This is a genomic window from Enterococcus sp. DIV2371, from assembly GCF_050498525.1.
Lineage (GTDB): Bacteria > Bacillota > Bacilli > Lactobacillales > Enterococcaceae > Enterococcus_B > Enterococcus_B mangumiae.
Genome location: NZ_JBIPAJ010000001.1, coordinates 2,897,818 through 3,013,160 on the forward strand (window position 1 = coordinate 2,897,818; position 115,343 = coordinate 3,013,160).

The following is a 115,343-nucleotide window of genomic DNA, read 5'->3' on the forward strand; positions in this document are numbered from 1 at the left end:
ATTCGCAAAAACAGTGGCTCTTATCTTATATTCACCTGGTTCGAGCGCAGCACCATTTAAAGAAGTGGGGAAATCAAATCGCGTATTAGGTGCAATCTGTAATTTTTCCTTATCCTCTGCATATAATACTGTATCATTCCCTTTTTTTGTGATTTTTGTTTGGAGGTTCACTTGATTGATATAGGTTTTTTGATCATTTTGAAGAGTTGCCAAAATCACGTTTCTTGCATTGATCTGACCTGGCTCTACTTCATGAAGTATCAAGTTAGGTGCTACTTTATTTTCCGTTTGTCTCATCAGCAATGCGACAACATACGAATATTCATTTTTTATGGAGAGACCTTGTTGATCATCTCCACTTTGATCTTCTTCCGTGATTTCTTTAAAGGTGATACCTCCTGCTAAGACACCATCAAAGATTGTTTTTGGCATATTGACTTGAAAGACGATTGTTTCTTTGCTTTGCGGTGCTAACGTCACTGTCTCTGGGTATTCAACATAATCTGCAATATCAATATCTAAACTATCGTCTTTCTCAATATTGTTTTCTCCATATTCAACTACTACATTTGAATTGGTGGTCACACTATTTAAAGAAACATCAACTTTTACTTCTTTATCTGTATCATTTCTTAATTCAACGGATAACTCTTCTGTTTGTTCGGGATCAAGTCTAATATCAAAATAGGTTTTAGTTCCATCTATTTGACTGTCTGGGGGTGTAGTCGTGATAGCAAAATTGAACTCACTCGCAGACACAGGTATATTGGAAAAGAGAGCCATTAAAACAAATAATAGGACCCATTTTATCTTTCTTTTTTGTTTCACTTTACTTCCTCCTATACGGTATGTAAGGCATTCAGGATACGTCATCATCCAAAAGCTACTAATAATGATAGTCATGAACACATCATGACCATGTCTAAAATAGTAAGAAGCATTTTGACTAGAAACCGAAATTCACAAAAATTTAAAATCAATTTTTGTGAATTTCTTCTTATTTTCTATAATGGACGATGCGGTCCCAATCTCATCTCAAATTCCTTGATCCATTGATTAATTCCCTGGTGTATCTGATAATGTCCAAGTTAATCTAGTCGCATATTTTTCGGCATACTTTGTCGTTGCTCCAGGAACATTTAATTCAATACTTGTATCTGCTGTTGGAACACTTCCCCAAGCAAATAGGTATGTGCCTGCTCCGTTACCAACACGAGCAGTCATCACGGTTGATTGTGCACCATTTGCATCCAGTACGATATCCGCCGCTCCATCTGGTGCACCAGATGTTGAAGCAGTGACCACATTCCCGTTTCTTAAACGGATCGTTGCACCTGTTAAGACTTTTCCGCTAGATGAAGTAAATTGACCTTCTTGATTCACTTTGAGTGTCCAACCTGCTTCTGTTCCACGATTATCTGTCACCTGTACGTAATTGGGGCCTTCTTTGATATCAGCCAAGGGGTTGCCATTTTCATCCAGCTCTCTGTACTTTTGTGATGCAGCAAAATATGTTTCATCTTTAGAAGTGATTTTTTGCATCCCAAAGTCTAAACCTGAGGCATAGTCGATCGACAAAGGCCCATTTGTTCCTGGATCAGGATCACCACCTCCTGGCTCCGTTGGGTCAATTGGAGCTACTGGATCTACTGGATTCGTTGGATCAACTGGCGTTGTTGGATCAGTATTTGGTACAAATTGAACTACCCCATTTGAAGTGTATACGCCCCCATCTGCTGCAAAAGCAGTTGTGGAAACGCCCAATGTGCCCAATGCAATTGTTGCTATAATAAACTTCGATGTTTTTTTCATTTGTTATTTTCTCCATTCTTCCATTCATTTAGTTATGGTACGTCTTCAAGCGTCCAAGATAACGTGCCTGCAAATGTTCCGACTCTTTGAAATTCGACAGGGACTGTTGCTTTGATCCCATTTTTAGTTTGCGGATCTAGTAAATGTGACAAGTTTGTTTCGCCTTTTTGAGTACTATCGCTAATGACTATGCTCGATTCACCGATTTCCATGGAACCATTTGCCGTCATAAAAGACAGAACACCTGGTATCTCGAACCCGTTATTTGTTAACGGTGTATGTTGTTTTAATTGTAAACGCCAGCTACTCGAATCCCGCTCATCCATGATTTTCAACTGTCCGGTCGGTTGTCCAAAAATAGTCAATGTTGTTGCCGCTATTTTATGGCTACCAAAATCAAAACGAGTGGGTGCTTCAGATAGAAACAGGCGACCGATTCGGTAATAAAAATAGATATCATCAGTAGTTTCAGAAAATACATCTTCGGTATTTCCTGAATCAGATACAAAAACATATCCTCCGATGACTAAAGGCTCTTCTTTATACGAATCTCCAATTACTCCTATAATCGTTTTCGGTGGTGCAACATCTTGTTGTGTATCGATATCTTTGTAGTAGACTTGGATCGTCTTTTCTTTTGGTTGCGCTATAGTAATACTTACTTCATTTGATTTTTTAATAAGAACCGATTCTTCTAAATATTCAAAATTGGTCGTTATTACTTTTTCTGGTGTAGCATCATCCAATACGGTTTCTACCTCTAGCAATAATGGTTGTTTTGAAATAAGATGTTTTGCTAAATCCACGGTAAGCCGATTTCCTGTAACCGTAAATTCTGAATCACTTATTGGCTTTCCGTCAAGGGTGATCGAACGAGGATTAGGTCCTAGTTCGGCTGGAAGCTCAATACTCGCTTTAGGATTTCTTTGATCGATAAAAGTACCTTCTACATTAAGTGTTTTCCTAATAAAAATTTGATCGTTTTTTACTGCTTCTCCTGTCAAACCATATTCACCGTCATTTACTTTGACATGTGCTTCTGATGAGACACTCGTCGGTAACTGCGTCATTGCCAACGCATTTTCTTGTACGAATGTCCCTGTAGAAGAAGTGAATCCCCAATAAACTTCATTTCCTCCAAATTGTGTATTTAGATTTGAAACCACATGAGAGTTACTTCCTACGCCACTTAGATCATACGATAATCTTCTCTCTGTCGCATTCCATTGGACCGTTAACATGCGCCAAGTCCCATTCGATAAAAATGTAGGAGCGACAGTCACTCCAGAGTGTTCCCCCGTATAATGATTGTTATTTGATTTTGGCGTAACAAATGCTACGTGACCAAATCCTGTATCTGCGCTGATTTCTCGATCCATTCGATTCGAAGTTCCGGTATTCTTGTACGTATCAAATTCAATCGATAGCGCATTTCTAATAAATGGACGATTGGCAGCTGTTGCATAGGCTCCGATACCCATTCCAGGTGATCCAATCACCTGCTGAGGTGCCGTATTCATTCTTGGATCATTAGTCAAAGTAAAGGTCATCCCATCTCCAGCGTTCTCAAGATTATTGCCCAAATACAAGTAACTTTTAAAGGTGAAATCTGAGAGTAAGCTCACTTTATCCTTAGACCAAATTGCCCCGATTTGTGAAGTTCTTGCTGGATTCAATTGCAGTAATTTACCATCTTCTAACAAGCTTGTACTTGCCCCGATTGGAGATTGGAATACCTCATCGATCGGAATGATTTTCGGATCATTTGGTAAGGTTATTGAGTAGGGGGTTATGCTTGAACGGACAAATTCTGGATCTCTTTCAAGCAAATTTTCTTCTTGATTACTTTCCTTCTCTTCAGAATCACTTGATTCCGTCTCTACTGGGTGATCACTTGTCTCTTGTTCTTTGGTTATTTCGAATAACTCTTCACTTGTGACAGTCTGCTCATGTTCTTCCAAAGTTTCACTCATAGAGGAGGGATCCTTAAGTTTCTGATCCTCAGTTAGAAAAGAAGAAGAAATCGTCGCCGTTAATAGCGTGCTTAAAACAAGTGTGAATAATTTTCCTCGTAACATCTTTTTCCCCCCTACTTTTTAAATTTCCGGAACATCTGTTAATGTCCAAATGAGACTCGTTTGGTACGTCACTGCATCTTTCGGAGTATATCCAGGTACGGCCAATTGGATATCCTTTGTGACACTGACCGTTTGGATTTGCCCGTGTTCGTCTCGCTCTTTTATTTCGACAACTTCCCCCCAATAAGTCGACCACGTCCCTGCTCCGGAACCTGTTTTTGCTGCGACAAGCACGGACTCTTCACCTGGTACTAAAATGACTTTCTCCATCGCTTCAGGCTTGAGCATACTCACTGCATTACTGTTCACAGTTGGGTTTGCTAACATGATTTGAGCCCCCGCCAAAACATTGTTCAATGTTTTGCTTGTTGCAGTCAGCTGTTCGCTTTGCTTCACTTTTAAGGTCCAACCGCTATTCGTTCCACGATTATCTGAAATTTGGACAAAGTTCGCTGTATTTCCTTGGTTATCTTGATACGCTTGTGCTCTAGCAAAATACACTTGATCTTTGTTTGAGATACGATTATTGCCAAACTTCAAACTTGAAGCATAATCAATTGATAAAGGACCACTCGTTCCTGGATCTGGCCCATCTGGTTTAGTTGGATCAACTGGCCTTACTGGTTTTTCTGGATCTGGATTCTCTGGATTTACAGGATATGTCGGCTCTAAGTTTGGAATAAACTCGACTAAACTGTTTGATTCGTACTGTGTCTTCTCTTCGGCAAATCCTTCGATCGATAAAACTGAACTTCCTAGTAAAGTTAAAATTGAGACATACAATAAAACTCTTCTCATAATGGTTTGTCCCTTAAAAAAAATCAATTTGGTGTATTTTCTAATGACCAAACCAATTTAGTTGTATATTGTTGCGCCAATTTAACTGATTTCCCTGGGATTGTTAATTGAACAGCGTCCTTATTGTCTGCTTCATCTGCACCAAATCGATAAACCCAAGTTCCAACACCTGTTCCTGCAGCTGCATTGATTGCCAACGTCCCGCTCAGACCTGGAGTCAAGGTCAATTTATTATTGACGGTTGTTGGCGTATACTGAGAATCTACAATAGATGCTGCTTGTCCCTTAGTAAAGCTCAACTCTGCACCCACAAGCTCAACACCTGCACTTGTTTTAAACTGTTCTGGTTGAGCAATACTTAGTTTCCAACCTGCTAAGGTACCACGCTTATCTGTTACTTGGACATACGTCGGTTTCTTAGAACCATCTTGCATCTCATCTGGAGCTGCATAGTAAGTTTGCGTAGCTGAAGAAATCTTTTGCGTTCCAAATTTGAATTTTGAACCATAATCGATCGACAAGGCGCCACCTGTTCCTGGTCCTGGAGGATCTACTGGATCTACTGGTTTTTCTGGATCCGGATTTTCTGGATCAACTGGCGGTGTGACTTCGTTGTCGCCTGCTTCAAATGTGATTGTTCCCTCTGTGTTGTATTCTTTCGGAAAAACATCATTCGCAGAAACCTGAAGGCTCCCAGCGACGATTCCTAATAAAACAATAGTTGATAACATAGAAATTTGTTTTTTCATTTTATTTATACCCCTTTTTCTTTTTTTCGTTAATAATCAAAATTGACAGCCCACTAAGCAGAATAAAACCGATTTGCTCGTATATCGGGGGAAGATAGTCCCCTGTCCTCGGTAAAACGACCATGCCAGCTACTCGTCCATCATTCAAATACTTTGAATGGTATAACCCAATGCCGCTTGCGGTAGGTTGATCTTCCTTTTCATACTCATAGCTTCCATAAAAACTTGTCTCCCCAATCGACTCACTTTTATTTTCTACTGCATCCGTTCTTACAGCAGTCACTACAAATAGAAACAATACTACGATAACGGATAAACTTTTTTTCATCTGACTCTCCCTTCTTTTACTTTGATTAATCGTTATCGAGTTAAATTATAATAAAATTTTTCAGATTTTAATTTTTTTTTATTTTGATATAATTCAAAAAAAGAGATTAAAGGGGTATATTCATTACTAAATCAGAGGTTAATACACTGTTTAATAATTTTTGTTATTTAATAATTTGCCTAAATCAAGCCATATGTTGAATATTAACAGTTTTATAGCTTATACTTCCAGATATATTCTCACTTTTAAATTTATATTTTTTCTCAACAACTGAATTTTTTTTGGATTCGATTTATTTTTATTCATCATTAAGAATAAAAATAATTCAAATCCAAAGTCATATCATTCTTTAAATAGTGAACTTAACCTTAATAATTCAAATCATTTTCTAACTTTATAGATAACTCTTTTCTATTTCCGATTGACTTAATATACAGCTTTTTTATTTGTATTTTTTTTCGCATAACGAAACTACTATATTGTTTCATCATTTTCTCTCTCTATAGATTGAATGTTCATCCATCTTATCGAACGAATTTATTCTAAACTGGATTACTCTCTTTGATAGAGATCAAAAAAAAGATGTTGGCATAGTACGCCAACATCTCTAAACTATTGAAATAAACAACTAATTGTTTTTTTAGAAACTTTTTGCAATCGTCACTCATTGAATCCGTCTTTGTATTTCTATTTCGGTACATAAAAACTACGATTATCTAAGCCAAATATCCGATCCGTATACTTTCCTGGCTCTGTTTGACGAATCGCAGTAGTCATCATTTGCATCGAAGCATCGATCGTGTCGATTTGATGTAAAACTTCAGCTTCCATGATCCTAGGACGAACGGGTGAACCATATTCAAGTAACCCATGATGTGATAGCACCATATGACGCAAAATCAGTACATCCTCTTCATCTTCGCTGATTTTCAGTGCTAAACAAGCCTTCGTGATTTCTTCATCCACTAAAACTAAATGTCCTACTAAATTACCGGCTAACGTGTATTCTGTTGCCATTGAACCAGATAATTCAATCACTTTCCCTAAATCGTGTAGGATGATCCCTGCATAAAGTAACGGTCGATTCAACTCAGGATATTCATCTGCGATTGCTTTCCCTAAATGTAACATTGATACGGTATGGAATGCTAAGCCACTAGCAAATGCGTGATGGTTTCGTTTCGCTGCGGGATATTCAAAAAATTGTTTTTGATATTTGTTTAATAAGTAACGCACGATACGATTCCAATGTGCATTTGTGATTTCAAATAACAATTGATTGATTTCTTCTTCCATTTCTTCTTTTTTCAATGGCGCTCGTTCCATGTACAAACTTGGATCACTTGGTTCATCGACTCTCGTTAAACGCATGTGCAAGATCTTTACTTGAGGATTCCCTTGATAGACCTCTCGTTTACCATTTAAAAAGACGACTGTTCCCGGCGTAAATTTTTTGATTTCATCTTCTGACGCATCCCAATATTTACCATCGATCGTTCCTGATGTATCTTGAAACGTAAAAGCGATAAATTTCTTGCCATTTTTAGCGATTCTGACATCTGCATTTTTGATCAAAACAAATTGCTCGAATTGTTCATCAACGATTAATTCACGTATTTTTTTCACTATTTGCACCTTCTAACTTTCTCACAGATTGTTCTAGCTCATGATAATAGCTTACCATTTCTTGGTCAGAAGACAAGCAGATTACTTGATAGGTTTTACTAAATTCAGCTAATAATTTAGCTAAACGATATTTTCTCTTATGATCGTAGTGTAGCCAACCATCATCAATGATCACTGGACAAATCGCTCGTTTGGCTTCCAAAGCAAGATAAGCAAACCGCATCGCCATGATCATCTGGTCCTTTGTTCCTGTTGAGAGTTCATAGATCGGAAACTCATCCGTACCATTCATTAGCGTCAATGTATCATTTTTCAAGCTTATTTCTTGGTATTGTCTGTCAGTAAGGACACTGAGATAATCACCAGCTAATTTAAGTAACTGAGGTAGCTGTCTCTCACTTAATTCCGTTGAAAGATCACCTAAAAATGTCCCCGCAATCACCAAGCCTCCCCACTCCTCAAACAAGGCTTGTAGTTGCGCTTTTTGTAAACTCTCTTGCTGGTACAACTCATCTAATGTTCCATCTTGTTGTAGACCCTCGATTTGCAGCTGCAATCGTTGGCGTTGTTCACTCTTCGTACTTTCTTCTCGTTTTAGTTCTTGTAAACGTTCGGATTCACGAGCAAGCTGAGTTTGTAACTGTCCGTAAGTTATCGTGTGTTTAAATATTGGTGAAAGGATCTGATTCAGTTCTTCAAAACGAGCTTGTTGTTGTTTCGTTTTTTCCGATTTTTGTAAAAAGATCGGTACTTCTGACGGATAAGAAAGGTTCGCCGCAATAAACTGCTCCTTGTGTTCTTCCAACCACATTTTTTGTTTCTTTTTCAGGGCGTTGATTTCTTGTTTCAATAAAGTATTTTGTTGATAGCTTCTAGCATACTTCATTTGTTCCATTTCTTGGATAAACGTTGCTAACAGATCCATTTTTTCAGAAAGTGATTGATGTTGGAGTGGTAACCACTCTTTTGCTAGGTCAAATGCCCCTTCTATCTGTAAGAGCTGTTCTTGGATTTCTCGTTCCCGTTCTTGTTTCTTTTGAAAAACAGCAAAAAGTTTTTGGTAATCTGTTACTTCTTGGCCCTCATTTTTCATCGTTTCAACCGTATTCATCGACCCTAATGAATGAGTATACGCAAAATCAGCAACTGCTTGTGCCAAGTTTTGTCGCTTACGTTTGTTCTCATTGATCGTTTGATTGATTTCTTCTAATTGTGCCAATACGATATCCAGCTGTCCTAACTTCTCTTGCCATTTCCCTTTGATTTCTGGCAATCCTTGATCAGTCGTTGTCTTCGCGTTTTTACGAGTCAATGGATAGCCAACCACTCCTAAAGCAAGCAACGGCCCTAAGATTTTCCATGGCATAGGTAAGAATAAGCCCACTACAGCTAGCACTACAGCACCAAGATAAAATTTCAAAAAGGACTGCTTTTCTGGTTTTTCTTGAATTGGTCTTGCTTGAATCAACAGCGGGTGGGCAACTTCTAAGTCATTGATCTCTGCTTCTAGCGTTTGCTGCTGTTCCTTCACAATATCAAAACGAATCGCTAACTGATTGTATTGATCGTTTAATTGTTGCGACATTGTATACAAAGATCGCCACTCTTCATCTTCAAGAAATTCTTGTGGTCGTTGCAATCGATCCCAACGCCAACGCTGTTCTAAGACTTTCAATTCAGACTCGGTTTCTCTCGTTTCTACTTGCAGTCTTTGCCATTCACTCATTAATTGCTCAGTGGAAAATTGCTTTTGTTGGAGTGCTTTTAGTTCTTGTTCTTGCTCTAAGTAGAAATAATAGCGTGCAGATTGCTGATCCATTCCACTATGTCGTTCTAAGGAAGCCTCGAGTTCCTCCAGACGTTCATTCATTTGTTGATAACGCTTGGTAAATACTTCTAAGTCTTGTATCAATGATTCATCTGGTACTTCTGCCAGCATACTATTTTTCAGTGATTGCCATTCTTCATATAAAGAAAAATTCAATTCTTGTTGATGATATAAGGTAAGTTTTTGATCAACTTGTTCGATATCACGTAACAAGAGCTGTTGCTGTTCTGCCAGTCGTTGCTCTTCCATGATCCATTCACTATAGATCGCCTCTTGCTCTTGCTTCTGTCGAATCTTTTCTTGGAGGTATTTCCATTCATTCAGACGCTGGTTGATCACTAATTTTTGCCCTTTTCGCTTAAACAGCTTATCTGCTGATTGATAATATTCTTGTCTTTTTTGAAAGACATGTGAACTTCCAGTGATTCCTAATGAGATCAGTGCATCATGCAATTCTTTTTCTGTTAAGTGGGCGAGTTCACTCAGTTGCTCTTGTTGAAACGTAAAAACCTGTTGGAACAACTCCTTTGTCAAAGGTGATAGTAGTTTTTCCAAGAGTTCATCGCTCCCACTTTGACCATTGAACGTGACCTTCGCTTTCCCTCGATTCTGTTGCTTATACCTTTCAACATAGATTTCTCCATGGATAGGATGTTCCAACCATATTTTCCCACCATATGCAGAGCCATCTCTAGGCGTATAGTCTTTCTTTTTCTTTCCTTTAGAAGGAAAGCCAAAAAGAATTGCTTGGATAAATTGGTAGATCGTCGATTTTCCCGCTTCATTCTCTCCATAAATCAACTGATTGCCAGAGCTAAAATCAAAAGTTTGTTGTCGCCATTTTCCAAAAGCTGCTATTTCGATCTTTAATATGTTCATTCAGTATCCCCCTCGAACAAAAAGTCTTGGCGAATGATTTCTTGAGCCTTTTGTAACGTAGATTCTTGAAAATCCGGTAGTAGATTCAACACTTTCACTGCCTCTTGATTTGTATAGGCTTCTTGGAGTATATGCTGAAAGTCTTCTCTCGCTTGGTAATTTTCAAATAATTGGTCAAACATCAGCGACGATGCGGATAAAGAAATTTTTGCATCATTTTCTCTTTCTAAAGTAGATATACGCCAAATAACCAAATTCAAAAATTTTCGTTTCATTTCTTCTTTCAAATAATCTAATAATTCTCCAGAGTGAATACGTTCCAATATCTCTTGGCTTAAATGTTCAAAATCAATAAATTCAATTTCAACAAGCGTCATAGTACTTGGTTCAATCAATTCTTGTTGGATTTTCTTCAATACATCCGTCGTTTCTCTCACTTCTTTGAGAGAAAGTTGCTTGCGTTCCCAATAAACTTCCGCAACCTTTAAAGGAGTCGTTTGACAAGTCGCTCCATGAAGTTCAACTAGAACGACTGAAGTAGACGATTCTTCTTTTTTAGTATGTCCCTGTGGAGCACCAGGATATAGAATCGTTCCTTTTTCATTCAATTTAGTGGGCACGTGGATATGCCCTAGCGCCCAATAATCATAGCCTTTTGCTTCCATTTGTGTAGGTTGAAATGGTGCGTAATTTCCTTGAATAGTTCCAATTTCACCATGATAGAGTCCAATATGGTAATCAACAGAAAAACGTGCTGGAAATTCTTGGACTTTTTCCTCAGTGATCCACTGTTTTGTATAACTGAAGCCGCTAAGTGCCACAGTTTCACCAGCATTTGTCGTCATTTGTTGTGTCTCGACACTTTCTGAGGTAAATAAAGAAAGATTTTCAGGAAATTCAAACCAATACCGCTCTTTTTGGTAAAAATCATGATTCCCGAATGTTAAAAAAACCGGAATATTCTGTTCTGCTAAGCGCTTGATTTGTTCTGAAAAATGCTTTTGGATCTTTAATGAAGGACGATGTTGATGAAAGCTATCTCCTACAAGTAATACAAAATCAACTTGATGTTGGATTGCTTGTTCCACAATGTTTTCAAGTACGGTCAAATTGGCCCGTAGTAATTTTTTTTGAACTTTTTCATCGATTCCAACTAATCCTTCAAACGAACGATCCATGTGCAAATCTGCCGCATGAATAAATTTGACCATTCTGTTACTTCCTCCCAATGTATAAATTAATAAAATACAGATTTGACTATATTACTTTACTAAAACAGATCGACATCTGTTGGCATTTTTTGTTTATCCACGGTTTATCATAACATTTCCATTACTTTTTTTCAGCAAAAAACCGAAAATTTGTTCGCATACGTACAAAAAAAACAGCTGAACTTTCGTTCAACTGTTTTTCATTTGCGCGGCGGCGTCCTACTCTCACAAGGGGCAACCCCTCACTACAATCGGCGCTAAGAAGCTTAACTTCTGTGTTCGGCATGGTTACAGGTGTATCCTTCTCGCCATCGCCACCACACTTGGTGTTATCTATTTCTGAGTAAATCTTGTTCACTCAAAACTGGATTTGAAGTATCAGTAAGAAACTCTCCGAGTTTTTCATTTTATTTTGGTTAAGTCCTCGATCGATTAGTATCAGTCCGCTCCATACATCACTGTACTTCCACTTCTGACCTATCTACCTGATCATCTCTCAGGGATCTTACTTTCTTAAAGAAATGGGAAATCTCATCTTGAGGTGGGCTTCACACTTAGATGCTTTCAGCGTTTATCCCTTCCCTACATAGCTACCCAGCAATGCCCTTGGCAGAACAACTGGTACACCAGCGGTAAGTCCATCCCGGTCCTCTCGTACTAAGGACAGCTCCTCTCAAATTTCCAACGCCCGCGACGGATAGGGACCGAACTGTCTCACGACGTTCTGAACCCAGCTCGCGTGCCGCTTTAATGGGCGAACAGCCCAACCCTTGGGACCGACTACAGCCCCAGGATGCGACGAGCCGACATCGAGGTGCCAAACCTCCCCGTCGATGTGGACTCTTGGGGGAGATAAGCCTGTTATCCCCAGGGTAGCTTTTATCCGTTGAGCGATGGCCCTTCCATGCGGAACCACCGGATCACTAAGCCCGACTTTCGTCCCTGCTCGACTTGTAGGTCTCGCAGTCAAGCTCCCTTCTGCCTTTACACTCTTCGAATGATTTCCAACCATTCTGAGGGAACCTTTGGGCGCCTCCGTTACTCTTTAGGAGGCGACCGCCCCAGTCAAACTGCCCATCTGACACTGTCTCCCACCACGATTAGTGGTGCGGGTTAGAGTGGCCATAACGCAGGGGTAGTATCCCACCAGCGCCTCCATCGAAACTAGCGTTCCGATTTCTACGGCTCCTACCTATCCTGTACATGCGGTACAGACACTCAATATCAAACTACAGTAAAGCTCCATGGGGTCTTTCCGTCCTGTCGCGGGTAACCTGCATCTTCACAGGTACTAAAATTTCACCGAGTCTCTCGTTGAGACAGTGCCCAAATCGTTACGCCTTTCGTGCGGGTCGGAACTTACCCGACAAGGAATTTCGCTACCTTAGGACCGTTATAGTTACGGCCGCCGTTTACTGGGGCTTCAATTCGTACCTTCGCTTACGCTAAGCACTCCTCTTAACCTTCCAGCACCGGGCAGGCGTCAGCCCCTATACTTCATCTTACGATTTTGCAGAGACCTGTGTTTTTGATAAACAGTCGCTTGGGCCTATTCACTGCGGCTGATCTGACGATCAGCACCCCTTCTCCCGAAGTTACGGGGTCATTTTGCCGAGTTCCTTAACGAGAGTTCTCTCGCTCACCTTAGGATTCTCTCCTCGACTACCTGTGTCGGTTTGCGGTACGGGTCGTTGTTTTCTCACTAGAAGCTTTTCTCGGCAGTGTGACGTCAGGAACTTCGGTACTATTATTTCCCTCCCCATCACAGCTTGTCCTTAAAGTTAGAAGCATTTGACTCCTATCAAGACTTACTGCTTGGACAGACATTTCCGATCGTCTGCATTCCTTAGCCTCCTGCGTCCCTCCATTGCTCAAACAAAAACAACGAGTACAGGAATATCAACCTGTTGTCCATCGCCTACGCCTGTCGGCCTCGGCTTAGGTCCCGACTAACCCTGGGCGGACGAGCCTTCCCCAGGAAACCTTAGTCATTCGGTGGACAGGATTCTCACCTGTCTTTCGCTACTCATACCGGCATTCTCACTTCTAAGCGCTCCAGCAGTCCTCACGATCTACCTTCAACGCCCTTAGAACGCTCTCCTACCAATACACCTAAAGGTGTACTCCACAGCTTCGGTAATATGTTTAGCCCCGGTACATTTTCGGCGCAGGGTCACTCGACTAGTGAGCTATTACGCACTCTTTAAATGGTGGCTGCTTCTAAGCCAACATCCTAGTTGTCTGTGCAACCCCACATCCTTTTCCACTTAACATATATTTTGGGACCTTAGCTGGTGGTCTGGGCTGTTTCCCTTTCGACTATGGATCTTATCACTCACAGTCTGACTCCCGGATATGAATGAATGGCATTCGGAGTTTATCTGAATTCGGTAACCCGAGATGGGCCCCTAGTCCAAACAGTGCTCTACCTCCATCATTCTCAAATCCGAGGCTAGCCCTAAAGCTATTTCGGAGAGAACCAGCTATCTCCAAGTTCGTTTGGAATTTCTCCGCTACCCACACCTCATCCCCGCACTTTTCAACGTACGTGGGTTCGGTCCTCCAGTGCGTTTTACCGCACCTTCAACCTGGACATGGGTAGATCACATGGTTTCGGGTCTACGACTACATACTCAAACGCCCTATTCAGACTCGCTTTCGCTGCGGCTCCGTCTCTTCAACTTAACCTCGCATGCAATCGTAACTCGCCGGTTCATTCTACAAAAGGCACGCCATCACCCATTAACGGGCTTTGACTTGTTGTAGGCACACGGTTTCAGGTTCTATTTCACTCCCCTTCCGGGGTGCTTTTCACCTTTCCCTCACGGTACTGGTTCACTATCGGTCACTAGGGAGTATTTAGCCTTGGGAGATGGTCCTCCCGGATTCCGACGGAATTCCTCGTGTTCCGCCGTACTCAGGATCCTCCTAGGTGCCTTCCAAATTTCGTCTACGGGGCTTTCACCCTCTTTGACTGACTTTTCCAAGTCATTCGACTATCTGAAAGAACTACCAGATCGGAGTCCTACAACCCCAATGAGCAAGCTCATTGGTTTGGGCTTTTCCCGTTTCGCTCGCCGCTACTCAGGGAATCGAATTTTCTTTCTCTTCCTGCAGGTACTTAGATGTTTCAGTTCTCTGCGTCTACCTCGTATACGCTATGTATTCACGTATACGTAACATCCTATAAAAGATGCTGGGTTCCCCCATTCGGAAATCTCTGGATCATAGCTTACGTACAGCTCCCCAAAGCATATCGGTGTTAGTCCCGTCCTTCATCGGCTCCTAGTGCCAAGGCATCCACCGTGCGCCCTTATTCACTTAACCTTATCAACCTTGCGGTTGGGTTTTGATCTTTCTTCTAGCGATAGAAGTCCGATCAAGAAAAATAAGCAATTGAACTTATTAAAAAACTCATTCAACGCGGTGTTCTCGGTTTGTATTACTTACATTTTTTACTTCAATATCCAGTTTTCAATGAACAAAAATTTTGAGAGTAGACCTCTCAAAACTGAACAAAGTATCGACAAACGTGTGTAGTCTCCGTAATATTCCTTAGAAAGGAGGTGATCCAGCCGCACCTTCCGATACGGCTACCTTGTTACGACTTCACCCCAATCATCTATCCCACCTTAGGCGGCTGGCTCCAAAAGGTTACCTCACCGACTTCGGGTGTTACAAACTCTCGTGGTGTGACGGGCGGTGTGTACAAGGCCCGGGAACGTATTCACCGCGGCGTGCTGATCCGCGATTACTAGCGATTCCGGCTTCATGTAGGCGAGTTGCAGCCTACAATCCGAACTGAGAGAAGCTTTAAGAGATTAGCTTAGCCTCGCGACTTCGCGACTCGTTGTACTTCCCATTGTAGCACGTGTGTAGCCCAGGTCATAAGGGGCATGATGATTTGACGTCATCCCCACCTTCCTCCGGTTTGTCACCGGCAGTCTTGCTAGAGTGCCCAACTAAATGATGGCAACTAACAATAAGGGTTGCGCTCGTTGCGGGACTTAACCCAACATCTCACGACACGAGCTGACGACAACCATGCACCACCTGTCACTTTGCCCCCGAAGGGGAAGCTCTATCTCTAGAGTGGTCAAAGGATGTCAAGACCTGGTAAGGTTCTTCGCGTTGCTTCGAATTAAACCACATGCTCCACCGCTTGTGCGGGCCCCCGTCAATTCCTTTGAGTTTCAACCTTGCGGTCGTACTCCCCAGGCGGAGTGCTTAATGCGTTAGCTGCAGCACTGAAGGGCGGAAACCCTCCAACACTTAGCACTCATCGTTTACGGCGTGGACTACCAGGGTATCTAATCCTGTTTGCTCCCCACGCTTTCGAGCCTCAGCGTCAGTTACAGACCAGAGAGCCGCCTTCGCCACTGGTGTTCCTCCATATATCTACGCATTTCACCGCTACACATGGAATTCCACTCTCCTCTTCTGCACTCAAGTCTCCCAGTTTCCAATGACCCTCCCCGGTTGAGCCGGGGGCTTTCACATCAGACTTAAGAAACCGCCTGCGCTCGCTTTACGCCCAATAAATCCGGACAACGCTTGCCACCTACGTATTACCGCGGCTGCTGGCACGTAGTTAGCCGTGGCTTTCTGGTTAGATACCGTCAAGGGGTGAACAGTTACTCTCACCCTTGTTCTTCTCTAACAACAGAGTTTTACGATCCGAAAACCTTCTTCACTCACGCGGCGTTGCTCGGTCAGACTTTCGTCCATTGCCGAAGATTCCCTACTGCTGCCTCCCGTAGGAGTTTGGGCCGTGTCTCAGTCCCAATGTGGCCGATCACCCTCTCAGGTCGGCTATGCATCGTGGCCTTGGTGAGCCGTTACCTCACCAACTAGCTAATGCACCGCGGGTCCATCCATCAGCGGCACCGTAAAGCGCCTTTCAAACCGAAACCATGCGGTTTCGATTGTTATACGGTATTAGCACCTGTTTCCAAGTGTTATCCCCTTCTGATGGGCAGGTTACCCACGTGTTACTCACCCGTTCGCCACTCCTCTTTTTCCGGTGGAGCAAGCTCCGGTGGAAAAAGAAGCGTTCGACTTGCATGTATTAGGCACGCCGCCAGCGTTCGTCCTGAGCCAGGATCAAACTCTCATAATATGCTAGTTCCTCACAGCAATAGCTGATGTGGAACTGTAGTTCGAAATTTACTTTCGAACATCATAATAGTTCATTTGTTAAGCTCAATTTGTTTGCTAGCATATTGCTTGCTTGTTAAAAATGTTTGTTGTCTTGAATTGAATCAAGACGCCCTACACATTTGGTTTGTCTTACTTTGTTCAGTTTTCAAAGGTCTACCTGATAAATGAAACACAACTGCTTCAATTCATCATTTGTGATTGCCGTAGCAACTTTTATATCTTAGCAAATTCTCGAACGATTGTCAACTAATTTTTAAAAGTTTTTCGAACTCGTTTTTCACGAGGTCGTTTTAGCAACTCACTTATCATAACTCGTTGTTTGTTATTTGTCAACAACTTTTTTTGTTTTTTTCTTTACGAAATCAACATCTATAAATAGTCACCAATTAACCAACTTCGTTATATTATCATACTAAAATATGATTGTCAATAAAACTTTTAAACAAATTTCATGATTGTTTTCATGTTTTAGCAACGTTGACTATACTATCATTAAAAAAAAGATTGGTCAAGGTAAAATTTCACTTTCACTTCACCTAATCTTTTTTTATTACTCACCTTTCTTTTATTTCGTTTTCCTGATAATCGAAATAAGCAAAATCAGCATAGCTTCCGCCCTTTAGTGCCAGATCATGAACACCTATGCCAACAAAGTTTCCCGTAAAGCCACCTGATAGGGTCTGCACATCGATCCTTGCACCAACCTTTTCCCATGATTGCGAACCTTTCACATAAAATTGTCCACTCGTTCCTTCAACAACTACTTTAAGTATTGTTTCTTTTTCTGTTAGCGGATAAGTGTCAGCGCTAATCGTGACATGACCTTCCACTGCACTGAGTACACGAAGACATTTACCTACCTCTTCATCCCACGTCACACAACAGTAATAATAATTTTCTTCATTTAGAAAAAGAAGTAATCCTGCCATCTGGTTGAAGTGACTAGGCTGATATTCTAACTGTGTTTGGGCAACAAATGAAAAAGCGGTTTGTCGGATCGCTAATAAATGTTGATCAAACGTCGACTGTGGTGATTCACCTGCAATCATCCTTAGATAGCCATCTCGGCTAGTCAAATCGCACCAAGTTCTATCTGGCATGCAACGTCGAGCATTCCATCTTTTATTCATCGCCCCTTTAAAATCGTCGAAAAATCGCGGAATGATTTTTTGGATCACTTTTTCTTTTGTTGGAATAACTACTATTTCTTTTGGTTGATTCCCACCCTCTTTTATCCGTAACCATCCGTCTTCAGTCCAATACACTTCTTGGATCGCTGTTTCTCTACCTAAAATAGCAGATCCTTCGATTGGTCGAGTGCAAAGATGGACCATATACCAGCTGTTGAACTCTGTCTGGACTAAACTTGCATGTCCCGCACATTGTAAGGTTGATGTTGGATAGCCCCTAGCTGTCAACATAGGATTTTGGGGATCGACCTCATATGGGCCTAATAAATCACGACTGCGACAAACAGTTACAGCATGACCACTTCCAGTTCCTCCCTCAGCAGTCAATAAGTAATAGTAGTCGTTGATATAGTAAAGATGCGGAGCTTCCGTTTTTGCGAGTTCCGTACCTGGAAAAATCATATGAACTGGTCCAATCATTTGTTTTTGCTTTGGATCATATTCTTGGATGATGATCCCTGCCGATTTATTTGGTGTAGCTAGTCGAAAGTCCCATCTTTCATTCAATAGCCATTTTTTACCTGTGCGTGGATCATGAAAAAGCGATGGATCAAAGCCGCTACTATTTAAATAAATTGGATTTTCCCAAGGCCCCTCGATGTTCGTTGCGCTCATCATATAATTGTGCGCATCTTTAAAGGGACGTGCTACGCTTTTAACATCTGTATAAACAAGATAAAATCGTCCATCTGAGTAACTGATTTGCGGCGCCCAAATACTTCCGTTGATTGGATTCCCTTTTAAGGATACTTGATCCGTTAAAATATCTGTTTTATGTTCCCAATTGATTAGATCCGTCGACTCATAGACACGAATACCTGGTAACCATTCAAAAGAAGAAACGATCACATAATAATGTTCACCTACTTTCAAAATATTCGGATCAGGATTGAATCCTCGAATGATTGGATTGACTACTTTACTTTGAAACATCAGCTTCCCACCTCTGCTCTTTTTTTTGACGATACATACTTGAACCTGCTGCTAATAGATAGAAAAAGACAAATGGGAAAGCAATTAATTGCGTACCAATCAATAGAAGGATTCCTGACACTAAATAAATACTTGCCGCCACGAGACTTGCTTTTCCCTTTAACGAAATATAAAGAGCCAGACATAATCCAACCAACGAGAGGAAGAGACTTACACTAAACAAACCTGTCATCTTACGTAATAGCTCAAACGTTTCCTCTGCACTACCAAAGGTTTCTAGAGCAAGAGCATGATATGTTTCCCGAAAATTCGAAAGTGACATTTGATTGATCGTCACAGCGATTCCACCAAAAAACAACAAAGCGGTAGAACCACCGATCAAGCCAAAACTAATTTCCCATTTTTTTGTCATCTATTCTCTCCCTTTTCGATAGTCAGCCATGCGTCTCGGCAGACCCAGCCTTGATACCTATTATTTCTTTCATAAAAACGAGCGGTATGTCTATTTTTCTCTTCATCCCAATCATGCCAGCCATGTTGATGGACGTGTGCGCCTATCTCACACTTTTCAAATGTAACCTGTGCATAAGAACGCCATGGACGTCCTAAATAGACAGCAGATACGTCAACATCTGCGACAATGGCACAGGCATAAAAATAAAACCCTTGTTCTTGTTCCTTTGTCGTTGAAGCGGCTGTGATATAGCCATTAGAAGAACAAGGCAAACTATTGATAATACAATGGTCAAATACCGCATCTGCTCCACCAAAAATAAAATCAATCGTTCCTTCGATCCAACATCTTTCATAATATTGTCGGCAATACTTGCGTTCCTTCGTTACTGGTGTAAGAAAGAGGCGACCATCTTTTTGTGTCGGAGGCAACGGCCCCGTACATAGCGTGTCTTGTTGCCCAGATAAGCGACAATTCACCAACCGGACGTGATGCGCGTAATTGAACAGTGCGACTGCTTGCCCCACCTGATCTCCTGCGCCGGCTTGATTGATGATCTGTAGATTTTCGATATGAACATTTTCTCCTTCAAGAAATACTGTTGCTGTCCGAAATGTTTCTCTTTCTTCACCAGATGAAAGTTTTTGTTTTGCAGACCGATAACCAATGATTTGTACTTCTCCTTGCCCAAGCATTTGAAAATTAGACAATCGGCATTCGATATATTCACGATAGAGACCTTCTCGAATGATCAGGGTCTTTTTTGTGCTGTTCGGCAACGAGCCCAAATAATCGATCCCCGCTTGGATGCTCTGGTAATCTGCTTTTCCTGGGACTGGATCGATCACGATTTCCGTTTTCATCTATAGCTGCTCCTTTAAAAATGCTTGCCATTTGCTCCGCATCTCAAGTGTTTCAAAATGACCGCCATTCAAAGCGTATCCTTGAAAATTCGTCGGTACTCCAAGTTTTTGATAATACAGCGCCAAGTGTTTATTCAAGTGAGTGACACCTTCTGCTAAACACATGCGATCGTTTTTTCCTACTATAGTTAATCGTTTACGAGGTGCTATTTTCTGCTGGATCGCTAAAGTCGTATATTCCGTCAATAAATCAGGAACATAATAATAGTACCCGTGGCAGTCTAACATCTGGTGTTTCAATAAAGATTCGACTTCCACTTGACCGGCTAAGTCAATACATACTTTCACACGCTCATCTAATGCACTTGTCCACCAACTCAATAATCCGCCCATTGATAAACCGATCGTTGCAATACGTTGTGCGTCAATATCTTCCCGTGTTTCCAAGTAATCGATCAAACTAAGCACATCAAAGAGCCGCATCCCCCAAAGCGTTCGTCCTGTTAATAAGAACCGCTTAAAAAGTTCACTTTCAGCAACGCCTCCGCGTTCTTCAAATCCCCAAGCATCGATCGTCCACACACCATACCCCATACTTGTCAAAGCCTGCGCAAACGAAGGTTCCACAAAATAGGACGCACCTTTTAGTAATTCACTTTTTCCAAGCGAAAAATCACCGCCATGTGAATGCAGATAGATCACAACAGGTAAAGGTTCTTCCTTTTTTGTCGGATACACATAAATAGCTGGCACAGGTTCAAGGTCATTTAATGTTAGTTGATAGTACTCAATCACTTGGTCATTGGTAACTCTTTGCGATAAACAATTACCACTTGGCTCGGAGGAACGAGCGTCTCTTCCTAAATAATCGATCAACGGCATTTCATTGCGTTCCTTCTATAATAGATACATTTTTCTTATCCACCTCTGTCGCCCGCATACGTTTGATTGGGATATCTTCAGAGTCTTCAATCATAAATGCTGGTCCCTCATGCTGCTCGATCGTTATCTGTTGGAAAGAAATATGTTTACCAAACCGCACATAAAATCCTTGTTGGCGCATCGGTTCTAAGCCTGTCATCATAGCAGGCACTCCTGCTTTTGCATCTTTTGCCATTGAGATGTCGATGTGGTCGAACGAAATATCTTGGACTGCTTGTTCTGCTAACCCATAAATAAAACCAGCCGAAGCATGAACATTTCGAGCAGTGACCGCTGAAAAATGAACGCGCCGAACTTGTGGTGTCCGCTCATCGATTGGATATACTTCTTTGTCCCAGACGTATGGATCTTTTCCACGAGGTCCACAAAAATAATAGAGATTGATAACAAAAGGACAAAGCACTTGATCCATGATCACATTTGTTACTCGAATATCTTCGATGATCCCACCTCGACCTCGGCGGGTCTTTAATCGAATCCCACGATCCGTTTGTTGGAATATGCAGTTGGAAATCGTTACATTCCGAATCCCACCACTCATTTCACTTCCTAAAACTACGCCACCATGACCGTGGACCATTGTACAATTGGTGATCGTGATATTTTGACATGGCACCTGATCAACAGCATCTTCTGTACCCGCTTTGATGGCAATGCAATCATCACCAACATCGATATGACAATTACTGATATGCACATTATTACAAGATTCCGGATCGATACCGTCTGTGTTCGGCGAATCAGCAGGATTACAGATGGCTACATGATCGACAGTGACATCTTGGCAATGATTTGGATGGATGGTCCAACTCGGAGAATCGATCAACTGGACATCACGGATCGTTACTCGCCGGCAATGATCAAAACCAATCAATTTTGGTCGAGGATACTCAAGTGATTCATGGTCGTCTCGAAAAACGTGCCACCATTTCTGTCCGTTACCATCTAATTTTCCAAATCCAGTGATGGCAATATTTTCTGCTTGTTGCGCATAGATACATGAAGCGTATACCTTTTTAGGGACACCTTCCCAGCTAGACAAAATCTCTGGATAATGTGTCGGGTCGTCCGAAAATTTTAGCACTGCACCAGGAGAAAGATATAGCTCTACATTACTTTTCAGACACAATGGCCCCGTTAAGAACTGCCCACTTGGAACGGTTACTCTACCGCCCCCTGTTTCAGCGACTTGATCGATCGCTTGTTGGATCACTGTCGTATTGAGGATATCGACGGATGCACCTAAGCTTAAAATATTGATCACTCCGATACACCTTCCACTTCAACTAAAGCTTGTAAAAAGGCGCCGACACCTTTCTGATCATTACAGACGATTGGCTCGCTGATATAGTAGGCATAGGAACCATCTCGTTGATCCGCACCACCTAGTCCTGCCACTTGGCAATTTTTGTTTAAATTCAACCAACCTTCTTTTGTTTCTAAAACAAATTCATCGAATAATCCTTGATGAGATTTCTGCAACTGAGGAAGCCACGCTTCTTTTTCCAATATTCCTAAGCGAATCCCTTTTGCCATCGCATAAACGAACATACTACTACCTGAAGCTTCTAAATAATTCCCTTTACGAGTCGTTTCGGTTGTTACTTGATACCATGTCCCCGTTTCTGATTGATAAGGGAGTAATGCTTCTAATGTAGTTGTCAAAATTTGCACCAATAAGCGACAATCTACTTCTTCATGCAACAACTCGTAAGTATCGACAGCCGCCATCAAGTACCAACCAATCGAACGACTCCAAAAATGATGGGATAACCCCGTTTCTGCATCCGCCCAAGGCTGCTCCATCTTTTCATCCCACGCATGGAACAATAAATTAGTCTTTGTATCGAACAAATGCTGATAACTGACCTCAAATTGACGTAACACATCTTGATAGTCTTTTTTCGATGGAAACGTTTGGATAAATTCTGCATAAAAAGGCGCCCCCATGTACAATCCATCTAACCATATTTGCCAAGGATAGATTGCCTTATGCCAAAACACCCCTTCAGAGGTTCTTGGATGGCTCACTAATTGTTTGGCGCAAGTTTCTGCTGCTTTCCGATATTTCACATCTCCCGTTTCTTTATAAAGTATAAAGAACAGTTTTCCAGTATTGATATAATCAATATTAAACTCTTCCCAGTCATAGCCTTTGATCGTGCCATCATCTTGTACAAAGTAGTCGATGTTTGTTTGAATGAAGTCTAAATACTTCTTCTTCTTTGTTTTCAGCCATAATAACTGAAATCCTTTCAAAACTACGCCATAATCATAAGACCATTTCCGATCATATCCTTTATCCTGATACAAATAGGGTGTACGCGCCATGATACTCTCTGCTAATTTCTCTGACCAATTCAATCTTCTTCCTCCGATCAATGCTTTTTAAGAAAGAAAGGACTATGATTCGAACGATGATAGCCCTTTTTCTTTCATTTTTTGATACATCTACTATTACTGTGCAGCTTTATATGCCTCTTCGTATTCTTTAGCGATTTGGTCGCCACCTTGGGCACGCCAGTTGCTGATTGCTTGTTCAAAGCCATCTTCATCTATTTGTCCCATAATATATTGAACCGTCGCATCGATCATGATTTTTTCAATTTCGGAACCAACTTCATTATTTTTCTCTGAATCTAATGGAACTGTTGGATCTAACACGACAAACTGTTCATTTTCTTTGACTAATTGATTCGATAATTCTTTTTCTGGATCCGCATCTTTAAACGAAAATGTGACTTCACTTGGTCTTGAACTAGACAATGGTTGTACTTCTTGTTGCCAAAGGTCCATGTCGATATATTCGATTGCGCCATCATCTTGCAATTGGTAATGCGTTCCTTCGATACCACCTGTCATCAACTTATACATATCTTCTTCTAATAATTCATCCACAAACTGAAGCAACTTCTTCAATTGCGCTTCGTCTTTGACTGAGGATTTAGGGAACGCCAACAATCCACCTACGCCATTTCCTTCTGACCAGACATGATAATCGCCATCTTCGCCATCTGAGATTTTATTTACTGGTACAAGTTCCATATCTGGTTGAATATCTTTCCCCATATTTTTTAAGTTTTTGATATCGATCATCCCGGTATAGATCCCCGTTTTCCCTTGAGCAAATTGTTCCTGTTGGTCTGTCTTTTGGGTCACAGCAAAGTCTTGCGCCAAGTAACCGTTTTCAAATAAATCTCTAGAGAAATTCATCGCTTTCATATATTCATCCGTATCAAATTCTGGAGTGAATTGCCCATTACTCTCTACTTTCCAGCCATTTGGGGCACCGTAATACGAAGTAAATAATTTGAAACTCGTATAACGGATATCACTTGGGGCACGATCACCAAAACCAACCGTATCATCGACACCATTACCGTCTGGATCATTTTCTGTGAATTGCTTCGCTACTTCATAAAGCTCATCCAATGTATCTGGCACTTCCAAACCTAGATTATCTAGCCAATCTTTACGGATAACTAAACCTGCACGAGCATAGTCTTTTTGCATAGGTACACCGTACAACGCCCCATCGATACTCGCCGCTTCGATTCGATCTTCTGATATTTGACTTAAATTTTTATAGTCAGCTAAATACTCAGAAACATCCCAGAATACTCCAGATTTCAAGGCATTTCGCACAGAGGAATTCTTTAGCATGGCAATTTGTAAGGTCACGATATCACCTAGTTCATTTGAAGCTAATGCAGTGGTCAACCGTTCTTCTTTTGATGCATCAGGGATCCAGTTGAACGTCAATTCTGTATTGGTCTTCTCTTCGATTTTATTAACGATCGTATCATTCGGTGGCGAAGCTGTATGTAAAATATTCAACCACGTGATCCGCGTTCTCCCATCCTCTGTATCTGCGGATGTATCACTAGAGTCATTGCCACAAGCTGACAAGGCAAGTATGCTGAGCAAACCGATCCCTGCTGTTACTAACGTTTTTTTCTTCATAATTGTTCTCCTTCACTGAATGTATTTTTATCTATTGTTACTTCCTTCTTTTTTAGGCGATCAAATAGTTGCACCGCTGTCCAAGTGATGGCAAAAAAGAAGAAGCTACTCCCCATGAACGTCAACATGCCAGGTACTAGGCGAATGATTGCCGCGTAGCTGCCAATAATGATCAATAGTAAAACGAGTGAATAATGTAACTGAGAAAAACCGAATAAGAAAGCCATTTTGATTTTATAAAACATTCCTTGCCACTGATAATGGGCCATAATTGGAAAAATATAGAGCGCAGACAGTAAGTAAAAAAAGCTGATGACCAAAATCACTACCCGTAAATACCAGTTTTGGATGTACGCAAGATCCACGTACAAAACGAAGGCAACTGCAAGATATAACCAACTGATCAACAACGTTTCTTTATAATTCTCTTTAAAATAATCAAAGTAAGTACGTGTCAGCGGAAAATCTTCTGATGAGCGTAACCACTTGCGGATGACTGCAACCATTGCATAAGAAGCAGGACCAAAAGTGAATAGTCCGAGTCCCAAAACGACTAATAATCCCCACAGAAAATTCAAATAAACGAGTTGCAGTAGTCTGATCAATTTTTTATTTGTGCTTTCTAACTTTTGCAACATGCTCTTACTCCTTTTCTAGTACACACCATCTTCACCTAGTTTTTTTGCAAGCTTGTTCGCAAGCACGACCATAAACAAGCCTACTACTCCTTTGAATAAGCCCATTGAGGTACTGAAACTCAATTGTCCGTTTTTCAATCCAGCAGTATAGATATACGTATCAAAAATTTCTGCTACACTACGGTTCAATGAATTGAGGAGTAAATACATATGTTCAAATCCTAAATCAAGTGTTTGTCCAATCTTCAAAATCAGTAAAGTGATGATCACTGGACGGATCGCCGGCAATGTCACATGCCATGTTTTACGTAAACGTCCTGCCCCATCCATTTCAGCTGCTTCATATAGTTGCGTATCTACTGCGGTGATCGCAGAAAGATAAATGATCGTCGACCAACCTAGTTCTTTCCAAATCACCTGTCCGATATAGACTGTTCGTGTCCAATCAGGAGAAGTCAAAAAACTGATTTTGTCTAGTCCGATACTTGCTAAAAATTCATTGATGACTCCGCCATCCACATTTAAAAAGACATAGGTGATCGATACGATGATGACCCAAGACATAAAATGCGGGATATAAATGATCGTTTGGATACTATTCTTGAATCGCTTGTTCGTTACTTCATTCAGTAAAAGCGAAAGAATGATCGGCATCGGGAAGAAGACAAAAATATTCAGACCAAACAAAATCAATGTATTTCTCAATAGCATAAAAAATGTTGGCTCAGTAAATAAACGAATGAAGTGTTTGAAGCCAACCCACGGACTGCCAAGGATCCCTAGGTAAGGTTGATAATCTTGAAAGGCAATCACTAAACCTCCCATAGGTAGATATCTGAAAACAATGAAATAAAGGATTCCCGGGAGAATCATCAAGTACAAAAATTTATTCGTTTTGATTCCAGCAAGCGTCTTTTTTCTTCTTTTTGTTCGTTCTTCCTTTTTTGATAGAGTAAATGAACCTAACTCTTTTTTTACACTTTCCATAAGCCCTCCTTGATAAACGTTGTGTGACTTTAATCGCTATCCACAGCATAAATGAATGAAAGCGATTCCGTATATAATCATTTTCACTGACATAGGCAATTACTTATCATCACTTATTTCAACGCTTACTGGCATCATTTGTCCGATTTTTAATGAAATGGCTTTTACATCTTTTGTAAACCGCCCGATCGATACTCCCTAAAAAATGATTATGTACGTAATTTCAGGCAGATGATAGATTGGAGGTACAAAAATACTTATGTTTTGAAGGAGGGTTCTCTCTAAATGAAAAAAAAAGTTTCGCTTGGAGAAAAAAGCTTTACGATTTTTAATTCGATTTTCCTACTATTATTAGCTTTGATCTGTATCGTACCGTTTTTGAATATCATCGCCACCTCATTTGCCTCTACTCAAGAAGTCGTCGCAAAAAAATTCATTCTTTTCCCTACGACGTTTTCTTTAGATGCCTATCGCTACATCTTATCTACACCAACGATTTTTCGTGCCTTGGCTGTTTCCATTGGTGTTACTGGTCTTGGAACGATCGTCAGCATGTGCGTCACTTCATTGATGGCCTATGGGTTATCACGTAAATATCTTTTTGGACGAGGATTTTTCAATTTTATGGTCGTCTTTTCTATGCTTTTCAGCGGGGGAATGATCCCAACATTCTTAGTCGTCCGTTCCTTAGGATTGATCAATTCTTATTGGTCGATGATTTTACCTGTGACTGTCAACGCCATGAATATGATCATCATGCGGAACTTTTTTCAAGCTTTAACTAATAGTTTAGAAGAATCTGCCAAAATGGATGGCTGTACGGATTTTGGGGTCTTTTTTAAAATCATGTTGCCTCTTGCTTTACCTTCGATTGCGACGATTTCACTTTTTTATGCGGTTACCTATTGGAATACCTACATGACAGCTATTTTATATATCAATGATTCCTCTAAATGGCCGATCCAAATCTTATTACGTCAAATCGTGATCGTATCGAGCGGGATGCAAGCTGAAAGTAGTGCGGTCGATATCATCCCACCTGCACAAACGATCAAAATGGCTGTCATCGTCATTGCTACGGTACCGATGTTGATTGCTTATCCATTTGTTCAAAAATACTTTGTGAAAGGAGCATTGGTCGGCTCTGTCAAAGGTTGATCCTTTCATAACTAAAGATACGCATAAAAATAATGATTCATTTACCCAGCACGATCTAAGAAAATATCTTCTCATAGATCGTGCTGTTTTTCACAATTGTTTAAGAGCGATATTCCGGTTCAAAATAGTTTAGCCTTAACGGTTTTTCTTGCGGTATTCACCAGGTGTGATGGCTTCTTTCTTTTTGAAAAAACGAATAAAGTTTTGTGAGTTGCGGTATTTGAGTCTTTCTGCAATTTCTTTCACGGATAGAGTTGTTTCCGTCAGCCATTTCTTCGCGATTTCTAAGCGATAGTTTTGAATAAAGTCGCCAAAGTTCTCGCCGGTTTCTTTTTTGAATACATTACTCAGATAGTTGGGATTATAGTGCAAGCGATCTGCTACCATGTCCAGTGACAGATCACGATCATATTCGTTATAGATGATGTGGATCATTTTTTCTGATAATGATTTAAACTCCTGTTCCGTGATTTCTTGCGACCGTTGTGTGATTGGTTGAACAAATTGAGACAGCAGCACTTGCTCAAGTTCTTGAGGATGATAGGTGTGTAACACCTTGATATAGATTTGTTTCAACTCTTCAAACTGGGTAATATTCACCCCCAGTAGTTGCCCTAACTGAACAAATTCATTGACTAACCGAATGGCGACAACTTCTCGATTCAGCTTATTCTTGTTTTGAGTGAAAATCTCACTGATCAATTCATGAAGAAGCTGACTGACTTGTTCGTCTCCTGAACGGATTGCTTCAAATAAACGATTTTGTTTTTCCATCGGGTATTTGATCAATGTTTTTTCTTGCTGTTCTGAGATGATTTCATGGTAGAACACGATTGAATTTGGTCCAGTATTTACTCGATGATACAAGGCTTCTTTTGCTTGATCAACGGACTGTTTGCTTTCATTCAACGTAGTAAAACAATCACTGATCCCAATACTGACAGTCAATTTAAGATACTCTTGGATCATTTTTTGAATCTGACGACAATGAGCCATTACTTTTTTGTTTGCAAATGCTTCATCCTTGGGACTCCGATAAATCGTTGCTTGCATTTCTTCATTCAGTACAATAGGAATCATTCGTTCTTCTTTAGGAACGATCTCAGCAATCATTTGGTTGATTGCCAACAGCAATAGATCTCGTTCTCCCCCATGGCTATCTTCTAAAAAATCAATTTGAACGAGTGCTGTATAGTAACATTCGTTTTGCGAGTCGTAGTTGAACTGCTGTAACCGTTGATCCAATTCCCGCTTTTCTACGCGGTTTCTAAAAAGACTCAAGACAAATAATGTTTCTAATTGAGGTTTCTGAGTAATCAAGTTCGCGCTTAATAGTTCATTTTCACCGATCACTTGACTCACGGACTGAACGACATTCTCTAGTTTTTTCCCTGATAACCCTTCCGAATGGAGATTCAGCCGGTCTTGAATCTGACTGATCGGGCGGACATACCTTTCAGAAAAGATATAGGATAAGCCCCCGACTAAAATAATCAAAGTAAAGGATACAGTCGCTAATCCGATTTGCAGATTTTGGACAGTCGTTCTGATAGTTGCAGGATCGATCTCTAATTGATACTGCCATTGATTGTAATCAGATTGAAGCAAGATAAAATTTCGGCCGTTTCTTTGGATCACTACAGGTATATTCGCTTCCATATTTTTAGTCGTTATCCGCCCTTCTCCTGATGATTCAGTATCAGTAAAAAGAATTTCTTCGCCGTAATAAATCGTTAAACGATCGTCATTGTTTCGTTCAATGATCCGCTGTAGCGCCTGATGATCGATTGAAGCAAATCCTAACGCATACTTCTCAGTGACAGCTTTAGGCAATGCAACGACCATTTCGATCCCTTCAGTTTGCTTTGTCCAAAAAACTTGTTTCTCATGATCCACATACTGTTCTTTTAATTCAGTTACTTTTTGAGGTTCAAGTTGGTTCAATGAGCCATTCACGACACCCCATCCGCCTTTTAGGCTGACTAACTTAAACGCATTCTCCTCCATAGCGATCGTTTCAATAAAATTAAGTTCTTTTCGTACTTCGGAATAAATGGCGTAGTCGGTATGATTCAAGGGAGATTGAAATATTTCGGAGAAGTTTTTCGTGGAGCCATACGTGGCAAAAGAGTACTCGATCGTTCGAAACTTCCATTCTACATTGGTTTTGATTTGTTTTAATAGATTTTGTTTATCTAGTAAATAGTTCTCTTCAATCGATTCATACGTGTTGGTATAGATAAACAAGCTAAAGCCAATGACTAGTACCACACCGATAATAAAAATCGGTAAAAACATTTGATAAAACAACATTTTATTCTTCACGAAACTTTCTCTCCTCTCTAAATTAAAAGGCTTACATTTTGTGTAAAATTGATTATCTTCTAAAGCAATGAGTATCTTTACTCTTTCAGATTAACATACTACTATTTAAAAACATAAGTTTTTTAAATAGGATGAAACCTAATAAAATCAAGCCATATTGACTTGGATTTATATTCATATTACGATGAATGCGCTGACAAGTATTTGTCTAGATAGTAAAAAATAGAAATAGCATGAGTTATAAATAAAAAACATCTAAGCAGCGCAAAAGAGGATTATAACTGATATAAAATAACGAAAATATGAAAAATCTTATTTAATTTTGAGATTTTCATTATAAAATTTTGTCTCACAGAAAGGAAATCACTCGATGGAAAGATTAACGAAAAAACAGTTCCCTAAAAATCAAGCTGCAATCACTTGTCTACAATTTGGTGAAGGAAATTTCATGAGAGGATTCGTGGATTGGCAGCTTCAACAGCTAAATAATCAAGGACTCTATCAGGGAAATGTTGCAATCGTCCAACCACTGGCTCACGGATTAAGCGAAAAACTAGCCGAGCAAGACCAGCTTTATACAGTTTTACTCCAAGGATTAGTGGATGGGCAAGTCATTGACACAACCGAACCGATCACGGTTATTGAGCGGACGATCAATCCCTATGAACAGTGGCAAGAATTCCTCGCATTAGCAGAAATCGATGAATTAGCCTTTGTTTTTTCTAATACGACAGAAGCTGGCATTACTTATCACGATGCCGATGCACACATCGATACGCCTCCAACAAGCTTTCCCGCAAAATTGACCGCCTTCTTGTATCATCGATTCAAAATGAATAAAAAGGGATTAACGATCATCCCCTGCGAATTGATCGATCGCAATGCGGAGCTTTTAAAAAAATTTGTCTTACAGTATGCGCAAAGTTGGGAACTTGAAACGGGATTTGTCGATTGGTTACATCAAGAAAATCATTTTTATTGCAGCTTAGTGGATCGGATCGTTCCTGGATTTCCAAAAGATGACATCAATGAACTGCACCAACGATTGGGTTATGACGATCAGCTGTTAGTCAAAGCTGAACCGTTTATGCTATGGGTGATTGAAGCACCAGAAGAATTGAATGAGCGCTTACCATTGAAAAAAGCAGGATTGAATGTTGTCTTGACTGATGATTTGACGCCTTATCGTGAGCGGAAAGTCCATCTTCTCAACGGTCCTCATACTGCAATGGTTCCACTCGGACTACTGGCGGGTGTCACAACGGTTGAAGAAGTGATGAAAGATCCTCTTTTATCTTCTTCTATCGACACATTAGTGACTCACGAATTGATCCCAATGCTGCAATTACCTGAAGAAGAATTATTGGCATACGCTAGACAAATCAATGAGCGTTTCTTAAATCCGTTTGCCAATCATCAATTACAGTCGATTGCTTTGAATAGCGTTGCCAAATTCCAAACACGCTTACTGCCTATTCTAAAAAAATACATCGAGAAAAAAGAAGATCTCCCTCCTTATTTAACTGTCTCATTGGCTGCTTTGATGTTACTTTATCGTTCCGATCATACAAACATCCAAGTAAACGATGAGCCAGAAGTACTCGCTCGTTTTACTGAAGCTTGGGCTGACCCACAGACTGCTGTTCTTCATCTATTAAAAAATCCAAGTCTTTGGGGTGAAGATCTATCCGTGCTCCCTAATTTAACAGAGGCAGTTTCATCTTATGTAACTCAGATTGATCAAAAAGGCATTCGTAATGTTTTACAAGAATTGAAAGGATGAAAAAAATGACTGATGTAGATTTCTCCACTAGAATCATCCAATTGCATCCACAGGATAGCGTGGTCGTGGCTACTACCACGATTCCAACGAATACAACACTTTATTTCAATGATGTTCACCTAACTACCTTTGAAGAAATTCCCTTAGGCCACAAGATCGCTTTGACCGATTTGAAGGCCGGGGCTGATGTTATCAAGTATGGCTATCCAATCGGCCACCTCGTGACGGATGTCAAAGCAGGTCAATGGATACATACGCACAATATCAAAACGAATCTTTCTGGTGAGGAAAGTTACCACTACCAACCTAAATCTCGCCCAATCGTTTATCCACAAGAAAATCGAACCTTTCAAGGCTATCTTCGTGAGAATGGAAAAGCCGGGATTCGCAATGATCTATTTATCGTTCCAACTGTTGGCTGTGTGAATGGAATCGCTGAATTGATCATCCAAGAATTTAAAAAACGACATGCCGAGGACAATCCTTTCGATCATCTCACGATTTTAAAACATCCTTATGGTTGTTCCCAACTCGGTAAGGACCATGAGAATACGAAAAAGATTTTAGCTGATGCGATAAATCATCCGAATGCTGGAGGTGTGCTTGTATTTGGATTGGGTTGTGAGAATAATACGATACAAGAATTAAAGGCTAGTTTAAACAAATATAACGAACAGCGAGTAAAATTCCTAACCGCCCAAGATGTCACGGATGAAATCGCACACGGCGTATCTTTACTTGAAGAATTAGCAGAAATCGCACTTAGAGATTACCGTGTTCCTGTTCCTTTGGATAAACTCACGATCGGTTTGAAATGCGGAGGTTCGGATGGGTTATCAGGGATTACTGCCAATCCGTTGTTAGGTGCTTTTTCTGACTATTTGATTTCACAAGGCGGCAGCACGATTTTGACGGAAGTTCCTGAAATGTTTGGTGCCGAACAAGTACTGATGGCACGCGCTGAAAATCAAGAAGTTTTTGGAACGATCGTTCGTTTGATCAATGATTTCAAGCAATATTTTCTCTCTTATAATGAACCAGTCTATGAAAATCCTTCTCCTGGAAATAAAGCAGGCGGCATCTCGACCTTAGAAGATAAGTCGCTCGGCTGTACCCAAAAGGCAGGAAATTCAACGGTAGTCGATGTGTTAGCCTACGGTGAAAAAGTACGCAAAACTGGACTAAGTTTACTGGAGGCACCAGGCAACGATCTTGTCGCCGCTTCTGCATTAGCTTCTGCTGATTGTCAACTTGTCTTATTTACTACAGGCAGAGGTACCCCGTTCGGTTCTTACGTTCCCACACTGAAAGTCTCTACCAATACGCCTTTGTTCGAGCGAAAACAACATTGGATGGACTTCGATGCTGGCGATTTATTGACCCAACCAATGTCAGAGATCTTGCCTTTGTTTATTGATAAAATCATCCGTGTTGCCAGCGGCGAAGAAACAAAAAATGAAGCCAATGATGTGCGAGAGCTAGCGATTTTTAAAAATGGTGTCACACTCTGATTTTTCCAATCCTTACCTATTCTGAATTTGAAAGAAGTGAATCGAATGTTTTTATCTGATGATTTTTTATTAACCAATCAATGGGCAAAAAAACTATACCATTCATATGCAAAAAAAATGCCGATCATCGACTACCACTGTCATTTATCGCCAAAAGAAATTTACGAAAACAAAGCTTTTACCAATTTGACCGAAGCTTGGTTGAGTGGCGATCATTACAAATGGCGCTTGATGCGAGCGTGCGGCGTTCCTGAAGAAAAAATCACTGGTCACGCCTCCGATTACGAAAAATTCTATGCCTGGTGCCAAACAGTGCCAAAAATCATCGGCAATCCTTTATATACTTGGACACACCTTGAACTGAAACGTTTCTTCCAAATCGATCTACTGATCAACGAAGAAAATGCCCTTAAAATCTGGGAACAGGCAAATAAACGCTTAACTGAACCAGCGTTTCGTCGAAGAGAGATTGCAAAGAATGCGAACGTGACCGTCATTTGTACAACAGATGATCCGATCGATGAATTGGTCTATCATCAATTACTGGCAAAAGAAGAGCCTGATCTCAAAGTATTACCAGCGTTTCGCCCCGATGCTGCCCTGAATCTCACTCGCGATACATTTTCTGAGTGGGTCGCAAACTTAGCTTGCGTAGTTGGACAACCAATCGCTGATTACAGTTCTTTGATCCGCGCATTAAGTCAACGGATCGACTATTTTCATCAGCATGGCTGTCGACTATCAGATCATGGCTTAGATCGCCTGTCCTATCACCCCGCTTCTGAAAAAGAACTTGAACAGATTTTCCAGAAAGCATTATTACATGAAGCACTGACACAAACGGAAATTGATGCTTATCGAAGCGAAACACTCAATCGGCTGATTGCTCTGTATCATGCACGTGGTTGGACCATGCAGTTGCATCTGCATGCGTATCGCAACTGTAATACCCAAGCCTTCACACGTTTAGGACCAGATACTGGTTATGACGGGATCAACGACCAACCACTAACCAGTCACTTGCAGCGACTACTCGATCACGCCGATAAAACCGATCAATTGCCTAAAACAATTCTTTACTCGCTCAATCCAAATGACTATCCCTTACTTCTTGCGTTGATGGGTAGCTTTCAAAAGGAAACGGCTGGCAAACTTCAACTCGGTTCTGGTTGGTGGTATAACGACACCCGAGCAGGCATGCGTGAGCAGATGACACAACTTGCTGATGGCGGTGTTTTAGGCAATTTCGTCGGTATGTTGACGGATTCTCGTAGCTTTCTTTCTTATACACGTCATGAATATTTCCGCAGGGTCCTCTGTGAATTGATCGGTGAAATCGTTGAACGAGGCGAAGCACCCGAAGACGTCAATCTTTTAGGAACCTTGGTAGAAGATATTTGTTATACAAATGCACAACACTATTTCGGTTTTTTTGAGAAGGAAGCGTGACGATGCGAACGATCCATATTGCAGGAGATTCCACTGCTTCGATCAAAGACATGAGTGCTCGACCGGAAACCGGTTGGGGAGAAGCCTTTGGTAACTTCTTCCAACCAGCGATTCAGATAAACAATCATGCAAAAAATGGGCGTAGTTCAAAATCATTCATTGAAGAAGGACGATTAGCTCGCTTAAAAAAAGAATTTCAAACGGGGGATTTTTTGCTGATCCAGTTTGGCCACAACGACCAAAAAATCACTGAAGCAAAAGGAACAGAACCATTTGGTAGTTACCTAGATGCCCTTTCTACTTATGCCCAGACAGCCTTAGCTTCACATGTACAGCCGATCTTCTTGACTCCTGTCACAAGACGCCTTTACTTAAAAAACGGACAATTAGATCCGAACTGCTTAGGCGAATACCCACAAGCAATGAAACGATTCGCACAAAAAAATAATTATCCGATCCTGGATGTTTTTACTCGTTCACAAACTACGCTTCAGCAGTATACGCAAGAAGAAGCAAAATCATTTTACTTGCATTTATCACCCGGTAGGCATGAAAATTATCCCTCTGGTCTTTGCGACAACACGCATTTCAGTCCAGAAGGTGCTGCTTTAGTGGCTCAACTTGTTGTTGAACTACTAAAAGAAATTGATCTTCCATTAGTGCAGTATCTAGATGTCCCCCATAAAATGAAATAGATAGTCAGAAGTTCCTTATTTCCTATGGTTTATTCGGTTTTAAGATGACAAGAGAATACCACAGAAACAAACCGCCGTATCTTTCGATTTAGATACGGCGGTTTATTCCTTGTCCATTTAATTGTTAAAACATTAGATATGTAGATCTTATCGTAATCTGTATCATCATAATTGAAAATTAAAATTCATCAAAAAATGTTGCGCAACATTAATAAGGTCTCTTTGCGAGATTTTCCCTAACACTTCAATCTTTCTCCCACCTTGTTCCGAATAATCTAATGTATAAACTTGTTTCGTATTCACTCGACTTCCGTGTGTTAATTTTTCATGCTTAATGTCAACGAAATAAGGTCTATTTTTATTAATACTCATGATTGAGCAGACAATAATCAAATTAGAGCTATAGCTATATTCATCTCTACTAATCACAATTGCAGGCCTACGCTTAGTTATCTCACTTCCCCTTGAAGATTCAAAATCAATAAGTATGATTGTTCCTTGTTCAATATTATTCATCAAACAACCCATTCTCAGCACTAAAGTTAGTTGCTATTTCATCTTCTTCATCTACAAATTCATTATTTTGTGCCCCATTGAAATAATCGTCAATTTTATACCATCTTCTTCTTTACTTATGTAATAAACTTTGCCTGCAGGTACCCCATATTTACTAGCCAACGTTACCATTACAGCGTTCCCCTGTTTTCTTGTTTTAACTGTATCCATATTGATCCCTCCATCCTTTTACCAATCATAAAACGTAATTACTGTAATTACTAGATAATTAGCCAATTTTGTGGATATTATTTCTTATAAAAGTAAGCGATCTCTTTAAGCACTTAAAGTAACTATTGTAGCTAAATCATAACAACAAAAAACCTAAAGTACGTAACTCACTTTAGGTTTTTGCTTTGTTTTAACCAAAATGTAAAATTCATTCATAAAAATAAATCCTCAACACGATCAAAGTGCTTGCGTGCGATCGTTATTCTTTCGTTCTTGCACTATCGCTGGTTTTCTTCCCGTGATCGCCGAACTAACGCCCTCTTTTAATTTTTCAAACATAAAAACATCTTGATTTTCTGCTTGTGGGCTTTTATGGATTTCTTGAAAGATCATTCGTTGGTCTTTCACCGTATAACGTGCATATTCGTGGATATAGCGATGTGTGATCATCAATGAAAGAATAGCAAGAGGGCTGTGATTCTTTTGTCTTTCAGTTAATCGCTGATAAATGACCCGATCCAGTTTCTCTGCCCAGATCAAACAATTTTGATAATGCTCGAAATGCGCTTCTGTAGATACCCACCGGAAGTGTTTGTCGTAGGCCCATGAATCCTCAACTAGTTGGTTTTTCATTTTTTTGAGTATATGTAATAATTCTTTTGTCCGTTTATGTAGAATAAATTGATTGAAAATGGCTAAATCAAAAGGTTTCGTAATATTCAATTCTTTGATAGGTGCGGTGATTTCGATCGTCATTTTTTTTCGCATAGATTCACATCCTTTCAATTGCTTATTGGTGTATTTCTGCAACTTAATGATAACAAAGGATGTCCCTTGCCTTCCCATCACTTTTTCCTATCAAAGAAAAAAATGGCTTTTCACAAAAAAAACTGGCATGAAATCATTAGGAGATTCCATGCCAGAGATTTATTTTACTGATTCTTATTCGCTGTACAAGTCACGTACTGGTGTCATGATGATACGGTTCAAATCATTGATGATCGTGCTGAATCCTTGTTCTTTTTGCATCAAGTCGTTGATGACTTCTTCTGATTGGATTTTCATTGCCATTTCTTGTGCTTTGGCAGCATCTTCATCGCTGAATTCTTGTCCGCTCATTTGTTTTTCTTGTAATTCGATTTGCATTGCTTGGAAATCTTTGAATAGTTGATGTGCTTCCTCATTCGCTTTTACTTTTGCATAAGCTTCTTCTAGCTCTTTGAATTCTTTTAATTCACGAATCTCACGTTCGATTTGATTTGCACTATCATAAATGTTTGACATACGACGGCCTCTTTTCTTCTATTTATTAATCTCTATTGTAACATGGGGCGATTTGTTTTCAAAGTGCCTACTCTCCTTGGAATCGACGCCATAGATCTCTCGTGGCATCGCCAATTCCTTGTACGCCGTCTCTTAACATATCGCCAAAGTTTCTTAGTCCTTCTTTTGCCTGTTCCCCGTAGCGATCTAAATTGTCTTGCCAGTTGCTATTGTTCTCTTCGTTCGATTGTGAGTCATCTGGCACTTGATCTGCTGGAACGACTTGGCCACCTGTCGCATAAGCATCTGCCACATTGAAGCGTGTTTGATCGGTATAAGGCAAGATACCTTCTGCTGCCGATTTGAAGACTTTCCCTACCACATTACCACTTGTCCCTTCTAAGTAATGAAGTTCACTCGCTTCTTCAAAGCCTAACCACGTAGAGATAACGACATCTGGAGTGTACCCAACGATCCATTGGTCATTGGCTTTTGTTGCATCGAAATTGGTTTCCGTCGTTCCTGTTTTCCCAGCAACTGTATAACCATAAGGATTCGCTGCCACACCAGTTCCATGAGAGAACGTACCTAGTAACATGCTGGTCATTTGGTCAGCCGTTTCTTGGGAAATCACTTGTTTCGGTTTACTATTCGTATTATCAACGATGACTGCTCCAGTTGAATCAACGATTTTAGTAATCAAATGTGGGGTATACATCTTTCCGTTATTGGCGAATGAACCGTATGCGCCCGCCATTGTCATTGGCGAAACCCCATTTTCTAATCCACCTAACGCCAAGCCGTAATACTTATCTGAATCAGCTAAAGGCAAGCCAAATTCTTTTGTTTTATCAAACCCTTTTTGAAGTCCGATCTCATGAAGCAACCACACAGCTGGTAAATTCAAACTTTGGGCTACAGCTTGATACATCGGCACTTCCCCTTGGTAGGTCCCATCAAAGTTGTGTGCATCATAATAAGATTGTGGTTTGTCTTCAAGAATACTTGACGGTGTATAGCCAGCTTCTAACGCAGGCGCAAACACGCTGAGCGGTTTGATCGATGAACCTGGTGAACGTTTCATCTGCGTCGCAAAGTTAAATCCTCTAAAGACGTGCTCTCCACGTCGGCCAACAAGTGCTGCGACTCCGCCTGTTTTCGGATCAAGTGCAACTGAACCTGATTGGACCATGGCACCATCCGCTGCATTTGGTGGGAATAACGCATCGTTTTGATAAGTTGCTTCTAATTGTTGCTGATAGTTCTGATTCAATGAGGTATAGATCTTATACCCTTTGTTCATGACATCCGCTTCATCTAAACCATATACACTGACGGCTTCATCGATTACCGCATCGAAATAGTAAGGATAACGATAACCAGATTCCGAATCCGTATACGTATCATTCAAATAGTGCGTGATATCCGTTTGGGACTCAGCAGTTGCTTGTTCCTCACTGATTTTACCATTTTCTGCCATTACGCTTAGCACCGTATTTTTCCGATTATTGGCATTTTCTGGATGATCGATCGGATTATAGATGCCGGGACCTTTCAACATGCCAGCTAATGTCGCAGCTTCAGACAGCGTGACATTGTTGGCATCCACTCCGAAATATCGTCTGGATGCATCTTGCACGCCCCAAACCCCATTACCAAAATAGGCATTATTCAGATACATCGTTAAGATTTCTTCTTTGCTGTACTTCTTCTCGATTTCAATCGCTAGAAACAGTTCTTTCGCTTTTCGGTCAAACGTTTGATCCAACGTAAGATACGCATTTTTGGCTAACTGCTGGGTAATGGTACTACCACCTCCTCCGCCTGTACCGCCCGATGTGATCATTCTTACCGCTGCTCTGGCAATCCCTTTGATATCAAAACCCGGATGCTGATAAAAATTCCGGTCTTCAGTCGAGAGGACCGCATCTTGAATCAGCGGAGAAATCGCATCTAACTCCACATAAGATCCTTTTTGCGCATACAAGGTTCCCGCTTCTTCGTTGTTTTTATCATAGATCACGGTTGACTGACTCAAACCAGATTTCAGTGTTTCAACATTCGCTTGTTTTGCTAATACAAATAGATAAATACTCGTGATCAATACAACGATCAAACCAATCAGTAAAATCAGTTTATTGATATGATATTTCTTCCATACTCGCTTTCGCCAACGATGGAATTGTCCAAGATAAGGCTTGATCCATCGCCAAAAACTGACAAGCGCAGTTTTGATTCTTCCTAGAATGCTCTGAAAATCCATTCACTTCTTCTCCTGTCTCTTGATCTCATTCTTCTTATTTTAACATAACTAAGCATGCGTTACGTCCTGCTTGAGATGTAGGTGTACGCGTTAATTTATTCATAGTGAGGATAGTTTAGCATATGAAATGACAGGTTTTTTCCATTTTTTTCTTAAATATGTGTTAAAAATGATACAATGAACCTGAATCTTAACGAAAGGAGTGAGCTTGTGGAAATCACGATCACTTTGCCTGAATCGCATCAACCGATGACGATTCGAGAGTTATTAGAAAACGAATGGCTCGTCCCGCGAAAAGTCCGACATTTTCTGCGTACACGTAAAAATGTCTGGCTCAATGGTGAACCTGCCTTGTTCCATTATGAAGCGGCCGCCGGTGATCAAATCACCTTGCTTTTTGAAGAAACAGATTACAGTTATCAACCCGTACAATTAGGAAATCCACAAATCATCAATGTCTTATATGAAGATGAACATCTCATCATCGTGGACAAACCTGTTGGCATGAAAACACATCCTAATGAACCGACAGAAACAGCGACTTTATTGAACCATCTAGCAGCTTACTTGGCTCAAAAAGAACAACGACCGTATGTCGTCCATCGCTTGGACAAAGAAACAAGTGGTGCTGTTCTATTCGCTAAAAATCCTTTTATTTTGCCTATTTTAGGTAGAATGTTAGAACAAAAAAAAATCTATCGGCGTTACCAAGCCATTGTATGGGGGAAACTTTCTAAAGATGTCACGATCACAGACAAAATCGGCAGAGATCGCCATGATCGTCGCAAACGAGTGGTCGATCCAAGAAATGGCCAGTCGGCGATCACACACGTCAAAGCCGCCGAAGTTTCGGCAGATAAAACAAAGGTCTATTGTGTCTTGGATACAGGGCGAACCCACCAAATCCGTGTGCATTTAGCAAATCAAGGCCACCCCATTGTTGGTGACCCGCTCTATCAAATGAAGTCAGCAAAACGTTTGATGCTCCATGCGTTGGAACTCCATATGACCCATCCGTTTACGCAGGAGAAAATCATTGCAAAGGCATTACCAGGGTTATGGTAAATATTTGAATTTAGCCATAAAAAAACTGACATTTGGTAACTTAATCTGTTACTAAATATCAGTTTTTTTACTACCTTTGTCAAAAACATGAATTGATAGTAAGCGCATACATGCTAAACTTACTTTGTATCCATATAAAAAACATCAAGGAGATGATTCATATGAATATTGAAGTAAGTACTCTTTCACCTCAAATTGCCGTGGCAACCAAAGCGACTGGTGTTACCATGGAGAACATGACCGCTGCAATAGATACAGGCTATGAAAAATTGATGCAAGCCGTTAGCGAACAAGGTGCCCAATTGATTGGTGCGCCCTATTGCGCTTACCTGAATAGCAATGAAGACTTTACCGTTTTTGATATCGAATTAGGGATTCCTGTCAACACTGCAATTTCTGCAAATGATGAAGTTTATATGAGCCAAACGTACGATGGAAAAGCAGTTATCTCCACACATCAAGGTTCTTACGCTACACTTGAGTCAGCTTACGAGGCTTTGATGGTTTATCTGCAAGAAAATCAATTGGAGAGTACTGGCGTTTATTATGATTACTATCTAAGTAATCCGCTAGACACACCGGAAGACCAATTATTGACACAAGTTGTTTTTCCAATCAATTAAGTTCGGATTCATGTTGCTCCAAACTAGTCTCATTTGCAACGATTATTTCTTGTAAATAATGCTTCTATGACCAATAGCAAATATTTCAATTATAATTTCAGAGTCAATTATATTTGCTAGTATGCGATAATTCCCAATGCGGTACCGCCACTCACCACCTCGATTTCCCGTCAATCCTTTACCGTGTTGTCGAGGGGTGCTGGTTCCTTCCAAATTTTTTCTAATCCAAGCAACGATTATTCTTGCCTGATTTCGATTCATCTTTCTTAACTGCTTCTGCGCTTGAGGCATATAGATAACTTTATACTTCATCTAGCAACTTCTCCATGTCAGACTGAGAAATCCCCTTCTCTTTTTTCTTTTTAGAAAGTGCCATTGCATCTTTTAATAATTTTAAATCAATCTCATCTTCGATTTTATCAAGAACTGACGTCCTGTAAAGTTCCGTCAATGATGAGTTATGTGCTTTAGCATATTCTGCTACTAGTTCTTTTTCATCATCTGGAATTCTAAATGTAATTGTGGATTGTCCCATAATCTATCCCTCCGCTCTAATTTGTAACAACATCGTACTAAAAATACATCTTTTTGTCAATACAACGTTAGTACGTGATATAGAGAATAAAAAAGAACGGCTACCAATAATGACAGTCGTTCTCTATACCTATTTTTATTCAAGTTTCCATCTAAAAATTAAAAGTCGCTATTTTCTTCTTAGATTTATGCAAATTCGTTTCCTTCTCGATGCGCCTTTTCCGCCAACAGTAAGCTTCCGATAATCCCACTTTCATTTGGCATGCCCCATTGAACGATATACTCATCTACTGGTGGCGTTTCCATATAACCTGCCATCAATGTCGTAAATTGTTCTCTCACTTTTTGCAGTAGGTGTGCTTGATTCATGACACCTCCGCCTAAAATGATTTTTTCTGGAGCGATCGTCAAGGAATAATTGACTAATGCTTGTGCAAGATAATAAGCTTGGATATCCCAGACTGGATGATCTTCCGGTAGATCTTGCCCTTTGATTCCTGTACGTGCTTCAATTGATGGGCCAGCAGCTAATCCTTCTAAACAATCTTTATGGAAAGGACAAGTCCCTTCATAATCATCTTCTGGGTGACGTTTGACCATGATATGCCCCATTTCTGGATGCGCACTGCCAGAAAGAATGTCGCTATTCAACACGACACCGCCGCCAATGCCTGTGCCGACAGTCAAGTAGATACAGCTATTTTTCCCTTGCGCTGCCCCTTTCAACAGTTCGCCATATGCCGCAGCATTGACGTCGGTCGTCCATGCCAAAGGAACGTCGTATCGTTGTTTGATACTTCCCAAGAAATCAAAATCTCGCCATCCTTGCTTAGGTGTAGCCAAGACGTACCCATAGCGTTCGTTGGTTGGATCAATACCGATTGGGCCAAAGGAACCGATTCCAATTGCTTCTAACTCAAACTGATCAAAAAATTCAAACACACGTGCCAAGGTTTCTTCCGGCATCGTCGTTGGCACACTGATTTTTTCAATGATCTCTCCTTGATCTGATACCGCACAGATAAATTTTGTTCCGCCTGCTTCTATTCCGCCATACATCAATTATTCCTCCTCAAAGCCGATTGTTCGAATCTCGTAAGGTCGCAACATCGAGTCAATCGTCTCCTGACATTCTTCTTCAAGGAGATTCAACAGTTTGCCTTTACTGTCATTTTTTGTTAACTGTAACGATTCTAAATGACTAGACATATTGAACCCTCTCGTTACTAGTTTATCATTAAGTTTACTTCGTTTCAAAGTAGTAATTGCAAACGTTTCCCCTTTTATTGATAAATATTGTTTTTTTGATGGTAATTTACCGACTTGATTCGGCAGTTGTTTTGTTGAAAACGGAATTTGTGCGGCATAAGCATGTTTGTATGTGGCAAATTTATCTTCTCCTGCATGGACTTCTAAACTGTAATCAAATTGATGAACACCTAAACACTGTGCTTCCGGTGTTGGGAAATACCCCCAGTCACCCATCTCGCCGACACAACGCAGTAAGGTCACTGCGATCGTTTTTCCATCCACGATTTCATATTCATTCAAACCAAAGTTACCGATCGTCAACCCTTGCTGTTCATCCCCTAATTGAACAAAGGCATGCTGATGTTGCGGATTGGTTGGATTTTCCCAATTGGCAGATACTTGGTTTGGTCGAGTTACAACTTCAAAAATACTATCCGCTTCGTGTTGTTCCACCTGTAACTTCGTTGGAAACAGGACACGTAAGCGATGATCTTTCATCTGGTTGTCAATGACGGTCGTAAAATCGATTTTTTTACTCTGCGCACGTAGCGTAATCAGCGTAGTGATTACCAACGGCTTTGTTTCTTTTGAACGTTGAGCTTTTCTAAAGCGGAACTCTCGTACCATTTGTTGCTCTTTTTCTAATCTGTCATCTGCCGAAACAGGGATGTCGATCGTTACAGTTACTTTGACTTGAGCAATTTCAGATGTATCTTTGATGATTTCAACAGTGCTTTGTTGATTTTTTGAAAGAATTGCTTTTTCTCCTTCAGGTTGCTTGAAGATATATTCATTCCCGATATCTCCTACATCTTCAAATAGCAACAGCTCTTCAAACGTTTGTCCGGTCGTTTTATCCAACAAGGTCAATGTGCCATTTTCTTCAATGGTTAGATGTACTTGTTGATTTTCTAAACTCCGTCCTGCTTGAGCAATCATCGATTCCTGTTTTTCTTCACTAGCTCCTTCAACTAAAGTAAATGTTTCCCAAGAAAAAGCAGGCATGTCATGAATGGGCAGTTCGATCGTGACGCTTTTTTTCATATACGGTACTCTAAAACGGTCCTTTGGTAAGTCATAGCCAAATGAAACAACTTCTTCAGAAATCAAAGCTGGTATTTGTTTTTTATCTGCCGTTGCCACATGATAGTACTTTTTAGGTTGTTCCGCTAGTTCTTGATATAACTCTTCTGGAATCCCTTCAGCAAATCGTTTTCGCTCCAACTCTAAAGTGATCTCTGCAGACCCTGTTTTAGGCATTCCACCGGTATTGAACACGACAAAAGGATAACTTTCCTTTGAAAAAGTACTGGTATCGATAGCTGTCGCTAATTGTTCCAACGCTTCTTGTGTTAAATATTTCCCTACTTCATTCGCTTTTTCAAAACGAGGGATCATTTCACGATGGACGGAATCAACTGAACATCCGCAAATACTATCATGAGGGTGATTTTGCATCAGTGTTTTCCAGGCATAATCTAATTGATCGTGTGGATAGTTTCCTGTGACTTCATACGCCATCGCCGCTAAAGGTTCTGTGACATTTTCAAGTTGACGTTGCACTTTTGTGTTCCATTGTTTTAGATAAACTCTTGCAGAAGCTGTATTCGCTAACGTGTACCAGCCATCAGTTTCTTGACTGGTTAATTCACCTTCGACCGCACCAAGTTCCTGCGGGACATCTTCTTGTACAGCTTTGAGATAGTCCGTAAAGTTCGAATGGATAAATTCATAATCGGGGTATAAGTCATTTGCTAATCGGATTGCTTTTGATATATCTTTTTGTACAGGTTGGTGGTCCACACCATTCATCATCAATAAATGATCCGTAGATGCATATTGTTCTGCATCTGCTAACTTCTGATCCCAAAAACGAATGGCCGCTTCTTTTTCGGCAGGAATCTCATTGCCATTGCTATACCAGTTAGCAAACAATAATCCAAAAATCTCCGATTGATCGGGTCCTTTCCACCACATTTCAGAATATTGCGAGGAATAATTTTCGGCTTCTAGTACTTGGTTATCAAAGCCAATCGGTTTCACGCCACGACCAAATGCAGCTGCTTCCAAGCCTACTTGTTTCATCATTTGCGGTGTCTGTCCCATGTTACCGAACGTATCTGGGAAATAACCTAACATGACAGGCGTCCCCCATTTACGACTTTCTTCCATACCGATTAGCATATTTCGAACATTTGATTCTGAACTGATCAAAAAGTCATCTTGCAAGATATAGAAAGGGCCGATACGCAATTTTCCAGCGTCAATGGCTTTTTGGATGGCTCCCTGTTTTTCTGGGCGCACTTGTAGATAGTCGTCTAAAATGATGGTTTGCCCATCTAAATGAAAACTGTTGAAGTCTGGATCTGTTTCGAATAGCTCTAGTAAATCATCCATTAATTCCACTAGTCGCATATGGTGCTGTTCATACGCCATGTACCATTCACGATCCCAATGACTATGAGAAATGATATAAACTTTTTTCTTCACGCTGCTCTCCTCCTTATTTTTCCACTCGGATATCAAAGTAATCCATCACTAATTCGCAAAACATCATATTTGCCCATGAGAACCACTCTCTTGTATAACTTTCAGGATCATTGACATCAAATCCTTCGTGCATCAAATGTGTGCCAGCATCTGTGGCGACTAACAGATCAAGAATCCGCTCTTTTTCTCGTTTATCTTCTGTCGTCATCCCTTCCATCGCTAAAGCGATCGGCCAAACATAATTTTCTGGTGTATGAGAAGAGCCGATTCCTTTTGCATATTGCCCTTCATAGTAATATGGATTTTCTTTACTTAGCAAAGTTTCACGTGTGTGCAAATATCTTTCCTCTGTTGGTGGACAGTAGCCGAGATACGGTGCTGCGATCAAATTAGGTACATTACTGTCGTCCATCAACGATGCGTTTCCTAAGCCATCGACCTCATACGCATAAATTGCTTCTCCACGACTATTCTTGGTCAAACCATGCGTATCAATACCTTGTTTGATTTCTTGTTTTAAGTGATTAGCCGCGGAAACAATTTCTGCCTCCGCTAAAATAGAAGAAAAGATTTCTTCAATATAACCTAGTACGACTACCGCAAACATATTCGATGGGACAAGATAGCCAAACTGACAAGCATCATCGCTTGGACGAAATCCTGACCACGTCATACCGGTTGGTGCGATCGCACTTCCTCGCCCTTCATTGACTAACGTATCTTCTTTTCTTGTCGCGTCGCGCATAAAGGTATATGGTGATTGCTCATGATTTTGTTCCACCTTGAAAACATGCAAGATTTTTTTGACGCCTTCCACAAAAGAGGAATCAAACTGATCCACTCGACCAGTATTCTTATAAAGTAAATAAGCAAGTTGGACAGGGTAACATAAAGAATCGATTTCATATTTTCTTTCCCAAATCCAGTCGTTCATTTCTGTATGATCCGTTTGATGTCCTGCGCCATTTGCTTCTTCATTGAAAGCATTCGCGTAAGGATCGATATTGATATAATAAAATTGTTTTTTCACTAGTCCGCTGATCATATCTGCTAAGTCAGTATCTTCTTTTGCAAGGACTAAGTAAGGACGAACTTGGGCGGTTGAATCTCTCAACCACATGGCAGGGATATCGCCAGTCAAAAGAAATGTCGTTCCGTCTTCTTGTCTTTTCACAGTAGTCAGCAACGTATTTGCAAATGCAGCCGAAAAATTCTCTGCCCAATCAGCATGCGCCTCACCACATTTTTCAATGATCGTGTCCATAAATTGTTCTACTGATTTTGGTATACTTTTATAAGCCATATTTATTCTCTCCTCTATCAAAATGATATATCATAAGAATTATAACCTTTTGAACAACGATTGTCTACGCTTTCATAAAAAGTTTTATCTATTTACTTTTCTTTGTTTTATGCTATGATTTAATCATGATATATCATTAAGAGGTGTAATTATGGAGCAGCCATTATATAAAACAATTTTTCTAGCGTTAGAAAAAGCGATCAACGAGGGGACTTTACCTGTCGACAGTCAAGTCCCTACCGAAAAAGAATTATCTGAGCAATACAATGTCAGTCGTATCACATCAAAGCGTGCACTGACCGAATTAGAACAATTAGGAATGATTTATCGCGTTCGTGGCAAAGGAAGTTTTGTCAAAGCACCTTCGACGAAAACCGGCGAACGTATTTCATCTTCCCAAAAACGAATTTTATTTTTATTGCCTTACTTGTCAGATCTTTCAGTAGGCGATTTTACACAAGGATTAAACCCAGTCATGCAAGACAAGCAATTTGAGGTCATGATGACTACCTTAGATTTTCTTGAAAAGAAACGAGCGGACGATATCATGCAAGAGTTCGATGGACTGATTTACTATGCCTTTCAAACCGATCAGCATCTTGATCTACTCTTTGAATTATCTTTACAAGAGTTTCCAGTTATTATTTTAGATAAGAAAATCTATGAGCTTCCTTTCCCAACCGTTCTGTCAGACAACTTCCAAGGAGGATCATTAGCAACACAACAGCTGATGAAGGAAGGACACAAGAGAATCGCCTATCTTTTTGGTGATACCACACATCCACAGTCTGTCAGACAACGTTATCTTGGCTATCTTGAAGCATTGAATCTAGGAAAATTATCTTTTCATACAACATTAAACGCGCAGGAACTCACTGAGGATATATTAGATACGTACATCCAACAACAAGTAACAGCTTTTGTCTGTGAGAATGACTTAGTTGCCATCCAAACAATGAATCAGTTAAAGAAAAAAGGCTATCAAATCCCTAATGATTTTTCCGTGATTGGTTTTGATGATATACAAGCCGCTGCCTTAGTTGATCCACCACTCACGACGGTTGCCCAAGATTTCAAACAGTTAGGCGAACTTGCCGGAAATGCTTTGATTGAATGGCTCGCAACAAAAGAATTACCGAAAGATATCAAATATCCTGTCACATTGATCCAGCGACAATCAACAAAGGAGATCAAAAATGAAGATCCAACAGATTGACACACGTCACGGTACAGCAAATCAAGGAACTTTTTCAAATGGGAACTGCCTGCCTTATACAGGCGTTCCTTTCGGTATGAATTATTTTGCACCACAGACAAACGATCAAAAAGGTAGTTGGTGGTTCCACCCGGAGGATCGCACATTTCAAGGCTATCGTTTGACCCATCAACCTAGCCCTTGGATGGGTGATTTCAGTCATTTCTTGATGACTCCGATCAGCGGAGCATTAAGCGAACCGACGATTTTTCATGCCCAAAGCTCTTATCGACCAGAGGAAAGCCTATTTTGTCCGACACATTTATCGATCAAACAATTGCGCTATGGTATCCAGTCAACATTGATACCTAGTATGTATGGCGGTATTCTCTCGCTAACTTACACTAAAAATGATAGCGGTTTATTATTGTCATTTCCTGGACGTTTCCGTCTGACTGCCAAAGATGCGTATACGCTAGAAGGACAAGTCACCCATTTTGCGGGAGCAGAAGACCCGAATTTCACTTTTTATTTTGTGTTGCGCTTCGATCAACCTTTGACAACTAGCGCACTCGATTATGCCAGCGAACAAGCCGCTGCTATTCCGATTTATTTTGGTCCTATCAAGCAACAAACGATTCGACTAGGCACGTCATTCATCAGCAACGAACAGGCACATCATAATTTGAGACAAGAACAAAATAAACAAGAAAAAGACTACCTTTTAGAGAGTCGTAAGCAATGGCAGAGCTACTTTGATCGAATCAAAATCAACCATCATGATCAAAAGCAAACGGAAACGTTCTATCACAATTTGTATCGAACATTTCTATTTCCTCAAACATTTTATGAAATCGATCAAGAAGGAAAGAAAGTTCATTATGATACTAGTAGTCGTTCGGTAAAAGAGGGAGTTCTTTATACAAATAATGGTTTCTGGGATACGTACAAAACGGTTTATCCACTTTTTTCATTGATTGCAGTGGATAAATATGAAGAGATGTTGGAAGGTTTTTTAAATAGTTATCGAGAAACTGGCTTCTTACCTAAATGGCTTTCGCCAGATGAACGAGGGCTAATGCCTGGAACGTTGATCGATGCAGTGATCGCTGACGCTGCTGTCAAAGGTATCGGCACACCGAACATGCCTGAATTTTTAGAAGCGATGAAAAAAGGAGCGACGATTCAAAGTGAAAAGCAAAATTATGGGCGTCAAGGTACCAATGATTATTTGAAATATGGCTATGTACCGAACCATTATCATGAATCGATCAACCACACCCTTGACTATGCTTATAGTGATTTTTGTATCAGTCGCGTCGCTCAAACACTAGCTGATGACGAAACGGCTCATCATTATCAGCAACAATCAAAAAACTACCTCAACGTTTTTGATCCACAAACTGGCTTTATGCGTTCAAAAGATTTATCTGGACAATTCCGACCTGATTTTTCTCCTACTTCTTGGGGAACAGACTATGCAGAAGGAAGCGCTTGGCAGAGTAGTTTTGCTGTGTTTCATGATTTTGCGGGATTGATCGAAGTACATGGCGGAAAACAAGCGTTCGAGAACAAATTAGTTGAATTATGCAATCAAGCGCCTACGTTTGAAGTCGGTGGGTACGGATTTGAAATCCATGAAATGAGTGAAATGGCAGCAACTGAATTTGGTCAACTAGCCATCTCCAACCAACCAAGTTTTCATTACCCTTATCTTTTCCATTACATTGGGAAACCTGAGATGGCACAGCCATTGATCAAACAATTATTGACACAACTTTTCGATGCCTCACCCACTGGTTATCCTGGCGATGAAGATAATGGCAGCATGGCTGCTTGGTATATCTTTAACAGTTTAGGCATGTATCCCGTCACACCCGGAACAGGTGAATATGTGATTGGTATACCATTATTTGATCAAGTGATCGTATCACTTTCAAATGGAAAACAGTTGACCATTCAAGCTACACCTAATCAACCACAACAACAGTTTGTTCATCAGGTGAGTCGAAACGGAGAAACTTATGAAAAGCTATACTTTACCCATCATGATTTATTAAAAGGAGGAACGATCAACTATCATTTAGGAATCGTACCTACTACTAAAGCTTATTCAGAGGATCGTTTGCCCTATTCTCTAAGTCGCAAAACGTGATAATAGATATTCGATGAGAAAATAGTAGAAGCAAGAAACCTTCTTCAGCAATAAGTATAGAGTATGAGCAACTTCAGTTAAACTTTATTGAATGATTGATTTCATGCATGACTCGTTGTTTACAAATGCCTCGTTAAGATGCTATACTAAAGAAAAGAAGCGATGCGTGAACATCGCTCCAATGTAGCCGTTTTGTGGTAGCATGTTTTTGAGTCAAAATAAACCCGTCAACTTGTGCTAAAAGTTTATGACGGGTTTATTTTTTATCGTTTTTGCTTATTGTCAGCATAATGCCAACAAGCGCAAGCAGCAACGATCCAAACTGGATCATCAATGCTAATGCTTCAGCAACAGACAAAATGGCTACTCCTTCCGTTGAAGTAGGAAAATGCTCATACGCATCACCCCCTGAGTAGCTACCATCATAAACAATCTACATTGTCTATTTTAACATAGAAACTATCGTATTTTTCTGATTTTATGTTTTTTTATATGATTGTTTTACCACAAACAATCATATAAAATAAAAGATACAGGAGAAACCGGCTCGCACATCCTCTGTTTTTTTATTTGTGAAAATATGTTTACAGATGACTTATTAAGATGCTATACTAAAAAGAAGCGATGCGTCAACATCGCTCCAATGTAGCCGTTTTGTGGTAGCATGTTTTTGAGTCAAGATAAACCCGTCAACTTCTGCTAAGAGTTTATGACAGTTTATTTTTTATCGTTTTTGCTTATTGTCAGCATGATGCCAACAAGTGCAAGCAGCAACGATCCAAACTGGATCATCCGTGCTAGTGCTTCCGCAACAGACAAAATGGCTACTCCTTCAAAAAGTTATATAAAACAGAGGTCATGAGATAAATATTCTCACAACCTCTGTTTTTTTATTTAGACAACACGCCTTCACTTTTCCCTTGATTTTCTCGATATTCCGTCGGAGATTGCCCGACGATTTTTTTGAATAATTTTGAAAAATAGGTCGTATTGTTATAGCCGATCTCATTGGATATCTCATTGATATTTTGATTGCTATGGAGCAACAACCATTTTGCTTGTTCCATTCGCAAATGGTTTAGGTAGGAAGAAAAACTTTTCTTTGTTTCTTTTTTAAAAAGCTGGCCTAAATACATGACATTTAGGTGCAGATCCTCTGAAACTTCTTTTAGTGTCAGTGGCTCATGATAGTGTTCATGTAATATTCCCAGTACTTTTTCTACATTCAGGCTGTATTTTTTTTGATTTTGCTGTTCTTTAAGTAATGCTAACAACAAGTGGTGCAAGTCTTGGACTGATTTTGCCTGATTGATTTGTTGAATGCCATGTAAGTATTCATCATCTTCTAAGCGGACGAACTCTCTTTGGATATCCATAAATAGCAAAAAACTCAAGTGCCGAATATCTTCCGGTGTCATCACGGCACGTTGGAATTGCTCAAAAAAGTCAGTGACCATTTTCTGAGCGGCTTCCAATTGTCCACTTTGAAGTACGCGATTAAAATTCGAAAAATCAATCACTTGCTCGTTGGCTACATGTTGATCGGCATATATGATCTGTTGCTTTTGTTCGCCATAGAATTGATGAAGTTGTAAATTATCCTTCGCTTGGTGAAAGCTTTCCGGTATTTTCTCAACTTCCTTTGTCTCTTCGCCAATACTGATCAACCACTCTTGTTCTGAAAAACAAGTTTCGACTAAGCGGCAAAAACTAGCGACTGTCTGTTCTTCTAATAACAGAACGTATAGGAGCAGCTTCCCATAGTTTCTTTGATAGTAGTAGGGTTCTTTTGTTTTGACCAGCCACTCCTTGACGGTTTTTTCTGCTTCTCTAGGCAATTGAACCAAAAGGATGCGCCGCTGTTTCGACCCCAATTTCTCCAATAATTCTTCTTCACTTGGCTCATCTAATTCTTCATTCAGCCATTGACTAAACAGGATTTCTTGAAAGATTTCTTGTTGATTTTTTTGTTCGTATTGATGGTCCAAACGTTTCTTAACTGTTTCCAGGCTAGTAATCAGTTCTGTTTTATTCACTGGCTTCATCAAGTAATTCACAGCTCCTAGTTGGATGCCACTCTTCAAATAATCAAATTCTTGATAACCAGATAAAATCATAAATTCAAAATGAGGATATTGCTTTTGAGCAACTTCAATAAACTCTAATCCATTCATTTCAGGCATCGTCACGTCGGTCAACACAAAATCAATCGGCTGTTTTTCCAGAATCGATAGTCCTTCCATCGCATTTTCTGCTGTAGCGACTACTTCAAAACCTAAAGAATTCCAATCAATGATTTTTTTCAATCCCGCTAAAATCATATATTCATCATCTATCAGTAAGACGTTATACACGGTCGTCCCTCCTCGTAAAGGTAATATGAATGGTTAGTCCCCCTTCATTGTTTCGCTCCAACATCATCTGATAACTTTCGCCAAAACTACCACGCATCCGCTCATTGACATTCTGTAACCCAATCGATTCAAATAATTCTACTTTTGGATGAGCGAGTCTCGCTTTGATTTCTGCTAAACGTTCCTCAGTGATCCCTTTGCCGTTATCGCGAATCAACAGATGGACAACGCCATTTTCTTCGAATACTTTTACACTTAGCGCATTATCAAAGCGAGTAAAATCGATCCCGTGCTTAAAGTAGTTCTCTACTAAAGGTTGCACGATGAATTTAGGCACTTCGATATTTTCTAATGAAGGCGCAATCGTAAAATGATAAGCCACACGATTAGGGTAGCGCATTTGATACAAATACACATACTTCTCACAAAAGTCCAATTCTTCTTTTAAGCGAATACTCTTTTCCTGATTAGTATTATTCCGTAACAAGGCGGAGAACGCATAAACGACATCTGCTAACTCTTCACTACCTTCACTGATGGCGTACATGCGAATATATTCTAAGGTATTGTATAAAAAGTGCGGATTGATTTGTGCTTGGAGTGCGCGCATGTGGGCATCTTGCTGCTTGATCTCTAACTTGTAGATATCTTCCACGTATTGATTGATACTTTTCAACATGTCATTGATGCCTACAGAGAGATCTTTTAATTCGTATTCAGTGATGCTTGTATCCACACGTGTATCTAAGTTGCCTTTCGCTACTTCATCCATGGCTTCCATGACTCGTTCGATTTGTTGAGAGTAACGCTTGAATGTCTTGTATAATAGCAAAAGCAGCAACCCGACTAATACGATCACGCCAACGATCAAAGGTGCTAAACTTCTTGCAGTGACTCGACGAACCGCACGTTTGTCTAATGTAGCTAAGATACGATAATCATCGGATAACCCTTGTGCTTGGATGAAGTTTGATTTCGCTAATGCTTCCAGTGGTAACGTCGAATCTGCTTGTAGTCCATGATCGATCAGTTTTTCTTGCTTAGCCACTTGTCGTTTCGCCAATGCTTGATCATGAAAAGTATATAATCGGTTACTAGTTCCTGATATCATATAAAGCGATAAACCACTGAAAGTATTTAAATTAGACAACGCTGCATCCAACTCATTTTTATCGAAGCCCACAAACATACTGCCAACTTCTGCGCCTCCTTGGGTGATCGTCATCTTGATGTAAAACGCGCTTTTTAATTGTGGTGTGCCACGTTTGACCGTACCACCTTTATTTTCTCGCGTGGACTCAAAATATTCTGGCAACTGATTAAATGTAAGATAGACGGTACTCACTTCTTCGTATGCGACGTACATATCGCGAACTAAGTTAGGAAAAGAAAGAAAATCTGATGTTTCTCGCTGTTTGTCATAAGCATACATCAAGTATTGATCGATCGGTTTCGTCAAGTACGTCGTGATGTTCTCGATTTTATCTGCATTTCCTACGAACTGATCTTTGATGACTTTGCTTAAAGTTGTTTTATCACTAAGGGTTCGTAAGGTACTTTGGACCGCCTCATTCGTCACTTGTTGGGCTTGTATTTGTCTTTGGATGAAGGTGTGCGCACTGATGATGAAAGTAGCAATCATCGTCAAAGAAATCATGACGATTGCATATTTACGTAATAATCGATTCAACAATGTGCCTTTTGAAAAGATAAAAGCCAGCCTATTCATACGTTTCCAGCTGTATGTCCAGCTTTTCCTGCCATTGCTTAGTAATCAGCCCATTCCATACGGTGAGCAAACCAATCAGTCCAAATAATATCAATCCTTTGTAGTTCCACGTTACCCAAAGAATCATTCCACTGCCAAGGATGATTTTTAGAAAAGTTGAAAAGCTAGCAAAGCTGGAGATCAAGCTTAATTTCAATAGATTTCCTAAACTCATTTGATAACCACTATCCAAGATCATGCTATATTGATAATTGGCATAGGCGTATAACATGCTAAACAGTAAAATAAAATCAATGACTAAAAAAAGAATGCCTTGGATCTGTACCGATAAATACAAATTATAACTAAGTAAAAAGAGACACGCAGAAAAAAGACCAAATAATTGATTTGCTCGAACAAAGTTTTGTTTGAACATCCGCCAACTACCGCTGAATGTGATTTCCTTATATTCGAACCCATGGCGATAAAATTGTTCATTCACTACTTTCCATGCTGGCCCGATCCCTAAAATGACTCCCCCACAAAAGGTCAATCCCCAGAAATACAACGTCAATTTCATTATGACCCATACACGTATGAACAATGTTTCTAATGCTTTACCTAACACACGTCTCCCCCCTTATTCTTCATCTTATCCTATTATACAAATAACAGCGAACAATAAAAAATGTCCGCCGTTATCTTTTGATTATTTATTATCTTGTCGGAATGTATCGTATTGTTTTTGCATTTCTGTCAATACTTTATCGTAGCCAGCTTTGTCTAAGGCGTCCATTAATTTTGGTAGTGTTTCATCTGGATCGACCGTTCCTGTATTCAAGCCATCCAAATATTGATTCATCACATTAGAAATATTGCTTAATTCTGTTTTGACCGTATCAGTATTGAAACTGAACCCTAAAATCGGAGAAGTCTCTGCTTCAGCGATGGATTGATCTCTTTCAGCAATCATTTCATCGGTGATCGTGTCTTGTGTATAAAGGATTTTATTGTTTCCAGTATTCCAAGCAGACATGTGCGTTTTTGGTTGGTACCCATCTAATAATTTTACTTTGTCATCGCCTACTTTTTCCCAAGCTTCTCCTTCGATTCCCCAAACTAAGCCATTAAGCAATTCAGGGTCACTGTTTAGCAGCGCTAAGAATTCTACTGCTTTTTCTTTATTTTTTGACGTATTAGAAACAACAAAGTTTGCCATTTGTGCTTGCGCAGTCGATTTCAATGGCACAGTGATCGGTTTAGACACTAATTCTTGGTTGGCTGCATTTGTTAAGATCGTATCGCCGTAATCGTAAGGTCCTTGCGTTTCTCCACGCATCAACCATGTGTTACCTTCTAAAGGATAATCTTTGTTGCTAGTCGCTGCATCACTAGGGATCAAGCCTTGATCGTACCAACTGTGCATCGTACGTAACAACTCGATGTATCTTTCGTTGTCATATTGGTTGATGATTTTTGTTTTATCCCCATTCAAGTCAACCGCAAATGGCAACGTGTTTCCTAATGGATAGTCAAAGTCACCTTGCACTTTGAATCCTTGGCCGATTGCAAAAGCAGCTGTATTCGGTTCTTGTTTATGGAATTCCTGTAATACCTTTTCTGCATCTTCATACGTTTCGATTCCATCAATCGATAAATCATATTTATCTAACAATGGTTTATTAAAGGTCAAAACTTGTTTCGCAAAGACGTTGCCATTTACTGGGAACGCATAAAGTTTTCCATTGACTAGATTGCCTTTGATATAGGCTTCATCCAATGAATCATACGCTTCTTTACCATATTTAGGGGCTAATTCTGTCAAATCTGCAAATGCGCCTTTTTGAGCATTTGATACATAGTTATTGGCAAAAGCGATATCGTAATTTTCACCTGAAGAAATAATGACGTTCATCTTCTTCTCATAGTCGCCCCAACCGATATAATTGATATTGACTTTCACACCGATTTCTTCTTCGATTCGTTTATTTGCCACTTCCATCAACTGATCAAGGTTATCTGGTTTATCCCCGATCTGATACATTTGTAATGTTGGAGTATCACTGGCTTCTGCGTTATCTTGATCACCTGAACCACCGCCACAAGCTGCTAAACTAATTGCTGTTAGTGCTGAGAATCCTGTAAAAGCTAATTTCTTCCATAACTTCATTTTTTCTCCTCCTATTTTTAGTGCTTTATTCTTTGACGCCGCCAATCGTTAACCCTTTAACAAAATGTTTTTGGAAAAATGGATAGCTGATCGCAATCGGTAACGTCGAGATAACAACGATCGCCATACGAGCAGACTCTCCAGGAACTGAAGCAAGACCGCCGGCTAACTGACTGCCAGCTCCAGCATTTTGAGTAAGATATTGGATATTGCTTTGGATCTTCATCAATAAATATTGCAATGGTACTAGTTTATCATTTTGGATATATAGCAAGGCATTGAACCAGTCGTTCCAATAACCTAAAGCTGCAAATAAACTGATTGTCGCAATCCCTGGAATCGCTAAAGGCAAGACGATTTGAACAAAAATCCGCAGTTCACTTGCCCCATCGATCCTAGCCGATTCGATGATCGAATCAGATACCGAACGCTTAAAGAAGGTTCGCATCACGATAATATTGAATGGACTGACCGCCATCGGTAAAATCAACGCCCAAATCGTATCTTTCAGCTGTAGTAAGTTTGTCATCACTAAGTAGTTCGCAACCATACCTGGTGAGAACAACATTGTAATCAAACAAAAAACTGTAAAGAAACGACGAAACGGAAAGTTAGAACGAGAAATCGCATAAGCATACAGAGACGTTGCCGTACTATTGATCAACGTTCCTAAAACCGTCACGAGAACGGTCACGAAAAGCGCTTGAAAAATCTTGTCTTGCATCTGATCAAACAAGAAAGTATAGCCAAAGGTACTAAATGCTTTAGGCCAGAAACTGTACCCGTGCGTCGATAAGGCAGATTCTTCTGTAAAAGAAATCGCAATCACAAAAATAAATGGTAACACACAGGAAATAGCAAAAAGTGCAATCAAGATATTGGAGAAAAAGTTGGTGGTTTTATTGAACGAGCGGATCTCCACTCGTTGGACTTTCTTTTTATTCATTTCTCTCCTCCTTAGAACAATGCCGATTCGCTGTCAAAACGACGAGCAATCGTATTAGTGATCATTAATAGGACAAAGCCAACGACAGATTGATAAAGCCCAGCTGCGGCTGTCATACCAAAGTCACCCGTGGATGTCAGACCATTGTAGATATACGTATCTAATACTTGAGTCACCTCATAAAGTGCGCCGGAATTTCTTGGAATATTATAGAATAAACCAAAGTCGGCTCGGAAAATATTTCCAACAGCCAATATCGTCAAGATCGTCATCAATGGAACCAACTGCGGGATAGCGACATGCTTGATTTGTTGCCATTTGCTTGCGCCGTCGACCATCGCAGCCTCGTAATAGGTTGGATCGATCCCCATGACCGAAGCAAAGTAAATGATACTGTTATAGCCGATTCCCTTCCACGTTCCAATAAAGACTAAAATAAATGGCCAATATTTCGGATCATTATACCAATTGATCGTTTCGCTGCCATTTGCTGCCAGCCATTGATTGAAAATCCCTTTATCTGGACTTAAAAACGCATAGACGAAGTAACTGATGATGACCCAAGAAAGGAAATACGGCAGCAATGACATCGTTTGATACACTTTTACCAAGCGTTTGTTTCGCAACTCACTCATAATGATTGCAAAGACGACAGATATCAAGAGATTCAATAAAATAAATGTCACATTATATAAAATCGTATTTTTCGTGATCAAAAATGCTTGATCGGAAGAAAATAAAAATTTAAAATTCTCCAATCCTACCCAAGGACTCTCCCTTAAACTTGCAAGAAAGCCATCAGCAGAAATATGGAAATTTTTAAACGCAACCACATTCGCTAGAACCGGGATGTAAAAGAAAAAAATCATCCAGATCATCCCAGGGACAGCCATCAAAACAAGCGCTTTGTATCGCCATAAATTGCCAATAAACCCTTTTAACCCCTTCCTTTTTCGCATATAAAAACTCCTTTCCCCTCATTCGCACTGTAATTATAGCGCTTTCAAAAAAGAGAATAAATAAACAAATTATAGGTAAAATGAAACAAATTATAGAGAAGGGGATGAAAGGAGTGTTCAATAATGAGTAATCAGACAGAAAAAAACTACTTACAGAGTCGAGAAATATATTCCTTGATTCTGTAAGTAGTTTCTGTCTCAATTACTCTATTTATTTGCTACTTGTAGTCTAAAAACTACATAATATAAACATCTCCAAATAATTAACCTAGTATTAATAGAGTGAAAAAGTTCTCTTGAATCTCTGGATACTGATAAATTCTAATACAATAATATAAAATGCTAATACTATAGAAATCATTAGTATAAAAAGACCCATTGAAAGGAAAATGGAGTTTCTATGATTGACCTGAATATCATAAGGTAAAATAGAATTGAACAAAGAGACCAGTTTCATGTTCAGAAGAATGGAAAGTACATAACTAAGACTTAAACCTAACATGTATATAAAAAAATTTTTAAGCAGGAATTCTCTCAACACATATTTAGGATGGATTCCCAAGTATATTTTTGTTTCAACATCTATTCTATCAATTGCTTTTATTAGCGACATTTTATTTCTAAAATCAAATAGTATATAAATAGAAATTATTACTATTAAGAAGGATAGCATATCCCTCCCAAAAGAAATTTGAATAATTAAAAACTGGTTTCCATTTAAACTTAGTTGTGCAGACTTTAAATCAGCACTCATTATTTCTTGTTCCATGATTTGAATCAATCTTTGCAAATATAGCTGCAAAAAAACACACTCAAGAAATAGGATTCCAATAATAATAATCGAAACAATGTATCTAATCCCTGTTTTGCGTGCGCTCTTAAAGCTTCTCTTAACAAGGTATAAGTTAGATAAAATAGTTGGCCCCACATTGATCATAGACTTTTTCTCCTTTAGTTAGCTTAACTATTCTAAATTTGGATTCTTCTATAAAATTAGGATCATGAGTAGACATAATCACTGTAGAACCTAGTCGATTCATTTTTTTCAATAACTCAAAGACAATTTTTGCATTTGCCTTATCTAAATTAGATGTCGGTTCATCAGCAATAATGATTTTGGGATTCGCAACGATTGCTCTTGCAATATTCACACGTTGTCTTTCACCACCAGATAGATTTTTAGGTGAACTTTTTATATATCTATCTATTTTTAAATCTATTGTTACTTCCTCAACTTTCGATTGTATAAATGAGAGTGGATAGCCTAAATATTTCAATTTATATGCTATATTTTCAAACACTGTCCATTCTTCAAATAACCTTGTATCTTGAAAAACTACTCCCATCATTTTCCTTAAATCTTGTAATTCCATATAGTTATATTGACTTAATTCTTTATCATAAATTTTCAAGCTACCGGTACTATACATTCGTCTCCCTTGAATTAATTCAATTAAAGTTGTTTTTCCCGAGCCGCTTGCTCCTATCAGAAAAACAAACTCTCCTTGTTCAATCTTTAAATTTATGCTTTTTAACACCTTATTATTTTTGTGTTCCACGCCAAGTTTATCCATTAAGATGAAATTATCCTTTTTCATATTTCCCCTTCACATAAGTAGATTATTAAACATTTCTATAAACTAAATAACATGTAAAAAAACAACTTTTTCGTTCATTATGTACTTCCATTTTGGGATATACTAGTACTTAAAAATTCCCTATAAATTTTATTTGAGTAGTTTTAATGACTTGATTTTTTGGACAATAAAAAATTCAGATGACTTATACACTAAGTATCATACATCATATACTTATCATTTTATTACATCTTTCATAAATATTTGATTTAGCATCATAATCGTATATGGAATTTATTTTTAGTACCTTCTCTATTCGTGTTTACGTTTAGGTTTCTCAATTGTTGCAGATACTTCTTTCACAATCTCAAACAAAAAAACTTACAGAATCGAGAAACTACATCCCAACTCTATAAGCCATTGTTACTCTCTATTTACTTCTAACCTGTGCCAATTCCTCTGCCGTCATTTGGCGATAGTCTCCTAAGGACAAATCATCTGGGAGATGGAAATTCCCCATACGAATCCTTTTCAAGTAAGTGACTTCTTTCCCAACGGCTTTCACCATACGTTTGACTTGATGGAATTTTCCTTCATGTAGAATCAAGCGAATACGAGAAGTGTTAGTTTCTTCATCGACCGAATCGATAATGAGCGTCGCAGGTAAGGTTTGTTCATCCCCATCAATAAGTAAGCCTTCTGCAAAAGCTGACACATCTTCCTTTGTCATCACTCCTGCAATCTCTGCAAAGTATTCTTTTTCTACATGTTTTTTTGGCGAGAGCAACTGATGTGAAAACTGTCCATCATTGGTCAGGATCAACAGTCCTTCTGTGTCTTTATCTAAGCGACCGACTGGAAATAGGTCTTCTCGAAAATCTTCATCAGAAAGTAAATCGATAACGGTTTGATCATAATTATCTTGAGTTGCTGAAACTACGCCAGCCGGTTTATTCAAGATATAATAAAAATCTTTTTGATAATGTAAATGTTCATCCAGATACATCACCGTATCTTCCATTTCTTTCACTTGATGTTTATCACTTTTGATACATACTCCATTGACTGTGATCAAGCCTTTTTTGATCAGCCCTTTGACTTCTTTGCGGCTGCCAAGACCGATATCGGCTAAAAATTTATCTAAACGCATACGATTGTCTCCTTTTTTAGCAATGTCTGTCTTATTTGATGCGCAAACGTCGTCGTAAACGAATCATCCCTTGACGTCCTAACAGCTTATCTGCGAGACGGAGCTTCAATGCTAGATACGTATAAACGAAACCGCCGACTCCTGCTACTAAGACGATCAATACGAGCGATTGAAACTTACTATCTTGATTCAAAAACATCCCGAAAATCATTTTCGTTAGCCCCGCTACAAGAAGCATCAACATTGTTAGAATAAAAATCAATAAGGTGCGCCGCCACACGAATTTCCGATTGAAGCGTGCCACTTGATGGATTTTCTTTAGTATCAGCGTACAAGAAACGATAAAGCCGATCATCGTTGCAAGCAATGGGCCATATACCTCAAAAATACGGATGGCTGGATACTGCAACACTAATTTTACGATAAACCCAATGAGTAAATAGTAAATAGCTGCTTTATTCTCAAACATCCCTTGGAGCATATTTGATACAAGCATGTAGAGTCCTAGAAAAAGACCAACAAAGCTTGCTTGGACCAACACTTGGCTTCCTAGTTGATCCGGTGTATAAAATAGCGTATTCAACGGATAAGCTAAGAGCATCACGCCACACGTTGCAGGAAACATGATAAAAGAAAACAACTGTAAGTTACTGCTTGTCAATTTTGCTAATCCACGTCGGTCTTTGATCGTTACCGCTTCTGTGATCAACGGTAGACCTGTCGCAGCAATCGATGTTGCTAAAGCAATGACAACCATTGTCAACTTGTCAGGATTCGCACTGAAAATCGAAAAAAGATCCAATAATTGTGCATTTGAATACTCGGTGGCATTCGACATGATCTGAATAAATGTAAATTGATCGACCAATTTAAAAATTGTGATCCCTGAGCCGACAATGATAAAAGGAATCGCTTCTTTGATCGTATCCACCAGTAATTCTTTCGTCGCAATCGTCACTTGATTTTCGCTATATTGCACACGAGCTGATGTATACGCTTGATGTTTTTTCAAAAAATATAACAAGACAGCCAAACTGATGACCATGCCAATAAATGCTGCAAAAGTCGATTGGGTGACTGCGGTCACGTAATTACCTGACAGGAGATTCATAATGATGAATGTGGAAAGCAATAAATAGAAAACACGTGCAATCTGCTCGACGATTTGAGAGAGGGCATAAGGCATCATTTCCTGATTTCCTTGGAAGTATCCTCTAATGACACTCATACAAGGGAACACGAGTAGCGCTGCACTTAATGAGCGCATGATCGGAATCAACTCTTCGCCACCACCAGAGGCACGAGCTAACCAAGGAGAAGCAAAGTACATAAATCCTGCAAAAAACACACCTAACACAGCCATCATTTGCATTGCTCGTAAAAACAGCCGACGAGAGGTACCATATTCATTCAATGAATTGTATCGTGCGGTTTGTTTCGCAATTGCAGCTGGAATCCCAGCAGTTGAAATCATTAAGAATAGCGCATAAATATTGTACCCCATATTGAATAACCCATTGGCAGCCTTTGCATTTTCGCCCATCCAAGCATACCAAGGAATAATATAGACTGCCCCAAGCAATCTTGAAATCATATTGCTTGCAGTCATCCAAGCAGAACCTCTAGCCATTTTCTCTTGGACTGTCAAATTTTCTACTGCTGGTTTTCGTTGATTAGTCATTGATCAGATTCCAACTTTCTTCAAAACATTACTCATATTTTAAGTGTAAATCTTCAAAGTAGCAATCTTTTTTGTTGGCTTTTTTTGATTTAGTGTCGGTCGCAACCTTTACATAATAACCGTTTTCTTTCATTCGTAGGAAGTTCTTGTGTTTTATCTTTGTTCTTTCGAAATCGTGGATTTTTTATTTTTTTGTGAGTTGCCATTTACAACAGCTGCATATTTTTTTGCATATTCATATTTTCTATCAAAACTTTCTTTTTTGAATTTAAGATGGAAATTTTCTTTTTTGAATTTAAGCCCTAATTCACTACTATCTTGATCAGAGAAAACTGTATCGTCTCTTGTCTTTCCATCATTCGTTGATTTAGCAGCTATGCCCTTTAACGTACTTTTGACTGCCACTTTCTCTTTTGCTAGAGCTTCCTCATTTTCCGACCATTGCTGATGCTTAGGGATATTTAAAATGCTAGATGTTGGTTTTACTAATTCACGAACTTTCTTATTAAACTGGTCTATCTCTGCTACTCCTTTACTCAGACCTTCTGTTTGTTGCTGATACCTAGTGATACGTGGGATGCTGTGAACTGGTTTTTCTTCTTTACGCTCTTTCTTTTTAAACACATAGTCCAACGCTGCTTGCCCTTTAGTCGGCGCTCCATCTTTAGCTAACAATTCTTGTAGCTTAGGGTTAGTTTCTACTTCTTGTATTAATTGAATTGATTCATATCTATCATATTTTGCATAACCTCGCCTATACTTATTGAGACTTACGAATCTATCATACTCATTAATTTCTCGATTCATTGATCTATTCCTTCTTTCTTTTTATTTTAAATAGCGCATTTCAGATAAACATAGTTCTATGTCACTCCTACTCTTTTACTCTTTCGTTTTACTTACACTTTCATGCTACGATCTCGTGCTTTTGAAGCCACAGCTCTTTCTTGTTTTGACATTGAATGATTTGCCGTTTTTGCAACTTTTTTTGCCAAATCTAGTTTACGGGTGAAGTATGGGGGCCTATCTTTCGCAGTCACAGTAGAAGGATTTACATTTTGGACCATGTGTGGATGATTTACTGACTTAATGACAGCTGTTTTAGATTTTTTTTTTTTTATTTTACGACTGAGTGTTCTGATTTTTTTTAGTATATATGAAAAAAGTCCTTGTCGTTTTGATTTCAGTTGTGAAGATGTTTTCTCTAAATCTGGAACGCTTGCTATTGTATTTTTTGATTGCTCTTCTGATCGTTGAGAAAGTCGGCTATCTTCTAGACTATAATAGATTGAGTCAGATTCTATACTGTGCATTGAATGATATTCTAGATGCTGTTTTGACTGTAAATATTCGGTATTTCCCTTCGATAACTGTCCTTTAAATTCGCTTGTTTCTTCAGAATGCATTTTTCTACTCCTTCTTTCTTTTTATTGGTTAATTTATTCTTAAAAAATTCTGCGACTGAATCATCAGCTACGCAGCGGTTCTCGTCTTTCCCTTTGCCGTGTTCCCTTACTTGTAACTGCCTCATTTCTCCGATACGCTATTTTTTCAACTCTATGTACTGTTTTTTCGAAGAAGGTTCGTTTACAAGGTCGATTTTTTTCCCGACTGTCTTCGCCGACTATTGGCCTATCTTGCTTTATCTGCTGTTGGAGGGTAGCAAATGCGCGCATTTGCTCTTCGTTTTTTATATTGTATTTCGCATTCGCATTTCCCAGTTGGTTGGGTTCCTTTTTATTGCGAAAATCCATCCACTTCCTGCGGATCCAGTTGTGTTTTTGAAACCTTTTTGGCTTGTAAGCTTGCCACATCTTCTTATACTCGAATGACTCCCATGGTGGACTGACTTCTTTTCCATTTTTAAAGAAAATGATTTTCCCTTCCAGTTGCGACCAATTCCGATAGACATAACGAAGTTCATGGTTGGTGACATTGCTAGTCGGCTTTTTTACGCGCGGTTTAGTCAAGACTCGCTTCATATCCAGTCCGTCTAATAGAAAATAAATCGTCACATTTGGATTTGTTTTGGCAATATCTACACCGATTTTTGACCCTCTTATCATATGTAATGATGGCGAATATAATTTGCCATTTTTGGCAAAGCCATATCGATGTTCGCCCAAGTTTGCATTAGGATCTTTCGCTAATTCACTGTAGATATACCGGCCTAATTCTTTGCTGTCAGGGAGTTTCAATACACTAAATTCATCTGGTATATAATTTTTAGAATAGGCTTTTACAAAAAAATAAGGCTGGGCAACAGTTCCTTTATAAAGATGAGCGAACCGATTTTTGAGGGTGACTTGTGTGTGATAGTAATAATCTTTCCATAGTGGTAAATCTCTGTACTCGGACTTGATATAATCCGGCCATTCATAGGAAAACTTTTCCCATTTTTCTGGCGTTGTCAGCTCTGCTCCTTTTGTCCTTAACACATCACGTAGATGGCTAAGATAGAGATCAAATGAGTAATCTACCCAAGTTGTCTCTTTATCGACTGTCACATTTTTTAAATGAAATTCTCCGTTAGCTATTCGGTTCAAATAGTCATTTCTTGTGGTTGTTAATCCAAAAAATAAAATCACTTGTTTCTGTTCATTTTCCATACCTTGCCTTCTTTCATTTTTACTTAAATCGCCCGTTCACGAAAATACGAGCTGAAAAAATATGCTATAATAGACCAAATAAATACAAAGTGAGGGATGATTCAATGAGCTTCTCCTTAGAAGATATCCGCAACTTATTGTTAAAAGAAAATCTGTTAAAAGAATTTGTATCACCACAAGGGTGGCATCTTTATGCCCCCGAAAATCGAGTATTCAAGAAATTAAGTTATGACTCACGTCAAGTCGATGCTGAGACATTATTTTTTTGTAAAGGGTTAAACTTTAAAGAAGACTATTTAACCGCTGCAATCGCTCAAGGGCTTAATTATTACGTTGCCGAAGAGCCTTATGAAACTGAAGCTTGTGGGATTATCGTTACCGATATCCGTAAAGCAATGGCAATTCTTTCGATGGCTTTTTATGACTATCCGCAAAAGAAAATGTTAGTGATTGGTTTTACTGGCACTAAAGGTAAGACAACAGCTGCATACTTTACAAAAGCAATCTTAGATCATACGACTAACTACAAGACTGCTTTGTTTTCAACGATGAATACGACATTAGACGGTAAGACTTTTTTCAAGTCTAATTTGACGACACCTGAATCATTGGATCTCTATCGAATGATGGCGGAAGCAGCGGAAAATGGAATGACTCATCTTGTCATGGAAGTTTCTTCCCAAGCGTATAAAACGCAACGTGTTTACGGTCTAACCTTGGATGTTGGTATTTTCTTGAATATCTCTCCAGACCATATCAGTCCTATCGAACACCCAACGTTTGATGATTATTTTTATTGCAAACGTCAGTTGATCTTAAATTCTAAAAAAGTGATTTTGAACCGTGAAAGTGACTACTTTGATTTGTTAGTGGAGACAGGACAAGTCCATGGTATTCCTGCCATCACTTATGGACGAGCAGATACTACAGACGTCCAAGTGAAAAGTTTAGAAAATCAAACACAAGCCTTTCAATTGATCACACACGAATGCGATCTACCAGTTGAGGCGGAATATGAGATCAAATTAGCTGGTGGCTTTAATCAGGAAAATGCAGCCAGTGCGATCATTGCGGCGACCTTAGTTGGTGCTTCCATCAACGATGCCCAGCAAGGACTTAAAGAAGCGAGAGTTCCTGGTCGAATGGATCAGTTGACTCATAAAAATGGTGCGCATGTCTATGTTGACTATGCACATAACTATTTAAGTTTAAAAACGTTATTAGCATTTGCTAAGAGCGAACATCCCAACGGTCGTGTGATCGTCGTTCTAGGAAGCCCAGGAAACAAAGCGATTTCCCGCAGAAAAGATTTTGGGGAAGTCTTGTCAGAAACAGCCGATGTCGTTTTCTTGACTGCTGATGATCCTGCCTTTGAAGATCCGCAAAAAATCGCAGAAGAAATCCATGCAGCAATTACGAATACAGAGCTTGCTGTTCATTATGAAATGGATCGACCAACTGCGATCCAACAAGCGTTAGCAGAAAGCCAACCAGAAGACTCTGTTGTCATCGCTGGTAAAGGCGTCGATGCGTATCAAAAAGTCGGTGGAGTCGATGAACCTTATGAAGGTGACTATGACATCGCAAAACGCTTGATCGAACAATGATAGCTTCTAAAAAACAGAACGCTTTAGCTTAGACAGATTACTCTCGCTAAAAGAGGTTGTACCAGAAGCGTTTTGATCTGAGCAGTAAGCTAGAAAATTGAAAATAGTTTCTCTTATTTTACAATTTTGTAGTTTACTTCTTAAGATCAGCTTCTGGAACACTGTTTAGTCGATTTTAAAGGACACAAGATGCCTAAAGTCCCAAGCTCTTTTTAGATGGTTCGTTCCACACTTTTTGAAGAGGAACGTAACGCATGGTTTTTTCTAGCGATTTCTTGACTTTCATCCATTTTTTTATAAGCATTCGCTTTCAGACTATCAAGTGATTGTACTTCCGATGCCCTTTCTTTATTGATAGAGGTGCTTTCCATTGAATCTGTTCCCTTCACTTCTCCTCTCTTATGTAGCCTTCCTGCTGCATAATTTTTCCATCTTAACTTATATAACGGTTCCTTCCATGGTGGCCTTGTTCTCTTATTATTTTCAAAAAAGACCACTTTATTCTTTAACACTTTCCAATCCCGATAAATATAACGTAATTCTGAAGATGTTAAACTGAAATAGTCGCCCTTACCGTACTCTTTGTCTATTACAGCTCGTTTATCTAGATCATCTAACGTAAAATAAATTTTTGTATTTGGTCTTGTTTTTACTATATCGATACCTATTTTACAGCCTCTTTTTGTATGTCCGCATGGTTCGATCCTTTCTCCATTTTTATGAAATTTATGCATATTTGGGCTATATGCTACCACTTCGACTTGCTCATAGGGCTTTTCTAATCTATTTTTTTCATTTTCCCGACTAAATTTGAAATAGCGTGGCCATAATGGCAAATCCTTGATTTCTGGCAGTAAATAATTGATCCAATCTTTAAAAAAAAGCTTTCTTTTCACTGGGTCCATAAGCATCTTTGCCCGCTGCTTCATTGTTTCTCTCAATCCTTCGATATATGTATCAATCAGATGATCATGTACACATCGACTATCTTTAAATACATCTTTTTCTGTTGGGATTTTTCCGTCCAAGAGATCACCGTAAAAAAATTTACGTGGCTCGGATAATCCGAAAAGAAAGATCATTGGTTCCTCTTGTGTATCCATGCTATTCCTCTTTTCTTATATATATATCTGAAAATTATTTTCTACAAAAAACTAAAACGTCATGGCTCGTTGCCTACTGACAAAAGGTTTCTTTTGCTCTTGGATATTTTTTTGTTTTCCTACTGTTTCTATTAATAACGATTGCAAGTTTTTTTGTTCTCCTATCCTCTCACTTGTATTGGATATACTTGCTTGGATCTCTTCCATTGATTGACACCTTTGCTTCTCTAGATTTCCTGTTAGACGCCTTTTTCTCATTTCTTGATACTTTTGCCAATCCTTGACATATTTCCCTTCGATCCAAGGTGCTTTCACGATTTTTTTATTCTCAAAAAATACGACTTTTTCTTTTAGTAAATACCAATGGCGAAAGATATAACGAAGTTCTTTACACGTGAAGTCACCTTTGTATTGTTTTTTACGATTTTTATCAGCGATATTCTCCATATTCAACTTATCCAATACAAAATACATCTTAATATTGGGATAATGTATGACTATATCAATACCATTTTTGCATCCTCTTTCGATATGTCTCAAAAAATCTTTTTTCTTTTTATTCTCATTTCGATAGGAGAGTACCTCATTCTCCACGAATAAATTTTTTTCAGACACTACTTGTTTAAAGATATTCAGCAACTGATTCTTAGGATTCCATTGCACGCACTGCCAGTATCTTTTCCAATGCGGGCGATACTTATGTTCTTCTGCTAATAAGCTAGGCCACTTTTTCTCAAATTCTTTCCATTCTTCTATGGTTCCTAATTTTTTTTTCATCACGTTGCTAACGATTAATTCATGTATGCCTCTGTTGTAGCGATCAATGACATATTCTGATGAAGTCACTTCTGTCAGATTAGGAAACTCTTTAAGATTAACCTTTCCTGCTACGACGTCATGAAAAAAAAGATATCTCTGCTTATGCATCCCAAATAATAAAATATATACTTTTTCTGTGTTCATCCCTCTACTCCGTTTTCTTAAATTTACTGCTTTTACAAGCAAATGTAAGATTTGATTTTCTGGTTATATTTCTCTTTGTAAAAATGCTTTCCTTTGATTTACTTGAATTTGTTGGACTTTTTTCTGTTCATTCAAAGTATTTGCCAATTGATCAAACATTTTAATTTTTTCTTGGAATATTCGAGTTTGTTGTACAATTCCCTGTTGATTTAAATCGCCTTTCCATTGATGAAATGCAGCTAACTGTTTCGGTAATTCCTGACTTCCTTCTGGTCTCTTTTCTGAGTGTAGAGAGAGGCTTCTTGCTTTTTGAGGTTGTTGGATTTTTTGTTCATTTAGTTTATTTGCCCATTGTTCGAATGTGTTTAATTTTTCCTGAAATGCTGGACTTATACCTTTTCTATTTTGTTTGTTAGTCCGTATGATATACTCTGTACGTATGAACCTCATTAATGTCCCCATTCGATCCGCTTTGTCACCTGGGCGGAGAATCTTTTTCTGTGCTAGTTTTTGTTCTAATTTCTTTTCTCTATGCTCGATGTACTCTTGCCACGCTCCGACAAATGGTCCCTCAAGCCACGGTGGGGCTACTTGTTTCCCCTTTTCAATAAATGTGACTCTTCCTCCTATTTCCGGATAGTTTCGGTAAATTTTTCGAAGTACACTGCTGAATAATTCATTCGTGTAGAATTTCTTAGTGAGCGTTTCAAATGCGTGTTCTTGAATCTTGTATCGTATTCCCTTCATATTGATTCCGTCTAGTGAAAAGTAAATGGCTTTATTGCCACGAATAGCCGTTTCGATTGCAAGATTATATGCTTGTATTTCAAGATATTTTATAGGTACTTTTTCGTAATATTTCCCCCTACAGTATTCGTGGTATAACATAGTCCCATTTGTTTTCAAATTGACATTTTCTGATAAGTTCGAAAAAATAGTCGTTAAATGATTTCCGTCTTTTGACTTCATTGAACGAAGATACTCAGGCAAATGTACTACCTTCCTTGCTTGTACTTCCAACAAAGAAGGTAATCTTTTCGAAAAATCATTCAAATCTTCCGATGTAATCAGTTTTCCTTCTTTGACATATTCAATGATTAAATTTTCAATTGCTTTACTGCAAGCATCGAACTTATAGTCGTGATAGTTTTTATTGATAAGTTTTTCTTGAACTTCAGGTAATTGAGCCATCTCTTTACACGCACGCTTATGTCCAAAAAGTAATATTTCACCTTCCATTTTATTCGTCTGATCCGATTTTAGTAATTCACCTTCGGCCTTTTTATTTATTATTCCATGATCGATATCTGATCGATGATCCTTGACAAAATCACGTTTGATCCAAGGAGGATCTACAATCCTTACATTTTCTATAAAGAGAATCTTTTTGTAGATGTTTTCTACCTGTGACCATTTTTCTTGGACATAGCGGAGTGAATCTCGAAGAACGCCATTATCCTCGCGAAACAAATAATTTTTTTCGTCTATATTCTTGTGCTTTAAGTCACTCAAAGAGAATATGATTCTTATCTTATGGTCTGTTGCCATATCTAAAGCTGTTTTATACCCATGATCTTTGCGTAAATCGATTGGGGTCTCATTTCCTTCCGCATTGATATAAAATAATTTTTGGCCATCTGTATGTAGGTTGCTTGCTTGAATGGCTCCTCTAAAAACTGTTGATAAGCGATTCTCAGGATAGCGATTCATGGCATCATAATATTCAGAAAAATAAACTAACTTTTTTTCATTTTTGGGAAATAGCAACATAGGCAAGTTGTCAGAAAAATCCTCCCAATTTTGTAACGTGAGCAGGTTACCTTCCTTCACCTGTCGAATAATCAATTTCTCAATTTCATTACTACAAGCATCAAACATTTGTACCTGATAGTCCTTACCTGGTTGGTACTGTTCAAATTTATTTGACTCAAATAACCGTTTATATTCATCTTCTTGACCAAAAAATAAAATTTTTATTTCATCTGTTAACATCCTTATCGCTCCTATTACATAACATGTAAGGTATATGTAAGCTTATTTTCCCAACACATTCAGTTCTATGTATAAAATTTGTACCAACAGCAAAGACATAAAACATGTACTTTATAAAAATCAACGAGTAAACCTTTGTAGCCCAGAGACAGGTTGTTCTTTCTATTATTGGGTTCTTCCTTTTCTCATTTACTTTTAGAAACCCTCTTTTAAAGCTCTTAGAGATATGACATAGTTCTTTACAGGGATAAACTTTATGTCTTTCCCTTTGAGATTCATGTTCATATTAATCGTTCTTTTGTAAATCATTCAGCCAAACTATAACGATAGTGTACGCTGTCTACCTATACAGGCTTTCTTTAGTTCTTGCCTCTCTTTCTTTATTTTTGTTTTTGATAATATATTTTGTAAAGATGTTTCCCCTTGCTTTTTCTTGTCTATAGAGAAAATCGTTTGCTGGATATCATCCATTGACTGAGTTCGCATGCTACTTAGCTTTTTTGATAGTTGTTCTTTTCTACTCTCACGATACGTTTTCCAGGCGTGAACGTAGCTCCCATCTACCCAAGGTGCTTTTACGATTTTTTTATTTTCAAAAAATATTACTTTTTCTTTTAACTCATACCAATGGCGAAAAATATATCGTAGTTCTTTACATGTGTAGTCACTTTCAAATTTTTTTTTGCGATTTTTCCCTGCGATATCGTGCATATCCAATCCATCCAGTACAAAATAAATCATGACATTCGGGTAGCAAATAGCCATATCGATCCCGTTTTTACATCCTCTATCAATATGTTGTGTGATATATTGTTTTTCGTTGTTCTCATTGCAATAAAACAACGAAAAATGTTCAGTCTTTAGTCCTGCGGTAATCCCTTTGTAAAAAATATTCGATAACTGATTTTTAATATTCCATGCCATACACTGATAATATTTCTGCCAGTGTGGCTTATTTTTATGATCGATTCTAAATAACTTAGGTAAATTTTTTTCGAATTTCCGCCAAGATTCTATTGTTGTTAACTCTTCCCACAGTACTTTTCTAACGAGATAAAAATGTAGTTGGTTGTTATACCAATCAATGACAGCTGAGTCTATGCTTACTTCTTTCAGTGGAGGATTTCCCTGTAAATCTATTCTATTATTCTTCTCATCTTCAAAAAAAAGTTTCCGGCTATCATCTAGTCCATATAAAAAAATCTGTATTCCTTTCGTCTCCATTTATCTATGCCTCCATTCCTTCTCAAAGAGCCTTATTTTTCAAGTTGTGTTTAGTATACGTGGAATCAGCCCTTTATTTATCCTTTTTTTTCTGTTATTTAACATAATCACCAAGTTTCACTTCCCCTGTTTTTAGTGTCTTTTTTTTGTGTCATCAACAATGGTTTTCAAACAAAAAACAGCCACTCCTATTGTTCACATAGGGATTGGCTGTCGACATCTATTACTAGCTATTCAAATGAAAAGAGCGCTTATTTATCATTCATTCCTTCTATTTCAACTGATTTTTCAATTCATTTTGAATGCGTGTTAATTCTTCTTCGGCGATCATCTGATAAGAGATGCCATGTTCGCCTGTGACACCATCTCCTGTAAAGCCAACACCCGTTAGTTGCTCAGAGTTCACATGATTCAGTGCCGTTCGATAGTGCCTAAAAAGCATTTGGCTCGTTTCCCATGAAATATTCGTTTGGGTATTTTCTCCAATAACATCAAGCATCTCTTTATAGTTTGCTAACGTGTTGACTGATCTTGCTTGATCCAAAAAGCCAGTCAAAATTTGTCGTTGTCTATTTTGTCTCCCATAATCGCCATCTGGATCTTCATAGCGCATGCGCGAATACTTCCGTGCATCTTCGCCATCTAACTGTAATTTCCCAATTGGAAAATCAACCCCTTCATAATGAAAGCTAAACGAATTATTGACTTCAACTCCGCCTACAAGATCTACTAATTCTTTCATTCCTTTTAAATCGATTTGGGCATAATAATCGATTGGGATGTCTAATAGATTTTCTACTGTTGCTATCGAGGTAGAAATGCCCCCAAAAGCATACGCATGATTGATTTTGTCATGGAAGCCTTGACCAATGATCTCTGTGTAGGTATCTCTAGGAAGACTAACTAATGTCGTCAGCTCTTTTTTTGGATTGACCGTGGCAACGATCATCGTGTCTGTTCTTCCATGTTCTTCTCTTTCCAGATCACCTTCATCTGTTCCCAGTAGTAAGATTGAAAATGGATCTCCTGCAAGATAATCCAACTCTGTTTCTATTCGCTCACTCGCTTCATAAGACTCATTGACCGTTGCTCGAATGTCAAAATAGATTTTCCCCACGTATCCTACGACCCCCAGAGTCATAAGTACGAGTACAGTCAATATAGAAAGAAATACTTTTTTTCTGCCAGACATCTACGTTCCTCCGATTTTATTTTTTGCCCATCTGGATTTTCGTCTTCTATTTCTCACTGAGATAGATCAATCCTTTTGGGACCTTTTGATTCGTCGCAATACCTGTCAATAAGCGATAGTAAACGTTCTTATCCTTTAAGATCATTTCTACAACCTCTTCTTCCGACAATCCCGTTTCTTCAAAAAAATCATGCTGCAAAAAGTCTAAAAACATTTGTAATTGCGCATCGATTTCTAATAATTCAGCGAATTGTTCTAAAATATTGTCGTAAGTTGTCTGACAAATCCCTATAAACCGTTGATGCAATTCGACACAAACCTGTTGAATAAGAGGAAAATCCTGCAAGTGACAAAGTTCATCGTAATTTTTTAAATAGGTAATAGGTGTCACCTGTACTTTTTTGATCATGATTTCTTCCTTTCATCTGGAAATTTATTTTGTTCATCCACGTGAGTTAAATCCTAACATCTATTAACGACATCAATCGTTGCCAATCGGTATCATTTGGGATTTTATTGAAAAGCAAACAAGTCTCAGCACCGGAAAAATTAGACAGATGCTCTGCATAATTTGTCACAATAATATCGAATTGATTGGTTTTGAAATAACCATGACTGATGTCTAATGCATTGGGAAAATAAAGTTCTTGATAGCTGCCTAGATTTTTCCGAGCGGTGACTTGGATCCGCTGTGAAATAAACTGATTGCCTTCTAATAAAAAAGCGATTTTTTTGGGCTTCCCCCAATATAATTCCTTTAAGCAATCCATCAAGATCGTAAAAACTGTGCTTACATCTTCAATCGTTTCTAACGTAAAACAAGGAATCCCTTTCAACTGGTTTCTTAAAAACTGAGTATTTTTCTCCACTTCTTCCGGAAACTCTTTTTTTACGAATGTATTCAAATCTGGAATCACCGTATTTAACACTGGAGAGATTTTATGTTTTAACATCATGTTAGAAAAAAAGGACTGAATAAACACGGTACTACTTTCAACTGCCCCATGTGGTGGATCGATTTCCTCTAAGTACCGTTCAGTAAGATGTATGACTCGAGGCTCTTTTCCTAATTTATCGCAAAATATCTTTTCGAGATCAACATCAAAAACGGTCCGTTTACTGAGCGTCAGTGCATAAAAGTAAATGATTTCTTTTTCGCAAATGGGCATTTGTAAATGATTAGATAACAATTTTTTTAATTTTTTTAGTTCTAGATAGTATTCTTTACGGAACAACTTTACGATTCCAGGATCGAGTTTGACGTAATGACCATGAGAAGTTCGCTCTAAGATAATGTAGATCATGTAACAAATCTCTTCAAAAGCCACATTTGAAAAATCTCGACTGAATTCCTCTCCTTTCAGATCCAAGCCGATCTCCTGGATGATCAACGGAGGAAAGACGGTATGAGGGGTGATATCAGATTCGTAGTAAAAGTTAAAATAAAAATGTCGGATATTCACTTCTTCACCAATCAGATTCACCTGGCTTTTATTGATACTTAGATCGTAACGAGCAAGAATCGGTTCGATTTTCCTTAAATACCGCATCAATGTTGCTGGAGAAAGGAAAAAAATATCCGCCCATTCATTGATCGAAAGAATCTCGCCTAAAAAGATACTTTCGAGTATTTTGAACATCGGTTCATTACTGATCATTGCTTTTTTTTTATCAAAATATTTTTCTATATCCAGTATTTTCAGTTTATAGCCAATGTTGGATGTTTTCATTTCGATCGAATCATTGAAGTATTCCTTGATATTTTGCAAATCTTCGATGATCGTGCGACTGGAACTTTTGATTACTTTCGACAATTCACGTATCGGTGTATACGCAACATGCTCCATATATTCTAAGAGATGCAACCATCTCAATGTCGTTTTATTCGTAACAAAAGATGATTGGATTTGTCTCATAACTTCACCTTCTCCTAATTAAAATAGCTTTTTAATTGTTCAATGATCCGGCTACTCGCCTGACCATCCCCATAAGGATTTTTTGCCTGTGCCATTTCCTGATAAGCTTGTTGATCTGTTAATAAATGGGTGATTTTCGCATATACCTGTTCTTCTTCCGTCCCCACCAACTTTAGTGTGCCTGCTGACACACCTTCTGGTCGTTCAGTCGTTTCTCGCGCAATCAACACTGGAACTCCTAGTGAAGGTGCCTCTTCCTGTATGCCACCGGAATCTGTCAGGATCAAGTAGCTCTTTGAAAGAAGTTGATAAAATTCTGGCGTATCCAATGGCTCGATCAGTTGGATATTGGTCTGTTCTTCTAAATACTGTTGCGCGATTTCTCGTACTTTTGGATTTTTATGGACCGGAAATACCACGTTTAGCTCTGGGTATTCTACGGCGATTCTTTTCAATGCTCGAAAAACATTTTCCATCGGCGAGCCAATATTCTCACGGCGATGCATGGTCACTAAGAGGATATTCTTCTCCTCATGCTTTAGCAGGCTTGTCTTTCTTTCCTCCAACGTCTGATATAAGGCATCGATCGACGTGTTGCCAGTGACCAGTATTCGCTCTTTAGGATGATTTTCTTTCCAAAGATTTTCTTGGCTTTGTTCCGTCGGAGCGAATAAAAAGTCAGACAACTGATCGATCAAGCGTCGATTCATTTCTTCTGGAAATGGGTCTTGCTTATCGCCAGTGCGTAGGCCGGCTTCCACATGACCAATCAAAATCTGCTGATAAAAAGCCGCAAGTGCCGCTGCTAATGCCGTCGTTGTATCTCCATGTACTAACACGAGATCCGGACGTTCTTCTTGAAAAACAGCTTCTAATTTTTCCAAGATGCGACTCGTCATACTAGACAATGTCTGATTTTCACGCATGATCGCTAAATTGTGATCAGACACTAGCTGAAAAGCTGCCATGGTTTGATCCAGCATTTCCCGATGCTGTCCTGTGACGAGCACCTTGGAAAGAAAACGGGGATCTTTCTCTAATGCTTTGATTACCGGCGCCATTTTGATTGCCTCTGGTCGAGTGCCAAAGATTGATAATACCTTTATTTTCTTCATAATGCTCCTCTTTTGTTGTTTTTTTGTAACAAAGAAAATTGCTTTCTATAAATCTCATGCCATTGGGCTAAATAAGGTTGTAATGCATAGTCTTCTGCAATCGTGCTTCTAGCTGATCGACTTAACTGTAAACGATGGTCTTCATCTTGTAACAGTTTTCTCAATCCCTCAAGCATTGCTTGTGTATCTCCCGCGTCCACTAAATAACCATTTCTGTCCTGTTCGATCAATTCAGGGATGCCGCCTACTTTTGTGGTTATGTTTGGGATACCGGCTGCCATCGTTTCTAAAATCGCCATCGGCAAGCCCTCATGGTAAGATGGCAAGAAGTGTAGCACCGTTTGTTGAAACAAAGTTGGCAATTCTTCTTTTGCGACCCAGCCATTCAAAGTTACATTATGGATGTTTTCGCTTTTGATTTGTTGAGCGACTTCTTCGTTTTCTTCATCGCCATATAGCATGAAATGTATCGCTGGAAACTCTGCCTCACATGCTTTTGCTACTTCTAAAAGATCAAAACTCCCTTTTCTCTTACCGATTCGACCAAGAGTGAGGATCCAACTTGCCTTTGGCTCATACAGATTTTTAGAAGGCAGTTCTACGGCATTTGGTAAAATAGCGATTGCTGTATGGGTCAATGTTTGATAATACGCTGCCCAGCTATTGCTTAATACTACTAACTGATTCACTCTCTTTAAAATAAAGCGTATCCAACATTTAATCAAAGGATGTCCATTTTCATAAAATTGATCAAACTGCGAAGCGTGCATGTGGAAGATCGTCCGACAGTGTCTCGGCGTCAATAGTAAGAGGAGGCTCTTCCGATAAAAGCTCCCCTTTTGTGCAACATGAAAATGAAGGATATGACATTTTTCTTTTTTGATATGCGCACGAAATGTCATGAAAGCTTTACATTGTGTCCAAAACCGCCCTTTTTCTGACCATGTTTGATGGAAGAAAAATTGCAAGCCTTCTGGCACTTTTGCAGTTTTAAAATTCTGGATAACTGTAGCGATCCCTCCTTGGGCATCTGGATCAGGTCCAACGATCATAATATTCATACTTCTCTGATTTTCCTTTCTTGGACAAATGTTTTGACGATTTTCAGTTCGTGACGATAAACGATGAGCACGATACACATCAAAAGCAACACCAGTCCTTTTTCTAGCCAGAATATTCGGTTAAATGCGGTAAAAAGAGCAAAAACATAAAGTAACAGCGCTAAACTCACTTGTCGTTTGACTGAAAAACCTTCCCAATGCTTCATCGAAAAATAGGTTCGTGAAAAAAAGAAAAGCAAGTAGCCAAAACCTGTTGCGATCGCTGCACCTGTCGCACCTAATAGCGGCACAAGTAATAAGTGAGTCATCCCTGCGGCCAGTACTGCCACTAGCGAAGCAGCGATATTCAACTGGCTTTTTTTGGAAAAAACGATGCCTAAATTCGTCGTTTCACTGATCGTCATCATCAAAGGATAAAAGGAGAGTAGCGGAAACAAATACTGCGCTTCACTATATTCACTAGATAGCAATAACACGATCCCTTCCTTAAAGAGAACCATGAACAAAAAGCAAAAGGATAACAGGAACATCATCAAGTGACTGACACGCTCATAGTAAAATAGCGGTTTGTTTTTTTTGTACCATTCATAGGCAGTCGGAATCCAAAAATTCGCAAAACTGACTTGTAAGACCATCAATGCACTCGCTACCTTAAATGCAGCAGTATAAATGCCCAACGAAGCAAAATCAGCAAAATGCCGCAACATGACTTTGTCGATGATCGTCAATAAACTATAGAGAAAAGTACCTATCACCGTTGGGAGACCAAAACGATACAGATTTTTGAGCAACGTTTTGTCGATCTTAGTAACGAGTGGATAAAAGAATATGCTATTCCCGATGATCAGTACGCAATCCCCTAAAATTTGGCCTACTAACATGCCATAAACGACCGTAATAAAAGTAGGACTGCCAAAATAAAGAAATAGCAATGTGAACAATAAAATGATGAGCTTGACCAAGATACTATAAACCGAAAAAATAAATGCTTTATTTTGCATACGAAGATTCAATAAAATAAAACGCTCAAAAATCAGGAAAATCGCTGATAAAGCTAACATATAGATCGCATGAGTATAGCTCGGATCTTCAAATAAAATCAGTGAAAAGTGCTTCGCATAAAGAACCAAGTTCATCGCTAAAACAATAGCACCAATCAAGGGAATCATCATCGCTTGCTGCAACAGCGCCTTCTTATTTTCATAGTCATGGTATTCTCGGGTAAACGCCTGATCAAAGCCTAGATAGATCACATAGATCAAAAACGTCTGCGCAAGAAAAAACATACTCGTTTTTCCGTATTCTTCTGGACTTAAAAAGGTCGTCGTCACTGGTAAAAGTACCAGATTCAAGACCGCTGAACCTAACGAGCCAATCGAGAAAAAGCCCAATCTTATAAGTATTTTTTTCAAAAAGCACCTCACTCTTTCTCTGTTAAAATAATCCCACCACAAATCAGTCCTAAAAACGTAGAAGACAATGCAGAATACAGAACGTGACCGGCAAAAAAGCTGTAAAAAAAGACAACGACCAATGCCAAACTATAGACTGAACGTTTACTTGGTTGAAAGGCTAAATAGAGAAAATAAGCACCCATGATCAGCAACAAACTAGTTCCTAAAAAACCTTGACCAAAGAGTGTATCGAAGAAATCCATTTCAATCAAGCCTAAACGCCCAAAGTTCGCTAAACGATACTCGAATCCTTGTCCAAAAATCATGGTAAAATGACGCCACTCATCTTCTAAAAAAGCAGACATGCCACCAATCAAAAAATCACTCCGAGAACTAGAGATCAAGCGGACCAAATCGCCATCGAATAGATGATAAAAATAAACCAAACGTAAATAAGTCCCTTCAACGGCTTGGATCATTAAAGGAAACCCTTGTATGAATAACCAAAAAATACCAAAAAAACTAAACAACCAAATAAATAACTGTTGCATCAGTGCTTGTCGTTTGATTCCTTTGACTAATCGCCACAAGAGATAAAACAAGGTGACTAGTCCATAAAAAATGCCCGTCTTCGTGCCAACAAGGACTAAACAAATGAAATTCCCAGCAAATAGACCACCTAAAAAAAGTGAGCGTCTATGTGTTTGCTCTTTGATTGAGTCAATCAATGCTTGAACAGTAAAAGTAATCGAAACAATAAACGCAAAACTTGTATCATTGTTTGCAAAGAAATAACCTTTATAGCCAGCATCAGAATTGTCATAAGTTTGATAGCCTAGCCCTAAGAGATAGGGAATCAGTAATCCAAGTGTAAACAGAACACTGATAATGATGAATAACCGATCATAACGGACTTTGGAAATCAGTTCCTTCCGTTGATACACAAAATAAGGAATCAATATCCACAAAAGATATTTGACATACACCGACAGATCCGCAATCATCCACGACCAGGAATACTGTAAGAAAACAGACTGTAGTAAGAAGATCACAAGTGTGGTCGTGATAAAACCATAGGTCAAATACGTATAATAACTACGTGTGATCCTTCCCAAAACGATCATAGTGATCAGAAATAAAAAAAGAGCAAGCGATAAGCGACACCAATCGGAAAACGAACACCGATACTTAGAAACAAGCCATTCAACACATCGATGATTGGGAAAATCGCCACAGTCCACATAAAAAAAGTGAGGATTCTCTGATTTTTTATATTCATGCGTTCGTTCGCTTCTCTCGCCAAACCGTTCTTAAAAAGCGGAGATTGCCTTTGATGTAGCGATCAAACATCCTGATTGGCTCTTGAATGAAACGATAAAACCATTCTAGGCCTGTCTTTTGCATCCAAAGAGGCGCACGCTTTGTCTTACCTGCGACGATATCAAAACTTCCACCGACTCCCATTGCAAAGGGAACTTGCAACACTTCTCTAAAAGTTTCTAGCCAGATTTCCTTTTGAGGGCTGGAAAAAGCAACAAAAAGGAGATCCGGTTTTGCATTTGCGATTTTTTGAGCGATTTTCGGAGACTCTTCATGTGAAAAATAGCCATGATGGTAGCCTGCGATCGTAAGATCAGGGTATTTTTTTTGATCATGTGCGACGACAGAAGCCACGACTTCTTCTGTTGCACCGAGATAATAAGGACGCCAACCTTTTTCCGCAGATAACTTTACTAATTCACGAAAGAGATCGATGCCGGTGACTCTTTCTGGCACATCATAGCCCAAATAATGTGCCGCCCAGACGATCGATTGGCCATCCGCAGTAATCAGCGCTGCACGATTGACGATCTTTTGTAACTCGGGATCTGCGTGCATCAAATTTATTTTACCTGCGTTTATTGAAACGTGTTGTGCATGGATACCTTGTTCAATCATTTCTTCGACTGCAGAAACAGTCTCAACAAACGTCAACGGATCTAACTTACTTCCAAGAATCTCTATTCGGCGCTGTCTATTCATCAAAAAGCTCCTTTAGATAATAAGACTGTCCCGATCGTCTTCACAAAAATTTTCAAGTCCAACCATACAGTCAAATTTTCGATATAGTAGAGATCCAACACGACCATTTCATGAAAACTCAATTCGTTCCGGCCACTCACTTGCCAAAGTCCTGTACAACCAGGAGTGATCGTCAGTCTTTTTTTGTCCGTATCAGAATACTCTGCCACTTCTCTTTCCAAAGGAGGACGTGGACCTATCAGTGCCATTTCGCCTCGTAAAACATTTACTAATTGTGGAAGTTCGTCCAAACTCGTCTTTCGCAGAAAACGACCGATCTTTGTGATACGTGGATCATTTTTTAATTTGAACATCGGCCCTTCGATTTCATTTTTATCTAAAAAATCATTTAAGCGTTTCTCTGCTCCTGGATGCATCGTTCGGAACTTATACATTAAAAATGTCTGTTCGTTTTTACCAACTCGCACTTGTTTAAAGAGGATCGGTGCTTGCCAGTCGCAACATTTTATACTCACACAAATTAGGAACAACAATGGGCTAAGCAATACTAGAAGAAATAAGCTTATAAAAAATTCGATCATACCTTTCCAATAGATATAGCGATTCGGCGCAACACGTAACTCTTCATTGTCAATTGTTGGTCTATCCATCTTTCCTTCTCCTTAGTAATAATAATTCTTGGCATTATCTGTTCCATTCAATACAACACCTAAGATATTTGCATCTACCATTCTTAACTTTTTCACTGAGTTTTTTGCAGCTTGTTTGTTTGTTTTATCGGCATGAACGACAACGACCACACCGTCTACTTTCTTCGAGAGGATCAAGGCATCTGAAACGATATTGATTGGAGGCGTATCAATGATCACTACATCGTATTCCTGTTTGAGCTGCTCTAAGGTAGCGGTCAATTTGGGTGATGAAAGCAGATCATTCGGATTCGGCAGAATAGGTCCACTCGTAATGATTGAAAATTCAAAATTTTCCAAATTCACTCGTTGGATACAACTAGCGATTGAAACATCGCGACGCATATAATTCGACAATCCGACATGCGCCTCTTTCATAAAACGCTTATGTTGCGTCGGTTTTCGTAGATCCGCATCAATCAACAAAGTACGGCTGCCTTTTTGTGCATAAGCGACCGCCAAATTTGCGGATACCGTAGATTTCCCCGTACCACTTTCCCCTGAAGTCACTAAAATCGTTTTTACCTCTTGTTGCGTACATAAATACTCGATATTTTCTCTAATCAATTTATATTGCTCTCTCGTAATCGAATAACTTTCTTTCATACTTCGCATCACACACGCGCCCTTCGTCTCGTACTTCTTGGAGGATTCGGCTCAAATTTAGGTATTTGCTTTTCTTTACTCACTTCACCTAGTATTTGCAGCTCCAGGATTTCTTCAATCTCTGTCGTTGAAGAGAAGCTTCTTTCCAATACAAGCAAGACAAAAACGAAAGTGAATGCCAGTAGTAAGCTAAAGAAAAAAGTCAACGTGAGCAGAAGAAATCGATGAGGACGAGTCGGTCTTTCATTGGGTAAAACCTCATCTTCCGCTAAAATCGTCACATTATCGATATTCATAATACTTGAGATCTCCTCACTGAAAATCTTTGCAGTCGTATTCGCGATCCTCGCAGCAACTTTTGGACTTCTGTGGTAAGCATTGATTTCAATGATCTGCGAATTTGTTGCATTTGAAACACTCAATCGTTCACTTAATTCTGAAATACTATAGTCTTCATTTAGTGCTTCACTGACCGCATTTAAAATCCTTGGACTCAAGATGATCGCACTATACGTATTGATTAGTTGAAGATCAGCTTGGATCATCTGCGTTTCTAACCGTTGCCCTGTCGAATGATCAGCTTGACTGACCAACAGCTGCGCACTTTTTTGATAGATCGGTTCAGCAAACAAATGAAGATAGACAAACATGCTTAGTAAGGGAAGACTAATGATCATAAAAATCCAGCCTTTTTTTTGCTGCACGACTTGCTTTAATTTTTTGATATTTATTTCTTTTTTCATCACGTTTCCCTTTCAGTATCATTAAATCCCGACAAAATAAGTTACTTTGTTACTGGTAGCTTCCCAAGCGAATACGCCTGTTCAAAACTGCTTATGTTCGTTAAAATATTTTTCGTATCAAAAACGACCGCTTGATTCATTTCTTTGATACTTTCTGTCGGGATTTCTTTGAATACATCATGATCACAGAGAATCACTGCCAGATCACTCCCTGAAAGAGCTTCATCTAACTGCGATACATCCGAAGTTGGCACGTAGGGATCATAAGTGACTACTTCATAATTTGATTGCTGTCTTAACCTTGCAACAATATCGATTGCCGGACTTTCTCTCGCATCATCGATATTGCCTTTATAGGCAAGTCCTAAAATAGCGATTTTTCCGTCTTTATGATCAGGTACGATTTCTTTTATTTTTTTGATAATAAATTCAGGCATATTTGCATTGATCTCACGCCCTAACTGAATCAGCTTTGCTTCTTCCGGTGCGGCTGCGACAACAAAATATGGATCAACTGCCAAGCAATGACCACCAACGCCAGGCCCTGGCTGATGAATATTCACACGAGGATGCTGATTGGCTAATCTAATCACTTCCAACGCATCAATATTTAAACGATCGCCTATTTGCACCAGTTCGTTGGCTAAAGCAATGTTCACATCACGATACGTATTTTCCATCAATTTTGATAACTCCGCTATTCCGGTAGAAGTTCCCAACATCTCCCCTTGTACGAACGTCTGGTAGATTTTCTTTCCTTGTTCGATACAGGCAGCAGTCATCCCACCAATGATTCGATTATTCCTAACCAACTCTTCAAATATTTTCCCTGGCAATACGCGTTCAGGGCAATGAAGTAAATAAAGATCTTGTCCGATAACGAATCCCTCTGCTTCAAAAAATGGTGCCACCAGGTCTTCCATCGTACGTGGCTGGATCGTGGATTCGACGATGACCGTATTGCCTTTTTCGACATAAGGCAAAACTGCTTGCATTGCCGCCTTCAAGTACATCAGATCACAGCTGCCATATTGGTCTTCTTTATTTGGCGTCGGAACGGCAATAATAAAAGCATCGGCTTTTTCTGGGACAAGTTGTGCTTTGAATTTTTGATTTTCTAATGCCTTTGCTAGATACGTCTCAATCTCTGGTTCTTCAATCGGGGCTTGTCCTCGTTGTAAAGAATCCACCACCACTTCAGAAATATCGACACCCACTACCTCTACTCCATAATGCGCAAAGGTGATTGCTGTCGGCAATCCAATGTAGCCTAGCCCAATAACGTTTATCTTCATTCGTTTTTAACATCCCATTCTGCTAATTGATCTTCACCTGTTTGGTAGATCAACTTACTTGCTTGTTGCTCCTCTTCTAGTTCAAAGGAAACATTTCCAGTAAGTGATTCCCCCACGGCAATTTCATTTCCAAACATCGCCATCGTATGATCCAACTCGACCAAGTCACCGTTCTCTGTTTGTAAAAGAAAATCGATGGAGCCTAAGCCCGCAGAAACTGAGCCCATATTTTCGCCAGTGATCGTAAAAGTATGCAAGACACGATCGCCATCTTCTGTTTTCTTCTGGTTGATTTCCTGTTTATCGATGCTGATCTTTAGACCGCCAACAACCGTTTGCGGTTGTGTCACTTGTTTTGCTGCATCGCTACTAGCGGTAGCATCTGTTTTCGTATCCGTTTCATTCGAACAGCCTGCAACAAACAACAGTATAAGTAACAGACTAAGTAACTTGAGTTTCATTTTATCTCTCGCTTTCTATAGTGAAAGGGTCCCTTGCATGGATTGAAATACAAGGTCCCCTTCATTTCTTCCAAAAATCGAATGTTTATTCGACGATCGTTACGTTTGCTTTTGCAATGATCTCTGTACTTTGATTTCGGAATCGATGGACGCCATAAATCGTCACTTTACTTTCTTTGGTGATACTGCTTGCCTGAGTAGCATTCAGGTAAGCTGTAAATTTCCCATCAGCAAATGCACTGACCCAAAGTGTCAATCCATCAATATCCAAACGACCAAAATTGATATCTTCTCCCGTATAAGTCCCTGTGATAACTCGACTTCCCAATCTGTAGTCGTCAGGGGTGATCGTGCCGGTAAATTCTCGGTTGATCGACAGAATACTGCGGTCTAATTCTGTTTCGACTGGACGACCATTGATGATTTTCTGTTGGTAACCGACCAACTCTACTTTTTCAGCATCACGTATCATATGACGAACCGTTTGATTGACAAAGTACGTGAACGTTTTTGTCGATGTGTTGAAGGTACCGCCCCATGAAACGGACTGACCGTCAATGATCAAATTAGCTAAATTGATATCCCCAGTAAATGACCCAGTGATGAGATTTTCTGTTACTTTAAATGGCTCCGGTGTAATCGTTCCCGCACCTCTGACTACCTCGACTGGCTGGCGGACAAGACGATGATCGACTGTTTGTCCATTCGTTCTTTCTCGGTGGAAGGTTTTGATTTCCACTTTTGCAGCCTCTCTCACCCGATCTCTATAACGAGCGTGGACAAAAAATTCAAACGTCCCGGCCTCTTGATCAAACGTGCCGCCCCAGTTGCCTACTGATTCCCCATCAATCAATAGATTGGCAAAATTGATGTCGCCACTGAACGTTCCAGTAATTGTTGTTTCCGTCGGTCGATAGCGATTCGGTGTCAGTGTTCCTCTCAATTGGGCGATCACTGGTACTTCTTTCACATCTAATACTTCGATGGCTTCGCTATTTCCGCTGACTTGTCGATTCAACGCTTGGATCTCTACTTTGTCTTCTGCTTTGATATTGAGATTCCCTACGAAGAAAGAGAATGTCCCATCTGGGTTGAATGTTCCGCCCCACACATTCGTAGACGTTCCATTGATGATCAATCGAGCTAAGTTCACATCGCCAGTAAAGCTTCCAGTAATCGTTGCTTCTCCTACCCGATACTGCGCAGGTGTGATCGTCCCAGCTAAATCTCTTTCTAATTCGACTCTTTGTCGATCTAAGACTCTGCCGTTTTGATCCAATGCTTCGATTTCTACAACGTCATCCACCGATTGAATGCGATTACCGACAAAAAATTCAAATTTCCCATCAGCAAATGTCCCCCCACGGACAGATACTCCATTGATATGGACACGAGCAGAAACCACATGACCGGTATAACCACCAGTCAGGAAAAGATTACCCGAAGAAACGTTATATTTATTTGGTGTGATCGTTCCTTCCGTGCTTGCTGGATCAATCACGACCACTGTTGAAGCGATATTCGATGTCAGTCCATCAATACTTGCTTGTGCAAGGATCACTGTGCCCAAAGGCTGAGGGTCGATTTCTAGTTCAAACTCCCCGTCGTTATCAACTGTTCCTGTTGCGATAACGTCACCATCCACCTTGATTTCGATTTGTGCATTTGGTTCGGCTGTCCCCGTCACAGTCGTTGAAGTCGTTGTTACTTCATTCAATGTCGTAGCTGCGATCGTTGCTCTGACTACGATCGTTTCTGCAATATTCGAAGAAACACCATCCAATGTGGCTTGTGCCGTAACAACTGTTCCTGCTTCCTGCCTTTCAATCGTCAACGCATAAATCCCATCACTTCCCACACGTCCAGTAGCTAAAGTGATTTCCCCTGCGCTAATAATGATCTCCGCATTCGGTTCAGCTGTACCTGTGACGCTCGTTGAGTCTGTATTCAAGTCTGAGATCGTCGTTTCTGCAAGCGTGGCTTTTTCACTATCTCCCACGATCGTTTCTGCTACAGAAGTAAGCCCATTGATAGTTGCTGTCACACTGACCTTAGTGCCGACTGATAAAGCCACATTGGCAGGAATAGTCACTTGATACGTGCCATCACTTCCTACACGACCAGTCAATGTTGGTTGCCCTTCGATCGTGATGGTCAAGCTAGCATTCGGTTCTGCTTGTCCAGTGATCTGAGTAGAGGCTGTGGTCAATTCATCAATCGTTGTTTGCTGGATCGTTGCGCCAGCAACAAAGTTTCCTGTGACGATTTTCCCAACTCTTCCACTATTGAATGTCGCATTGAATCTTGCGTCATTTGATTGGATCTGAGAAGTGATTTGCTTTATAAGATAGCTGTTCACTGAAAACGAGCCTTGGTTGAACTCCTGATAATTAAAGGTTGGATCACCTGAAAAATTCGCTCCCCTTGCCCAAGTTTGTATTCCTCTAGAAGAACGGATCGTGTAATTTGTCGTTCCTGGATAAGAACCGATGGCGCTACCATTTCTATGATTGTTTTGGATGCGAACATTGGACCCTTCTTCAAAAGTGCTTGATTGTCCCAAATTAATGGCAGAAAAAGTACTTCGACCAACAACATCTAACGTTCCACCAGACGAAACGTGCAATGATCCTCTTAATCCTAATGCTTCTTGTGTTTTCTGCGTATTTGGTGCACTAGAGATTTTAAATGTCGCCCCAGAAGCAATCGCTACTCGAGAACTACTTCCTTCAATCAATACCGCTTTCACTTTATTTCCTGAATTATTTTGTGACACGTCGAGCAAACTGTTAGACGCCAAGTTGATTTGTCCACCATTAGTAAGATGGATCGCACGAGCAGTCCCATTATTGTTGGCATGGACAGATGCGCCAGTATCCACATTCACTCGGCTATTTGCATTCGCCCAAATCAGTGAACCCGCATTGATTTGATTTTGTCCTAAAAAATTCACAGAGGAATTATTGCCATTTAAATACAATAAACGTCCCGTTGCGTGACTATTTTCATGAATCACGTTGGTAAAGGACACACTTGATGTTCGATTTTGATAAATCGTATCCGTCGCGCGAGACACGATGCGCACGTTGCTGATACTCAATCCTTGATTCACAGTATTTCCATATAGGCGAACATTGTTTGCAAAGGTCAAAGTATGACCATTTCCTTCAATCGATTTCGTTGTCCCTGTCCATGTCACACTGCTAGACATAGTGATTGAATTCGCTAAATGGATTTGCGTGACATTCGCATTAGCTAACGCCGTTCTTAATTGTGCATTCGTAGATACTTGGACTACATTTCTTGCTAAATGAGCCTCAGCTGCTTCTATTTCTTCAGACTCATCGACTTCTGTTTCGTGATTTTCAGCGATTTCTGGCTCTGAATCTTGAAGCTCTTCTGTCTCCGCTTGTTCTTCCGCTTCTACAGGATCGACAAGCTCTTCTGGTGATTCTTCACTTTCTGGAACAAGTTGCTCCTCTTCTACGTTGTCGGGCTGATTTGTTTCATCCGGATCAACGATTTCAGCAGATGGTAAATCAGATAATAAATCATTGGATTGAATCAATTCTGCCACTTCTGGTGAAACCGGTTCATGTTCTTCTGTTGCTAATGCAGTAATCGGCATCATCGATAAGGTCAACTGACTGACCAACAATAAGCCAGTTGCTTTTTTACTCATTTTTTTATTCATAGTTAACTCCTTTTTTCTTTATGTGAAGCAAGATGATCGTTCTGACACTTCCTTTCTTGTCTATATAAAAAAACATTCTTCGTATCCATTGATCAGTGAAAACATTTAGCTACTTTGAACGTGCTTCACTTTTCAACTTAAAAGACAAAAAGAATATTCTTTATTTATTGCTTAGAATAAGGATAATTTAACATGTTTGATTCTGAATGGTTAAATCAACTTTTGCACTCCGGTATGTAAAACGTGTCTTTTGTCAATGGAATTTAGAAAAAATTATGATTAAATATTTCAAATATAAAGTTATAATAGCTTGTATCCTTGCGTAGTAAGACAGGAAAAGGCTCTCACCCGTTTGTTCTTTTTCTACGGACTAAATCATGTTTTTTAAAAGATCATTTGTCATTAAAAAAGTTACCAAGAAATCAAGTTTCTTCCTCTGTTTCTATCTCATTCACTAAAATATACAAAAAAACCGAGGCTCAACGTTATGCCAGATAACAGTTGATTCTCAGTTTCACTTGATTTATTTACTTTTTAAGCACTTTCTTAGACGTATCTATCTAAAGACATATACAGTGTCCTCTAAAGATTTTCTTTCTTTTTGGTTTGCTCTTTTCCGCTTGTTGCTTTGAAAACGAACAAATCGACTGAAATGTTTTTAGGTTTGCTTGTTGATTTTTACTTGAGATCGGTAAGACATCGGGCTGGTTTGGTTTTCGTTTCTCTTGTGGCTCTTCACTCAAAATCGGTAAGACATCCGTTTGGTTTGGTTTCAGCTTCGCTTGTGGCTCTTCACTCAAAATCGGTGAGACATCGGGCTGGTTTGGTCTCAGCTTCGCTTGTGACTCTTCAATCAAAATCGGTGAGATATCGGGCTGGTTTGGTGCCAGCTTCGCTTGTGACTCTCCACTCGAATTCTGCAACTCATTGGATTTCCCTTCATTCGCCTTCTTGGCAAGCAACCGATTTATTCTTTGCTTATTGTATTTTTTCCATAATCTGACGTATTTCCCTTTGATCCATGGCGCTGCTACTTCTTTATTTTCTTCAATAAATATGACTTTATCTTTCAGATCTGCCCACTTTCGAAAAAGCGCTCGTAGCTCCCTGTTCGTATGTTTCCCATCATATTTTTTTGCTCTCGCTTTACTGAATACCGCACGCATATCGATGCCATCTAAGATAAAATATATATACACATGTGGATGATCTTTAGCCATATCGATACCATTTTTACACCCTCTTTTTATGACACCCCATACATTAATCATTTTATTTTCTTCATTTTTGTAACAAATAACACACCCATCTCTTAGCAATTTTGGTGCTTTCATCGCTTCTTTAAAAATGGAGAGCAACTGATTTTTAGGATTTTTTTCCATGCTTTGATAATATTCATCCCATAAAAGAAGCGTTTTTGATTCTTTCATCAAGTAGTTCGGCCATTCCTTAGAAAAATTTTGCCAAGCTTCTAATGAGGTCAGTTTTTCGAGAGAAGTACGGATCAATCTGTTCAATGTTACATTATAACTATCAATTACATATCGATAGAGTTCACCTGTATTTGGTCTCTCAGTGAGAAGCCATTCAAATTTTCCTTCAACAACTGCACTGAAAAACGCACTTCGATACTGTTCCATCCCGTAAAGTAATACTCTTTTTTCTTCCATTTACCCTTGTCCCCTCTGTATCAAGTCATTTATTACTTTGTATTTATGCCGAAGCTATGAACATCTACTCTAACAGTACACAAGGTTGTTTTTTCTAAACGCTCCATATTTTCTCGTTATTTAACATATATACTCCGCTTATCTTTCATAACACATCACAAAAAAACTCAGTGACACCCTTCTCCACGAATGGTCACTGAGTTTATTAGTCTAGAATTAAGCCAATGAACCTTCTCGTGCTAATTCTGCGGCTTTTTCTTTTTCTTCAGTTAATAATTTATTGTCATAAAACTTGATGAATGGTAACCAGATGATGAAGCCAAGAATCGCACACAAGACAGCTAAGACAGCCGCTTTCCAGTCACCACCACTACCGACAAATGCACCGATCCCCACTGGTGAAGGCCATGGCATTTGCGCTAACATCGGACGAACGATTTCTAATTTGATGGCAAAATAGGCTAACGATGCCGATGCCATTGGTGCTAAGAAAAATGGCACTGCCAAGTAAGGGTTATAAACGATCGGCATACCGAAAATGATTGGTTCATTGATATTAAAGATCCCTGGGACTAATGATGCTTTCCCTAACACTTTTAATTGGTCCGATTTTGCCATGAAAGCGATAAAAATGATCAAGCCTAATGTTGCCCCAGATCCACCGACTGTTACGTAAGAGTTATTGAACTCACCGGCTAGTGGATAGTTGGCGCCTTGAGCATTTGCTGCCATATTGGCTAACACGATCGGTGTCAAGAAGGAGGTGATGATGTTTGCCCCATGAATCCCCACGATCCATAACGCATGGATCAAGAAATAAATGACCATGATCCCGATCCACGTATTCGTCAAATTTGTTACAAAGCCAAAAGGAATCGCAATCATTTTGAAGATATCTGTGCCTAAAGCGACTAAGGTTCCATTGACAATCATGACCACAAAAGCAATCACAAACGTTGGGATCAATGCGGTAAACGAACGTGAAACCCCAGGAGGGACTACATCTGGCATTTTAATGACGAAGTTTCGTTTGACACATAGACAGTACAATTCAACTGCGATGTAGGACATGATGATTGCGGTAAAAATACCTGAAGTCCCTAGACGTTCGACAAATGCCCCCATACGTACACCACTGACCACTGTTTCTGTATCTGTCATGCTAGAGATCAAGCTGATTTTTCCATCTGAAATGATCAACTCAGGAATACACATGAAGAAAGCAAAAACAGATAATAGCGCACCTGTTAGTGGATTGACGTTCAATCCTTGTTCATCTCTTTCGATCGAAGTTAATTCATAAGCAAATACAATAGCAAAATAAATGGATAGTATCCCCATCGTCATTGTGTTGACGATCATGTACAAATCACTGACTTTGAAGAAGGTAGCATTGAAAAATCCTTCTAAAAACGGAAATGGTAACGGCAAAATATTTAAAACTAAAAACATTGAACCTACGATCGTAAAGGGAATCGACGCCATCCCCGCAGCCATTACTGCACGTACGATCTTGAATTGTGCCACTTTCCCCATCGGTCCCATCAAATATTTCTGTAGAAAATCAAACATTTACTTACTCCCCTTTCCAAAATGTACTACACGTTCATACTCTTTGATTCGTTGATAGTGACGATCAGTATTCGCATGGATCTTATTCAAGCGTTGCTGACAAAACAGACAGATCAGTAGACCGCTTACAATGACAAAAAGGATCAATGCTTGTCCACTCGAACCTTGTGCCATAAAAGGAAATAATTCAGAATAAACAGGCGTAAAGACAGCTAATGCTAGAAACACATTGATCACCGCTTGCAATCGAAAATAATTTCTAGTAACCGAAGCGTTATTTTTGTGTGTACGATAAAGTGCTACTTGTTCTGCGACAACTGGTAAAAGAAAGAATAATAGCCCTAATGGTAGCCAAAACAGAATACTGCTTGCAAGTAATAAAGAGACCAACCAATACAGATTGGTAAAAAAGAAACCAGCCGTCAAGTAGCGGATGATCAAGTAACGATTAAAGTACAAGACTTTCAAGCTAAACGCTTTTTTCTCTAACTCACGTTGTTTTTTCTCAGCCTCACTCATTTTCCCACCTCCGTTCTTCTTTTATTTTTGATACAAATAACTCATTTCTTTGGCTACTTCCAATAAAGTCATCGTCGTCATCAGATGATCTTGTGCATGGACCATAATAATCTCCATTTCAATCTTTTGACCACTCGCATATTCTTTCAATAAATGCGTTTGTGATTTATGGGCTTCTAAAATTTCCTGATTTGCTTCGTCTAGCTTATCTGCGGCTTCTGTAAAACTTTCTGCTCGTAACAAAGCAAATGCCTCGTGGATCAATGTTCGGGCATTGCCACTGTGAAAAATAATATCAAAAGCGGTCACTTGGAGCTCTTCACTCGTCATTTTCTCCGTCATCAGGACTCCTCCTTAGTAAATCATTTTCATAAATTGTTGATTAAAATTTTCAAACGTTGGTTCCGCTAAAATCAGCTCTTGCAAGTCTAAGCGATCAATAAATTTAACGATCGCCTTTGTCACCACAGTGATGCCTTCATTTTCAATACAAGAAGGAGAAACGAGAAAGACAAAATGAATCGCCTCTTGTTCGTCCCACGTCATCCCATCAGGTATAACGCCGACGGCAATTTTGGCAGTCGCACCAACTGGGATCGCTGGATGTGGGACAACCACTTGTTCACTGAAAACGATCTGGCCCATTTTCTCACGACGTTCGATTTGGTGATACATCTCAGACGTATAATTTTCCGTTTCACCTTCTTGTAAAAGTGCTAATAAGTCAGCAATCACACCTTCTTTTGTTGGCGCGGAAGTATAGACTTTAAACCAGTCACAAGAAATCTGATCTTCATAAAATGCGATTTTTTCTTCCCTCAGTGATACGGATTCTCGTGTTTTCACCAAACAACTTGGTCGATATTCCTCGATCACTTTCCGAATCGTTTGAACATCTTGTTCGTTCAAGAAAACACTGACATGAAGGACAGGTACTTTGAAAAACATTGTTGATAAATCAATGGAAGAAATGATCAAATCCACATTTTCTAATGCTTCTTCATTGATTTCGTAATAGCCCTTCACTTGCGTCACTGCAATATTTTTTCCAAATTCACTCAACACGCGATTTTTTAACAGTTGCGCACTACCGTAACCTGTCGCACAGATGATCAATGCCTGTAGTTTACAATCCACCTTATTTTTTTCAATTGCTGCCATTAAATGAAGTGCTAAATAGGCCCACTCATCCTCATTGATTTCATATTGATGTAAGGAAGGCATTCGACTGAAATACTGTTTCGTCAATTCAAAAGCTTCCGGATCTTCTTTCTTGATTTCCTTTGTTAACGGATTTTCCAAAGCGATTCCTCGCTCTAAACGTACCAACATCGGTTCTAAATGATTCAATAAACCGTTTCTAAATTGATAATCTTCTACTAATGACTGACCCAAAACCTGTGCCAATTCATTAAGAACGGTCATTAGTTCTGTCACTAGTTCCTGATTCTCTCGCTTACTGTTTTGATTTGACTTTGCCATCAAGTGTAACGCTAGATAGGCAATCTCATCTTTAGGAAAACGAACCTTCATTACAAGCTCGATCCGTTTCGTAATATTCGTAGCTGCTTGATACTCCGTTTCATGGATCTCTTTTCCCGTGATTTCAGGTACTTGGATCTCAAACCCAGCACGCATTCGCTTGATTGCCAAGGCTAAATGTAACGCTAAATTTTGGATCACAAAATCGGACACTTTTAATTTAGACTCACGGATTTCATCCAAGATGATGATCACTAATTCTTCAAAATTGATTTCTTGAAAAAACTGGCTGTTGCCGAGGTATTCTTTTAAAGAATTCGTATATTTATTCCCAAAGAACGTATCCATGATCACATGGCGCTTGTCTTGTTCTTGGCCCTCGATCCACATCCCTTGTTTGTGCTTAGAAACCACCTTCAACGAATAATCTGCTAGTTTCTCTTTGATTTCTTGGATGTCATTCACTAAACTCGAACGACTGATATATAACTCTTCTGCCAAGTCATCGATCACGATGGCACGATCTTCCAGAAGGAGTTTATTTAAAATATACTTTTTTCGGTCTTCTGAATCGTAAAACTCGGTCACCTGATCACCATATTCAACAGTGACTTCTCGTTGCTTTAAAAATAGCGCAAAAGCAAGCTTGTTGACGACTTCTAATTGATAGCCTTGCCCTTGTTTTGCAATAAGTTTGCCCCCATTTTTTTCGATGACTTCATTCAATGTTTTCAAATAGTTGCGAATCGTACGGTCAGATAATAATAATTCAGAAGCGAGGTACTGGCTTGTAAGATATTCTCCTTGATGATCAATCAATTGCCGCAATAACTCTTTTTCTGTTTGTTTCATTAATATCTTCCCCTATTCGTCTATATATTTTCCTCGATCAGCTCAGCTAACTTTTGGATACCTGTAGGGATAGGAACATACGCTTGGAAAGGTATACTAACGACCGGTTTCCCTACTGTGTTTCCTAGTTTAACAAATTTATCTAAGTACATCGTGGTTTGGGGGCTGATCAAGAATAAATCAAAATCACTTGTTTTGATTTGATTGTCTCCTTCTGTTGCAGAAACCGCATCAACAAATACTTCTTCCCCTTTTCCTTTAAAATATTCTGTTGTTTTTGATGCCATCATCGAAGAAGACATTCCTGCGGCACAAATAATCAATGCTTTTTTCATTACGATCACTCCTCTGATTTTTTGATTGGATTCCTTAGCTTCACTATAAAATGAAATCGCTTTCTTATCAAAATAGATTTTTCCGTATCGCTTAGGAAAATAGTTATCTATTTATGTACAAAAAAAAGAAGTCACACAATTGTGCAACTTCTTTTCGATATTTGTCTGTTGAAATTCAAACGTATAGCATATTGCTATTCAGTTCCTAATCATTACCTACAAGGAACTTGACCTCTTGGGCATCCGAGCGATTGCCTTCTTCATCTTCTAAAGAAAGGTAGCCAGTATATTCTCGAACTTCCAAGTCATTTAATTCAAATTCATTGCCATTTTCATCTACTAATTCGATATTGATCTTTTCTGACAAGCTCCAATTGTCTTCAGGATCATCTGCTAAGAAGCGCAACAAATCGCTTCGTGAAAATGTATTTGACGTGTGGGTTGAAAAATCAATCGTTTCATTTTTGAAACGGGCTGTCGGTGCTTCCGTATCAATCACAAGATATCTTACCGGATAGTCCGTCTGATTTCCTACTTTGTCTTGTAAGCGAAGATGCGCATCGTATACGGTGACTGAAGGCGCAACATTGACGATACTTAACGCAGCTCCCAGATGATCGTGTAAGGAAAGTTTAATTTCATGTGGTGCCGTCACATTATCTAATGGCTCACTCGCTAAGAAGCGTGATAGATCCTCTCTTTCCAACTCATTTACTCGACGTGCTTGAAAATCGACTGGTGCTGTCACGATATTGACAATCGGGCCCTCTTTGTCTCCAGCAAGGAACTTAACTTCATAAGCTTCAGATTTATTCCCTTTTTCGTCTTCCAAGCGAAGATAGCCCGTATGCTCGATGAACGGTAATTCATGCAAATTAAATGCATTGCCATTTTCATCGGTTAGTTCAAAGTCGATATATGGATATAACGTCCAATTGTCTTGAGGATCACCAATTATAAAACGCAATAAATCTTTACGTGAGAAGGTGTTTGCCGTGAGGGTCGAAAAATCGATGACTTCTTCTTTAATGTTCGCCCACGGTGCTTGAGTATCAACCACTTGATATTTCACAGGGTAGTCCGTATAATTATTTGCCTCATCTCGTAAACGAAGAATTCTGTCATACGTCATTGTTGACGGTGCGGTATTTTTAATGCTTACCGCACTACCATCACTATTCAGTAACGAAATATCGATTTGATCCGTTGGTGTGTTGTCATCCACGGGCCCATCGATAAAGAATCTCATAAGATCCTCTTTTGTCAAATCACTCACTCTGGTCGCTTGAAATTCTACTGGTGATGTCGTCACATTAGCTGTAGGCCCTTGGTCGTCTCTTGTCTGGGCGTTCATTTCTTGTAAATTTAATTGATTTTGATTTTCTTCTGATAAAATTGTTTTTCCTATCTCTAGATTTAAGGTGTTCTTCACTAATTCGGATATTTCTCCTGTTGCATGACTTTCTGTCTGCTTTTCTATTATTCCAATGTTGGTTGTCACCTCATTTTCTACTGCAAAGACGTTAGATGGCAATAGGACACTTTGGAATAATAGGAATGAAGCTGCAAAAAATCGGATTTTTTTCGTTTTCATAAATTCTTTCACCCTCTCTTGTTTGTTAGAATGGACGTTAAAACATACTGGCTACGCATTTTTTTCAGATCAATCGATCAAACTATGTAAGGAAGTAAAAACGATCGCTTTGATCAAAAAATCTGCTCAACACTCTTGCAGATATAAAGTACGCAGATTCAGTACAGATATTTTGAAAAAATCTCCCCTCTATGATTGAAAGAGTATTTCAATCAATACTCTTTCTTCCTTCAAAGTACTTAAAAATAACAACCATTCTACATTATCATTATCTATGATTTTATCCGTTCAAAAAAATCTTTTTTTCTCTTTAGAAAGGTTAAATAAATGGATAGTACTCATAATTCAAACGATAAACAAAGGATTTACGCCTTTTTTTACCAAACAGCTCATTACGTTAGATTGGAAATCGCTACGGAAAGGCTTTTTTCAACAACTAAAATGACGCAACATTGAGACACTCTATCTGAAATAAAATTTCTGTTATTTGCAATTAAAGTTAGACGAAACACATGATCAATTATATTTTCGAGAAGAAAATATATTGAATCGTATGTTACATAAAAAATAAGCCATCAGCCAAAAAATCGAATGATTTTTGTGGTTGACGACTTATTCTCTGAAGTTACTTTACCTCATTCTACTGTTTGTGAATAGCAGTTTTTTACTTCGCAATTACTGTGCATTGAAATTCCAACGCATACTGTAGACTGGATTCAATGTATCATCCAAGCTTTCAAAATCAAAATCTTCGCCAACAGAGCCAAATAATGAGAAGGAGAACGAAGTACTATGGCCTTCAACCGTTCCTAATTCTCTACGGTTATTGAGATTTTTCCCGTCGGTGATCAGCATCACTTCCTGATCATTTAGATTGTTCTTCATCCCTAGATCGATCTCCGTTAATTCATCCGTATCTGCTTGACTGATCATGGAACTGACAGAGACTTTCACTGGGCGTTCCGCATTGTTTTGGATTTGATACGTCGGTGACACGATTCCTTTGCTTTCTTTGCTTTCTGCAAATGATACATTCATTGGGATCGTCACGTCGATGTACTCGGACGTATCTTCTAAGATCGTGACTTGACTATTCAGCGTTCGGCTATTGCCCGCTTGGTCCGTCAAGGTGACTGTCACGCCATATGTTCCTACTTCTAAATCTGCGAAGGCGACATTGTTTTCATAGGCTACTGCAACTTGAATGTTCGGCGAAAAGGTCCAATTGTCGGTCGGTTCCCCATCTAAAAAATCACGAGGAGCTGGCTCTTCTTGACCTTTCGTGAAGACGAGTGGATCTTTAAGTGTTCCATCAGGTGCTGTGGTATCAACGATATGAACCATTCCACCAGTGATTCTCGCCACATTTCCAGCTTCATCTGTTGCATTGATATTCACATGATGATACTCGTTAACTCCATTCGGCTCTAAATTGAACAACTGCCGTTCATTTTCTAGTTGAATATTTTCTAACTCTGTCCAATTATCCGCTAAACCGTCAATCAACGAACGTAATTCGGCTTGTGTGAAATCTCGTTCACGAGTAGCTTCAAACGTTGTCCATGGATTTCTTGCTGTACCAGTCGGAGCTTCCGTATCGATCACTCGATAATTGACCGGATACTCCGTCTGATTCCCTCGAGCATCTTGCAATCGTACCTTTGCATCATACACAGTCGTTGAAGGTGCGACATTGACGATACTCACGATATCGCCTGCATTGTTTCGCAAGGAAAGATCGATTTGATCCGAGGCGGTCACATTATCCAGCGGATCTTCAGTAAAGAAGCGTAACAAATCAGCTCTCGTCAACTCATCTTTTCTGCGTGCTTGGAAATCAACTGGCGTTGTAACGACATTTCCTGTTGGACCTTCATTATCGCCTGCGAGGAATCGAACTTCTTGTAAATTCGTCTGATTCCCATGCTCATCTGTTAAACGAATATAGCCAGTGTACTCTTTGAATTCCATGTCATCTAAGGCAAATTCATTACCATTCTCATCTTCTAAGTCAATTTTGATATTTTCTGGTAACGTCCAGTTATCGTCAGGCGTTCCATTGAAAAATTGTAATAAATCAGCTCGTGAGAACGTATTGGATGAATGAGTTGAAAAGTCGATCACTTCATCTTTGAATGATGCAGTCGGTGGTAAGGTATCGACGATTCGAATCATTGCATTTGAGAACGTTCGATTATTTCCGAGTTCATCTGTCGCAGTCACATTTGCAGGATAGTATTCATTATATCCATTAGGTGGATGAATGGTAAAATTAAGATTCATTCGTAAACGAATATTAGCTGTCTCTGTCCAATTATCTTCCAATTGACTAAATAACTTGCGCAAATCGTCTTCACTCAAATCTTCTTTACGATTTGCTTCAAAGACCGTCCAAACTGTCTTAACTGCCCCTGTAGGTGCTTCCGTATCAATCACTCGATAACTCACGGAATATTCCGTCTGGTTATTTGCTTGGTCTTGTAAACGAACCTTTGCATCATACACGGTATCAGACGGTGCGACATTGACAATACTCACGATATCTCCAGCATTGTTTCGCAAAGAAAGATCGATTTGATCCGGTGCGGTCACATTATCCAGTGGATCTTCGGTAAAGAACTTCAATAAGTCCTCTCTCGTCAACTCCTCTTTTCTGCGTGCTTGGAAATCGACTGGTGTCGTCACGACATTACCAGTTGGACCTTCCGTATCGCCAGCAAGGAATCTGACTTCTTGTAACGAGGAGCGATTTCCTGCTTCGTCTTCTAAACGAATATAGCCGGTGTGTTCTTTAAATTCCATGTTACTTAAATTAAATTCATTGTCATTCTCATCGACCAATTGAATGTTGATGTTTGCTGGCAATGTCCAATTGTCAGCAGGATCACCAGTTAAAAATCGTAATAAATCTGTTCGTGAGAAAGTAGCTGAAGTATGGGTTGAAAAATCAATCACTTCATTTTTAAAAGTAGCGGTTGGTGCTTGGGTATCAACGACTCGATATTTCACCGCGTAGTCGGTCTGATTGTTTGCTTCATCCTTTAGACGAATCGTGGCATCATGGATCGTAGTTGTTGACGGTGCAACATTTTTGATACTTACGGTATTTCCAGCACTGTCTAATAAAGAAATATCGATTTTATCCGCTGGCGTATGAATATCTACTGGACCATCAATAAAGAACCTCATGATGTCCTCTTTCGTCAAATCGTCCACTCTGGTTGCTTCAAAATCGACTGGTGTAGTCGTGACATTGGCTGTCGGCCCTTGATCATCTCTTAACTGGAATTTAACTTCTTGTAAGTTTGCCCGATTCCCAACTTCATCTTCTAAGCGAATATACCCTGTGTGAGTAAGCAATGGATCTAAAGCATATAAATAGATCGTCCACCCTCTACTATCCACTAATTGGATTTTGATATCATCTGGTAATGTCCAATTATCATTCAGGTCATCACTCAGAAATTGAAGAAGATCCGAACGGGACGGCACAGACATTAGCTCATTAAAAAGACCAACGAACCCTGATTTAACTGTCCCAGTTAGCGCTATTGTATCCAGCACACGATAATTCGTCGTATGTGTCTCTGTCACTCCTGTCGTTTTGTTTCTCAAAATAACATCCATATACCCACGAGTGTCTGGTCGCCAGCCTTCAGCTGGTGAAGCAACAGAATACTCATAATTATTTGGATCATCAGGTAACTTTTGGAACCACGTACGAATTTCTGCCTCCGGCATAGTGACAGGTGCACGTTGCGCTTGGATTGGAATATTATTCCCAATCACAGCAGAGGAACGACCATCATCAATTTCAAGTGTACCGATTTTTTCATTCGTATACGTACGATTCGTCAACTTTCGTGGCGTTGCAATGTTCGTATATTGTGTCGCAACCCCTGTCGCACCTAACGTAACGTTCCCACGAACCTCGACTGGTGCGGTTGAATTACTCGTTGCGACTCTTTTGACAGTTATATTGATTGTGGCAGAATAGGAACTGGTCGTGACAGTTCCTGAGATAGTGATATCGGAGCGATTCGAAGAAATATTCGACAATGAGTACGTATTGTTGTGGATTGAATGATTTCCATAATACATCTGTGTATAAAATTCATCCGGCATCCCAGCTGGACTATCTGTTACGATCGAGGAAATCCAGCCGTTGCTCCCATTGACACGTTCCACCATTGAATGTGTTGGTACATTTACGGAAAAAGTTGTCGTTGAATTAACGGCTGTACCTAAAGTGATTTTTCGGTTGATCGCATTTTGCAATACACTTTCTAAATAGGAACTCCTACCATGGTTGGTCAATTGCGTGAGATTTTCAGGCGTTTCATTCCAAGCTCGTAAAGAATTCGCCAAAGGATTTTCATCAATAAGCGGTACTTCTGACACCTCTGTTGGTACTTCATCCGTTACAACAGGGGTGGCTTCTTCTACCACAGGGATTTCTTCCTCTACCGTGGGGGCTTCCTCCACGACTTCAGCTGTTTCAGGAGGGGCTGATTCAGCTGAGACTTCTTGTTCCACTCCTTCTTGAATGATCGGTTCTTCCACGATGTTTTCTGGTTGTTCTTCAGACAAATAGCTTTCTGGCTGCTCTTCTATGATTTCCGTACTGGCAATCGGCTCATTTTCTATCGCAAATACTGTCGATGGCAACAAGGTATGTTGGAACAATAGAAATGAAGCAGCTAGAACTCGTATTTTTTTTGCTTTCAAAAATCCTGTCCTCCTCTCTCTTTTGTTAGAATGTGCATAAAAAAAACTGACTGCGTACATTTTTTGATCAAAAGTAAAGATTATGTATGAGTAAAAGAACTATGTGCTTGATCGAAAAAATTAGATCCAATACGCATGTTCAGGATAGATATTTTGCAAAATTCATCCTTCGACGATCAAAAGATTGGCTATGTAATTGCTTTTCTAAGTTGCCCTCTTTCTCATTCTCAAAACATCCAAAAAATAACGCACATTCCACATTAGAATTATCCACGATTTTATTCGTGTAAAAAAATCTTTTTCTCCCTTTAGAGTGGTAAAACAATTGAGCATTCAGCGATAGATTGAACAATAATCTGGATTTTTACGCCTTCTTTTACCGTATGGATTGCAACGTCGTATCCCTGTTTGCTATAGATAGCCGTTTTTCTAGCTTCTACTATAAATGGATGAAGCCTTTTGACTGAAACAAAATTTCAGTTTATAGAAATTTTTGTCTCAACACGATACCTTTCTCGGTAACTATTTTGAAATCAAAACGAATAAAAGCAAAAAAACCACTATCCACAAAAATTGAAACAATTTTCGTGGATAGTGGTTTTCACTTGAAGTTGAACGTTTCCGTCCTATTTTTATTATTACTGTGCGTTGAAATTCCAACGCATACTGTAGATTGGATGTAATGGATCATCTAAACTTCCAAAATCAAAGTTCTCACCAACGTTGCCAAATAGCGAGAAGGAGAATGAAGTATGACGTCCTTCGATCGTTCCTAGTTCTCTGCGGTTGTTGAGATTTTGTCCTGAGGAGATCAACATCACTTGTTGATCATTCAGATTATTCTTCAAACCTAGATCGATCTCCGTCAATCTTCCAGTATTTGCTTGACTGACCATAGAAGTGACCGAAACAGTCACTGGTCGTTCCGCATTGTTTTGTATTTGATACGTCGGTGACACGATTCCTTGGCTTTCTTTGCTTTGAGCAAATGAAACATTCATCGGGATCGTCACATCGATGTATTCGGATGTGTCTTCTAAAATCGTGACTTGGCTGTTCAATGTTTGGGTATTACCGGCTTGATCTCTTAATGTGACTGTCACACCATATGTTCCTACTTCTAAATCTGCAAATGATACATTGTTTTCATATGCGACTGTGACTTGAATATTCTGTGTTAAGGTCCAATTATCTGTCGGCTCCCCATCCAAAAAGTCACGTGGTGCTGGCGCTGTTTGTCCTTTCGTGAATACAAGCGGATCTTTGAGTGTACCGGTAGGCGCTGTCGTATCAACGACACGTACCATTGCATTAGCGATTCTTCGTGAATTTCCCGCCTCATCTGTTGCTGTGATATCCACAGGATGAAAGCTATTGGAGCTGCTCGGCGATAAGTTATATAAGTTGCGATGATTTTCTAATTGAATGTTGGCTAGCTCTGTCCAATTATCCGCCAAATTGCTGATCAATGAACGCAATTCTGCTTGTGTAAAGTCTCGTTCACGAGTTGCTTCAAAAACTGTCCATGTCCCTCGAGCATTTCCAGTCGGTGCTTGGGTATCAATGACACGATAATTGACTGGATACTCCGTCTGATTTCCTCGAGCATCTTGTAAACGAACATTCGCATCATAAACAGTCGTTGAAGGTGCCACATTGACGATACTTACAACGTCCCCTAAGCTATTTCGCAAAGAAAGTTCGATTTGATCTGAGGCGGTCACATTATCCAGTGGATCTTCTGTGAAGAATCGCAACAAATCCGCTCTCGTCAACTCGTCCACTCGACGTGCTTGGAAATCGACCGGTGTCGTAACGACATTTCCTGTCGGTCCTTCGTTATCACCTGCGAGGAAACGGACTTCTTGTAAATCAGTCTGATTCCCATGTTCATCTGTTAAACGAATGTACCCAGTGTACTCTTTGAATTCAATATCATCTAAGGCAAATTCGTTCCCATTCTCATCTTCTAACTCAATCTTGATATTTTGTGGTAACGTCCAATTGTCATCAGGCGTTCCATTGAAAAATCGTAATAGATCAGCTCGTGAGAAGGTGTTTGATGTATGGCTCGAAAAGTCGATCACTTCATCCTTGAATGTTGCAGTCGGTGGCAAGGTATCGACGATTCGAATCATTGCGTTTGAAAATCTGCGACTATTCCCGAGTTCATCTGTTGCGGTTACATTTGCAGGATAGAATGCATTGGGACCATTAGGCGCATAAATCGTAAAATTAAAATCCGTTTGTAAACGAATGTTTGCTGATTCTGTCCAGTTATCTTCTAATCGGCTAAACAATCTACGTAAATCAGCTTCACTTAAATTCTCCCTACGGTTTGCCTGAAAGACTGTCCAAGCTGTTCTGACTGCTCCTGTTGGTGCTTCCGTATCGATCACTCGATAATTGACTGGATATTCTGTCCGGTTACCTCGGGTGTCTTGTAATCGTACATTCGCATCGTATACGGTATCTGACGGTGCGACATTGACGATACTTACAACGCCTCCTAAACTATTTCGTAAAGAAAGTTCGATTTGATCTGAGGCGGTCACATTATCCAGTGGATCTTCTGTAAAGAATCGCAACAAGTCTTCTCTCGTCAACTCATTCACTCGACGTGCTTGAAAATCGACCGGTGTCGTAACGACATTTCCTGTTGGCCCTTCATTGTCTCCTGCGAGGAATTTGACTTCTTGACCATTTGAACGATTTCCAGCTTCATCTTCTAAGTAAAGATAGCCAGTATGTTCTGCAAAGTCTAAGTCGTTCAGATTAAATTCATCCTCATTCTCATCGACTAATTCAATGTTGATATCTGGTGGTAAAGACCAGTTATCGCTTGGATCACCTGTCAAGAATCGTAACAAATCGTCCCGTGAAAACGAGTTTGAAGCATGAGTCGAAAAGTCGATGATCTCTTCATTAAAAGTAGCCGTTGGTGCTTGGGTATCAACTACTCGGTATCGTGCCGAATACTCTCTTGTATTCCCTGCCTCATCGGTCAAACGAATCGTCACCGAATGTTCCGTCGTTGACGGTGGTCGATTGGTGATCGTCAGTTTTTCATTCGCACTATCCAACACTTCGACATTGATATTTTCTGGCAACGACCAATTATCCCACGGTCCTCCAGTGAAGAAAGATAAAAGCTCTTCGTCACTTAGCTCCCCTTCTCTTCTTGCTTCCAATCCTACGACATCTGTCCTGACATTCGCAGTAGGCGCCTCGTTATCAAACACTCTAAATCGGACTTCTTGTAAAGAGGAACGATTCCCTGCGGCATCTTGAAGTCGAAGATAGCCTGTTTGAACATCAGTCGACGGAGCGATCTCACTAAGATTAAGGGTTGAGCCATCACTATTGACTAGCTGTAATTGAATATTTGCTGGCAACGACCAATTGTCCTCAGGATTGCCATTTAAAAACGGCATCAGCTCATTTCGTGAGGGGTTACCCGATCGACGGGCAGCCAAATCTACCACAGCATTGCTAAAATTAGCGGTAGGCGCTTGGGTATCGACAACACGATATCTGGCCAGGGTACCACTCCCCCCATCGCCAGGAGGAATAATAGCTTGACTGCTATTTCCTGACTCATCTTCAAAATTCAGACGTCCGCTGTGGATCTCTGTGCTAGGTGCGATTCCTGTAAAAGAGGGCATAGGACGACCCATAACATCGTTGAAAGTGATTTTTATATCATCTGGCAACGTCCAGTTGTCATTCAGTTCACTAACCGCTAGGAGAAGGTTTGCTCGATCAATAGCGGCAGACCCTCCAGATCTTCGAGCTTGTACATTCGTGATTCTATTTATAAAGACCCTTGCTATTGGCGCTTGGGTATCAATCACCCGATAATTCGTCGTATGTGTTTCCGTCACTGAGGTGGTTTTATTTCTTAATGTGACCACCATGTTTCCTGTTGTATCCGGTCGCCAACCTTCTGCAGGGGAAGCGACACTGTATTCATAGTTATCAGGATCATCCGGTAAGCGTGTAAACCATGAACGAATCTCCTCTTCACTCATCGTGATAGGTGCTCGTTGTGCTTGAAGCGTTATGTCTCTTCCAATTACCGCAGAGGAGCGACCATCATCAATGGCTAAGGTGCCGATCGTCCCAGTATTGTAACTAAGATCCATCACGCGCCTTGGTGTCGCGATATGAGTAAACTGTGTCGCAACGCCGGTCGTACCCAAGCCAACATTGGCACGGACAATAACTGGTGCTGTCGAATTACTCGTCTGGACCCTTCTTACAGTAAAATTGATCGTTGCAGTGAAATTTGAATTGATTGTGACATTTCCTGAGACAGTGACATCTGACCGATTCGAAGAAATACCCGACAAAGTATATGTATTTCTATGAGTCGAATGGTTGCCATAATACATTTGTGTATAAAATTCATCTGGCATACCGGCTGGGCTGTCTGTCACGATGGATGAAATCCAACCGTTACTTCCATTCACCCTTTGAACCATTGAATGCGTCGGTACCGTCACAGAAAAAGTGGCGGTTGCATTCACTGTATTCGCTAAAGTGATGTTTCGATTGATCGCATTTTGCAACACACCTTCTAAGTAAGAAATCCTCCCATGATTGGTCAATTGTTCGACATTTGACGGCGTTAAGTGCAAGCGTCCTAAATGGTTTGACAAAGGATTTTCATCAAGCGGTGGTAATTCGGAGATCTCTGTAGATTCCTCTGGTAATTCTTCTGGTACAACAGGTTGTTCTTCCTCGACACCTGGTGCTTCCTCCACGATTCCTGGGGTTTCAGGGCTACTTGGTTCAACTGGTTCTTCTTGTGGTGTTTCTTCTTGGACGAGCGGTGGTTCTACTTCGGTCTCTGGTTCAGCTTCTGTTATGTAACTTTCCGGTTGTTCTTCCACCTGCTCAGTAGTGTCTGCCATTTCATTTTCTATCGCATAGACTACCGGCGGCATCAGTGCATGTTGGAATAATAGGAATGAAGCCGCAATGACTCGTATATTTCTTGCTTTCAAAACTTCTGTCCCCCTCTCTTAGTTTCAAAATAAATATTTACATCTTCTGAATACATCGATCTGTGGGATCAAATGGTAAAACTATGTAAAAAGGTAACGCTATGTGCTTGATCGAAAAATCTCGGTTGATGTTTCCTATTAGAGATAAGCGATGTATTCAGGTGAATTATGTTCGTTGGATCGCTACAAATTGATTAGAAAAAGCTTTTAAAAAAACAATACAAATACTATCTAAATGTAACGTTCCTGTTAAAATTATCCACAATTCTCTAATCGTAATAAAATCTTTTTTTACCGTCAGAAAGGTAAAAAAACACTTCCAACAATAAATACATCTTGTAATCAACTACTTTCAACCATTGTTTTTACTGAGTTATAACAATATCACACATTTATAGGCAAGGGATGATTCTCATCAACCGAAATTTCCTTTGTGTGGGAATTTCTAAAAAAAGTCACCTCCTTAGGAAATTCATGTGAACTTCCCAAGGAGGTGACGATTTATTTTATTCTTTTATTTGAACAAACGATAATTAATTAGCAACGATATTGACTAATTTATTCGGAACAACGATAACTTTTCTGATTGTTTTTCCTTCGAGTTGTTCTTTGATGTTCTCATCAGCCATTGCTGTTTTTTCTAATTCTTCTTTTGATAAGTCACGTGCCACACTGGCTTTTGCGCGAACTTTCCCATTGATTTGGAAAACTACTTCTACTTCGTCTTCGATCAAAGCAGCTTCATCATAAGTTGGCCATGGGGCATAAGAAAGATCTTGTTCATTGCCTAAGATTGCCCATAGTTCTTCACCGATATGAGGAGCGATCGGTGCAAGTAATTGCACGAAGCCTTCGATATATTCATACGGTAAAGCATCGACTTTGTATGCTTCATTGACAAAGACCATCAGTTGTGAGATTGCTGTATTGAAGTGTAGATGTTCGTAATCCTCTGTCACTTTTTTGACTGTTTGATGGTACACTTTATCAAGTTTACCGTCATTAAGTGTCGTGATACGATCACGCATTTTATTGTTTTCGTCCACGATCAAACGCCAAACACGGTCTAAGAATTTACGACTGCCTTCTAAGCCGTTTTCACTCCAGGCAATTGACGCATCTAGTGGCCCCATGAACATTTCGTATAGACGTAACGTATCTGCGCCATAAGATTCTACGACATCGTCAGGATTGACGACATTGCCACGAGATTTAGACATTTTTTCGTTGTTTTCTCCAAGGATCATACCTTGATTGAATAATTTTTCAAAAGGCTCTTTCGTTGGTACGACACCGATATCATAAAGGAATTTATGCCAGAAGCGTGCATACAATAAATGAAGTACAGCATGTTCTGCGCCACCGATATAAATATCGACTGGTAACCAACGTTCTAGTTTTTCATAGTTGGCTAATTCTTTTTTATTGTGTGGATCGATATAGCGTAGGTAATACCATGAGCTTCCTGCCCACTGTGGCATCGTATTCGTTTCACGACGACCTTTTTTGCCTGTTTCTGGATCAACGACATTGACCCACTCATCAATGTTTGCTAATGGTGATTCTCCTGTACCACTTGGTTGGATGTTGCTTGTTTTTGGCAAACGTAGTGGCAGCTCTTCTTCAGGTACAGTCGTTACTGTGCCGTCTTCCCAATGGATGATCGGGATTGGTTCACCCCAATAACGTTGACGAGAGAATAACCAGTCACGCAGGCGATAGCTGACTTCTTTTTTCCCAACACCTTGTTCTTCCAACCATTGATTCATCGCATCGATTGCTTCTTTTTTGTTCAGTCCGTTCAAGAAGTCAGAATTGATATGCGCGCCATCTTCTGTGTAGGCAGCTGTTGAAATATCGCCACCTTCGATGACTGGTAAGATTTCTAGATCAAACGTTTTTGCAAACTCATAATCACGTTCATCATGTGCCGGTACTGCCATGATCGCGCCTGTTCCATAAGAAGCTAACACATAGTCAGCGATCCAGATAGGGATTTCTTTGCCATTTACAGGGTTGATCGCATAAGCTCCTGTGAAGACGCCTGTTTTTTCTTTGGCAAGGTCTGTCCGTTTAAGATCTGATTTTTTCGCTGTTTCAGCGATGTAAGCTTCGACTGCTTCTTTTTGTTCAGGGGTCGTGATTTCACGAACCAAGTCGAGTTCTGGCGCAAGTACCGAGTAAGTTGCCCCGAATAACGTATCCGGACGTGTCGTAAAGACTGTATACTCTTTGTCAGTTCCAGCCACTTTGAACGTCACGTTCGCTCCTACTGAACGACCGATCCAGTTGCGTTGCATTTCTTTGATGCTTTCAGGCCAATCAACAGATTCTAGATCATCGATCAAACGATCCGCATAAGCGGTGATTTTCAGCATCCATTGACGCATTGGTTTGCGGATGACATCATAGCCTCCACGTTCACTTTTACCGTCGATCACTTCTTCGTTTGAGATCACTGTACCTAGTTCAGGTACCCAGTTCACGGCTACTTCCGCTTCATAGGCTAACCCTTTTTCGTATAATTTAGTAAAGATCCATTGTGTCCACTTGTAGTATTCTGGATCTGTCGTATTTACTTCACGGTTCCAATCGTAACTAAAACCAAGTGAATTGATTTGGCGACGGAACGTTTCGATATTTTTTTGCGTAAATTCCGCTGGGTCATTTCCTGTATCTAACGCATACTGTTCTGCAGGTAGACCAAATGCATCCCACCCCATTGGATGTAGCACGTTGAAGCCTTGGCTACGTTTGAAACGAGCAAGGATATCTGTCGCGGTATACCCTTCTGGATGTCCGACGTGCAGTCCTTGTCCTGATGGATACGGGAACATATCCAACGCATAGAATTTTGGTTTATCCGGTTCATCATGCGTATTGAAAGTATTGTTTTTTGCCCAATATTTTTGCCATTTCTTTTCGATTTCCTTGTGATTATAGCTCATCTTGAACCTCCTGTTTTGATGTAGTGACCTATCCTGTAGTCGCTGCCCACGAAAAAACAAAAAAATCCTATAAAAAGATTGCTCTTTTTATAGGACGTAATCTACGTGGTACCACCTAATTTTGCCTTGCTAAACAAGACCTTGAACGTTGTAACGGTCGTCACCGCCTCTGCTTACTGGAAAAAATCGTTCAGCAGGTGCAACTCAAAGGCGAGTTCAAAAGCGTCCGTACACATTTTCACCAACCATGTGCTCTCTATAACTTTCGACTTTTTACTACTTCCTTTTCAAACGTTGAACAACTAAATTTTTAGTAGCTTCATAGTAACAAATATTAGCGAATCCTTCAACTATTATTTCAGTTGAAGCGATTATTTTGCAACGATCAAGCTTTGACCTGGGTAGATGAAGTTATTTTGGATGTTATTCCATTCGATCAATTGTGCCATTGTGATACCATGGCTATCTGCCACGCCCCAAACGGATTCTCCCGCTTTGACCGTATAACGTTTGCCCTCATTAGAAGTAGGCACTACTGTTGTATTGCCTTTTTTCACGATCACTTTTTGACCTGGATAAATGAAATTGTTTTTGATGTTGTTCCATTCGATCAATTGATCCATCGTGATTCCATGTTTATTGGCTACACCCCACACAGATTCACCGGCTTTAACTGTATAGATCGTATCACCAGACGTTGATGTGTTTGTCGTTGCTGACGTATTTGGTGTACTTGGTGTCGCTGTCGGTGTTGTCGTCGGCGTAGCCGCTGGTGTCGCTGTACTGCCACCTTTTACGATCAGTTTTTGACCTGGATAGATAAAGTTGTTTTTGATATTGTTCCATTCGATCAATTGGTTCATCGAAATACCGTTTTTATTGGCTACACTCCACACAGATTCTCCAGCTTTGACCGTATAAGTCCCTGAGCCTTGGCTTGCTGTATTTGATGTAGTTGTGTTGTTAGCAGGTGTTGAAGTTGTTGTATTCGTTGAAGCAGTACTTGAAGAACCGCCGTTTGAAACGACCAACTGCTGACCTGGATAAATAAAGTTATCCTTGATGTTGTTCCATTGGATCAACTGTGCCATTGAGATACCATGTGCATGGGAAACGCCCCAGACAGAATCCCCTGCTTTGACCGTATATCTTGCACCAGAAGCTGGAGTACCTGTACTTGGTGTTGACGGCGTTGACGGTGTTGTACTTGGTGTCGAAGGTGTGTTTACAGAAGCCCCACCATTTGAAACGATCAAGCTTTGGCCTGGATAAACAAAATTATTCTTGATATTGTTCCATTGGATCAATTGCGCCATTGAGATACCATGCGCATTTGAGATGCCCCAAACAGAGTCACCTGCTTTGACTGTATAACGTGTACCAGATGAATTGTTTGTTGTCGTTCCAGCAGAACTGCTACCTGCTGAAGTCGTATTGTTTCCTGAATTTGTTGTGGAAGATCCGCCAGCTGTTCCGCCTTTGATCGTCAATTTTTGTCCTGGATAAATAAAATTATTTTGGATATTATTCCATTCGATCAATTGTGCCATTGAGATGCCGTGTGCATTTGAGATGCCCCAAACTGAATCACCAGATTTGACTGTGTACGTCGTTGAACCAGTACTTGTACTTCCACCAGTACTTCCTGTGTTGGTACTTCCAGTGTTCGTGTTTCCTGTGTTCGTACTTCCTGTATTCCCTGGATTGATCGTATTGCCGCCGCCAGTAGTCGCTCCACCGCCTGCGTTTCCAGTTGCTGGTGTATCATATTTCGTCAAACCATACGTCATGATCAAATTGTTTAATTTTGTTGCATAGCTTGGGTCCGTCGCATAACGTCCTGTTAAGTAGGCAGTTGCATCCGTATAAGAACGTGTATTGCTCTTCCAAGCGCCCGCATAGTAGTAGCCATTACCAAATGAAGTATTTCTAAGTACATAGGCATTGTCACTAAAAGACTCTGCGAAAGAAGGATAACGACGGAATGGTTCTTTTTTCGTCACCCATTGGTTATTCAAGAATTCAAGCGTATCCATATAAACAGTTTGTCCTTGGTAGCTTCCTTTGATCCCAAATAAATTATGATACGGCGCACGTGATAATGTACTGCCTCCCCAACCACTTTCAACGACTGCTTGTGCGATCATCACTGAAGCGTATAGATCATTCGCATTAGCGATAGGTTGTGCAAATGTGGCAATTTCTGTGATAAATGCTGCGGTATTGATACGTGAATTCATTTGAATTGGCGTTTCATCAGCGTTTACAGCTACTGATTGTAGTACTGGTGCTACTGCTGAACAGCCAACCATTGCGGTTCCGACGATTGCCGCACTTCGCTTCACTTTACGGTAACGCTTTGCTTGTTCCAGACGTCTGCGTTCTTTTCGTCCTACTAATTCCTTTTGCATATACTATCCTCCGTATTTAATTACTATTATATATTCTTAACAATAATTATAACTTCTCTTAAAATTTATTAAAAGTTATTTAAGACTATTACGATGTTTTGTAATCTATATGTAATCTTTCGTAATTTTCCAGTTTTGCGCATTTGTTAACCCTTTATTTAAACGATATGAAGTTATTAAATTATATATGTCAATCTATTTTTAAAATTAAATATGTCAGTTATATTACTTTAGAGTTGCCATTACATTACAAGACGCATAACAAATCATTTTTCTTCTTCGATCTAGGTTCAAAGGAATAGAAAACTCTTGTTTTTCCTTCTTAAATAAATGCTATAATAATGGAGCATGAAGGAGGAATAAAATGAAATATAAAAAAGCCTTCCAAGTTTCAGCCGCAAGCTTTTTCTTGCTTTTTTTAGCTTTGAGTCTGCTTGTCTTATTTCGCGTTGAACGATTATCTGATTTTGATCAGACGTTGACCCATTGGATACGTATCCCTTATCCTGACTGGAATCCATTTCAGCGCTTTATCACGACATTTGGAAATGCCACAACGGTGATTTTAGTATTCGCTTTAGTTGCCTTTTGGCTATGGTTCAAGAAAAAAAGAAAAGAACTCTATTGGTTCGTCTTCAATTTTGTACTAGTTGCCGGGATCTTCAACCCACTGATCAAACTATTGGTGATGCGTGATCGCCCAAGTCTGCAACATTTAGTTGTCGAAACGACCTACAGTTACCCAAGTGGACATGCCGCCACGAGTATGATCTTATATGGCACCTTGATTTTTTTGATGCCTTCGTTGATCAAGACGAAAGAATGGGTTTGGATAATCCAAGTATTATTAGGCGTACTGATTGTAAGCATTGGCGCTAGTCGTGTGTATCTAGGGGTCCATTATCCGAGTGATATCCTTGGTGGATATAGCTTGAGTCTTTTCTGGTTATGCTTGTCTTATCCTTGGTATGTCCAACAACGTTTACCATTCATACATTCAAACAGAAAGAGGGATTACTAATGGATTTTCCTTATGCAGAAGGAAATAAACGATACCATTCGTGGAATTATGCGTTACGTCATGAGTTTGGTGGAAAAATTTTTAAAGTACCGATCGACGGTGGTTTTGATTGTCCCAATCGTGACGGTACAGTGGCTCATGGCGGATGTACGTTTTGTAGTGTTTCGGGATCTGGTGATATGATCGTTGCCCCAGAAGATCCCTTGCCTATCCAATTTCAAAAAGAAATCGATATGATGCACAAAAAATGGCCACAAGTGGACCAATACATCGTTTACTTTCAAAATTTCACGAACACACATGCACCTGTTGAAGTTATCCGTGAACGCTTTGAACAAGTCATCAACTTGCCTGGTGTCGTTGGTCTATCGATTGGTACCCGACCAGATTGCTTGCCTGATGAAGTCGTGGATTACTTAGCTGAACTAAATCAACGCTTGTACTTATGGGTAGAACTAGGGTTACAAACCACTTATGAAGAAACGTCTGAACGCATCAATCGAGCACATGATTACCAAACGTACCTTGACGGTGTAGCGAAACTACGGAAACACAACATACGCGTATGTACGCATTTGATCAACGGTTTACCGGGAGAATCATTGGATATGATGCGAGAAAATGTCCGACGAACAATCTTAGATTCTGATATCCAAGGCATCAAACTACACTTGATGCACTTGATGCGTAAAACAAAAATGTTACGTGACTATCATGAGGGAAGACTGCAATTGATGAGTCGAGCCGATTATGTATCGATCATTTGTGACCAGCTCGAAATGATTCCTCAAGAGATCATCATTCATCGATTGACTGGTGATGCTCCGTGGGATTCACTGGTCGGTCCAATGTGGAGTTTGAAGAAGTGGGAAGTCTTGAATGCGATCGATGAAGAAATGATTCGGCGCAATAGTTACCAAGGGAAATATGATATTCGAAAAGGAGTCAAAAGCGGATGTTGAAAACGGCACTGCATTTTAGTCATACGCTATTGGAAGAGATCATTCAACCGGGTGACCATGTGATTGATGCCACGATGGGCAATGGACACGATACTGTATTTCTTGCGGAAAAAGTTGGACGAACTGGTCAAGTGTATAGTTTTGATATCCAAAAACAAGCACTCGAAGCCACCCAGCAAAAATTGATAGAAAATGATCTGACGGAACGAGCAACCTTGTTTTTACAAGGACATGAAACTATCGCTGAGGTCATTCCTGAACAACAGCTAATCAAAGCCGGCATCTTCAACTTAGGCTATTTGCCTAAAAGTGATAAATCGATCATCACACTACCTGACACAACAAAAACAGCGATGAATGAGATCTTAAAACGACTCGTCCCACAAGGTCGCATGATCATTGTCGTTTATTATGGTCATGAAGGTGGCGAAGCAGAACTAGATATGGTCCAAAGTTTTTGCCAAGCATTACCCCAAGAACAATTCAACGTTTTGAATTATCAATTTATCAACCAAAAAAATAACCCACCGATCTTGTATTGTATCGAGAAAAAGAAAGTACGTAACTAACAAAACCGCCTTATCTTCTAGTGTGATAAAACTAAGAAGATAAGGCGTTTTTTGTTAGACGACCGTAGCCAGCGATTTCTTACTAGCTACTCACTTAATGGTTTTGTCCTATTATTTAAAAAAATATTGCTTTACCATGCGAATGATCAACACCGTAAAACCTACTGCTAGAACAAAACCGATAACTGCGATGACTATTCCTAAGATTCCCATGTTGTTCTCCTTACTGTGTTCTATGTATTATTTTTAGAGATAAAAACAAATGATATCCTCCTTGAATCGTATCATGTTGGATAGTTAGAAAAAGGTTTATTCAATTTTAGCATAAATCATGTTTCTTATTATATAAAAACGCCAACATCAAGGCTTCTTGAAAAAATCTAATGATTGTTTCATACTCTTTCTTCTAATGAATTTTGTCATTCACTCACGGCAATAAAATATAGCAAATTTCTAAAAAATTGAAAATTTCAAATGTGCTAAATAATATTGCTGTCTGCTACCCCGGCCTAATCAGGCAAGGGAAGGAGGTCGTAATCATGACTTTGTCCTTCGCAATCACGGCAGAAGTACGCGCTCATTGCATCTGCAAATGGCTGGATTGTAGAATTGCCAAAAAAGACAGCAAGCCTACCCGTTAATTCATATTGAAACGTAAAAGAAAACCACTAGCCCGCCAGCTAGTGGTTTTTGGTCGCAATATGAACCTGTTCTTTGTTGAGTTCACTATACCATAATACAATTCATATTCAAGCGTGTCTGTGTATTTAGAATGATCGTTCATCATCACTGATATCGATCAGATGATTACCAAGATGGACAATCACAAAATCTGTACAAACTTTGCTTGCTTAGCCATCACTTTTTTAATTCTTGCTTTCTGCGCTGTTTTAATGGGAAAGTAAATGCCTAAACAGTTACCTTCTCTTAGTATTCTTTGAAAATGTCACATAACTTTTTATCCACTCTTCCACACTTATCTTACGAACTAATTCTCCAATCAGGGAATAGGGAATATGTTTAGGATTACTGAAACGAATGCAACTTTTCCCCATATTTAGTTTCGTTGGAACCTGTTTTTTATATTCTTCATGAAACCAATTTAGTAGGTCTTTATTCCCTATCAATCCCATATGATAAAGCGAAAGATGATTTTTTTGAGCAGCCAGACTAATAAATGGTAAAGGCTCATACGTTCGATTCAGATACCCT

General features: G+C 39.6%; 88 protein-coding genes, 3 rRNA genes and 1 other annotated feature (2 of these 92 only partly in view). Of the genes, 13 read left to right on the forward strand and 78 right to left on the reverse strand.

All coding sequences use genetic code 11. The annotated features are described in order from the left end of the window. The 21 genes from IGL24_RS13655 to IGL24_RS13755 form a co-directional block, all read right to left on the reverse strand. On the reverse strand, positions 1-873 hold the 5' portion of the coding sequence (locus tag IGL24_RS13655; RefSeq protein ID WP_429968518.1) for a DUF916 and DUF3324 domain-containing protein. Its footprint begins 252 nt before the window's first position; only the first 873 of its 1,125 coding nucleotides appear in the window; it begins with the start codon at positions 871-873; its stop codon lies beyond the left edge, outside the window. Positions 874-1,056: 183 nt separating this feature from the next. Next, positions 1,057-1,812 (reverse strand): WxL domain-containing protein, encoded by a 756-nt coding sequence (locus tag IGL24_RS13660; protein WP_207700128.1) that lies wholly within the window; start codon positions 1,810-1,812, stop codon positions 1,057-1,059. Between the two features lie 32 nt (positions 1,813-1,844). Further along, positions 1,845-3,890, reverse strand: coding sequence for a lectin-like domain-containing protein (locus IGL24_RS13665; RefSeq protein WP_207700127.1), 2,046 nt, complete (start codon positions 3,888-3,890; stop codon positions 1,845-1,847). 18 nt (positions 3,891-3,908) lie between these two features. Further along, positions 3,909-4,688 (reverse strand): WxL domain-containing protein, encoded by a 780-nt coding sequence (locus tag IGL24_RS13670; RefSeq protein WP_207700126.1) that lies wholly within the window; start codon positions 4,686-4,688, stop codon positions 3,909-3,911. 23 nt (positions 4,689-4,711) lie between these two features. After that, positions 4,712-5,437 carry a WxL domain-containing protein gene (locus IGL24_RS13675; protein WP_207115845.1) on the reverse strand — a complete coding sequence of 242 codons (726 nt, stop codon included), beginning with the start codon at positions 5,435-5,437 and terminating at the stop codon, positions 4,712-4,714. Position 5,438: 1 nt separating this feature from the next. Beyond that, positions 5,439-5,765 carry a cell surface protein gene (locus IGL24_RS13680; RefSeq protein ID WP_207115846.1) on the reverse strand — a complete coding sequence of 109 codons (327 nt, stop codon included), beginning with the start codon at positions 5,763-5,765 and terminating at the stop codon, positions 5,439-5,441. A 687-nt stretch (positions 5,766-6,452) separates the two neighbouring features. Then, positions 6,453-7,391 (reverse strand): HD domain-containing protein, encoded by a 939-nt coding sequence (locus IGL24_RS13685; RefSeq protein WP_207700125.1) that lies wholly within the window; start codon positions 7,389-7,391, stop codon positions 6,453-6,455. Continuing rightward, positions 7,375-10,098 (reverse strand): ATP-binding protein, encoded by a 2,724-nt coding sequence (locus IGL24_RS13690; RefSeq protein ID WP_207700124.1) that lies wholly within the window; start codon positions 10,096-10,098, stop codon positions 7,375-7,377. The genes IGL24_RS13685 and IGL24_RS13690 overlap by 17 nt, the downstream gene beginning before the upstream one ends. Continuing rightward, a complete protein-coding gene (locus tag IGL24_RS13695) occupies positions 10,095-11,309 on the reverse strand; it encodes a metallophosphoesterase (RefSeq protein ID WP_207115849.1) in 1,215 nt (404 codons plus the stop codon). The genes IGL24_RS13690 and IGL24_RS13695 overlap by 4 nt, the downstream gene beginning before the upstream one ends. Before the next feature lie 206 nt (positions 11,310-11,515). After that, positions 11,516-11,631: ribosomal RNA gene (rrf, locus tag IGL24_RS13700) — 5S ribosomal RNA — on the reverse strand. A 90-nt stretch (positions 11,632-11,721) separates the two neighbouring features. Then, a 23S ribosomal RNA gene (locus tag IGL24_RS13705) occupies positions 11,722-14,636 on the reverse strand. A gap of 232 nt (positions 14,637-14,868) precedes the next feature. Then, positions 14,869-16,428: ribosomal RNA gene (locus IGL24_RS13710) — 16S ribosomal RNA — on the reverse strand. The 16S, 23S and 5S rRNA genes sit together here, the layout of an rRNA operon. Before the next feature lie 595 nt (positions 16,429-17,023). Then, positions 17,024-18,592, reverse strand: a complete 1,569-nt coding sequence (locus IGL24_RS13715; RefSeq protein ID WP_207115014.1) for a glycoside hydrolase family 43 protein — start codon at positions 18,590-18,592, stop codon at positions 17,024-17,026. Then, positions 18,579-19,004 carry a DUF4064 domain-containing protein gene (locus IGL24_RS13720; protein ID WP_206853802.1) on the reverse strand — a complete coding sequence of 142 codons (426 nt, stop codon included), beginning with the start codon at positions 19,002-19,004 and terminating at the stop codon, positions 18,579-18,581. The genes IGL24_RS13715 and IGL24_RS13720 overlap by 14 nt, the downstream gene beginning before the upstream one ends. After that, on the reverse strand, positions 19,001-19,909 hold the full coding sequence (locus IGL24_RS13725; protein WP_206853804.1) for a pectinesterase family protein: 909 nt from the start codon (positions 19,907-19,909) through the stop codon (positions 19,001-19,003). Before IGL24_RS13725 ends, IGL24_RS13720 begins: the two co-directional genes overlap by 4 nt. Beyond that, on the reverse strand, positions 19,910-20,791 hold the full coding sequence (locus IGL24_RS13730) for an alpha/beta hydrolase family protein (RefSeq protein ID WP_207115015.1): 882 nt from the start codon (positions 20,789-20,791) through the stop codon (positions 19,910-19,912). Between the two features lies 1 nt (position 20,792). Continuing rightward, complete coding sequence (locus IGL24_RS13735) at positions 20,793-22,115, reverse strand: glycoside hydrolase family 28 protein (RefSeq protein ID WP_207115016.1); 1,323 nt, start codon at positions 22,113-22,115, stop codon at positions 20,793-20,795. Next, positions 22,112-23,215: a glycoside hydrolase family 88/105 protein gene (locus tag IGL24_RS13740; RefSeq protein WP_207699292.1), complete on the reverse strand. Its 1,104-nt coding sequence runs from the start codon at positions 23,213-23,215 to the stop codon at positions 22,112-22,114. Before IGL24_RS13740 ends, IGL24_RS13735 begins: the two co-directional genes overlap by 4 nt. A 93-nt stretch (positions 23,216-23,308) precedes the next feature. Beyond that, positions 23,309-24,814 (reverse strand): extracellular solute-binding protein, encoded by a 1,506-nt coding sequence (locus IGL24_RS13745; RefSeq protein WP_206853813.1) that lies wholly within the window; start codon positions 24,812-24,814, stop codon positions 23,309-23,311. Continuing rightward, positions 24,811-25,452 (reverse strand): YesL family protein, encoded by a 642-nt coding sequence (locus tag IGL24_RS13750; protein WP_206853816.1) that lies wholly within the window; start codon positions 25,450-25,452, stop codon positions 24,811-24,813. Before IGL24_RS13750 ends, IGL24_RS13745 begins: the two co-directional genes overlap by 4 nt. Before the next feature lie 15 nt (positions 25,453-25,467). Beyond that, the gene (locus tag IGL24_RS13755; protein WP_206853819.1) at positions 25,468-26,439 is read right to left on the reverse strand and encodes an ABC transporter permease; all 972 of its coding nucleotides are present in this window, start codon (positions 26,437-26,439) and stop codon (positions 25,468-25,470) included. Between the two features lie 285 nt (positions 26,440-26,724). Here IGL24_RS13755 and IGL24_RS13760 point away from each other — a divergent pair, with 285 nt between their 5' ends. Continuing rightward, entirely contained in the window at positions 26,725-27,597 is an 873-nt protein-coding gene (locus IGL24_RS13760) for a carbohydrate ABC transporter permease (protein ID WP_207699294.1), read from the forward strand. Between the two features lie 135 nt (positions 27,598-27,732). On the opposite strand, the gene IGL24_RS13765 is transcribed toward IGL24_RS13760, so the two are convergent. Continuing rightward, entirely contained in the window at positions 27,733-29,922 is a 2,190-nt protein-coding gene (locus IGL24_RS13765; RefSeq protein WP_206853824.1) for a helix-turn-helix domain-containing protein, read from the reverse strand. A gap of 370 nt (positions 29,923-30,292) precedes the next feature. Between IGL24_RS13765 and IGL24_RS13770 the strand changes: the two genes are divergently transcribed. Genes IGL24_RS13770 through IGL24_RS13785 form a run of 4 tightly spaced genes read left to right on the forward strand, consistent with a single transcriptional unit; the run spans position 30,293 to position 35,360 of the window. Continuing rightward, positions 30,293-31,705 (forward strand): tagaturonate reductase, encoded by a 1,413-nt coding sequence (locus tag IGL24_RS13770; protein ID WP_207699296.1) that lies wholly within the window; start codon positions 30,293-30,295, stop codon positions 31,703-31,705. Between the two features lie 5 nt (positions 31,706-31,710). Continuing rightward, on the forward strand, positions 31,711-33,216 hold the full coding sequence (locus IGL24_RS13775) for a UxaA family hydrolase (RefSeq protein ID WP_207699297.1): 1,506 nt from the start codon (positions 31,711-31,713) through the stop codon (positions 33,214-33,216). A 45-nt stretch (positions 33,217-33,261) separates the two neighbouring features. Further along, positions 33,262-34,665 (forward strand): glucuronate isomerase, encoded by a 1,404-nt coding sequence (gene uxaC, locus IGL24_RS13780; RefSeq protein ID WP_207699298.1) that lies wholly within the window; start codon positions 33,262-33,264, stop codon positions 34,663-34,665. Between the two features lie 2 nt (positions 34,666-34,667). Beyond that, positions 34,668-35,360, forward strand: a complete 693-nt coding sequence (locus tag IGL24_RS13785; RefSeq protein ID WP_207699299.1) for a rhamnogalacturonan acetylesterase — start codon at positions 34,668-34,670, stop codon at positions 35,358-35,360. Between the two features lie 165 nt (positions 35,361-35,525). Here IGL24_RS13785 and IGL24_RS13790 read toward each other — a convergent pair whose 3' ends face one another. The 5 genes from IGL24_RS13790 to IGL24_RS13810 all read right to left on the reverse strand — a co-directional run bounded on the left by IGL24_RS13790 (position 35,526) and on the right by IGL24_RS13810 (position 39,612). Then, the gene (locus IGL24_RS13790) at positions 35,526-35,876 is read right to left on the reverse strand and encodes a type II toxin-antitoxin system PemK/MazF family toxin (protein WP_207699300.1); all 351 of its coding nucleotides are present in this window, start codon (positions 35,874-35,876) and stop codon (positions 35,526-35,528) included. A gap of 51 nt (positions 35,877-35,927) precedes the next feature. Beyond that, on the reverse strand, positions 35,928-36,086 hold the full coding sequence (locus IGL24_RS13795; RefSeq protein ID WP_242699679.1) for a hypothetical protein: 159 nt from the start codon (positions 36,084-36,086) through the stop codon (positions 35,928-35,930). Between the two features lie 237 nt (positions 36,087-36,323). Then, positions 36,324-36,854 (reverse strand): hypothetical protein, encoded by a 531-nt coding sequence (locus IGL24_RS13800; protein ID WP_207699301.1) that lies wholly within the window; start codon positions 36,852-36,854, stop codon positions 36,324-36,326. Between the two features lie 174 nt (positions 36,855-37,028). Next, complete coding sequence (locus tag IGL24_RS13805) at positions 37,029-37,370, reverse strand: YlbF family regulator (RefSeq protein WP_206853845.1); 342 nt, start codon at positions 37,368-37,370, stop codon at positions 37,029-37,031. Between the two features lie 67 nt (positions 37,371-37,437). Further along, a complete protein-coding gene (locus IGL24_RS13810; RefSeq protein ID WP_206853847.1) occupies positions 37,438-39,612 on the reverse strand; it encodes a PBP1A family penicillin-binding protein in 2,175 nt (724 codons plus the stop codon). A 210-nt stretch (positions 39,613-39,822) separates the two neighbouring features. On the opposite strand from IGL24_RS13810, the gene IGL24_RS13815 reads away from it, so the two are divergent. Together IGL24_RS13815 and IGL24_RS13820 are read left to right on the forward strand one after the other, a co-directional pair. Further along, entirely contained in the window at positions 39,823-40,677 is an 855-nt protein-coding gene (locus IGL24_RS13815) for an RluA family pseudouridine synthase (protein ID WP_207699302.1), read from the forward strand. Positions 40,678-40,838: 161 nt separating this feature from the next. Next, positions 40,839-41,300 carry a GyrI-like domain-containing protein gene (locus tag IGL24_RS13820; protein WP_207699303.1) on the forward strand — a complete coding sequence of 154 codons (462 nt, stop codon included), beginning with the start codon at positions 40,839-40,841 and terminating at the stop codon, positions 41,298-41,300. A gap of 42 nt (positions 41,301-41,342) precedes the next feature. Here the strand turns inward: IGL24_RS13820 and IGL24_RS13825 are convergent, their stop codons facing one another. The 5 genes from IGL24_RS13825 to IGL24_RS13845 form a co-directional block, all read right to left on the reverse strand. Next, positions 41,343-41,612 (reverse strand): type II toxin-antitoxin system RelE family toxin, encoded by a 270-nt coding sequence (locus IGL24_RS13825; RefSeq protein ID WP_207699304.1) that lies wholly within the window; start codon positions 41,610-41,612, stop codon positions 41,343-41,345. Beyond that, positions 41,602-41,835, reverse strand: a complete 234-nt coding sequence (gene relB / locus IGL24_RS13830; protein WP_019723047.1) for a type II toxin-antitoxin system RelB family antitoxin — start codon at positions 41,833-41,835, stop codon at positions 41,602-41,604. The genes IGL24_RS13825 and relB overlap by 11 nt, the downstream gene beginning before the upstream one ends. Before the next feature lie 185 nt (positions 41,836-42,020). Next, a complete protein-coding gene (locus IGL24_RS13835) occupies positions 42,021-42,893 on the reverse strand; it encodes an ROK family protein (RefSeq protein WP_207699305.1) in 873 nt (290 codons plus the stop codon). A gap of 3 nt (positions 42,894-42,896) precedes the next feature. After that, entirely contained in the window at positions 42,897-45,575 is a 2,679-nt protein-coding gene (locus IGL24_RS13840) for a glycoside hydrolase family 38 C-terminal domain-containing protein (protein WP_207699306.1), read from the reverse strand. 13 nt (positions 45,576-45,588) lie between these two features. After that, positions 45,589-46,878, reverse strand: a complete 1,290-nt coding sequence (locus tag IGL24_RS13845; protein ID WP_429968498.1) for a glycoside hydrolase family 125 protein — start codon at positions 46,876-46,878, stop codon at positions 45,589-45,591. 151 nt (positions 46,879-47,029) lie between these two features. Between IGL24_RS13845 and IGL24_RS13850 the strand changes: the two genes are divergently transcribed. Together IGL24_RS13850 and IGL24_RS13855 are read left to right on the forward strand one after the other, a co-directional pair. Then, complete coding sequence (locus IGL24_RS13850; protein WP_207699307.1) at positions 47,030-48,094, forward strand: GntR family transcriptional regulator; 1,065 nt, start codon at positions 47,030-47,032, stop codon at positions 48,092-48,094. Then, positions 48,075-50,228, forward strand: a complete 2,154-nt coding sequence (locus IGL24_RS13855; RefSeq protein ID WP_207699308.1) for a GH92 family glycosyl hydrolase — start codon at positions 48,075-48,077, stop codon at positions 50,226-50,228. The genes IGL24_RS13850 and IGL24_RS13855 overlap by 20 nt, the downstream gene beginning before the upstream one ends. A gap of 256 nt (positions 50,229-50,484) precedes the next feature. Here IGL24_RS13855 and IGL24_RS13860 read toward each other — a convergent pair whose 3' ends face one another. The 15 genes from IGL24_RS13860 to IGL24_RS13930 all read right to left on the reverse strand — a co-directional run bounded on the left by IGL24_RS13860 (position 50,485) and on the right by IGL24_RS13930 (position 65,382). Further along, positions 50,485-50,589 (reverse strand): putative holin-like toxin, encoded by a 105-nt coding sequence (locus IGL24_RS13860; RefSeq protein ID WP_339093295.1) that lies wholly within the window; start codon positions 50,587-50,589, stop codon positions 50,485-50,487. 356 nt (positions 50,590-50,945) lie between these two features. Further along, positions 50,946-51,047, reverse strand: coding sequence for a putative holin-like toxin (locus tag IGL24_RS13865; protein ID WP_242542393.1), 102 nt, complete (start codon positions 51,045-51,047; stop codon positions 50,946-50,948). A 71-nt stretch (positions 51,048-51,118) separates the two neighbouring features. Next, entirely contained in the window at positions 51,119-52,582 is a 1,464-nt protein-coding gene (locus IGL24_RS13870; protein WP_207115029.1) for a response regulator transcription factor, read from the reverse strand. Then, on the reverse strand, positions 52,575-54,311 hold the full coding sequence (locus IGL24_RS13875) for a sensor histidine kinase (RefSeq protein ID WP_207699309.1): 1,737 nt from the start codon (positions 54,309-54,311) through the stop codon (positions 52,575-52,577). The genes IGL24_RS13870 and IGL24_RS13875 overlap by 8 nt, the downstream gene beginning before the upstream one ends. Continuing rightward, positions 54,304-54,918 carry a DUF624 domain-containing protein gene (locus IGL24_RS13880; RefSeq protein ID WP_207699310.1) on the reverse strand — a complete coding sequence of 205 codons (615 nt, stop codon included), beginning with the start codon at positions 54,916-54,918 and terminating at the stop codon, positions 54,304-54,306. Before IGL24_RS13880 ends, IGL24_RS13875 begins: the two co-directional genes overlap by 8 nt. Before the next feature lie 81 nt (positions 54,919-54,999). Then, the gene (locus tag IGL24_RS13885; RefSeq protein WP_206853867.1) at positions 55,000-56,460 is read right to left on the reverse strand and encodes an ABC transporter substrate-binding protein; all 1,461 of its coding nucleotides are present in this window, start codon (positions 56,458-56,460) and stop codon (positions 55,000-55,002) included. Between the two features lie 25 nt (positions 56,461-56,485). Continuing rightward, positions 56,486-57,406: a carbohydrate ABC transporter permease gene (locus IGL24_RS13890; protein WP_206853869.1), complete on the reverse strand. Its 921-nt coding sequence runs from the start codon at positions 57,404-57,406 to the stop codon at positions 56,486-56,488. An 11-nt stretch (positions 57,407-57,417) separates the two neighbouring features. After that, positions 57,418-58,365 carry an ABC transporter permease gene (locus IGL24_RS13895; RefSeq protein ID WP_429968499.1) on the reverse strand — a complete coding sequence of 316 codons (948 nt, stop codon included), beginning with the start codon at positions 58,363-58,365 and terminating at the stop codon, positions 57,418-57,420. A 274-nt stretch (positions 58,366-58,639) separates the two neighbouring features. Continuing rightward, complete coding sequence (locus IGL24_RS13900; protein ID WP_207699311.1) at positions 58,640-59,302, reverse strand: hypothetical protein; 663 nt, start codon at positions 59,300-59,302, stop codon at positions 58,640-58,642. After that, positions 59,271-59,939, reverse strand: a complete 669-nt coding sequence (locus tag IGL24_RS13905) for a cell division ATP-binding protein FtsE (protein ID WP_429968500.1) — start codon at positions 59,937-59,939, stop codon at positions 59,271-59,273. Before IGL24_RS13905 ends, IGL24_RS13900 begins: the two co-directional genes overlap by 32 nt. A 433-nt stretch (positions 59,940-60,372) precedes the next feature. Further along, positions 60,373-61,092 (reverse strand): pseudouridine synthase, encoded by a 720-nt coding sequence (locus tag IGL24_RS13910; RefSeq protein WP_207115034.1) that lies wholly within the window; start codon positions 61,090-61,092, stop codon positions 60,373-60,375. A gap of 31 nt (positions 61,093-61,123) precedes the next feature. Further along, positions 61,124-62,773 carry a putative polysaccharide biosynthesis protein gene (locus IGL24_RS13915; RefSeq protein WP_207699314.1) on the reverse strand — a complete coding sequence of 550 codons (1,650 nt, stop codon included), beginning with the start codon at positions 62,771-62,773 and terminating at the stop codon, positions 61,124-61,126. Positions 62,774-62,926: 153 nt separating this feature from the next. Beyond that, entirely contained in the window at positions 62,927-63,580 is a 654-nt protein-coding gene (locus IGL24_RS13920; RefSeq protein ID WP_207699315.1) for a hypothetical protein, read from the reverse strand. A gap of 92 nt (positions 63,581-63,672) precedes the next feature. Further along, a complete protein-coding gene (locus IGL24_RS13925) occupies positions 63,673-64,179 on the reverse strand; it encodes a hypothetical protein (protein ID WP_207699316.1) in 507 nt (168 codons plus the stop codon). A gap of 63 nt (positions 64,180-64,242) precedes the next feature. Continuing rightward, the gene (locus tag IGL24_RS13930; protein ID WP_207699317.1) at positions 64,243-65,382 is read right to left on the reverse strand and encodes a hypothetical protein; all 1,140 of its coding nucleotides are present in this window, start codon (positions 65,380-65,382) and stop codon (positions 64,243-64,245) included. A 104-nt stretch (positions 65,383-65,486) separates the two neighbouring features. Between IGL24_RS13930 and IGL24_RS13935 the strand changes: the two genes are divergently transcribed. Next, a complete protein-coding gene (locus IGL24_RS13935; RefSeq protein WP_207699318.1) occupies positions 65,487-66,989 on the forward strand; it encodes a UDP-N-acetylmuramoyl-L-alanyl-D-glutamate--L-lysine ligase in 1,503 nt (500 codons plus the stop codon). 212 nt (positions 66,990-67,201) lie between these two features. Here IGL24_RS13935 and IGL24_RS13940 read toward each other — a convergent pair whose 3' ends face one another. The 30 genes from IGL24_RS13940 to IGL24_RS14085 form a co-directional block, all read right to left on the reverse strand. Then, positions 67,202-68,092 carry a hypothetical protein gene (locus tag IGL24_RS13940; protein ID WP_207699319.1) on the reverse strand — a complete coding sequence of 297 codons (891 nt, stop codon included), beginning with the start codon at positions 68,090-68,092 and terminating at the stop codon, positions 67,202-67,204. Between the two features lie 51 nt (positions 68,093-68,143). Then, complete coding sequence (locus IGL24_RS13945) at positions 68,144-69,055, reverse strand: hypothetical protein (protein WP_207699320.1); 912 nt, start codon at positions 69,053-69,055, stop codon at positions 68,144-68,146. 63 nt (positions 69,056-69,118) lie between these two features. After that, positions 69,119-71,047, reverse strand: coding sequence for a hypothetical protein (locus IGL24_RS13950; RefSeq protein ID WP_207699321.1), 1,929 nt, complete (start codon positions 71,045-71,047; stop codon positions 69,119-69,121). Between the two features lie 318 nt (positions 71,048-71,365). Next, entirely contained in the window at positions 71,366-72,271 is a 906-nt protein-coding gene (locus IGL24_RS13955) for a hypothetical protein (RefSeq protein WP_207699322.1), read from the reverse strand. A 271-nt stretch (positions 72,272-72,542) separates the two neighbouring features. Continuing rightward, on the reverse strand, positions 72,543-73,463 hold the full coding sequence (locus IGL24_RS13960) for an LCP family protein (protein ID WP_207699323.1): 921 nt from the start codon (positions 73,461-73,463) through the stop codon (positions 72,543-72,545). A 46-nt stretch (positions 73,464-73,509) separates the two neighbouring features. Beyond that, positions 73,510-73,872, reverse strand: coding sequence for a DUF7006 family protein (locus tag IGL24_RS13965; RefSeq protein ID WP_207115045.1), 363 nt, complete (start codon positions 73,870-73,872; stop codon positions 73,510-73,512). A gap of 46 nt (positions 73,873-73,918) precedes the next feature. Then, positions 73,919-75,379, reverse strand: a complete 1,461-nt coding sequence (locus IGL24_RS13970; RefSeq protein WP_207699324.1) for a helix-turn-helix domain-containing protein — start codon at positions 75,377-75,379, stop codon at positions 73,919-73,921. Between the two features lie 14 nt (positions 75,380-75,393). Then, positions 75,394-76,494, reverse strand: a complete 1,101-nt coding sequence (wecB, locus tag IGL24_RS13975; protein ID WP_206853907.1) for a non-hydrolyzing UDP-N-acetylglucosamine 2-epimerase — start codon at positions 76,492-76,494, stop codon at positions 75,394-75,396. Beyond that, entirely contained in the window at positions 76,491-77,555 is a 1,065-nt protein-coding gene (locus IGL24_RS13980; RefSeq protein WP_207115047.1) for a glycosyltransferase family 4 protein, read from the reverse strand. Before IGL24_RS13980 ends, wecB begins: the two co-directional genes overlap by 4 nt. Then, entirely contained in the window at positions 77,552-78,967 is a 1,416-nt protein-coding gene (locus IGL24_RS13985) for a lipopolysaccharide biosynthesis protein (RefSeq protein ID WP_207699325.1), read from the reverse strand. The genes IGL24_RS13980 and IGL24_RS13985 overlap by 4 nt, the downstream gene beginning before the upstream one ends. A gap of 8 nt (positions 78,968-78,975) precedes the next feature. Continuing rightward, entirely contained in the window at positions 78,976-80,031 is a 1,056-nt protein-coding gene (locus IGL24_RS13990; RefSeq protein ID WP_429968501.1) for an O-antigen ligase family protein, read from the reverse strand. Positions 80,032-80,078: 47 nt separating this feature from the next. Continuing rightward, positions 80,079-80,228, reverse strand: coding sequence for a hypothetical protein (locus tag IGL24_RS13995; protein WP_429968502.1), 150 nt, complete (start codon positions 80,226-80,228; stop codon positions 80,079-80,081). Then, a complete protein-coding gene (locus tag IGL24_RS14000; RefSeq protein ID WP_206853922.1) occupies positions 80,225-80,971 on the reverse strand; it encodes a WecB/TagA/CpsF family glycosyltransferase in 747 nt (248 codons plus the stop codon). The genes IGL24_RS13995 and IGL24_RS14000 overlap by 4 nt, the downstream gene beginning before the upstream one ends. Beyond that, positions 80,971-81,621 (reverse strand): sugar transferase, encoded by a 651-nt coding sequence (locus tag IGL24_RS14005; RefSeq protein ID WP_206853923.1) that lies wholly within the window; start codon positions 81,619-81,621, stop codon positions 80,971-80,973. Before IGL24_RS14005 ends, IGL24_RS14000 begins: the two co-directional genes overlap by 1 nt. Positions 81,622-81,633: 12 nt before the next feature. After that, a complete protein-coding gene (locus IGL24_RS14010) occupies positions 81,634-82,275 on the reverse strand; it encodes a CpsD/CapB family tyrosine-protein kinase (protein ID WP_206853925.1) in 642 nt (213 codons plus the stop codon). After that, entirely contained in the window at positions 82,275-83,009 is a 735-nt protein-coding gene (locus IGL24_RS14015; RefSeq protein WP_207699327.1) for a YveK family protein, read from the reverse strand. The genes IGL24_RS14010 and IGL24_RS14015 overlap by 1 nt, the downstream gene beginning before the upstream one ends. 41 nt (positions 83,010-83,050) lie before the next feature. Beyond that, positions 83,051-84,304, reverse strand: coding sequence for a nucleotide sugar dehydrogenase (locus tag IGL24_RS14020; protein WP_207699328.1), 1,254 nt, complete (start codon positions 84,302-84,304; stop codon positions 83,051-83,053). Beyond that, the gene (locus IGL24_RS14025; RefSeq protein ID WP_207699329.1) at positions 84,301-84,765 is read right to left on the reverse strand and encodes a hypothetical protein; all 465 of its coding nucleotides are present in this window, start codon (positions 84,763-84,765) and stop codon (positions 84,301-84,303) included. Before IGL24_RS14025 ends, IGL24_RS14020 begins: the two co-directional genes overlap by 4 nt. An 85-nt stretch (positions 84,766-84,850) precedes the next feature. Next, a complete protein-coding gene (locus IGL24_RS14030) occupies positions 84,851-88,459 on the reverse strand; it encodes an immunoglobulin-like domain-containing protein (RefSeq protein ID WP_207699330.1) in 3,609 nt (1,202 codons plus the stop codon). Positions 88,460-89,019: 560 nt separating this feature from the next. Further along, on the reverse strand, positions 89,020-90,129 hold the full coding sequence (locus IGL24_RS14035) for a hypothetical protein (RefSeq protein WP_207699331.1): 1,110 nt from the start codon (positions 90,127-90,129) through the stop codon (positions 89,020-89,022). A 216-nt stretch (positions 90,130-90,345) separates the two neighbouring features. Beyond that, complete coding sequence (gene celB / locus IGL24_RS14040) at positions 90,346-91,701, reverse strand: PTS cellobiose transporter subunit IIC (RefSeq protein ID WP_206853936.1); 1,356 nt, start codon at positions 91,699-91,701, stop codon at positions 90,346-90,348. Then, a complete protein-coding gene (locus IGL24_RS14045) occupies positions 91,702-92,220 on the reverse strand; it encodes a hypothetical protein (protein ID WP_206853939.1) in 519 nt (172 codons plus the stop codon). It abuts the gene before it with no gap. A 21-nt stretch (positions 92,221-92,241) separates the two neighbouring features. After that, positions 92,242-92,562, reverse strand: coding sequence for a PTS cellobiose transporter subunit IIA (locus IGL24_RS14050; protein ID WP_206853942.1), 321 nt, complete (start codon positions 92,560-92,562; stop codon positions 92,242-92,244). Between the two features lie 12 nt (positions 92,563-92,574). Next, positions 92,575-94,554 carry a BglG family transcription antiterminator gene (locus IGL24_RS14055; protein ID WP_207699332.1) on the reverse strand — a complete coding sequence of 660 codons (1,980 nt, stop codon included), beginning with the start codon at positions 94,552-94,554 and terminating at the stop codon, positions 92,575-92,577. Between the two features lie 20 nt (positions 94,555-94,574). Continuing rightward, positions 94,575-94,889: a PTS cellobiose transporter subunit IIB gene (locus IGL24_RS14060; protein ID WP_206853948.1), complete on the reverse strand. Its 315-nt coding sequence runs from the start codon at positions 94,887-94,889 to the stop codon at positions 94,575-94,577. 205 nt (positions 94,890-95,094) lie between these two features. Continuing rightward, positions 95,095-96,483, reverse strand: coding sequence for a hypothetical protein (locus tag IGL24_RS14065; protein WP_207699333.1), 1,389 nt, complete (start codon positions 96,481-96,483; stop codon positions 95,095-95,097). A gap of 675 nt (positions 96,484-97,158) precedes the next feature. Continuing rightward, positions 97,159-101,211 carry an Ig-like domain repeat protein gene (locus IGL24_RS14070; RefSeq protein ID WP_207699334.1) on the reverse strand — a complete coding sequence of 1,351 codons (4,053 nt, stop codon included), beginning with the start codon at positions 101,209-101,211 and terminating at the stop codon, positions 97,159-97,161. Between the two features lie 638 nt (positions 101,212-101,849). Then, entirely contained in the window at positions 101,850-106,220 is a 4,371-nt protein-coding gene (locus tag IGL24_RS14075; protein WP_207699335.1) for a hypothetical protein, read from the reverse strand. 533 nt (positions 106,221-106,753) lie between these two features. Beyond that, the gene (gene leuS / locus IGL24_RS14080; protein WP_207699336.1) at positions 106,754-109,168 is read right to left on the reverse strand and encodes a leucine--tRNA ligase; all 2,415 of its coding nucleotides are present in this window, start codon (positions 109,166-109,168) and stop codon (positions 106,754-106,756) included. An 87-nt stretch (positions 109,169-109,255) separates the two neighbouring features. Then, positions 109,256-109,469: a binding site (T-box leader), on the reverse strand. A gap of 70 nt (positions 109,470-109,539) precedes the next feature. Next, positions 109,540-111,579, reverse strand: a complete 2,040-nt coding sequence (locus IGL24_RS14085; protein ID WP_207699337.1) for a muramidase family protein — start codon at positions 111,577-111,579, stop codon at positions 109,540-109,542. Between the two features lie 364 nt (positions 111,580-111,943). On the opposite strand from IGL24_RS14085, the gene IGL24_RS14090 reads away from it, so the two are divergent. Genes IGL24_RS14090 through IGL24_RS14100 form a run of 3 tightly spaced genes read left to right on the forward strand, consistent with a single transcriptional unit; the run spans position 111,944 to position 114,131 of the window. Further along, positions 111,944-112,600: a phosphatase PAP2 family protein gene (locus IGL24_RS14090; protein WP_207699338.1), complete on the forward strand. Its 657-nt coding sequence runs from the start codon at positions 111,944-111,946 to the stop codon at positions 112,598-112,600. Continuing rightward, positions 112,600-113,562, forward strand: coding sequence for a TIGR01212 family radical SAM protein (locus IGL24_RS14095; protein ID WP_207699339.1), 963 nt, complete (start codon positions 112,600-112,602; stop codon positions 113,560-113,562). The genes IGL24_RS14090 and IGL24_RS14095 overlap by 1 nt, the downstream gene beginning before the upstream one ends. Beyond that, the gene (locus tag IGL24_RS14100; protein WP_207115060.1) at positions 113,556-114,131 is read left to right on the forward strand and encodes a class I SAM-dependent methyltransferase; all 576 of its coding nucleotides are present in this window, start codon (positions 113,556-113,558) and stop codon (positions 114,129-114,131) included. The genes IGL24_RS14095 and IGL24_RS14100 overlap by 7 nt, the downstream gene beginning before the upstream one ends. Positions 114,132-115,048: 917 nt before the next feature. On the opposite strand, the gene IGL24_RS14105 is transcribed toward IGL24_RS14100, so the two are convergent. Beyond that, positions 115,049-115,343, reverse strand: the 3' portion of a protein-coding gene (locus IGL24_RS14105) for a DUF1801 domain-containing protein (protein ID WP_207699340.1). The gene runs 161 nt beyond the window's last position; only the last 295 of its 456 coding nucleotides appear in the window; its start codon lies off the right edge, out of view; the stop codon is at positions 115,049-115,051.

Bases quoted from the DNA above. Each gene is read 5' to 3' on its own strand.
- IGL24_RS14100 (WP_207115060.1), top strand. From the start codon at position 113,556: ATGTTGAAAACGGCACTGCATTTTAGTCATACGCTATTGGAAGAGATC.
- IGL24_RS14065 (WP_207699333.1), bottom strand. From the start codon at position 96,483: ATGAAAACGAAAAAAATCCGATTTTTTGCAGCTTCATTCCTATTATTC.
- IGL24_RS14020 (WP_207699328.1), bottom strand. From the start codon at position 84,304: ATGAAGATAAACGTTATTGGGCTAGGCTACATTGGATTGCCGACAGCA.
- IGL24_RS13835 (WP_207699305.1), bottom strand. From the start codon at position 42,893: ATGTATGGCGGAATAGAAGCAGGCGGAACAAAATTTATCTGTGCGGTA.
- IGL24_RS13730 (WP_207115015.1), bottom strand. From the start codon at position 20,791: ATGCCGTTGATCGATTATTTAGGAAGAGACGCTCGTTCCTCCGAGCCA.
- IGL24_RS13910 (WP_207115034.1), bottom strand. From the start codon at position 61,092: ATGCGTTTAGATAAATTTTTAGCCGATATCGGTCTTGGCAGCCGCAAA.
- IGL24_RS13760 (WP_207699294.1), top strand. From the start codon at position 26,725: ATGAAAAAAAAAGTTTCGCTTGGAGAAAAAAGCTTTACGATTTTTAAT.
- IGL24_RS13970 (WP_207699324.1), bottom strand. From the start codon at position 75,379: ATGAGACAAATCCAATCATCTTTTGTTACGAATAAAACGACATTGAGA.
- IGL24_RS13750 (WP_206853816.1), bottom strand. From the start codon at position 25,452: ATGTTGCAAAAGTTAGAAAGCACAAATAAAAAATTGATCAGACTACTG.
- IGL24_RS14015 (WP_207699327.1), bottom strand. From the start codon at position 83,009: ATGAAAAAAGAAATAAATATCAAAAAATTAAAGCAAGTCGTGCAGCAA.
- IGL24_RS13745 (WP_206853813.1), bottom strand. From the start codon at position 24,814: ATGAAGAAAAAAACGTTAGTAACAGCAGGGATCGGTTTGCTCAGCATA.
- IGL24_RS13820 (WP_207699303.1), top strand. From the start codon at position 40,839: ATGAATATTGAAGTAAGTACTCTTTCACCTCAAATTGCCGTGGCAACC.
- celB (WP_206853936.1), bottom strand. From the start codon at position 91,701: ATGTTTGATTTTCTACAGAAATATTTGATGGGACCGATGGGGAAAGTG.
- IGL24_RS14000 (WP_206853922.1), bottom strand. From the start codon at position 80,971: ATGAATAGACAGCGCCGAATAGAGATTCTTGGAAGTAAGTTAGATCCG.
- IGL24_RS13695 (WP_207115849.1), bottom strand. From the start codon at position 11,309: ATGGTCAAATTTATTCATGCGGCAGATTTGCACATGGATCGTTCGTTT.
- IGL24_RS13875 (WP_207699309.1), bottom strand. From the start codon at position 54,311: ATGAATAGGCTGGCTTTTATCTTTTCAAAAGGCACATTGTTGAATCGA.
- IGL24_RS14005 (WP_206853923.1), bottom strand. From the start codon at position 81,621: ATGGATAGACCAACAATTGACAATGAAGAGTTACGTGTTGCGCCGAAT.
- IGL24_RS13855 (WP_207699308.1), top strand. From the start codon at position 48,075: ATGAAGATCCAACAGATTGACACACGTCACGGTACAGCAAATCAAGGA.
- IGL24_RS13945 (WP_207699320.1), bottom strand. From the start codon at position 69,055: ATGAACACAGAAAAAGTATATATTTTATTATTTGGGATGCATAAGCAG.
- IGL24_RS13755 (WP_206853819.1), bottom strand. From the start codon at position 26,439: ATGGAAAGTGTAAAAAAAGAGTTAGGTTCATTTACTCTATCAAAAAAG.
- IGL24_RS13680 (WP_207115846.1), bottom strand. From the start codon at position 5,765: ATGAAAAAAAGTTTATCCGTTATCGTAGTATTGTTTCTATTTGTAGTG.
- IGL24_RS13895 (WP_429968499.1), bottom strand. From the start codon at position 58,365: ATGCGAAAAAGGAAGGGGTTAAAAGGGTTTATTGGCAATTTATGGCGA.
- IGL24_RS13665 (WP_207700127.1), bottom strand. From the start codon at position 3,890: ATGTTACGAGGAAAATTATTCACACTTGTTTTAAGCACGCTATTAACG.
- IGL24_RS13920 (WP_207699315.1), bottom strand. From the start codon at position 63,580: ATGAATCGAGAAATTAATGAGTATGATAGATTCGTAAGTCTCAATAAG.
- IGL24_RS13915 (WP_207699314.1), bottom strand. From the start codon at position 62,773: ATGACTAATCAACGAAAACCAGCAGTAGAAAATTTGACAGTCCAAGAG.
- IGL24_RS14030 (WP_207699330.1), bottom strand. From the start codon at position 88,459: ATGAATAAAAAAATGAGTAAAAAAGCAACTGGCTTATTGTTGGTCAGT.
- IGL24_RS13805 (WP_206853845.1), bottom strand. From the start codon at position 37,370: ATGTCAAACATTTATGATAGTGCAAATCAAATCGAACGTGAGATTCGT.
- IGL24_RS13775 (WP_207699297.1), top strand. From the start codon at position 31,711: ATGACTGATGTAGATTTCTCCACTAGAATCATCCAATTGCATCCACAG.
- IGL24_RS13795 (WP_242699679.1), bottom strand. From the start codon at position 36,086: ATGGATACAGTTAAAACAAGAAAACAGGGGAACGCTGTAATGGTAACG.
- IGL24_RS14055 (WP_207699332.1), bottom strand. From the start codon at position 94,554: ATGAAACAAACAGAAAAAGAGTTATTGCGGCAATTGATTGATCATCAA.
- IGL24_RS14010 (WP_206853925.1), bottom strand. From the start codon at position 82,275: ATGCGAAGTATGAAAGAAAGTTATTCGATTACGAGAGAGCAATATAAA.
- IGL24_RS13965 (WP_207115045.1), bottom strand. From the start codon at position 73,872: ATGATCAAAAAAGTACAGGTGACACCTATTACCTATTTAAAAAATTAC.
- IGL24_RS13715 (WP_207115014.1), bottom strand. From the start codon at position 18,592: ATGTTTCAAAGTAAAGTAGTCAATCCAATCATTCGAGGATTCAATCCT.
- IGL24_RS14045 (WP_206853939.1), bottom strand. From the start codon at position 92,220: ATGAGTGAGGCTGAGAAAAAACAACGTGAGTTAGAGAAAAAAGCGTTT.
- IGL24_RS13725 (WP_206853804.1), bottom strand. From the start codon at position 19,909: ATGAAAACGGAAATCGTGATCGATCCAGTCCCAGGAAAAGCAGATTAC.
- IGL24_RS13925 (WP_207699316.1), bottom strand. From the start codon at position 64,179: ATGCATTCTGAAGAAACAAGCGAATTTAAAGGACAGTTATCGAAGGGA.
- IGL24_RS13825 (WP_207699304.1), bottom strand. From the start codon at position 41,612: ATGAAGTATAAAGTTATCTATATGCCTCAAGCGCAGAAGCAGTTAAGA.
- IGL24_RS13850 (WP_207699307.1), top strand. From the start codon at position 47,030: ATGGAGCAGCCATTATATAAAACAATTTTTCTAGCGTTAGAAAAAGCG.
- IGL24_RS13845 (WP_429968498.1), bottom strand. From the start codon at position 46,878: ATGGCTTATAAAAGTATACCAAAATCAGTAGAACAATTTATGGACACG.
- IGL24_RS13885 (WP_206853867.1), bottom strand. From the start codon at position 56,460: ATGAAGTTATGGAAGAAATTAGCTTTTACAGGATTCTCAGCACTAACA.
- IGL24_RS13955 (WP_207699322.1), bottom strand. From the start codon at position 72,271: ATGGAGACGAAAGGAATACAGATTTTTTTATATGGACTAGATGATAGC.
- IGL24_RS13800 (WP_207699301.1), bottom strand. From the start codon at position 36,854: ATGCGAAAAAAAATGACGATCGAAATCACCGCACCTATCAAAGAATTG.
- IGL24_RS13810 (WP_206853847.1), bottom strand. From the start codon at position 39,612: ATGGATTTTCAGAGCATTCTAGGAAGAATCAAAACTGCGCTTGTCAGT.
- IGL24_RS13960 (WP_207699323.1), bottom strand. From the start codon at position 73,463: ATGTCTGGCAGAAAAAAAGTATTTCTTTCTATATTGACTGTACTCGTA.
- IGL24_RS13935 (WP_207699318.1), top strand. From the start codon at position 65,487: ATGAGCTTCTCCTTAGAAGATATCCGCAACTTATTGTTAAAAGAAAAT.
- IGL24_RS13980 (WP_207115047.1), bottom strand. From the start codon at position 77,555: ATGAATATTATGATCGTTGGACCTGATCCAGATGCCCAAGGAGGGATC.
- IGL24_RS14060 (WP_206853948.1), bottom strand. From the start codon at position 94,889: ATGAAAAAAGCATTGATTATTTGTGCCGCAGGAATGTCTTCTTCGATG.
- IGL24_RS14025 (WP_207699329.1), bottom strand. From the start codon at position 84,765: ATGAAACTCAAGTTACTTAGTCTGTTACTTATACTGTTGTTTGTTGCA.
- IGL24_RS14050 (WP_206853942.1), bottom strand. From the start codon at position 92,562: ATGACGGAGAAAATGACGAGTGAAGAGCTCCAAGTGACCGCTTTTGAT.
- IGL24_RS13995 (WP_429968502.1), bottom strand. From the start codon at position 80,228: ATGAATATAAAAAATCAGAGAATCCTCACTTTTTTTATGTGGACTGTG.
- IGL24_RS13890 (WP_206853869.1), bottom strand. From the start codon at position 57,406: ATGAATAAAAAGAAAGTCCAACGAGTGGAGATCCGCTCGTTCAATAAA.
- IGL24_RS14090 (WP_207699338.1), top strand. From the start codon at position 111,944: ATGAAATATAAAAAAGCCTTCCAAGTTTCAGCCGCAAGCTTTTTCTTG.
- IGL24_RS13905 (WP_429968500.1), bottom strand. From the start codon at position 59,939: ATGGATAAACTTGGCGTGGAACACAAAAATAATAAGGTGTTAAAAAGC.
- uxaC (WP_207699298.1), top strand. From the start codon at position 33,262: ATGTTTTTATCTGATGATTTTTTATTAACCAATCAATGGGCAAAAAAA.
- IGL24_RS14095 (WP_207699339.1), top strand. From the start codon at position 112,600: ATGGATTTTCCTTATGCAGAAGGAAATAAACGATACCATTCGTGGAAT.
- IGL24_RS13690 (WP_207700124.1), bottom strand. From the start codon at position 10,098: ATGAACATATTAAAGATCGAAATAGCAGCTTTTGGAAAATGGCGACAA.
- leuS (WP_207699336.1), bottom strand. From the start codon at position 109,168: ATGAGCTATAATCACAAGGAAATCGAAAAGAAATGGCAAAAATATTGG.
- IGL24_RS14035 (WP_207699331.1), bottom strand. From the start codon at position 90,129: ATGGAAGAAAAAAGAGTATTACTTTACGGGATGGAACAGTATCGAAGT.
- IGL24_RS13675 (WP_207115845.1), bottom strand. From the start codon at position 5,437: ATGAAAAAACAAATTTCTATGTTATCAACTATTGTTTTATTAGGAATC.
- IGL24_RS13770 (WP_207699296.1), top strand. From the start codon at position 30,293: ATGGAAAGATTAACGAAAAAACAGTTCCCTAAAAATCAAGCTGCAATC.
- IGL24_RS13785 (WP_207699299.1), top strand. From the start codon at position 34,668: ATGCGAACGATCCATATTGCAGGAGATTCCACTGCTTCGATCAAAGAC.
- IGL24_RS13950 (WP_207699321.1), bottom strand. From the start codon at position 71,047: ATGTTAACAGATGAAATAAAAATTTTATTTTTTGGTCAAGAAGATGAA.
- IGL24_RS13660 (WP_207700128.1), bottom strand. From the start codon at position 1,812: ATGAAAAAAACATCGAAGTTTATTATAGCAACAATTGCATTGGGCACA.
- wecB (WP_206853907.1), bottom strand. From the start codon at position 76,494: ATGAAGAAAATAAAGGTATTATCAATCTTTGGCACTCGACCAGAGGCA.
- IGL24_RS13670 (WP_207700126.1), bottom strand. From the start codon at position 4,688: ATGAGAAGAGTTTTATTGTATGTCTCAATTTTAACTTTACTAGGAAGT.
- IGL24_RS13930 (WP_207699317.1), bottom strand. From the start codon at position 65,382: ATGGAAAATGAACAGAAACAAGTGATTTTATTTTTTGGATTAACAACC.
- IGL24_RS13900 (WP_207699311.1), bottom strand. From the start codon at position 59,302: ATGATCAATGTGGGGCCAACTATTTTATCTAACTTATACCTTGTTAAG.
- IGL24_RS13720 (WP_206853802.1), bottom strand. From the start codon at position 19,004: ATGACAAAAAAATGGGAAATTAGTTTTGGCTTGATCGGTGGTTCTACC.
- IGL24_RS14085 (WP_207699337.1), bottom strand. From the start codon at position 111,579: ATGCAAAAGGAATTAGTAGGACGAAAAGAACGCAGACGTCTGGAACAA.
- IGL24_RS13940 (WP_207699319.1), bottom strand. From the start codon at position 68,092: ATGGATACACAAGAGGAACCAATGATCTTTCTTTTCGGATTATCCGAG.
- IGL24_RS13790 (WP_207699300.1), bottom strand. From the start codon at position 35,876: ATGAATAATATTGAACAAGGAACAATCATACTTATTGATTTTGAATCT.
- relB (WP_019723047.1), bottom strand. From the start codon at position 41,835: ATGGGACAATCCACAATTACATTTAGAATTCCAGATGATGAAAAAGAA.